Here is a 115343-nt window from a genome sequence, read left to right on the forward strand (position 1 = left end):
TCACGTTTCACTGACTTATAATACAGTTTTATTATATTTCTGATTACATGTGTTGTCAAGTCCCCCATTTCATCATTCCTTCCCTATGATTAAAAACCGGGAGGGAATACCCTCAGCGGGGCAGGGAAGCCCCCTGGAATAATTTCAAGGAGGAAATCATATGAGAATCCAACATAATATCGCGGCATTGAACTCTTACCGCAACCTGACGAACAACAACAGTGCAGTATCCAAGAACCTGGAGAAGCTGTCATCCGGCTACCGCATCAACCGTGCAGGCGACGATGCTGCCGGGCTTGCCATCTCTGAGAAGATGAGGGCGCAGATTACGGGACTTGAGACGGCACAGAAGAATGCACAGGACGGCATCTCCTTAGTACAGACGGCAGAAGGTGCTCTGACGGAAGTCCACTCCATGCTGAACCGTATGGTAGAGCTGGCCGACCAGTCTGCGAACGGTACGTATGACAATGCGACGGACCGCGCGAACCTTCAGAAGGAGATCCAGTCCCTGAAAGACGAGATTGACAGAATCTCAGAAGGAACGAACTTCAACGGCATCAACCTGCTGGACGGAAGTCTTGGCAGCGGTACGACAGGCGCTAAGATTAGCGTTGTGGCTGGAATAGGAGTAGGTAAATTAGTAAATGCGGTAGACTTCTCTGTATCCGGACTCGAAGCTGGGAAAACGGTCACGATCGCAGCGGCCGCAAAAGGTACTGCTTCTTCTATAACAGCAGATGCTTCCGGCAATATCACGATTACACTGGACGGCGACAAGGCCAAGACATATACGCAGGCAGACATTGATAAGCTGATCAGTGATGCTACGCTTCCTGCGTCCGCTTCCGGACTTAAGATTGAAATCAGCGATGACATCAAGCTTCAGGATGATGGTGCCGGAACAATTGCAGCAGCAACTACGATTGCCGATGCAAAACAGGCTACAGCAACCGGCGGCGGTGTTACGGTAACATCCGGAACAGCCGGAGTTGATAAGAGAACACTTACATTTGCCGCAGCCGGAACTATAGGAGCAACTATAAATGCTGCGAATGGCGATGTCGCATTGAATCTGGATGCATCGAAGGCATACAGTGCAAGTGAAATCAATTCAATGCTCGCAAAGGCCGGTGCGAACATGACAGTGTCTTTCGACGGAACTTTAACTGGAACCGCACTTGCCGGAAAAGGTGGCGGAACGGATACCGACGGTATATACGCACTTGGTGCAGACGGAACTGCCGGAGCCGGACTTGCTGCAGGCGGAGGACTTGAGCTGCAGATTGGTGATACAGCGGAATCCTTTAACCAGCTGACAGTTAAAGTTGGCAATATGAGCTCAGCCGCACTCGGAATTGGTGCCATCGACATCTCTACACAGTCAGGGGCAAAAGCTGCCGTAGACTTGATTAAGGACGCAATCAACCAGGTATCCTCTACACGAGGTGACCTCGGTGCCATCCAGAACCGTCTGGAGCACACGATCAACAACTTAAGTGTAACGACAGAGAACATGACGGCTGCAGAAAGCCGTATCCGCGATGTGGACATGGCAAATGAGATGATGGCTTACACGAAGAACAACATCCTCGTACAGGCTTCTCAGGCTATGCTTGCACAGGCAAACCAGATACCTCAGGGAGTTCTTCAGTTATTACAGTAATAAGTCCCCATTAAACACATATAGCCAGCCGGTGAACAAACCGGCTGGCTATATTGGTATGCCTGCAATATGGAGGGATTTCAGTTTTTGCCATGTTTTACTACCGATGTGTCCTAATGCACCTCAACATGGTCAAACGAACCGATGGCTTTGCAGACGGAGCATACATCGGGGCGATTCGGAAATACTGCACCGCAAAATACACAGCGGTAACCGTACTCCGGCGCAGAAGGCACTTCTTCAGCGGGGGCCGCGGGTTCCTGGTCCGCACTGCTTTCTGATTTCTTAGCCTCTATAAATAATTTCATAAACCGTTCTTCATGTGACTTTTCAATGGATGCCACATGTTCAAACATGACGGCAATGTCCTCAAAACCTTCTTCCCTTGCCTTTTTCGCAAACTCAGGGTACATGGAGTTCCATTCGTCATATTCCCCTTTCATGGCAATTTGTAAATTTGTAAGCACATCAACTGGCTTGCCATAAATCAGCTCGAACCAGAACCGGGCATGTGTCATCTCATTTACCGCCATGGCTTCCAGTTCCTCTGCAATATGTTCGTGACCGTCCCTGCGGGCTGCCTGGGCAAAATAAGTGTATTTGTTCCTGGCCAGAGACTCGCCAGACAATGCTGTTTTCAAGTTTTCGTAAGTCTTGGAATCTTTTAAATCCATTTTAAATCTCCTTTACAACATTCTAATAAAAAGATTTACAGCTTTCTCAAGTAATTGACTAGTATGCGGGCGATATTCTGGCAGGGAGCCTGGGTGATGACCCCGCCGATACGATATGCTACCATAGGCATACCGTATACGACACAGGACTCTCTGTCCTGGCCTATCGTATAGGCACCGGCACGGCGCATGTGCAGTAGGCCGTCCGCACCGTCCTGTCCCATGCCGGTCAGTATGATGCCGACGGCGGAACTTCCGGCTGATACGGCTGTTGAATAAAACAGAACATCGACAGACGGCCGGTGTCCGTTTACTTTTTCTGCCGGAAAACATTTTACGATGTACTGGCTGCCCACCCGTTCCACCTTCGTCTGCAGATCTCCGCCCGGAGAGATAAGAGCCAGCCCGGGTCTTAGCGTATCCCCGTTACGGGCCTCCCGGACCTCCATCTTGCAGAGCCGGTCCAGACGTTCTGCGTACATTTTCGTGAAGCCTTCCGGCATATGCTGGGTGATGATTATGCCGGGAATATCGGCAGGAAGTTCTTTTAAAATCTCTAATGTAGCTTCTGTGCCTCCGGTAGAGGCACCTATGGCAATCACCGTATTATTTGCCCGGAGGGAGAACGGCCTCTGGACGACTTCCTGCGCATGGGCGGACGTGTCTGCCGCAGGCATGCTGGCCGCGGGTGCCGGCGAAGGATGCATAGAGGTGGGCAGCCGTACTTTTGCGCGGGATGAGATAAGAATCTTGGAACAGAGGTTCTGCACAAACGACTGCACGGTATAGCTGCGGCTCATATCGGGTTTTTTGACAAAATCGACCGCTCCATTCGACAAGGCGTCAAAAACATTTACATTCAGTGATGACACGAGAATTACGGGAAGCAGGTATTTAGGCAGCAGCTCCTTCAAGAAGTCTATCCCGTTTATGCCGGGCATCTCTACGTCAAGCGTTATCACATCCGGTTTTAGCGTCGGTATTCTACCCAGCGCATCATAGGGGGTCATGGAGTAGCCCACCACTTCGATGCTGTCGTTGGCCTTTGGCAGCTCCTCGGATAGAAAACGGTCAAACACGAGAGAGTCATCGATTACGAGGACGCGTATTTTAGTATTTAGTGTCATTTTATATCCCCTTCTTAAATCTCAATAACCTGCCGCATATTATTTGCGATATGCGGCAGGTATTACATAATGATAATTGGTATTTGACTTTGGCAGGCTTTCGGAATGGCCGATAAAAAGGTAGCCGCCCGGCACGGTGGCGTTATAAAAACGCTGTACCAGGGCTTCTTTCGTTGGCTGGTCGAAGTATATCATAACATTGCGGCAGAAGATAACGTCAAAATTCAATTTAAACCGGATAGGTTCCATCAGGTTAAAACGCTGGAATATTACATTTGACTTGATGCTTTCTGCTACGGTATAGAATCCCGGGCTTTGAGATTTTCTGAAATATTTTCCTTTCCATCCTGCCGGAAGGTTGCGCAAAGATTCCTCTTCGTACTGCGCGGCGGCGGCAGTGTCGAGCACATTTTGTGAAATGTCGGTGGCTAGTACGCGCGTGTCCCACATGCCGGCCTTTGAGCCAAAATAGTCTTTTAAAATCATGGATAAGGTATAGGGCTCCTGGCCTGAAGAGCAGCCGGCGCTCCATATGCTCAGGACCCGGTTCTTTTTCGTCTGTTCAAGCCATGGAAGGACTGTGCCGCGGAAATAATCAAAATGAGCCTCTTCGCGCATAAAATACGTATAATTGGTTGTCAGCTTATTGAGCATGGTATCTATATCATCCGGGCTCTTTCGAGAGAGAATATGGTCTACGTACTCGCTGAAAGAGGTGAATCCCATAGACATGATCACGTTGGATAACCTGCCTGCAATGAGCTGCTGCTTGTGGTCCAGATTGATGCCGTAATTATTCTTCACAAAGCTTACAAGCCGCTGAAAATCACGTTCCGATAAAGTTAACATATGTAATGCACTCCTTCAAATTACGTCAGATACGCAGTACTGCGTCGCAGTCGAGCAGCAGCACTACTGTCCCGTCATCCAGCGATATCATAGCGTTAGTAAGTTCCTGACGGTTTTCAATCGGAATGGGAGATGCTCCGGCTATATCAATATCCTGAACCTGAAGAACGGAATCCACCACGATACCAATGAGCGTAGAATTGATCTCTAATATGATGATGCATGTGGTAGAAGTATATTCCCGGAACGGCTTGTTCATCCGCAGACGGATGTCCATGACCGGGAGGACCTGCCCCCTCAGGTTGATGATTCCTCTTATATAGTCAGGTACCATGGGAAGAGGACGTATCATGTAATTAGTGATAATCTCTATTACATTCTCTGTACTGACGCCGAAGATGAGTCCGTCAGACATAAAAGTGAGGAAACGTTCCGTAGTTTCAGATCCGAGGATATCTTCTGTTGTTTCGTCATGAATCATTGAGTCTGGCATATATTCTAACCTCCTTATTCCAGTTAAAACATTTCCTGTGCAGCGGTATATACGCTGGCAACATCAAGGATGATGCTGATATTGCCGTCGCCGAGGATGGTGCATCCGCTGATGCCGGAATGTTTGATGTTAAAGTTGTTCAGGTATGACGGGAGCGGCTTTACAACTACCTGCTGCTCGCCGAGAAGCTGGTCCACAAACATACAGTATGATTTATCGCTTGCTTCTACCCAGATTAATATGCCGTCTTCAATATCCGAATATCCTTCTGTCATATTGAACAGATTGTGGATACGCACGATAGGGAAGAACTCATCCATACACTTGATCATCTCGTGTCCGGCGGCATCCAGGATGATATCCTTCTGTTCTGCCTTGAAAGACTGGCGGATATTGGCAATCGGTATGGTAAATACGTTCTTTCCGATAGAGATTTCCATTCCGTCTACGATGGCAAGCGTGAGCGGAATCTTGAGCGTCGTGCAGCTCCCCTGTCCCTTTTCGCTTGTTATCGTGACAGTCCCTCCGATGGCTTCCACATTTTTCTTGACGACATCAAGCCCCACGCCACGGCCGGAATATTCCGTTACTTCCTGATTTGTAGAAAAGCCGGGGAGCATGAGGAGGGATAAGATTTCCTTACGGGAGTATTCCTCTTCCGGTTTGACAAGGATGCCGTTCCTTGCGGCCTTTGCCAGAATCGCATCGGTATCCATGCCCTGCCCGTCGTCTTCCACCGTTATGATTACTTCACTGCCCGTATGTCTGGCGGACAGCTTAATCTCACCCTGGGGTGGCTTTCCGGCAGCGATACGGTCCTGTACATCTTCTTCGATTCCATGATCCATGGCATTGCGGACGATGTGCATTATCGGGTCACCGATGCTGTCCACGATAGTCTTGTCAACCTCGGTGTCCTCGCCGACAATAGTCAGCCGGACGTCCTTATTCAGGGTCTTCTTCATATCCCGCACAATGCGGTTCATCTTCTGGAATACACCGGAGACGGACACCATACGCAGAGACATGGCAATGTCCTGCAGGTCATCGGTCAGCTTGCGCAGCTGGCGCGCCGACTTCAGAAAACTGTCGAGCTTGACATTCTGCAGTTCCGGTGAGGCAGTGACCATGGATTCCGTTATTACAATTTCCCCGACGATTGCCATCAGCTGGTCAAGTTTGCTTAAATTGACGCTGATCAGGCTCTGTTTGGCATGGCCGGCGGCAGTTGGCTGCTTGGCAGCGGGAGCTGGGGCGGCTGTGCCTTCATCGGAAGAAACCTTCTGTTCTTTCACGGGAGCTTCCTCTTTCTGGCTGCTGCAAGGACGCTCGATTACTTCATAAGAGCGGATGTTGCTCGTCGTGTTCAGTATCTTGACAGCGGATTCCGCTTCCTTATCTGACTTAAATGCGAGATAGAAGCCTTGTTCTGCTATTATCTCGCTCGTATCAGAATTGGTCTCCACATCCTCGGGAATAAAGGAAAATTCCAGACCGGCGTCCTTCAATGCCGTGATGAGCATAAAGGAGCGCAGATTCTCCATCCCGCAGTCTTCTTCAAAAAAGACGTGCACGATGAACGGAGCGTCCATATCCGGAAGATTCTGCGGGGGTTCAGCTATGCTGCCGGTCTGCGCCGTCTCGGACGGAGCTGCGGCCGCATCGTCGGAATCTTTTGCACGAAGCTCGTTTAAAAAACTATTAATCTCATTGACAAAACTGTCGATATTCATACTGAGCGGCTCGTTGTTTTCTACTTTTTCAACGTCTGCCCTCAGCCGGTCGGTTGACTTGAACATCAGATTGAACAGTTCACTTTTCTGTTCCTCTGTCAGGGAGCTTGTTCCATTTTCACGGATAAAGAAGAACAGGTCCTCGATATGGTGTGCTACCTCCATCAAAGGCTGGAATTCCAACATTGCAGAAGAGCCTTTGATCGTGTGCATGCTGCGGAAAATCTCGTTAACATCATCGGATGTGAATTCGCCTGCCTTTTCCGCGTTGATGAGCAGTTCATCCAGCTGCTCCAAAAGAGAATTGGTCTCAAACAGATAAGTCTCAAGCAGGCTGTCAGTCATATTGTCCATAATCTTTGTGCACCACCTTAATTTTTAATTTATATTTAATAACATTGCAAACCGTGAGGATGTTGTGTTAATGTACTCATATAGTTTATATATCGGCTGAAAATGTCAAAAGATAATTACAGTAGGTGAAAAAATGTCAAATATTTTAAAAGTAACGACTCCAGTGGCGGGATATGAAAATGCAAATTCCGTGAGGACAAATCCGGTCAGAAATACAGATCCGGCCATACAGGGGCAGGTCAATCCCGAGAAGGTCGTAAAGCCGGATGCACGGAGTGACTCGGCGTCCCAGGAGCAAAATGTAGGACTGAAGTTCCAGTATGAATCAAATTATGATAACTTCATACAGCAGATGCGTGAGATGCCCGCTATGGCAGAAGAATTCTCCAAAATATTTTTCGAGAGATTTTCTACATTGGCAGAGGCCGGGCTCAGTGACGGCTATGCACAGCAGATTGCGGAGTTCTTTGCCATGGTGGATGTGGATCCGCAGGAACTGCTTGCTTTCGTGAAAAGCCAGGGCAATGCGACGATCCGGTTTACCGGGGCGTTTTTCTCTCTGCTCAGGCAGGTGATGGAGCAGACGAATTCTGTAGAGCTTAAAAGCATGCTGCTTGACTTCGTAAGGCGATATACGGATATGGCAGAGAGCCCGCATATTATGCAGAGCATCGGACGTCTTATGGAATCACTGGAAGGGAAGATGTTCCAGGACGCGGGAGCACAGCTTAAGGCGATGGCAGGGGAGCTCAGCTACGATGCCGCGGCGGGAAGCGCGGAGATGGAGGAGAACGCCGCGCTTCTGAAGGAGAAGATATTGCCCTATCTCAACCGATACATATCAGGTACACATGACAGGGGGGAGCTGCGGGATATGACGGCCCGCCTGGCGGCCTGGACAGCCAGATGTGAGAACAGTTCTGCAGCCAGGCTAATGGAGGCGTTCGGTGAATTGATGAAATACCAGGGGATGCAGAAGTATTTTCAGGGGCTCGACCCCGCGATGCTGATGCAGGTGCTTGGAAATACTGAATTTGAAAAGGCCGTGCGGCAGCAGAAGTGGATGAAAAAGCTGGCCGGTCTGATAGACGCAGGTGTCGCAGGAGCTGCCGGGAATGAAAACAAAGCGGTCTTCAAGAATCTCATGCAGGCCATACTGCTGAATGAAAGTGTCTATATGCCGGTTCTGCACATGATGATACCCCTTCAGATGAATGGCCAGCTTATGTTTGCAGAGATGTGGATTGATCCTGACGCCGAAGGCGGCGGGAAGGGGGATGCAGATTCCCGGACACGGACCGTGCAGGGGCTGGTGAAGTTTGACATACAGGATGTTGGATTCTTCGACCTTTATTTTATCTATAAGGACGGGAGCATCCGTCTCCAGATGAGCTGTCCGGATGTGCTGGATGGAAATCTTGAGACGATACGCCGTGACATCACAGATATACTTGCGGACAATGACATAAGGGCCGAGGAGCTGTTTGTCGACTCGGGACAGAAATCCATACCGGTTTCAGAGGCGTTCCCCAAAATATTCGAAAGGAAGAATTCAATCAATGTCAGAATTTAATGAATTGCTTAACAAGAAGGCGGTTGCCCTGACGTATGACGAAGACAGGCAGGCGGCTCCGGTAATCGTGGCGTCGGGGATGGGATATCTAGCGGAAAAGATTGTAGAGACAGCAGAAAAGAGCGGAGTGCCGGTATATGAGGACAATTCCCTTGCAACACTTCTGACCCAGCTTGAGCTCGGGACAGAGATACCGGAAGAGCTGTATAAAGCAATTGTCGACATATATATCTATTTTCTGAATTATAAGACCAAGGAAGATGAAAAGACTGCTGAAATAACAGACGGACCGGCGGAGGAGCAGGATCCGGTGCCGGAACCGCCGGAGGAAGGACAACAGTAGTATCAGAATTTTTTACTTTTGGAATCCTGCTGGAACACAAAGCTTCTGACGGCAGCTTCCTCATAGGATGTCATATGAATAAAACGGCATCCGTAACCGAAGGCGTCTGAATCCGGCATGAAGGGCTCGGCTCCAGGTATCTGTCCCGGACTGTGGACGCGCAGCACCTCGGCGGTCAACAGCAGATTCTTCTGGCCGGCCTTGAAAGAGAACTGGAATACCTGGCCGATGGGGAGACTATTGGAGCAGATGATGAAGACACCGCCCGCACTGATATCCCGCACGGTTCCTTCCGTCCTGCAAGAGTCGTCCCCGCCGTCGGAAAAGGACAGAAGGGTGGGAATATTGACCCGGACTTTCAAGTCATTTCTACGTTGGAGGGAAGTGACTACCTCCCCGAAGGTGCAGACGGCGCTGCTGTTCCACACCCCGGGGGACACGGCGTATTCTTTGTAGCAGGAGAGCCGGCAGTAACATGATATGAGGCCTTTCTTGTTATCATAAAAGGTGGCGAGGACTTCGGAACGCAGATAATCCGCGCCCGGCTCATCAAAAGTGAAAAGTGCCGTGCCGTCTGTGATACGTGAGACGTGCGCGTCACAGAGGTAATCCTTATCTACGGTATATATGCTTGCTTTGTGGCAGTCTTTCAGAAACATGGCTACGTCCTCTCTGCTTTGACAATTTCATAAATCTGTATTAGTATAAAAATCATTATACGTACGGTTATAAAAAATAACAAGAAGATTTTTCAAATGGCAGAGGCATATAAAGAAAAGAGGAAAAAAAGATGGCATATTTTAATCCTTACAATTTGAATACGGTACTTTCTACGCTGGGAGTACAAGGCGGCCTGTATTACGGCCAGAGACGAGCAGCGGACAGCAGCGAAAGCACGGGAGTGGAATTTTCGCGGATATTGGCCGCCAGAGCGGGGAAAAGCAGTGCGAATTCTGCATTTTCCGGTATTCCGTCGTCCATGGACGCTATATTTGAAGAGGCGGCGTCTAAGTATGGAGTAGATGCGAACCTGCTGAAAGCCATCGGCAAAGCGGAGTCTGCATTTGACCCCTCGGCGGTATCCCAGGCGGGGGCAGTAGGGGTCATGCAGCTCATGCCGGCGACAGCCAGGTCGCTCGGGGTAACGGATCCGTATAACGCAAGAGAGAATATCATGGGAGGGGCTTCTTACATTGCCGGCCTATTGAAAAAATACGGAGGTGACGTAAAGCTTGCCCTTGCAGCGTACAATGCGGGAAGCGGCAATGTGGACAAATACGGCGGGATACCGCCGTTTAAAGAGACCCAGGCCTATGTCAGGAAGGTTATGGAATATGCAGGAGAAAATATAACGGTTCATGGATCCGCAGCCAGCAAGACGGGACAGGGATATGAGACGGAAGCGTCTACGCCGGCACAGATCAACACGGAATATCTGTCAAATCTAGTGGAGCTGATGCGGATACAGATGGAGATGAAATTCACGTCCGTCCTTTCTGAACCCGAAGTCTAGCAGACAGGTTGCACAAGGGAAGGACAATATGGCAGTGTAGGAAGAAACAGGCACGGGGATGTTATGAGAGATAACATCCCCGTGCCTGTTTCCGGCTCTTCTTAAGCCCATGTAAAGCTTTAATATTTGTCATTCGAGATGGACACCGGCTGTGTATAGCTCGAATAAGAGCTTTCCGCGGCGTAGGACGCCGGCCCTGACGCATTGTCTTTGCCCCGAATCTTGAATGTACTCATGAGATCTTTTAAAAGCCTTGCCTGACCGGACAGCTCTTCGCTGGCGGCAGCACTTTCCTCAGCTGTTGCGGAGTTCGTCTGAACTACGCTTGAAATCTGGTCTATACCCTGAGTTACCTGGGCAACAGAATCTGCCTGTGTTCTGGAGGCCTCAGAGATGGAATTGATCAGACTGACAACATCCTGTGCGTTTGTAACTACCTTGCTCATGGCTTCTGCAGTCGTGTTGGCGATTTGTGTGCCATTTTCTACTGCAGATATGGCATTTTCAATCAAGGCAGTCGTGTTCTGTGCTGCATCCTGGCTTTTCCCGGCAAGGTTACGGACCTCATCCGCGACTACCGCAAAGCCTTTGCCGGCCGATCCTGCGCGTGCGGCTTCAACAGCAGCATTCAGCGCAAGGATATTTGTCTGGAACGCGATATCTTCTATCGTCTTGATAATCTTTCCAATCTGACTGGAAGCTTCCCCGATAGCGGCCATGGCCTCTGTCATCTCGCCCATATGCTGGTTACTTTCGTTGATTTCAGCACCAACATGGCTGGACAGCTCATTGGCATTTTGTGCATTTTCTGCATTAGCCGTAATCTGCGTGGAGATATCGTTGATGGTTGCCGCCAGTTCCTGTACAGAACTTGCCTGTTCGGTAGCTCCCTGGGAGAGTGACTGCGCACCGCTGGATACTTGGTCGGCACCTGCATCTACCTGAACGGAAGCCTCTGTTATCTGTTCCATCGTATCGTTGAGACGGAAACAGATTCCCCGGATCGCCTCCAGAAGTGGGGCAAAATCTCCTATGTACAGATTCGTGCATGAAGAAGACACTGTAAAATCTCCGTTGCTCATACCTCCGAGAAGCTGCTCCTCATCTTTGATAATCTGGTATAGTGCAGATACGATAATCTTGGAGCACTCAACCATCTCATTGACTTCGCTTGTGCCGCTGACATCCGGCACCGGCGTGGTGAGGTCGCCCTGGGACAGCAGTTTTAGGCGTGCCGCACATTGCTGGATAGGAATGGCAATCTGTTTTCTCAGCTTTGCCGCTATTATGACGATTACGACAACGGCTGCAAGGATGATAGCTACCGCGGCTACCATTGCCGCCATTGAGGCAGCAGACAATCTGTCGATTACCTGATTGCCGTTTGTGACTTTTGACTCCATAAGTTCTTTCATATCGTTCATGACTGCATCGTATAGAGGGTCGTTTTCTGCAACTACCTTTTCGGCAAGTATGCTTATCTCATCACCCGTGGCGGAAGACGCTTCATCTGCCAGTGATAGCAGATGCTCTTTGTAAGAGTTAAAGTCTGTCTCGTAGTTTTCCGCGGCCTTTTTACCTTCCTCTGTCCGAAGGGTCGGCATGACCGGATCCATATAGCTTTCCACGGCTGCCAGAGAATCATTTAATAATGACTGCGCCTCGGAAATCTGCTGTTGGCCGCTCTGTGCGAGCATCGTATACAAAGCCTGCTGCGATTCCGCAACTTCTTTCATGGCTTCTCCGACGTCTCCCTGTGCAAACCCATAGTTTTTCATCGCTTCGGTATACTGCGAGTTCATGACTTTGGTTACGACAATCCCAAGGATGCCTGACAAACTGGCGATTATAGTGACGATAGCAAAAGCTGTCACTAGCTTCCCCCTGATTGTTTTCGTATTTTTTTGGAATGATTTTTCCAATTCTGATACACCACCTTTTCCCTTTTCTTTCGTAAATTTTACAACCATATCTTATGAAGATAAATCACTCTTACTATATATCGACATAAAGTTAGTAATTCATAAGTGCCACAGGGGCGCTTTTTATTCATAAAAATTTTATAACTTGAGTAAAATTGTACAGATTATGAGGCTAAAAAGGGGGGTGAAATTTATGGAATATATGGAAATATTTGTAGACTTTTAATTCCACAGAAAAAGTTCTGAAAATGTCGATTTATAATTCAGATACTACTTAATAAAAGCACTTATTCAAAATCATAATATCACCCATGGGATTAAAAGTCTACATTTATTGCCACATATCCCCTTTTAAAGTACAGCTGAAGCGGCTTTGCACAACAGCAGGAGGATAAGACATAGAGGCTTGACAAGCAGTGAAAATACGCTTATGGAAAGGATAAAAGAAGTATGACTATCAGTGATAACGAGATATTATCTTTGATTGTAGATGAGGGTAATGATGTCACATATTTATCTGATATAGAGAATTATAAACTGTATTTTGTGAACCGGAAGGGGCTCGAAATCTTAGGTAATCCTGGCGTGGATGAATGGTATGGAAGGCCTTGCTACGAAGTGCTGCAGAACCGGACGGGCCCGTGCCCGTTTTGTACCAACCATCTGCTTAAGGAAGGCTCTTTCTACGAATGGAGCTTTTACAACGAACACATGAAGAGGAACTTTGTGAAGAGGGGGACGATCGTAAGTTTTAACGGAAGAAAGACCCGGATGGAATTTGCCATAGATGTCACGAAGATATGCGATATGGAGAAGATGCTGAAGCAGGAGCTGGCAGTACAGAAGGTTCTCATCGACTGCGCGCTTGCCCTGAACAGGGAGAGCAAAGAAGGAGAAGAATCCATCTACGCCTTTCTGAACATCATACGGGATTACTACGATGCGGACAGAACGTACATTTATGAAATAAATGAAGAAAAACAGGTGTTCAAAAATACATATGAAGTCACACGCAAGGATATAAAGCCGCAGGCAGCCGGTCAGATGGAACTGCCGCTGTCCACGGTAGAGCGCTGGGTGGAAACGTTTAGAAAGGGCCAGATATATTACATATCATCGCTCGCGGAAGTCGAGGATAAGGAATCAGAAGAATACAGAATGCTGGCCGCGAGAAAAATCGAAAGCCTTCTGGCGGCGCCCCTCGTATTGGAAGGAGAAGTAATCGGATACCTTGGAGTTGATAACGCGAAGGAGAATCCGGACGCAGAGGTACTGCTCAGGCTGGCCCCCGAATTCGTCGTCAATGAAATTAAAAAAAGACAGATCTGGCTGGCGGCTAAGAATTCGGGATACATGGATGAGCTCACGGGACTTGGCAACCGGAAAAAATACCGGCATATGATTGAATGGCTGGAGCAGCAGTATCAAGAAGAATTCGGAATTGTTACGGCAGATATCGACAGCCTCAGGAATATCAATAATGCTTATGGATATGCGTGGGGAGACCATATGCTCAAATACGTTGCCCAGACGATGACAAAGTGTTTTGGCGATTATGTGTACCGTATAGGTGATGACGAATTTGTCGCGTTCTGCCTGGATATCGATAAGGATCATTTTGAAGAGGAAGTGAGAGAGCTGCAGAAATCTGCGAAATGGGACGAGCAGCTGCAGATTGCGATCGGTTCAAGCTGGTATGAGGGAGAGTGTGATATAGACTATCAGATAACGGTAGCCAATGAGAAGATGCACATCAATAAGCTGAAGAACTATAAAAGAGGAGGGGGACAGAAAAGCATCCAGAAGTACAGAGGGGTGCTGGCTGACAATCTACAGAGGGAGATTGAGACAGGCCGGTTTGTCGTTTATCTCCAGCCGCAGATTAATCTGAAGAACAATCAGATAGGCGGTGCGGAAGCTCTTATAAGAAGACTCGATGAGAAAGGGAACATCATTTTCCCCAATTCCTTTGTGAGCAGATACGAAGGAGACGAGATTATCAGGTATATAGACTTCTTCGTCTTAGAGAGCGTGTGCGGCATCCTGAAGAAGTGGAAGGACAGAGGCCGCCAGGACGTGGGGATTGCCGTCAATTTTTCACGTGTCACGATGATGGAAGACGAAGTGGTCGAAAAGATGAGGGCGGTGTGCAAAAGATTCGGGGTGGAGCCAGGGCAGATAACGATTGAGGTTACGGAGAGCATCGGCATGCTGGAACGGGATACGCTGAAACAACTGCTGGATGACATACAGAAGTCAGGCTTCCGCATTTCCCTTGACGACTTCGGTTCCCGCTATTCGGATCTGGCGCTGCTGTCGCTGGCGGATTTCAATGAAATCAAGCTTGACAAAAGCCTGATTGACAGGCTCGAAATCGGAGGAAAACCAAGGGTTATCGCAGAGTACGTACTTCAGATGTGTATGGAATTAAAGCTTACCCATTCTGTAGCTGAGGGGATAGAGACGGTCTCCCAGAAGGCGATATTAAAGAATTTCGGGTGTGAGCTTGGGCAGGGATATCTGTTCGACAAGGCCATTCCGGTGAGTGAATTTGAAACTAAATATCTTGGGTTTTAATTTTTTTTATCGACTGATGTCGAATTTAGTCTATTTATGGAGAGTGAGTGTATGAATGGGATAAGCAGCATGTATGGGAACACGATTGGAATGATGGAAAGGTCTCTGGACTTTCTCTGGACAAAACAGGGAGTTACCTCGAACAATATCGCTAATGTAGATACGCCCGGTTACAAATCCAAATATGTCACCTTTGAAGAGACGTTCCAGAGAAGACTTTCCGCCGCGTCCAGAACAGGGGACGGGCGTCAGATGAAGCAGGCCATAGCCGGGGCGTCGACTGTAATCCACGAAACAACAGGGGAGACGGCAAGGCTTGACGGGAATAACGTCAACGCAGATACAGAGATGGTGGAACTTACAAGGACCGCACTTCAGTACCAGTATGGGCTTAATTCTGTAAACAGCGATATTACAAGGCTTAGGACTGCAATAAAGGGCCAGTAGGAGGGAGATTATGATAGAAAGTGGATTTATTACCCCGATTCAGAGGATGGAAACGATTGGGGAGCTGAAAAAAAATCAAAGTGTGGAACAAGAAGGCGGCAGCCTGTTCTCCGATATTTTCAATAATGCGGTTCATGATGTGAAGGAGACCGAGGCGAACCTGGAACAGCAGCAGTATCTTCTGGCGACAGGGCAGATTGACGACGCCCACACTGTCCCCATTGCAGCATCGGAAGCCCAGATGGCGGTTGACATGCTCGTGCAGCTGAGAAATAAAGCATTAGAATCTTATAATGAATTGATGAGAATCAATCTATAAGAAGTATAGGAAAAGGACATAAAGCAGGAACATGGATAAGATAAAGCTGAAGTTGGACAAAATCAAGGAATTCCTTGGAAAGTACAGCAGGAAGACAAAGATACTGGCCGGAGTTGTTACAGTTGCCATAATAGCAGCGGCCGTCATAATTGCACTTGTTCTGAACCATAAAGATTATACGACACTTTTTACCGGAGTGACGGAGGAAGAAGCTACAAAAATCATAGGAAAGCTGCAGGAGTCGGGTGTTGATTTCCAGTACAAGGAGAACGGAGATATCCTGATCGATAAAGACGTGGCAGATAAGACCCGTGCAGAGCTGGTGTACGAGGGGTACCCGAAAAGCGGATTCACATATGATGTATTTACGGAAAACTCCGGAGGGATGACGACAGATTCTGAAAAAGAGATGTACAAGCTTTATGATCTGCAGGACCGGATAGGTGCGACTATCCGCTTTTTTGATGGGGTGAAGGATGCCAAGGTGACGATTGCCCTGAAAGAGGAGCAGAAATATGTCCTGGAGGATAAGGAAGACGAGGCAGGTACGCCGAGCGCGTCTGTCGTCGTGACGATGGAGAACGGCGACTCCCCTTCGGAAAAGCAGGCGTCGGCAATCCAGCGTCTCGTCGCAAAGAGCGTTCCGGACATGGAGATGGAAAATGTGGCTGTGTTTGACGGAAACGGGATAGAAGTGTCTGTGGACAAAAACGGCAGCGGTGCATCTGGAAGCAATGCCACGGAAGAGATTGCACAGCTGATAGAGACTCAGATATCGAAGAAGGTAGTCAATGTACTCGGCCCCTTTTACGGCGCAGACAATATACGTGTGTCGGCCCGGGGAAAGGTGAATATGGAAAAGGTGATCCGAGAGTCTACCACTTATACGACGCCGGAGAAGATAGACGAAAAGGATAAAACGGGCATTGTCTCAAGCGAATCCACCACAAAGGATTCTGTAAACGGCGGAGGCACCGGTTCAGGAGTCGCGGGCACGGAGTCGAATGCAGACACGCCCCAGTATAATGCAGGAACAGATGGCGGCTCGTCCGGCTCGGCCAGTGAATCAGCCACGAGGGACTACCTAGTCAATCAGGTTAAGGAGCAGGGAGAGCTGGACACAGGCGTTCTCGAAGACTTGACCGTATCAGTGGCAATCAACGGAAAAAATGCGGGCAATATAAGCATGAATGAGCTGAGAGATCTTGTCGGCAATGCCACCGGTATCGCTGCCGCCGACAGGCTGGAGAAGATAACTATAGTAAATGCCCCGTTCTATGAGGACAAAGAGGACGAAGATACGAAAGAAGTATCAAATATCCTGAAAAACATAAAGGATAATCTTCCGGTAATTGCTGTGGCTGCAGCAATTGCTGCGGTAGTAATTACTCTTGCGGTCATTCTCATACGCAGGCGAAGGAAAAGGCGGCTGGAAGAAGAGGAAGAACTGGAGGATCTGCTCATACCAGATGTGACAGAAGAGATAAGGAAGCCTGAGATACTGAACCTGAAAAATGAAAGGAGCAGAGAACTGCGCGAGAACGTTAGAGATTTTGCCGATGAAAATCCGGAAATATCCGCACAGATGATACGAAACTGGCTGAATGGAGGAGAACAGGATGGACGAAAAGCAGACGAATAGTGCGGCGAATCTGTCTCCGGGCCGGAAAGCGGCCGCTGTCATCGCAGCGCTTGGCGCAGAAAAGGCATCGAAGGTATATAAGTATCTGACCGAGGAGGAAGTAGAGAAGCTGACCCTTGAAGTGGCTAAGCTTGGCCATCTGGAGGCAGAACAGACGGAATCTGTACTGGACGATTTCTACAAATCCTGCCTGACCCAGAAAGTAGTGACAGACGGCGGTATGGAATATGCGCGGACGGTGCTTGAGAAGACGTACGGAGAGTCGGTAGCCAATGAACTTCTTAAGAAGATGACAAAGTACCTTAAAAACCGCTCTTTTGACTTTATCAGCAAGATGGACACGAAGAACCTGTTCTCCGTGCTGCAGCATGAGAGGCCCCAGACGATCGCATTGATTTTGTCTTATGTGGATTCCGCGCAGGCAGCAGATCTTATTGCAGAGCTGTCCGAAGAGAAGCGGCTGAAGGTTGTGGAGAGTATCGCGAGGATGGAGAGCGCCTCTCCGGATGCCATCAAGATAGTGGAATCCCAGCTGCTGAAGCAATTTGACAATATTCTTACGACAGACTTTACGACAATCGGCGGCATCGATTATATTGCGGATGTCATGAACCATATGGATCGAAGCAATGAGAAATATATCTTTGACGAGATGGGCAAGGATGATCCGGATCTTGCGGAAGCAATCCGAAAGAAGATGTTCGTATTTGAAGATATTCTGACGATGAATGACCGCTCTATCCAGCGCTTCATACGCGATTGTGACATGAAGGATGTCGTCTATGCCCTGAAAAATGCAAGTTCAGAGATGCTCCAGCTGTTCTTCTCTAACATGTCCACACGTATGGCAGAGACGATACAGTCAGATCTGGAAGTTACGGTCAATGTGCGCCTGCGTGATGTAGAGGAAGCGCAGCAGCGCATTGTCAACATAATCCGGAAGCTGGACGAAGAAGGAGAGCTGGTGATCGGCAAAGGCGGAAAGGATGACATCATTGTATAGGGTACTGAAAAGTCAAGAAGATAACTGCAGCCATGCGTTAAAGTACGATTTGTATAAAGAGCTGTCCCTGGAACAGGATCCGGCTGCGGAGGAAAAAACATCAGAGGATCTGGAGCAGCCCGGACCCGACCGCATACTCGATGAGGCGGCCCGGCAGGCGGAGCGTATTCTGGACGCCGCAAGGAAGGGCGCCGACAGGATTAAAGAAGAAGCCTGGCAGGAGGCATTCCGTCAGGGAGAGGAAGAGGGCTATAAGGAAGGCATCCGAAAAGCGATGGAGGAGAACAGCCGTCACTTCGAAGAGGAGCTGGAGCGGCTGCAGGAAAAGATAAGCAATTATGTAAAAGGGGTAGGAGAGGAAAAGGAAAAGCTTCTGGAAAAGTACATTGATGACCTGAAAAACATCGCGCTTTCTATCGGGGAAAAGATTGTACAGACGAGCCTCAGAACGAGCGAAGATGTAATAGAGCGCATGGTACTGGCGGCCACAGAGAAGCTGAAAAAGGCAGCCTGGGCCAAGATCTATATCGGCAGCGGTAGACAGCCGCTTGATATCCAGGGAGATGCTGAATTTCTGCACAGCCTGTCCAAGCTTGCGGATAGTGTAAAGGTAATCATGATGGATGAAGAAGAAAAAGGGACCTGTATCGTGGAGCTGCCCGATGAAATCATTGATATAAGCGTGGGCACCCAGCTTGAGAACATAAAAGAGATACTAAACAATGCAAGACTATAAACGTAACTGGAGTGTATGAGATGCTGAAAGACTTGCCGGGAATGATTATGAAGGCCGAAACCGTCAACCACATAGGAAAGATAGAGAACATAACCGGCATGTCCATGGAGGCATCGGGGGGAAGTGCCAATATCGGAGATATCGTACTTATCTATAACGAAGAGCAGAAGAAGCAGATTCCGGCAGAAGTAGTAGGATTCAGGGGAGAGAAGATACAGCTGATGGCCTATGAGGATATGCCGGGAATCGGTACGGACAGTTTCGTGAGGAGTACGAAGAAGAGACTAAAAATTCCGGTTGGCCAGTTTCTGAAAGGCCGCATCATTGACGCCCTTGGCAACCCGATAGACGGAAAAGGCGATTTTGAATCTGAGCGTTATTATTATGTGGAAAGTCCCAAGATCAATCCGCTTGCAAGACCGCCCATATCAGAAGAGCTGCACTTTGGCGTCAAGGCAATCGATGGGCTGAATACAATCGGCAAAGGGCAGAGAATCGGCATCTTTGCAGGAAGCGGCGTAGGCAAGAGCACGCTGCTCGGGATGATAGCCAGAAATGTTGAGACGGATATCAATGTCATCGCACTGGTAGGGGAGCGTGGAAGGGAGGTCAGGGAATTTGTAGAAAAGGACCTGGGCCCCGAAGGGATGAAACGCTCCGTTCTCGTCGTAGCGACCTCAGACCAGCCGGCAATGCTTCGCATGAAATGTCCGATTGTGGCGACGACTATCGCCGAATACTTCAAAGACCAGGGGAAGGACGTTCTGCTCATGATGGATTCTCTGACCCGGTTCGCCATGGCCCAGAGGGAAATCGGGCTCGCCACCGGGGAACCTCCGGTGGCGAGAGGATATACGCCGTCCATATATGCGGAGTTCCCAAAGCTGCTTGAGAGAAGCGGCATGTTTGAGAAGGGATCCATCACCGGAGTCTATACGGTACTTGTGGAGGGCGACGACACGAATGAACCAGTGGCGGATACGGTGAGGGGTATCCTGGACGGGCATATCGTGCTCAGCCGGAAGCTCGCGAATGCGAACCATTTTCCCGCAATAGACGTAAGCGCCAGCATCTCCCGTCTGATGGCTGATATCGTGACGGAGGAACACAAAGAACTTGCCTCCCGGCTTCGGGACATATTGAGCATCTACGAGCAGAATGAGGATTTGATTTCCATCGGTGCCTACAAGTCGGGGACGAATGCAAAACTCGATGACGCGATTTCGAGGATTGACGAAGTAAACAGGTTCCTGATGCAGGAAATTGAACGGAAGTATGAAAAAGAAGAAATGCTGGATGCGATGAGAAAAATACTGGCTGGCTAGGGGATGATTCCCGGAGCCGGCTGCGGAGGAATTCAGATGAAAAAATTTGCATTTTCACTGGACAAAGTACTGACATATAAAGAACAGATAGAGCACAATCTCAGGGCAGAATATGCCCAGATAGTGCAGAAGGTGGCGATGGAAGAGGAGCATCTTCAAAGGCTTGAAGAAGAGCATGCGGCCTATCGTATGAGATACGAGGAAGAAAAGCACAAGGGCAGCACGATACGCCGGATGAAAGTATATGAGAGCTATCTGGAAAGCGTGCTCTGGAACATCCAGAAGACAGAGAAGATGATAAAAAGGCTGAAGGCGGAAGAGGAAGCCAAACGGGAGGAAGTCATCGCTGCAAAGACAGAGACTTCCTCTATAGACAGGCTGAAAGACAAGAGAAAAAAAGAATATGACGCGGCTGAGAGAAAAGCAGAAGAAATATTTGTAGAAGAATTTGTGGCAAATACGTCTTCCGCAAGGGTAAAAACAGGATAGTAACTGCAGTGCAGATTTACTATACATACTATGAGAGGAAAGGAGGAGATAACGATGAATACGATCGTAGCTGAGATGCCAAAGACAAATGCAGCAGGCGGCAATACAGGCAAGGCTAAAGGCCCGGATGACGGGAAACAGGTGAAATTTGATGAAGTCTTGAAAGGGCAGAAAGAGCATACGGCTGAGAAGGACAAAAAACAGGATTTTGATACAGATGACAGGACTGCCCCATATGCCGGGGCACAGATGCTGCCGCTGCCGTGTGCAGAGGGCGCGGCCCAGGCCATCGGTGACATGGGATTCATTCTTCCGGTACCGGAAGGAACTGCTGAAAATATGGCAGAGACAATCGTGTCCGAATCTGTGGATACGGCTGTGACAGCCGTTATGACGGACGATGCGGGCAGACAGGCAGAACAGAGTTCTGGCCATGCTGTCATGACCGAATATGCTGGAATTGCCAAAGATGTAAAAGAATCCGACGCAAAGGACAAGATGCCTGTGACATTTACAGAGAATACGCAGGACAGCAGGATACCTGCGCCACTAAAAGCAGAGCAGTCAGCAGCGCAGCAGGTAATCCGGATGATTAAGGAACCTGATGCACCGGCCGCTGATGAGAGAAGGGATAATCCTGAATTAAGCGCTGAAGCGGTGAAAAGTACTGCACTGGGCGGGAGGACAGCAGATTACGCCCCGGCAGCCAGAGAGATTACGACAGCCCCAAAACCGGCACATAACCAAGATATACGCCCGGAGTATATGGATATGCTGAAAAGTGATATCGTAAGGCAGATTGTATCCGGAAAACAACAGTTTGAGATACAGCTTCATCCGGACAATCTGGGTACACTTGTAATCAAAGCATCCTGTGAAGCCGGAAAAGCCGTCATATCAATCGTGTGCAGCGAGGCAAAGACGATGCAGGCCATGTCACAGCAGGCAAGAGAGCTTGCGGGAATTATGGAGGCAAGGACTGGTAATGAGACAGAAGTGATTGTCGAAAGGCCGGCCGAGGACTATCTGCAGCAGCAACAGCAGGAGCAGAACAGCCGGGGACAAGACAGGGAACCGGACAGACAGCAGAGGGAAAACCGTAAAGATGAGTTCCATGAGAACTTTGATTTCCTGCAGCAGCTGAGACTAGGTCTCGCATAGAGAAAGGAGCAGACATGAACACATTAGGAAGTATACTGTCCAATTACGGAAATGCGGCATCCGCAAGGACGAATTCCGCCGACAATTCCACCGGAGCATCTTCGGGCGGGACAAGTGGACTGAGCATCAACGATTTTTATAAGCTGCTTTCCGCTCAGCTCAGGTATCAAGACGCGGATAATCCTATGGATACGAGCGAGATGATGGCACAGATGGTTCAGACGCAGATGATACAGGCGATTACAGATATGTCCGCCATCAATCTGGAGATGTATGCAATCAATACCATATCTTATGCAAGCTCTATGGTAGGCAAGACAGTGACGATGGCAGAAGTGGACAAGGACGGCAGATTTACCGGGGAAAAGACGACAGGTGTAGTTACCGGTGTCCTCATGGGAAATAATCCAAGCCTGTTCATAGACGGCAAAGAATATACACTGTCACAGGTCATGACAGTAGGCGAAGTACCTGACTCGGCGACCGATAGTCCGGAAGACGAAGGAGGAAAGGATGGAAGCACGTAACATTTCATCTGTCCGGGAACTGCGTCTGCAGCATGAAGTATACCGCCAGAAGGAAGACAAACCAGATTTCCGCGCCCTTTATGAAGATGAGATTAAAAAGACGGGACTCCTGTTTTCAAAGCATGCGGCGATGCGCATGAGCGAACGCAAAGTAGAGCTGACGTCTGAACTTGCGGGAAATCTGAAGACGGCTGTGGAAAAGGCCCGGGACAAAGGAGCAAAAGACGTTGCTGTCATAGGGAGCAGCAGCGCGTTTATCGTTAACGTGACAAATAATACAGTAGTTACAACCTTGAATGCACAAGAGATGAGGAACAATATATTCACGAATATCGACAGCGCCGTGTTGCTATAGCCGGACCATGAAGGAGGCTTGGCCTTATGTCCGAATGACAGAGGCGGATATGGCGCAGAAAAAATACGAAAGGAAGTACAAAAGAAATGGTCAAATCAATGTATGCAGCGATTGCAGGTCTGCGGTCGCATCAATCCAAGATGGATGTAATCAGTAATAATATTGCGAACGTAAACACATGGGGGTACAAATCCAGGTCAGCTAATTTCCAGGATGCCATGTACCAGAACCTGACGAGCAGCACGGGAGGAAATACCGCCGCCGGGGGCGCCGGAGGAAAGAACAGCTCGCAGCTTGGATACGGCGTCAACGTTGGTTCCGTAACAACGAATTTTACGACCGGTAGCCGCGGCTATACGGGAGATCCGCTGAACTGTATGCTGAACGGAACCGGATTTTTCATCGTGGGCCCTATGATAGCGGATCCGACAACCGGGCTCCCATCTAATGATTTTGCAACACAAGGGATGTCCCTTTCCCGGGTAGGCATCCTTTCCCCGGACAACAATGGATATCTCATAGACGACGACCAGAACTACGTGTATGGCTTTACACAGAAGGCCGATGGTACATGGGATACTGCAAGTATAAAACCGTTGCAGATTCCAAGCGATGACACGGGAAAGCAGTACGAGATACAGACGTATAAGATTGGGACAGACGGAACAATCACAGGCGTCACCTATGACAAGAAGCAGGTTGTAATCGGCAAGATTGCAGTGGCTGCGGTAGAAAATCCTAACGGTCTGGAACAGACGGCGGGCTACCTGTATATGGCAGGCGAGAATGCGGGACAGATTACCGCGATTGAGGCGGACTATTTCGTGAGCAACTATCTGGAGATGTCCAATGTAGAGCTGGCCAGCGATATGGCGTCTATGATTACGACACAGAGAGGCTACCAGGCTAATTCAAAGATTATTACCGTAACAGATGAGATGCTGGAACAGCTCGTCAATATGAAACGTTAAACAGAGCAAGCCGCGGGGAACAGATTCCCCGCGTGCCTGCGGCAGGGAGGGGACGGACTTGATAGAATTAACAAAATTAAACGGGGAACCTGTATTGATCAATTCGCACCAGATTGAATTCATTGAGCTGATACCTGAGTCCAAGATCATTATGATGAATGGCAAGTATCATATCGTGCGGGAAGATAAAGATGAAATCATAAGAAAGGTCATCATCTTCAATAACCAGTGTATTCATTATCCGCGGAATGAGGAGGATCAGACATGGACATAACCACTTTAATCGGTGTTGTGGGCGGATTTGCATTTATTTTCAATGCAATCATGCAGGGAGGAAAGATCGGAAGCTTTATTGATGTCGCAAGTATCATGATTGTTGTAGGCGGCACTTTCTGTGCTGTCATTGCCAGCTTCCCGTTTAATATGCTCAAAAATGTCGGAAAACATTTTACAAAGCTGCTATCCAATAAAAAATTCAAAGTGGAACCGGTGATTGACATGCTGGTAGAATTCGCGCAGCTTGCCAGGAAGAACGGGCTTCTTGCCCTGGAGGAGAAGGCGAACCAGCTGGATGATCCATTCTTCAAGCAGGGCATCATGCTTGTCGTAGATGCCATGGAGGCGGATAAAGTGAGGGAGATGCTCGAGACAGAGGTCGACAGCATGAGCCAGCGGCACGAAGAGGAGATTGCCATCTATGAAAAAGCAGCCGGTTATGCCCCGGCATTTGGAATGATTGGAACGCTTGTAGGACTTATCAATATGCTCAAGAGCATGGATCTGTCACAGGGGTCATCTTCCACGCTTGGTGAGAGTATGGCTACCGCACTCGTCACAACGTTCTACGGCTGTATCATGGCAAACCTTCTGTTCATGCCTATAGCAAAAAAGCTGCGTATCAGAAACGAAGAGGAGATTCTCTACAAGCAGATTATTATCGAAGGAGTTATCGGCATACAGTCAGGGGAGAATCCAAAAAACCTGAAAGAAAAGCTCGTATCACTGCTCCACCAGCAGAAACAGGCCAAAATCATGGACGGCGGTGAAGGAAAAGAAAAGAAGCCGAAGAAAGAAAAGAAAAAGAAGTAGAAGGGAGTGGAGATACAGTGAAACGCAGGCAGAAAGCCCCGGAGGAAGGATCCGACTGGATGGGGACTTACGGGGATATGGTGACGCTGCTGCTATGCTTCTTTGTATTGCTATACTCTATATCTTCTGTAGACCAGGTAAAGTGGGAGAACCTGGTTAAGAGTATGAATCCGGAGGCGGCGGAAACATCACAGATAGTTACGGATACGCTGGCAAAAGAGGGTACGGAAAACGTGCCGGGAGCCAATACGACAGAAATAGACCAGAAATTTGATGAGATGTATGACAATCTGCTGAAAATGCAGGATGCGTCCGGTGAGGTGGCGGATATTCAGATAGCCAAGGGCGACGGCTACCAGTTCATCACTTTTAAAGACAATGTTTTTTTTGACGGTGACAGCTATGTACTCAGAGACGAAGGGAAGACCGTGCTGGATACTTTTTCCTCTGTCATAGCGCCTGCTTCAGGAGCAATCAAAGAAATCCAGGTACTCGGGCATACATCTCAGGCGGAGCCGAATATACCGAACGAAGTCATGACCGACAGGGTATTGTCGGCGACACGCTCGGCGGTTGTAGTAGCCTATGTACAGGAAAAAAACATCATTGAACCGAAAAAGCTCGTAAGTGCGGGATATGGACAATTTCGTCCCATCGACACTTTTGACACTTTTGAGGGAAGGGCAAAAAACAGAAGAGTAGAAATCCTGATTACGAAGACAGGATCGGTCGAACAGACGCTGGATGAATATTACAGCCAGGTCTATCAAGGCGAGGGGAATTAACATAAAAGGCCGGAGAAATAAACAACAGGAGTGTGGCTATGGCAGATGTATTATCACAAAGTCAGATTGATGCGTTGCTCAATTCTATGATGAACGGCGACGCTGCGGATGAGCCCAAAGAGGAGAAGCCGGAAAAGAACTGGAAAAAATATGATTTTAAGAGCCCGAAGAAGTTTACGAAGGATAAGCTGAAGCTTTTGAAGGGCATTTACGATAATTACGGCAGACTTGCATCCTCCAGGCTGAACGGCGTCTTAAGGACGGCCTGCGAGATGGAAGTGTTGTCCGTGGAAGAACAGAGGTACTTTGAATTCAGCAACATACTGAGTGAAAACGATGTCATGATGATGCTGAATCTAAAGCTGCCGGATGAGTCCAAGAATCCACCGATGATGATTCATATAAGCCAGAAGCTTATGGTAAATATGATAGACCGTATGCTTGGAGGTACAGGGGACGACGATGAGGTGGACGCATCCTATACCTATACAGAGATTGAAAGCGCGCTGTACAGGAAGGTAATGAAATATCTGCTTGATATAACAAGAGACGCCTGGGGCAACTATATAAAAATAAATCTGGGGGACCAGCGTCTGGAAGAAAATCCGGGGCTGTTTCAGGAGATCAGCCTGGATGAGCCGGTGGCAATCGTACTGCTCAATGTCAAGATGCAGAGCATAGACGGACGAATCACCATATGTATCCCCGGCAATCTGCTTATGAACATATTCAATATCATAGATAAGCGCAAGCATATAGAAGGCGCATATGATGAAAGGATAGACAACAGCAGGGAACTCATAATGTCCAGGCTGAACCGGAGCGCGATGGAGATAAAGGCGGAGCTTGGCGAGGCAAAGCTGAGCATGAGAGAAGTGTGCGGACTGAAGGTGGGAGATGTCATAGACCTGAATAAGCCGAAAGAATCAGACATCGTGCTGTATGTGGAAGAGCAGCCGTGGTTCAAAGGCAAGCTGGGAGCACACAACAAGAATGCCGCGGTCAAGATAAATCAGCGTATGCAAGAGGAAGCACCAGTAGATGAATAATCTGCTGTGTCAATATAAAAAAATACTAACGATTATTGAAGAAAGAGGTAATGAATAATGGCAAAAATCATGGTGGTAGACGATGCAGCATTTATGAGGATGATGGTGAAGGACACGCTGTCCAAAGGAGGATATACCGATATATGCGAGGCGTCGGATGGCGCGGAGGCGCTGCAGATGTATAAGGATGAGAAACCGGCTCTCGTACTGATGGATATCACGATGCCGAACATGGACGGACTCGAGGCATTGAAAGCAATCAAAGCTTTTGACCCGGGAGCGACCGTCGTCATGTGCTCCGCGATGGGACAGGAGACGATGGTCATAGAGGCTATCAAATCCGGGGCGAAAGATTTCATCGTCAAGCCGTTTAAGGCGAACAGAATCCTGGATACGGTATCTAAGATTATCGACTAGTTTATAAGAAGGAGGAGACAGATATGTCTTTTTTGAGTTCCTTGAATATCAGCGCTTCAGGATTGACAGCGCAGAGGCTGAGGCTGGACATAGCGTCTGAAAATATAGCCAATATAGAGACGACGAGGACAGAGGACGGAACGCCGTACCGGAGGAAAATGGTCGTGCTCGAGGCAAGGGAAGATAACTTCCAGACTGTACTTAACAGGGCCATGGATGGAAAGAGCAGAACATCACAGGGGGGTGTAGCTGCCGCGGCAATTGCAGATGATGACACAGAATTAAAAGCCGTGTACGACCCTGAACATCCGGATGCGGATGAAAACGGATACGTAAGGATGCCAAATGTGGACATGATTAAAGAGACAACGGATGCGATGTCGGCGACCAGATCTTATGAAGCAAACATTACTGCTTTTAACGCGGTGAAATTAATGGCGCAAAAAGCCATAGAAATTGGGAAATAGGAAGGCTTAACGTTTGCCGGAAAGAGAGTTAAAAATGGACATAAAGAAACTGAGTTCGATGGAGATTGATGCTATAGGCGAAATCCTGAATATCAGCCTGGGTGCATCGGCAACTGCCATTTCGACAATGCTGGATGCAAGAGTAGACATAACGACTCCAATCGTACAGGTCAGGGATAAAGACGAATTTGAGTTTGGGAATCTGGAACCCGCCATAGGGGTTGAAATCATATATATCGAGGGGCTGACAGGCAGCAATATCATGCTGCTCAAAAGAAACGACGTGCGTGTCATCGTCGAGATGCTAATGGGGATGGAAATTCCTGAAGAAGATTTTGAGCTGGACGAGATGAACATAAGTGCTATCTGTGAAGTAATGAATCAGATGATGGGGGCATCCGCCACAGCATTGTCTGAACTGCTTGGCAAGGCTGTGAACATATCAACTCCGGTATCTTTTGAGATAGAGAGCCCGGAACAGTTCAAGGAAAAGTATTTTACGGAAGAAAGCCCGATGGTCGTAATCGGTTTTACACTCCGTATTGCGGATAAGATGGAGAGCGAATTTATGAACCTGATGCCAATCGGGCTGGCAAAAGAGCTCGTGGCAGGATTCTTCTCAGACGGCATACCGGACGCTCCAGAGGAAGAGGCGCCGGCTCCAGTAGAAGAAGCGCTTCCGGAGCCTGAAGTGCCTGCCGGTACAGCCGATACGGCGGCGCCTGTGGGCGAGACATTGCAGAATGCAGCAGCGCCTCCGGGTGAGATTCCGCAGAGCGTAGCAACAGCCACGCCTCCGGGAGAGATTCCGCAGAGCGTAGCGACAGCCACGCCTCCGGTTATGCCTCAGGCAGTGCCATCCGCGGCAGCTGCAGCGGAACAGGCAGCACCGCCCGTTAATACCGTGCAGCCGCCTGATTACGCGGCCGGGGCAGTGGATCCCCAGTTCATGAATTCTATGACTCAGATGATGGAAATGATGAGACAGCAGATGGAAATGCAGCAGCTGCAGCTGCAGCAGATGCAGCAGGCACAGGCGGCAGGGCCGAAGAAGATAAAAGTCAACCCGGTGCCACAGCCTAATCTGGAGCATGGCGCAGATGACACGGAGCTCCAGGATTCCAATCTGGAACTGATCATGGGCGTTCCGCTGGAAGTGTCTGTCGAAATCGGGAGGACGAAAAAGCTGGTCAAGGACGTACTTGAGCTCAACAAAGGGTCTCTCGTCGTGCTCGATAAGCTTGCCGGAGAGCAGGTGGACTTGTTCGTGAACGGACAGTGCATCGCGCAGGGCGATGTAGTCGTGGTAGACGATAACTTCGGTATCAGGATAACAGAGATTCTGGCGGACGAGATTCCGCTGGCACAATAGAGGAGCAGGATATGCTGAAAGGATTTTTCACGGCCGCCGGTACGCTCTTGATCGTCGTGCTGATTCTATACCTTGCCTATGTCTGTTCTAAATACATAGGAAGGGCAGGGCGGATAAAAGGGACTTCAAGATATATACGGATGGCAGATCAGATTACCATCGGTCAGGACAGGACGATTGCAGTTATCCAGACCGGTACGGGGTATCTGCTCCTTGGAATAACTGCCTCGCACATTACCGTGCTGAAAGAACTTGGAGCAGAAGAGCTTCAGGAGATTGAAAACCCTGATGGACAGAAAACAGAGTTTGCCGATTTCAGGTCGGTGATGGATAGAATAGGGAAAAGGAAGAGAAACGAATGAACACAGGGGCATTAGTCAACATCAACGGAAACCAGGTGCCGACACTAGAGATACTCGTCATGATGACAATTGTGATGCTTCTTCCCTCTATTGTAGTGATGATGACCTCATTTGTCAGAATCATCATCATCCTTTCTTTTACGAGGAACGCGATTGGGGTACAGCAGACACCGCCGAATATGGTTCTTGTAGGGATTGCATTATTCCTCACGCTGTTCATCATGGATCCTGTAATAAAAGATATCAATACGGATGCGTATGAACCTTATAAAAGCGGGGAGATCACGCAGGATGAGGCCTTAGACCGGGCAGTCGTTCCCATGAAACAGTTCATGCTCAAACAGACAGAGGTAAGCGCGCTGAACCTGTATGTGGATATGGCGGGGATCGAGGAGAAGACGGAGCCGGAAGATCTTCCGATGAGGGTAGTCATCCCTTCTTTTATGACGAGCGAGCTGAAAAGAGGATTCATGGCAGGGCTGCTGCTGTTCATACCGTTCCTGCTCATAGATATCATCGTGTCAAGCACGCTTATGTCGATGGGAATGATCATGCTTCCGCCTGCTACGATTGCACTGCCGTTCAAACTGCTGCTCTTTGTGACACTGAACGGATGGGAGCTTCTCTTCTCATCTATAGTACAAAGTTTTAACTACTGACGGGAGAATTAGAAGATGACAAGTGGTGAAATTGGCGATTTGATGTATCAGATGTTCATACTGGCTGTAAAGCTCGGAGGTCCCATACTTATCATAAGCATGGTGGTGGGAATTGTCATATCTATTCTCCAGGCAGCGACGCAGATACACGAGCAGACACTTACATTTGTACCCAAACTGATAGTAATAGGAATTATCCTCGTGATAACCGGAAACAGCATGCTCAAGATGCTGCAGGAATTTACGGAGCAGATATTCCGGTTCATCGCTGAAGGTTAGGAGATTATACATATGCTACTTGCAGGTACGCCGGAGTTTCTCGTATTTACACTCGTTCTCATGAGGATGTCCGGGTTTATATACCTCAATCCGGTTCTTGGAAGGAAAAATATACCGGCAGTCTTTAAGGCAGGGCTGGCGCTCATGCTGGCGCTGACCGTGTATCCGCAGGCCGGAGAGGCAGAAGAAGAGGTGACTTCCGCTATTGTGTATGCGGTACTCCTTCTGAAAGAATTTGCTCTTGGATATCTGCTTGGATTCGTCATGCAGCTGTTTGATATGGTCGTCTCTTTTGCAGGGGCCGTCATTGATTTCCAGATGGGGCTGTCCATGGCCACGGTATACGATGCCCAGAACGGTACTCAGATTGCGCTTACGGGTAATATTTTACAGATATATTATCTGCTTTTGTTTTTTGCTGTTGACGGGCATCTGGCTTTGCTCAAGATATTGATGACTTCCCAGGAAGTCGTGCCTTATGCGGCGCTGAGGCTCGGTTCGGGCCCGGTACAGGCAGTGCTGCAGATAGCTATAGAGTGTATCGTGCTCGCCGTTAAACTTGCGTTCCCCATTATTGCGTTTGAATTTCTTGTGGAGGTTGCAACCGGGCTTCTGATGAGAATCATCCCTCAGATCAACCTGTTTGTCATGAGCATCCAGCTGAGGGTCATCATAGGACTGGCAATGATGGTATTTCTCATATCTCCGGCCGGAGATTATCTGGAAGGAATCATCACCCAGATGATGCAGGGGCTGCAGGATATATTGCGAACAGTAAACATATAAAAGGATGTGATGGATATTGGCAGCGGACTCAAAAACAGAAAAAGCCACACCGAAAAAGCGCCGTGATGAACGGAAAGAGGGGAATATCTTCCAGAGCTCGGATGTGGTCAACGTCGTATTTGTATTCGTTTCCTTTTATATACTGAAGTTGATTTTCCCGGAAATCTATGATACCGCAGGAAATTTTATGAAGAAATTCATTGGCCTGGCAGGAAATGTGACGGACCTTTCAGGACAGTCGGCAGGTAAGTACGGAATGGAGTTTCTGGCCGCCGCGGCCAAAACGGTACTGCCGTTCGCGGTAATCTGTATGGCGGTTGGGGTCATCATGCACGGTATACAGACGAGGTTCTTGTTTACATCCAAGAACTTCTATCCCAAATTAAACCGAATCAGTCCGTTACAGGGGATTAAAAAAATCTTCGCGCTGAAAAATGTGATAGAACTCGTAAAGAACTTGCTGAAAGTCATCGTGCTCATCGTCATCATATATTCCCTCCTGAAACAGGACGCGGTTAATGTAATCCGCACGATGGATATGAGCATCAGCGCGTCGGTGGCCTATACGTTTGACATGATCATATCTATGATACTGAGGGTCTCCATGGTATTTGCCGTAATTGCATTTCTCGACTATCTGTTCCAGAGGTGGGATTATGAACGGAAAATCAAGATGTCCAAGCAAGAGGTAAAAGAAGAGTTCAAGCAGACAGAAGGAAATCCTGAAATCAAGGGACGAATCAGGGATATTCAGAAGCAGAGGGCCAGAAGCAGGATGATGCAGGCAGTCCCTGCAGCAGACGTCATTATCAGAAACCCGACCCACTTTGCGGTAGCGCTGTCCTACGATACCGAGAAGAATAGCGCACCGGTCGTGGTGGCAAAAGGGATGGATGAGCTGGCGCTTAGAATTGTGAAGGTAGGGGAAGAAAACAAGGTGGCTGTCATCGAAGACAGGCCGCTGGCGAGAAGCCTTTATGCAGAGACAGAATTAAACCGGGAGATACCGGCTGAGTATTATGGTGCTGTGGCTGAAATCCTGGTATACGTATATAAGCTGAACAAAAAAATGAGGTAAGACATGAAACGAATTTTGAACAATGCAGTAGCCGCCTTTGTGATAGTTATTGTATTACTTATGATTATTCCCATGCCTCCATTTCTACTGGATGTCATGATTATTATAAATATTTCTTTGTCAATGATTATATTGCTTATCAGCATGAACATAAAAGAGCCGCTGGAATTTTCCATCTTTCCATCCCTGCTGCTCATAACGACATTGTTCCGCCTGGGCATCAATGTCTCGTCCACGAAAAATATTCTTACCAACCAGGGGAGCGCGGGTCAGGTCATTAAATCATTTGGTGATTTCGTGCTGCAGGGGAATGTCATCGTCGGATTTATCATCTTCATGATAATCGTACTTGTACAGTTTATCGTCATCACGAAAGGTGCGGAACGTGTGGCGGAAGTCGCGGCCAGATTCACGCTGGACGCCATGCCCGGGAAGCAGATGGCCATTGACGCAGACTTGAGCTCCGGCCTTATTACAGAGCAGGAGGCCAGGACGAGGAGGACGAAGATACAGCGTGAGGCAGATTTCTACGGCGCCATGGACGGTGCGACGAAGATCGTAAAAGGTGATGCGGTCATGTCGCTCATCATCACGTTCATCAATCTGATCGGCGGCTCCGCCATTGGGATGCTGCAGTCAGGCATGGGGTTCTCAGAGGTGCTGTCTGTCTATTCTATAGCAACGGTAGGCGACGGCCTTGTATCTCAGATTCCGGCGCTGCTCATATCTACGTCGACCGGTATGATCGTAACACGCGCCGTCTCGGAGGGCAGCCTGAACCAGGACGTATCAAAACAGTTCCTGGCGCAGCCGAAGGCCATGATGATGACCGGGGGTGTACTTCTCATTCTTATGCTTGTTCCCGGCATGCCGAAGATTCAGATGGCATTTCTTGCCGCCTTGTTTCTTCTGGCAGGATACCAGATATCCCGGAAGATGCAGGAACAGGCCGTGCTGGAAGAAGCGGCAGAGCGGCAGGCTGCGGATACGGAGGCGGCCATTCCGGCTACGGAGGAAGAATATTACAGAGATATCAACAACATCTATAATCTGATTGGCGTAGAACCAATCGAGATGGAGTTTGGATATAGCCTCATACCTCTCGTAGATGAATCGAGCGGAGGAAAGATGATAAACAGAATCGTCATTTTCCGAAGGCAGTATGCCCAGGAGATGGGATTCGTCATCCCGTCCGTAAGGCTGAGAGACAGTTCCAGCCTGAATACGAACCAGTACATTATCAAGATAAAGGGGGAAGAAGTGGCGAGAGGGGAGATACTAGTAGATCATTACCTGGCCCTGGAGCCTGCCTCGCCTGCCGGTGAGATCGATGGGATAGAGACGATCGAACCCGCGTATGGCATTCCGAGCAAATGGATATTGCCAGAAAATAAAGAGATGGCAGAAATATATGGCTATACCGTAATCGACCCTCTCTCCGTAATGCTGACGCACCTGTCCGAAACGATACGCCAGCACGCGTATGAGCTGCTGAGCAGACAGGAGGTAAGCCTGCTGCTGGAGAATGTTAAGAAAACTTCCGCTGAACTCGTTGACGAAGTGGTGCCTGGAATCATCTCTCACGGCAATCTTCAAAAGCTGCTTGTAAACCTGCTGAAAGAAGGCATACCAATCAAAGATATGGAAAGCATTCTGGAAACGATTGCGGATGCATCCGGTGCAGGGCTTGATATTACAGGAGTCACGGAAAATATACGTGCCGCACTTAAGAGGACGATAACGAGAAAGTTCTGTGAAGGAGGGCAGATGCGTGTCATTACGCTGGACGCGGAACTGGAGAAGCTGCTCGTGACGAGCATGACAAAGAGCGATCAGGGAGTCTATCTTGCGGTAAGCCCGGATATTATGCAGAGCATGCTCACACAGATAGGAGAACAGATGAAGAAGTTTCAGGAACTTTCTCAGGATACGGTAATCCTGACGAGCCAGGTTATCCGCCCATACCTTTACCGGATGCTGGAGCAGTTCTATCCATCCGTGTACGTCCTGGCTTTCAACGAAATTGCAGATAATATCCAGATACAGGCAGTTGGAAATATAAGAAAAGAGTAGGGGATGCGTATGGTACAGGAGAAGAAGCTGAAAAAAAATCTGGCAGACCAGACGAATGAAGAACTGCTTGAACTTTACCGGCAGACCGGGAGGCTGGACGTCAAGCAGGAGATTGCGCTCAGATATCTGTATATCGTCAAAAGCATCGCCGTGCAGATGCGCAATGTATATGCCGGGTTCAGCCAGGTGGAGGACATCGTCAATGAAGGCGTCATCATGCTGATGAAAGCGATTGACAAGTATGAGGCGGACAAGAATGCCAAGTTTGAAACGTATGTCTCGAAGCGAATACGCGGAATGATCATAGACATTGCAAGAAAGCAGGACTGGATTCCCCGTACGGTCAGAAAGAGCTACAGAGACATAAAAGAAGCGGCCGTAGCATTCTATTCCGAGAACGGAAGGGAGCCTACGGCGGATGAGCTGTCAGCTCTGCTTGGCATGGATAAAGAGAAGTTCCAGGATATTATGGGCAAAGCAAACCTGTTCTCGGTCCTGTCACTGGATATGGTACTGGAAGAGACGAAAGAGCAGTACAGAAGCATACAGATACCATCGGACAAGAAAGAGGAACAGCCGGAAGCACATCTGATGGATAAGGAGTTCCGGCGGATCCTTGCAGCCGGGATCCGAAGCCTGAAAGACAATGAGCAGCTGGTTATATCGCTGTATTACATAGAGGAGCTGAACATGAAGGAAATTGCAGGCATCATGCATGTAAGTGAACCGCGGATATCTCAGATACACGCGGGTGCAATCAGAAAGCTGAAAGAATATATTACTGAAAAAACAAAGGTAGAAAAGGAGGGGTATCATGTTTCAGGGGTTTTATAATCTTACATCTAGTGTCCTTACACAGACAAGAAGGCTGAACGTCATTAGCAACAATATGTCCAACGTATCGACACCCGGATATAAAAGCGACCAGTTTATACCGAAGACATTTAAAGAGGAGATGATCTACCGCAGCGGCAACAAGGACAAGAGCAATCCGGCCCGGCTCGGAGCGATGAACCGCATCGTCACCGCCGACAGGAACTATACCGATTTCACTTCAGGAGGTTATGCGTCCACGGAAAGTCCGCTGGATTTCGCGCTGGATTCGCCGGGCTTCTTCTGCATCCAGACGGGAAACGGAACCGTATATACGCGGAACGGCTCATTTTCACTGGATGAAGGGGGATATCTGTGCCTGCAGGGAGTCGGCAGGGTACTCGGACAGAACGGTCCCATCTACCTTGGTACGGACAAGATTGTCTCGGACGGCCTTGGCAATCTATACACGGAGAACGGCAATACCTTTCTGGGACGCCTGTCCATCGTAGACTTCCAGAATTATGACGACAACCTGACGAAAGGGACCGGTGACGTATTCACTGCCAATGGGCAGGGTACGGCTGTGAACGGGAATGTGGTTCAGAAGGCGCTGGAGAGTTCCAATGTAGAGCCGGTGGACGAGATGGCCCGTATGATGGCGAGCGAGAGGTCGCTGCAAAGCAGCGCCCAGGTATTGAAGATGTATGACCAGCTCACCGGAAAAGCAGTCACTCAGCTTGGTCCGGTATAACAAGGAGGATAAGGTATGAATACTTCGTTTTATACTGCGTCCCGCGGAGCGAGGACGCAGCAGGACAAGTTAAATGTAATCTCGAATAACTTTGCCAATATCAACACATTTGGCTATAAAGCTAAAAGTTCGGTGTTCCAGGACTTGATGTACTACAACATGAGAGCGGAAGCCGGCGAAGCCACGCACCTGACATCGGGGACGGGAACTGTGCTGGACCATACGAATACCAACTTTGGACAGTCCGGGTTTGGAGAAGGGGTCGGAGGCCACGACTATGCCATCTCGGGCAACGGCTTTTTTATGCTCAGGAATCCTGTGACCAATGAGATAAGCTACACGAGAAACGGACACTTTTCGCTTTCCAGAAGGGCGGACGGCTTCTATCTGGTGACGGATTCAGGCAAGCTCGTACTGGATGGGGGACAGAACCCGATTCGAGCCGACGGAGGCGTGCTGCAGGGACGCCCGGGTGTATACAGCTTTGCAAATACAGACGGAATGCAGAGCCTGGGGGGGAATGAATTTGTCCCCGTCGCCAAAAATGGCGCGCCGCAGCTGAACACGGAGGCTAAGCTGCTGGAAGGGCTTCTGGAGATGTCCAACGTTGACATGGCACAGGAGATGGCAAATACGGTGGAGGCATCAAGGGCATATTCCTATATGCTGAAAATGGTACAATCATCGGATGAAATAGAACAGACGATAAACAGTCTCAGAGGATAAGGGCAGGAAGGCGGAAATTATGGAAATCAAACACTACGACGATATGGGAGACATAGGAATGGACGTTATGAGAGAAGTGGGCAGCATAGGTACCGGGAATGCGGCCACAGCGGTCTCCGGCCTCCTGAACACAGATGTCAGGATTACGCTCCCGGATGTAAAGATACTAGGATTCAATGAAGCCGCAAACTACCTCGGCGAACCGGAGGAGGTGGTAGCCGCAGTGCTCGTGCAGATGTCGGGGGACTTGAAGGGGATTATGCTTTTCCTTCTGAAACTGGATTTTATCAACGCGGTTACAGAGACGATACTTGGATTTAAGATTGAGGATTATTCCCAGATGGATGAGATGGCAATGTCAGCGGTAACCGAGGTGGGCAATATTATCATTTCTTCTTACGTCAGCGCTCTGGCAGGGCTTTCAGGCATGGAGATCAATCTGTCAGTACCGGCGGTGTCCATCAACATGCTTGGAGGAATCTTAAGTGTCCCGATGATTGAATTTGGCTATGAGACAGACAAGATTATGATGATAACGGGCAATTTTATCCTTGGCCAGCACAAGCTTGAGAGCAGCCTGCTTATGCTGCCGGATATCGAGTCGTTGAATAAATTATTGAAGAAGCTGGTGAATGCAGGTGAATAAAGAGATTAAGGTCGGTATTGCCGACATGAAGATAACCCGCCAGGAAGGTACTCTCATTACGTACGCACTTGGTTCCTGTATCGGAATCAGTTTCTACGACCCGGGAATAAAGCTGGCTTCCCTGCTGCACATAATGCTCCCGGAATCCAAGAACCCTACCGAGCCACAGGTATATAAGTTTGCGGATACGGGAATCCGGGAGACGCTGCGACGCATGTCTGTATTCGGCGGTGTGAAAAGCCGTTATATCTGTAAGATAGCGGGCGGGGCGAAAATGTTTGAAGTGCAGGGCAACAGCAGCCTGGCCAATATCGGACAGCGCAATATAGAAAGCGTCCGTAATATACTGAGAAAGGAACAGATCCGTCTCGTAAGGCAGGAAGTAGGGGAGAATTATGCGAGAACCATGCTCGTGGACGCGGCGACAGGTAAAGTGGCTATACGTACTTTTGGCCGGCAGGAGATCGTAATGTGATTATCCGTTATGAGATGAAAGGGTTATGCCGATATAGTATATAAAGGGCGCGATGCCCGGTTTATTTAACAGACAGGACAGGAAAGCGAGGAAAAAAAGTATGGCGAATACGGAAATCTTGTTGGAATCAGGCACAAATGAAATAGAAATCATGGAGTTTACGGTCTATGATGAGCTCTATGGTATCAACGTGGCAAAAGTCAGGGAGATTATGATGACTGACAAAATAAAACCGGTGCCCCATTCCCATGATGCGGTTGAGGGGATATTTAAGCCAAGAGATATTATGCTCACAGTCGTAGACCTTCCATATTATCTCACCGGACAAAAGACGGAACCGCAGCCGAAAGATTTATTTATGGTCACCAACTTCAACCAGATGCATATTGCCTTCCGGGTACATACGGTGGTGGGAATCCAGAGAATTTCCTGGGAAGATATAAAGAAGCCGGATAAAACCTTGAACGGAGGGGAAGAAGGGCTTGCCACAGGAATCGCCCAATGTGGCAGGGAGCTTATCACTATACTGGACTTTGAGAAAATCGTTGCCGATATCGCTCCGGAAACCGGTATCCAGCTCGATGAGGTGGAGAGCTTTGCCGGCAGGAACAGAAGCGAATACTCGATAGTCCTTGCGGAGGACTCTGTACTGCTCTCCCGCATGATAGAGACAGCGCTGACAAAGTCCGGATACTCGCAGATCCACAAGTTCAACAATGGGCAGGAGGCGTGGAACTACCTGTCAAAGGTAAGGAATGAAGAGGTGCTTGACGATAAGGTAAGCCTCATCATTACAGATATAGAGATGCCGCAGATGGACGGGCACAGACTGACGAAGCTTGTAAAGGAAGATGACAGGCTGAAAAAGATACCGCTCATTATATTTTCATCGCTGATCAACCCGGAGATGGAGATTAAGGGCAGAGAACTCGGTGCAGACGAGCAGCTGTCCAAACCTGAGATTGGACATCTGGTTGCCGTCATGGACCACTTGCTTCAGAGAGGAAGAGAATAATGGACAGATGTGTTGTAAGACAGGCGATTAAGGAGACGATGACCGGTAATATCATAGGCTATGAACTGCTGTTCCAGGGGAGCAATGACAGCTTTTACGATGAGCCCGAGACATCCGCGGCTGATATGATATCAAATTTTCTCATGAATAACAGCAACAAGTTTGTATCTGACAAAATGATGTTTATCACATTTACCCCGTCACTGTTGTTCAGGAATACCCCGAAGATGTTCGAGCCGGACAAGGTAGTGATACAGATTGAAGATAACCTTATCATCCATCCGCTGGCAACGCCTTTTATTAAAAAGTATTGCGAGCTGGGTTACCAGTTTGCCATAAATGATTTTCAGTTCTCCCAGAAATATATGGAGATGCTGGAATATGCCAAATATATAAGAATCAACCTTTCCCAAGCGGAGTCGACAGATTCTGAGAGGGGAAAGAAATCTGTAGAAAATATCGTCAGCATGGCGCAGGGAACCGGGAAAAAGTGTATTGCAACCGGGGTGAATACAAAAGAAGTATATGACTATGCGGTTAAGCTGAAGGTAGATTATCTGGAAGGAAATTATGTGGCCAAGACACTGGCCAGCAAGGTAGATAAAGTAAAGTACATGCAGGGCAACTTCTTCCAGCTCATGGTCGCCGTGTCCGAAGACGAACCGGATATGGAAGAGATAGAGCGGATTGTAAGCAGAGACGCAGGTCTTACATATGCGATACTGAAGCTGGTGAACTCGGCTTATTTTGCACTGAGGCGCAGGACCGCTTCTATCCGGCAGGCGCTTGTAACGCTTGGAATCACCCAGCTCAGGCAGTGGGTCTATATGCTGAGTTTTGATTACAAGGGGAAGGACAGCAGTTCGGAAGAGCTGCTCAAGATATCTTTCCTGCGTGCGACCTTTGCATCAGAACTCGTAGGATATATTAAGGAATGTCCGATCAGCAAGACGGATGCATACCTGATAGGTATGTTCTCGACGCTGGAGTACATGGTAAATGCGACGGAAGAAGAGATTCTGGAGGAGATACCGGTCAATCCGGAAGTAAAAAATGCGCTGGTGGCGCAGGAGGGGACTGCCGGGAACATATACAGGCTGCTTCTCGCTTATGAACAGGCAGACTGGAAGCTGAGCAAAAAACTGTCAGAGAGTCTGGGCGTACCGACCTATCTGCTCGCACAGACTTATATCGACTGCGTGGACGAGGTAAATGAGATATGGCAGGGGCTGACGACAGAATATGACAGACCGGGAGAAGAACGCAGATTCATGAACTTTGATGATTCTGACGGCAAGGAGCATCTGGAAGATGTCCTTTATTAAGGGAAAGAAAGCAGACTTGGAGGTAGATGACAGTGGCAGTATCAATCGTATTAACTAATCAGAAAGGCGGCGTGGGGAAGACGACGACTTCCGGCGCAATCGCTGCAGGCCTGTCTAAAAAGGGCAGGAACGTCCTGTCGGTAGATTTGGATCCTCAGGGAAATCTCGGATTCAGCCTTGGAATGAATATCGAGGAGGGACATACGATGTACGAAGTCCTGAAAAAAGAGATACCGATCCAAGAAGCCATCCGTACTTCAGACGAGTATGGGGATGTGCTCACGTCGAACATCCTGCTGAGCGAGGCGGAAATGATTCTGAAAGGGGAGAACAGGCAGCTTGTTCTCAAGCAGGTGCTGAAGGAAGTGGAGGACGACTATGACTATATCATCATCGACACGCCGCCTTCCCTAAATATCCTTACGGTAAGCGGATATGCTGCTGCAGACTATCTCATCATACCTATGGCCGCGGAAATACTGAGTCTGGTCGGTCTCGTGCAGCTGAAGGAGACGATAGAAGCGGTGCAGGACTCCGTCAACCCAGACCTCCACGTACTCGGCATCCTGCTGACGAGATTCAGCCAGAGGACAAACCTGGCAAGAGATGTACAGGACATGGCGAAGACGGTGGCCTTCCAGATAGGGACGGAAATCTTCGATTCCAAAATACGTACCGGCGTGTCGGTGGCAGAGGCGCCGGCTCATGGAAGGAGCATTTTAGATTATTCTCCCCGGTCGAATCCATCAAAGGATTACCGGGAGTTCATTGAAGAATTACTGCACAAAATTAAGAACCAGGCATAGGAGGGCGCAGACACAATGGCTAGGAAGACGAACAAGACGGACCATGTATTGAATTTACTGTCCAGCGGAACTGACAAGGATAGCACGGAAGACAGTAAGACAGCGAAGCCTCAGCCGCCGGTGGAACCGGAAAAGATGGCTTCTGTCTCTGTCGTGCAGCCGTCTTCTGATAAGGAACAGCTGGCGGACGCAATCAGGCTGTCTCTGGAAGACGAGCTGGAGAAAACGCAAAAGACGGAAGAAGATGGAATAGAAGAAATACAGACAGAAATACAAGACGGACATGAAGAAGCCGCGGAAGAGGAAAAAACGGAAGTAAGAGAGAAGAAGAGCGTTCCGGAATATGATACGGAGGAAGATATGGACTTCGCCTATGTGAATGTTATGGAAACGCTTGTCCAGGAACGAGTATTGGAATATATGGAGCAGTTCGGCATCTGCACGTGTCCGCGCTGTATTGCGGATACGTCGGCACTTGCCCTTACGCAGCTCCCTCCGAAATATGTTGTGGTAAGCAAGGCGGCCATCTCTCCGCTTATGAACTTTTATTCTAAAAAATATGCGGGACAGATAACGGTAGAAATAACAAAAGCATGTATCCAGGTGGGAGACGTGCCGCATCACACGAGGAATTAGACAGCGGCCCTTAACTATTCGGGACAGTGTGCCGATAAGTATTATTATACACGTAACAGAGTGAAATATCGTAATATAGAGGAGTGGTGATATGGCATCTATCAGCGGATTAGGAAGTACGAGCCTGAACAGTACATCCAGCTTGCGCGGCTACGGCGGACTGGCCAGCGGACTGGACCGGGACACATTGATTGAAAATATGACGTATGCGACAAGGAGCAAGATTGCCGCGCAGAAGCAGAAAAAGCAGACCTATAAGTGGACGCAGGAAGCAATCCGCAATATTACAGGGAAAGTGTACGAATTCAGCAATACATACATGTCTTATTCGTCATCTTCCAACCTGCTCGGAAGCAAGCTGTTCTCCAGGAACCAGGTTACGGCACTCGGAGCGAACAGTAATTATGTATCTGTATCGGGGAGCAGCGTGTCGGCAGATACGATTTCTATACTTGGAGTGAAAAGCCTTGCACAGGATGCGAAGATGACTTCTTCAAACGCCGTGTCCAACGAAACGATGCAGACCGGAGGGGTGAGTAATAGCCTGGCTGAGATAACGGATGCGGATGTGATATCGGGGGAATCTCTGTTCGTAAAGTACGGGACAAAGATGTATACGGTAACTCTTAACCAGAGTGCGGAGTATGATTACAGTACGCCGGAGAAGACGGCAGAATCCATCAATAAAGTGTTGTCTGGTATCACGATCGGCAATGGAAAGACGCTCGGAGACGTGATGGAAGTAAAAGAAAATGCGGGCAGGATGAGCTTCGTGAGCAAGGATACGTCAGGGAACACGCTTAAGCTTTCCGGATCCACCGGAGATCTGCTGAAGGATCTGGGCTTTTTAGGTGCGGACGAAAGATTTGAATTGCTGCCGGATTCCAGGACCGTCATTACGGCAGACGGGCTGGAAGGGGTGGAAGACGCACAAGTGACCAAGCCGATGTCGCTGGCGGAACAGCTGAGCGGGAAACAGATAAGCTTCTCTTATAATGGAACGGTCAAGTGGATTACACTTGACGAATATGATGCGACAAGCACGATGCAAAACGTCAAGAGCGATTTGCAGTCCAAGCTGAATGAAGCGTTTGGCAAAGGCAGAATCAAGGTAGACTTGACAGCCGATACTGCCGACAGTTCAAAGTCGCACCTTACTTTCAAGACGACGCTTCCGGGAGATCCTCCGAGTGAAGATAAAAGTTCCGTATTGTCCATGACCGCGGCAGACAGAGGCCTGCTTGGCAACCACAGCGTGTTTGGCATCCAGGGCGGGGAATCTAACCGGCTGAACCTTTCCGCAAGCCTGGCGGAATCCGGACTCATCAGAGGCAGCGGTGTGGACCCGAGCAGACCCATGACTATCAAAAATGCCGGGGGAGAAGAGATTGACCTGAAAGATTTGGGACTGGACTGGGACAGTTCCGTCAGTGAAATCATCAACAAGATAAATGAGACAAAAGAACTCGGAATCAAGGTTACTTACCAGTCCAACGCGGACCGGTTCGTTGTGCAGTCCACCGAGCAGGGGGCCAGCGGTGAGATTGATCTGTCAGGAGAACTTGCAGACATCCTGTTCGGCACGGAAGGGATTGACTACACGACAGATGACGGCAAGGATGCGGTTATCCGGGTGAGGTATGCCGGTTCCGGTGAGGAGATGGAGATTACGCGCGGCAGCAACAGTATGACTATCGACGGGCTGAACCTGACAATCAAAGGGACATTCGGCTACGATTCCTCCAACAACTACATAAACGGCACGGAGGCGATTACGTTCGATGCACAGGTAGATGTAGAGAATACTGCCAAGGTCGTAAAAGAGATGGTAGAGGCATACAATGAGGTTGTCAAGCTTATCCACAGCGAGGTGAGCCAGAAGCCGAACCGCAACTATGCTCCGCTGACGGATGAACAGAGGGATGAGCTGAGCGAGAGCGAGATAGAAAAGTGGGAGACAGAGGCCAAGAAAGGCCTGCTGTTCAACGATACAGATGTGAGTGCATTTGCTGACGGGCTCCGTTTTATCATACCGTCAGAGATGAGGTCGCAGTTTGAGAAGATGGGTATCACGGTCTCTACCAACTATGCAGATAATGGTAAGATCGTATTCGACGAAGAGGCGTTTAAGGCAGCTCTGGGCGAGGATCCGGACGCGGTTCGGGAAGCATTTTCAAAGGAAGCGGTGAAGAAAGAGGACGGAACCGTCACGAAGGGCGGCCTCATGACGAATATGAAGACCATAATGGACCGCTATGCTTCGATGACCGGCGCTACTAAGGGGGTACTTGTAGAGCGTGCGGGATCTGTCTATGCGCCGACTACCGTGTTGAAAAACGGACTGCAGAAGCAGATCGACGACATCGACGATTACATCGACCGGCTGAACGACAAGCTGAAAACAGAGCAGGACAGGTTCATCTCCCAGTTCACATCGCTGGAGACGCTCATATCTCAGATGAACTCCCAGAGCAGCTACCTCAGCAACATGTTTGCACAGTAGGAAAGAAAGTGAGTTAGGCATATGAATGAAAATGGTTACCGCCAGTACAAAGAGCAGTCCGTCATGACCATGACAAAAGGAGAGCTGCTGCTTCTGCTCTATGATGAACTGCTGAAGAGGCTGAAAAGGGCTGAGCTGGCACTGGATACGAAAAATTATGTACTGTTTGAACAGTCGGCGGGCCGCTCGGTGGAAATCGTCCAGTATCTGAAAGATACGCTGAACTATGAGTATACGCTGAGCAGAGAACTTTCCAGCCTTTATGACTTCTTTTTGTATGAGCTGAGCAGGCTGAAAGCGGGGAGGAAAAAAGAGATAATCCGGGAACTGCAGCCGCTGATCAAGGATTTGCGGGATACATTTGCGGAGGCGGAGAAGGCGGTATGAGCGGGGAGTATATAGATGGCCTTCTTAAGGAGGTTATAAAGGAGCTGAAAGTTAAATTCAGACATATGGATGAGATATGCCGTCTGACGAGAGAGCTGGCGGACGGCCTGTCCAGAGATGACAAGGTGACGGCCCAGATGGTGCTTGATATGCGGGGGAAAGAGCTGGAGGCGGCAGTGGCGTGTGACCGGAACATCCAGATTTATCTTGCCAGCGTGCAGGAAGAGGATATGCACAGACTTTCCAATCTGCTTGACGGCAGGCTTAAAGAGACGCAGCTTCCAGATTCGGACATGTGGAGAGAAGCGGCTGACATTGTGGAAAAAACAAAGAACATCTGGCAGCAGACAATGGAGATAGACCGGGTGACGAGCAAACGCCTGGCAGGCAGCGATTCCTATTATAAGCAATAAGAAAACCTTTGGAGCAATACAGGCGTGTACTGCTTCAAAGGATTTTTCTATGGTTTGGAAAGCACCCATACCGGTCCGCCGTCTCTTGCGGTTTTCGACAGCTGGCTTATAAGTGTTTCGGCAGCCCAGGTCACAGAAGACCGCTCCGGGCTCGCAGGGTCGGCAATCAGGATACATCCGCTGCTGTCATAACCGTAGGCGACGATAAAATGGCCCGTATCCGAAAAGTCTCCGGGTCCCATGAGCAGCACGAGCAGCTTGTCCGCAGACAGTACCATGCGCAGAGAATCCGGTGTAATGGCCGCAAGCTTTTCTGCTTTCAGCCCGTAGCTTTCAGCGCCCCGGGGAATAAGCCCGTGGACAGAGCCCCTGCCGGGAGAAAAATATCCGTTGGCGTATGACCACTTGGCGGTATCTACCGGTGAGACGCTCTGCCCCGTCAGTGAAGTGACTGCGATAGCGAGTGCAGTCGGGCCACATCCATAAGACGCCATGGGATCCCGCCCCCCGTACAGGTAGCCCGCCCAGGACGGATCGCTCTGGCTGTACATGGCGACAGGCATGCTGCAGCCGCTGTCGGATACAACCACCGGGGATTCTGCGTCAGCAGGTACTGCCGTACCGGCAGGCGCCGAACCGGCTTCGGAAGGAAAGGTTCCGGCCGAAGCCGACAAGGGCATGCTGCATAGAGCTGTGACACAGCAAACGGAAAGAACACGGGAAAAAGTCTTCATACGGACGACCTCCTTCAATGAATGATACATATCTATATATCGGTATATAATGAGGAAAAATAAGAAATGCAGAAGGAAATAAAGTTTAATCATGTGACGAAGATATTCGGCCAGGACACTATCGGCCTGGAAGATGCCTCTTTTGAAATAGAACATGGTGAGTTTGTATTTATCGTAGGCAGAAGCGGCTCGGGAAAGAGTACGCTGCTCAAGCTTCTGAGCGCCCAGCTGTTCCCCACGTCAGGGGAAATATGGGTGGGCGGCTGTGAGACAGGGCGCCTGACAAATAACCAGCTGCCCTATTACCGCAGGCAGTTTGGCATAATGGAGGCGGAGCTTGGCCTGCTGAACGACCGGAATGTATATCAAAATATCAGCCTTGCCATGTATGCCACGGAACAGCCGCGGCATCTCATAAAGAAGAGGGTAGAGCAGACGCTGTCAACCGTAGGCATCGCCCACAGGGCGCATGCCCGTCCGGGAGAACTGTCGGTAGGAGAGGCGGCCCGGGCGCTGCTTGCAAGGGCTATCGTCATGAATCCCAAAATTATGGTTGTCGATGAGCCCACCGCGAACTTAAGCCCGGGCGCCGCCTGGGATATGATGTGCCTGCTGGATGAACTCAACAGGCTCGGCGTGACTATGATTGTTGCAAGCCATTCGAGAGAGCTCGTCTCTATCATGAAGAAAAGGGTGATAACGCTTGTGGCGGGGGCCGTAGCCGGAGATGAAAAGAAAGCGATCTATGATTTGAAGAGGATGGACATATTTGAGGAGAAAAGGATAGTTCATGAGCGAGCAAAGAATAAGAAATTATGAAGTGAAATGCCTGCTTCAGCTGTTGGAAACATTAATCAACGGAGACGAGATTCCAAAGTGGAATAAACAGCCCGAGTGGGGAAGCCTGTACAAGCTATCGGATTATCATGGTGTGGCGAATATGATATACTATGCGGTAATCGGCATGGAGGGAGAAAAGCTGGCTCCGTGGAAGCCTAAATTTGAAGAACGGTTCCACCAGGCAGTGCTGGCAGAGGAGAGATATTCCTCCGCAGTGCCCGAATTGCTGGAACTGATGGAAGAATGGAAGATACACACGGTTGTCCTCCAGGAATACCGGATGCGCTCCTATTATCCCCAACAGGATATGAGAGCGCTCAAATGCGTCAGGCTATTGACAGAAAAAGGGAAAGAGGATAAGGTCAGCGAGGTGATGGCCTACCTGGACTATGAGAAGAAGGAATCCAGGACAGAAGGGGAGGCCTGGTATTACAAAGTTCCGGGCGTTATGGCTGTCATAAGGTCGGAACTTCCCTTTACGAACAAGAAGATGCAGAAATACTTTGCCATACCGGTCAAAAGCTATGAGAAAGAGAAAGACCACAGATATATACATACCTTTATTCCTGAGGAGTATTATATCCATATCATAGGCTGCGCTGCCGAGAATTACGCGCGGGGCAGCCTGGATATACGGGACATGGCTGATTTATGGCTCTATTATCTGAAGGTATACAAAGACCTGGACTGGAAGGTGATCAATAAGGAGCTGGAATATCTAAAGCTCGAGGAGTTCCACATGTATCTGATACAGCTTGCGGCATACTGGTTCGGAGGTATGGTCTTTCCGGAAAATGACGTGGTGTTTGATGCGATGGAGAAATATATTCTGACAAAAGGAGTGCAGGGGAGGAAAATCAGCGCAACTCTGCTCCCGCTCGTAAAAGAGGTGGCGGATTTTTACAAAAAAGATCTCAGAAGAAAACGAAGGGAACAGATTCTGGACTGGGCCTTCCCGCATATGGACTATATGGACACGATGTTTCCGTCCCTTCACAGAATGCGGTGGCTTCTCCCTGTCTGCTGGCTTCTGAGGCTTGGGCGGATGGGGAGGCAGCAGGCTTATCTTGCGGCGGCCAAACGAATCAGGAAAATCTGCCGTGCGTGGACTGCGTTCTGGCGTCCGAAGGCAGAGGCAGTACGCAATGCTATCGACCCAAAGAAAGAATACGTGGAGAGAAAAATCAGGAACTTCCGGCGCAGGAGCTTCGGATTTGCAGAAGATGTCCGTCTGGAACTGAGAAAACAGATGCAAAAGTTAAAGAGAAAACCTTAATATTCATACTTGAATGACGATAATCTAAATATACAGAAGTTTATTCAGATATGGAAGGAGGCAGCGGATATGGGTATTTCAATCGACAGCAACAATCTATCGAATCATTATATAAATAAGCTCGCTCAGACAGCCCAGGAGAGCAGGGCAGTCCAGAATGAGAAAGGGGACAGGAACTTTGACGAGATTCTGATTACCGCCAACAGCAGACAGATTGAGGAAAAGAAAATAACAGAGAATCTGACACAGAAGACGATGCATGAGATACAGATGACAACACCTCCGGAAAAAATAGAAGCATTGAAGAAAGCCGTTTCAGAAGGAAGATATGAAGTGGACGCGGATGCGGCAGCTTCGAGAATCCTCCTGCAGAAGGGAGAATACGCCGATGAATGAGTTCAGCAAGATATTAGAAGAACTAATTACCTTATTCCAGGAACTGACATCGATAGAGAACATCAAGCTGAATGCGGGGAGAACGAACCAGGTATCCGCGGTAGAAGAATGTATGACGAAGGAGCAGTCCCTCGTCATGCGTCTCAAGGGGCTGGACAAGGCACGTGAGAAGAAGCAGGAGGAACTTGGGTTCGGCGGCATGCGTTTTCAGGAGATATTGGACCGTTTCTCAGGGGCGGAGAAGGAAGAGCTCCTCAGGCTGTTCGAGTCTCTGAGCCGGGAGATCCAGATGTTCCAGGAAGTAAGCGAAGATGCGGCCCGGATGATAGAAGTGAATATCCGTCAGCTGGACAAGGAGATTCAGAAGAGGGAAGGCCAGCGATACGAAAACAGTGGAAAAGAGCTGAAACAGGAAAAGCACATGACAGACCGAAGCGTTTAGAATATAAGGGAGGACAGCAGAATGATACGTTCAACATTTGGCGGATTTACAATGGCACAGCAGGCATTAAATGCCAACCAGCGGGCAATTGACGTTGCGGGCCAGAACTTATCAAATATAAATACACCGGGGTATACGAGGCAGCGTCTCGATCTGGCAAGCATCTCGCCGGTGGGGGCCAGCTACAGCAGCTCTGTCTTCGACTGTAAAGTCGGCCAGGGGGTCATGATGAAAGGTATCACACAGATCAGGGATCCGTTTCTGGATATCCAGTACAGGAACCAGATAACGAAGGTGGGTACCGCAGACGCCACAGACGAGATACTCAGCAGAATAGGGGAAATCTTTGACGAGACAGACAGCGCCGCTGTCCGGGAGGCATTCAACGACGTCATTTCGCAGCTTAAGAATCTGGCAACGCCTCAGAATGCAGGAGAGAGCAGCATGGACAGGCTCGTGCGCTCTTCTTTTGAGACACTCATTAACGCCATCCATCAAAAAGCCACTGCATTGGATGATCTAGAGGCAGAGATGATAAAAAAGATGGAGGACTCCATCATCCCGAATATCAATTCCTGCCTGGAGCAGATAAAGAACCTGAACGAAGAGATCAAAAACAGCCAGGTACTTGGGAATCCGGCACTTGAGCTTCAGGATACGCGTAACCAGCTGCTGGACGACCTCGCTACATATCTTCCGATAAAGGTGACGTATAAGACCGATACTTCAAGCGGGGAAAAAGTAGACCTGCTGGAAGTCACGTTCAAAGACAGTGCAGGGGCGACGCACACGCTCATCTCAGATACGAAGGCGGGAAAATTCAGCTTTGACAGCACGGGAGGGATTCCTGTATCGGTGGAGGTGACGGATGCCCTTAACCCGGCGGCGGCGACCGATATTACGAATCTCATCCAGAACGGGGTGCTGAAAGGCAATCTAGACATGCTGAACAAAGCAGAGATATTTGACGGCACGGACATAAAAGGCATCGGATATTACAGAGGCATGTTTGACGCATTTGTGAACAAGATGGCCACTGTGCTGAATGACCTGAACGGGGATCCGCTGTTTGAAAAGAGTGACGGCAGCGGTGCCGGGCAGCCGTTTACAGCGTCCAACATCAAGATATCGGACGGATGGATGAACGGAACCGTAGCGATTAAAAAATCGGACGGAACCGGAGGGACAGACCCGTCTACGGCTTATGCGAATGTGCAGCTTATGATCAACGCGCTTATCAGCGACAAGCAGACCTTTACGATAAAAGACACTGGCGGGGCAGATATCACGATATTCCAGGGCACGGTTCAGAACTGTTTTGACAATATACAGGATGTACAGGCCATTGAGAGAAAGGCTTCTTCTTCCATACTGGATAACCACCTCACGGTGCTGAACCAGATTGCAGACTCGAGAGACGCGGTATCCGGCGTCAACATGGATGAAGAAGTGATGGACCTGATGCGGTACCATCAGTCTTACAATGCCGCGTCCAGACTTATGACAACGTTGGATGAGATGCTGGACAAGCTGATCAATGATACGGGTGTGGTAGGAAGATAGCAGGAGGTAGCAAGATGCGTATAACGACAAATATGATTAGAAGAAACTATCAGAATAATCTGAATTCTACTTTGAGCGGACTTGAAAAGGCACGCAGGCAGGCAGAGACCGGCAGGCGGTTCAGCAAATCATATGAAGACCCTTCTGCGGCGGCCAGAGCGACAATACTGGAAAACAGGTATGCCAGAAACAGCGACTACAGGAATGCGGTGGAGGATACGATGAAGTGGCAGGATACCCAGGAGGATGTCCTCATGCAGCTGAGCAATGTCGCAAAAGAAGTGAATAAGAACTACGGCGTGGAAGCTGTCTCAGGCACAAATGCGAGCGTGCGGGATACATATGCGGCCACATTCCGTGAGATGCAGAAATCTATGGTCTATGCCCTGAACACAAAATTCGGCAACGTATTCGCGATGGCAGGCTCCGACGGACAGAACGCGCCGTTCGAGCTAAAGGACGACGGGACGGTTACGTACCGGGGGCTTGATGTTAATGATCCGGCCAATGCCGCTGAGCTTGAAAAGCTTACAAAAGAGCACTCATATATAGACCTTGGATTCGGACTCACCTTTTCGGGAGGAGAAATCGTGTCATCCAGCGCATTTGACGCTGCCTTTCCGGGAATAAAGGCAGTAGGGTTCGGACAGGAGGATGACGGGACAAGCAAAAACATGATTGTGCTCATGGGGCAGATGGCAGACGTGCTGGATGCAGATGAATTTGACAAGGAGGCTTATGAGAAGCTCTGGACGCAGTTTGACAAGGGTGCGGGAGATATACAGAACTGCCTGACCGAGATAGGTACGAAGACAAAGCTTCTTACCTCTACGCAGCAGCGTCTGGATAATGAGAAGCTCAATATAACGACGCAATTTGACAGCACGGTAAATATTAATGAAGCAGAAGCGCTGATGAACTTTTCTTATGCCCAATACGTGTACAATGTTGCATTGAAAATTGGAACGAGCCTGTTGTCAAACTCTCTGCTTGATTTTATGAAGTAACATGTATATTGATTTTATGGTGAGGTGATGGATGATGAATCAATTACTTAAAATTACGACGATACCAATCGAGTATGAACTGAAGATTAATAACGCGAAGCTGGAGCGCAGAAACGGCACGGCAGAGATGGAAATCAGCCGCAATGAAGGCGGCATGAGCATCAGGAGCAGGCCGATCCGGCTGCATCTGGATACATATGAGGCGAGGAACTCCGTCGTACCTACCACGAAGACCTCGATAAGCGAGTCCGCACAAAAGGGGAAACAGGCGGCCTACCAGGCTACCGCCCAGTTCGCGAAGGAGGGGCAGCTATTGCTGAAGACCAAAATAGGTGAGGGCGGCGAAGCGCTGCGGTCCATGTTCGAACAGAGGACCGCATTGCCGACCGGACAGTTCCAGATGGGATTTGTCCCGACAACGGGGCCGGACATCAACTGGGAGGCGCCTTCACTTTCTATCAGGTACGAGATGGACAAGCTGAACTTCGATATGAAGATTGACAAAGGTGACGTCAAATTCATACCGGGAACCATTGAGCTTTCCATATCCCAGTACCCGGATGTGGAAATCGAGTATATGGGAGAACCGATATACGTTCCGCCGAGCGCGGCAGCACATTTTACAGGAGAAGTAGTAGATGTCAGGGCATAGGCGGATAAGGACAGGGGGAGTAATGGTATGATGGAAGAGAGAGGGAGCAGCTTTCCTTTTGAGAAAGAAGAACTGATCAGCTTTGAGGAAGGGCTGTTCGGATTTGAGAACTATAAACATTTCCTGCCGCTTCCTATTACGGAAGACAGTGACGCTGTACTGAATCTGCTCAGCGTAGAGGATGAGAGCCTGTCCTTTATCATCATGAATCCGTTTCTGCTCATGAACGATTATGCGCCCCGTCTGCCGGATGATATCTATCATAAGCTGGAGGCAGAGGATGAGGCGGATCTGTCTTTTTATGTCATATGCGTAGTCGGTGACAGCCCGGAAGACAGTACGGTCAACTTCAAGTGCCCGATTGTCGTCAATACGGTCAGCAGAAAGGCCGTACAGGTCATACTGGAGTCGGATACATACTGCTTCCGCCACACGTTAAAAGACATAGGAAAAGAGGAGGTCTGAATATGCTTGTCTTACAGCGCAAAAAAGGAGAGTCGCTCCTATTAGGAGAGGATATTCAGATTTCTGTCGTCGATATCGGTACGGATACGGTCAGGCTTGCGATTGAAGCGCCGAAAGATGTCAAGATACTCAGAAAAGAACTTGCGGAGGCTGCCATCGTCAACCAGGAAGCGGTAGCAGGACGGGACCAGATACAAAAGATAAAAAGTATTCTCAGCTCAGACCGGCATAACGGCTGATTTGGCGGGAAATATTAAACTGCCTTGGAAACGGCTGTTTCTAAGGCTTTTTATTATTACCGCACAAAGATGTTTGAGAGTGCAGGAGGTGTCATTATGAAAAGCTTTCATTCGGTTATTTATATGTTTCTATCCAGTCCGGGTATCTTATTTTTAGCTTCCATATTATTTACGTTTGCAAGCTTTCACTGGGTCAGGAAGTTACTTTCAAAGTTCCGCGTATCTGTCTGGACCGTACTGCTGGCAGGGAGCTTCAACGGAATTATCGCGGTGCTTGCAGAGACGGCGGCAGACAGGCCGGTACCGTATGTAATGATGGCCCTTGTGCCTATTGTTACCGTCTTGGAGCTCAGGCTTGTATCAAATGACAGCATATGGGCCTATCTGTTCATACTCTCGGCATTCCTCCTGAACTTTGGCGTGGTACACGATCTGGCCGTGGCCGCTATGGGATTGTGGTCCTACAGGGAAGTATGCTCTCCTTTCTCGGCGGAATATCGCATAGGGATATTTACGCTGGCTCTGCTTTCGGCATCTGTCATACTTTTCCTGCTTGCCAGGTTCATGCCCGCCAAAGAGCTGTCGGTCCTTATGCATTCGAGAGAAAAGAGCATGATTCTCTTCTCCTATATGGCTCTTGGCAGCGTAGCGCTGATTATTGCTTCAGCAGTCACGGTGCCTGTGCTGTTCAGTGACAGCATACCTGATAACATCAGCATTCCGGTGTATCAAGATCTGATATTAAAAGACCCTCTGATACTTGCGTGCAGCTATGTGATAGCACTGCTGCAATGCAGTGCGGAGCGGGCCGCTCAGAAGAACAGCGATCTTACGGAGGCGCTGCAGCAGGAGAAGGAGTTCCGCTCCGCCATACAGAGGCAGGCGATTGTGAGCTATACCGTCAATATACGAAAAAATTGTATTGTGGAAGGGCTTTCTTACTTTTCAAAATATATAGAATCCGGAGGACTCAATAACTACTCCCGCCTTCTGCGGGAAGAAATCTGCGCGAATGTGCATCCGGATGACCGTATGAAAGTGCTGGAAGAAAGTATACTTCACTCCCCAGAACGGCAGGTGGCCGGAAAAAACAGCAGCCATGCGTTCCGCTTCCGAATCTCTTCACAATATCTGAACAGATCTGTAAACTGGACGCTGCCGGATCCGTGCGGGTGTAAAGAAGATACGGAATGGATCTGGGTGGAAGCCAGAATCATTACCGTCAATGAAGACGCTACAGGAGACAATATCGCATATATTGACCTGATGGATGTGAATGAATGCGTGGAGCAGGAGAATGAACTCTTGAACGCGGCCCAGATAGACAGCATCACGGGGCTGTATAATCGTTCTGCGCTGGAAAAGCAAATTGAACTCCAACTGTGCGAACGGATTGTGGCGGGAGCTATGTTCATCATCGACATGGATAATTTTAAGATGGTCAATGACTCCTTCGGACACCGTGCGGGGGACCGCCTGCTGAAGGAGATGGCAACAGTAATCCGCGCCCACTTCCGCCAAAAAGACATCATAGGAAGGATTGGAGGAGACGAATTCTGCGTGTATGCAGCGAATCTCCGTTCCATAAAAAGCATTAAGGAAAAAGCAAAAAGATTAAATGCCGCTGCCACACGTACACATGTCACAGAGCAGGGGCGAGAGTTCCAGACAACAGTAAGCATTGGAATTGCGCTCTGTCCTGATTTCGGCGATGCTTATGACTCGCTGTATGAGCATGCCGATATCGCCTTGTATCAGGCAAAAAGCTCCGGCAAGAACACGTACTGCATCTACTCAGGGGAGCCCAGGGTGGAGTACAGCGGAAACCGTCCCGGGACCGGGAATGGGAGTAACGGATAATACATATGTTTTGGCGGCAGCCGGGCAATACAGCCCGGCTGCCGTTTGGTATGACGGGTAAAATACTACCAATTTTTATTCGTACGATACAAAAAATTTCATGTAAAAAAAAGTAAAAATTGTATAATTTTAATCTTGAAAAATCATAACCAATTGAAAGTAATTTAAAATTTGAAAATGTGTATAAAAATTGAGAAATGCAAAAAGCAGAATAGCTAAAAAATAACTAAAAAATACCTATATACATGCACATACATTTAATAGGAAGAGCTGTTGACAAAATATCTCATTGGCAGTAATGTGTATACAACTTTCGGATGCTTTCGTTTTAAAGTCATCCGGGAGTTATTACGTTTCAGAAAAAGACATGAAGGAAGGGGATAATACGGAAGAGCTGACAAAGAATCTGTTGGAAGAGTTAAACTGCCAGACCGTTTTTACGATTCCGGTATTTGGGGGTATCGCCGTGGATGAATCCATCGTCGTAACCTGGATCATCATGGCGGTGCTTACCATCCTGTCGGTTGTATTTGTGAGAAACCTAAGCGTGGAACATCCCGGCAGGCTGCAGCTTGCACTGGAATCTTCCATCGGATGGGCACAGGATTTCTTTGAGGGGATCATCGGCAAGGAGAACAAGAGGTATGTTCCCTATCTGATTACGGTAGCCCTCTACCTGGCGGTATCGAATGTGATAGGGCTGCTTGGCTTCAAACCTCCCACAAAAGACTTGAATGTGACGGCGGCGCTGGCAGTCATGAGCATGATTCTGATTGAATATTCCGGCATCAGAAAGAACGGAGGTAAGCACTGGGTGAGGCACTTCGCCAGCCCGGTTCCTGTAGTCGCGCCTATCATGGTGCTGGAAGTCTTTATCAGGCCGCTGTCGCTCTGCATGCGGCTGTTTGGCAATATGCTCGGGGGCTTTGTTGTAATGGAACTGATCAAGCTTGTAGTTCCGCTGCTTGTACCGATTCCGCTTAGTTTTTATTTTGATATATTTGACGGGTTGTTACAGGCGTACGTGTTTGTTTTCCTCACTGCTTTATTTATGAATGAGGAAATGGAATAGTAAAAAGTAGAAAAGGAGATAGAGAAGAATTATGATGGGTACAATTATAGCTATTGGTGCAGGAGTTGCAGTATTGACGGGCCTTGGTGCAGGAATCGGTATCGGGATTGCTACGGGAAAGGCGACAGACGCTATCGCCAGACAGCCGGAGGCAGAAAGCAAGATAAGCAAGACGTTGATTCTCGGATGTGCGCTCGCAGAGGCAACTGCTATCTATGGATTTATTATCGCTTTGCTGATTGTTTTCTTCTTAAAATAAGAGGAGGTACGGGAAAGTGCTGAGATTAGATTTTAATCTAGTATTAGAGATGATAAACCTGCTCGTTCTCTTTCTTCTGCTCAGGAAGTTTTTAATCCGGCCAATTACGAGTATCATGGAGAAAAGAGAAGCCATGATTGCGGACGGAATTAAACATGCACAGACGGAGCAGGAAAAAGCGCTGGAACTTAAGAAGCGGTATGAGGAGTCTCTAGGCGGTGCCAGGGAAGAATCCAGAAAACTGATTGAGCAGGCAAAGCTGGACGCAAAGCATGAGTATGACCGCATCGTAAGTGACGCCGATGCCAAGTCGGGCAGAATGCTGCAGACAGCCAGGGATGCTATCCGGGCAGAGAGAGAGCAGGCGATGCGCCGCATGAAATCGGAAGTGGCAGGACTTGCTATGGATGCGGCTAAAAAGATTGCAGCGGGGCAAAATGGCCGTGTTGACAGCCAGGCGGCCTATGATTTATTTCTGGAGGAGGCGGGTGACAGCCATGAAGACAGCTGATAGTAGCCGGGACTGCCGTTCCATGACGGCGGTCAGGTATGCAGCCGTGCTGGCGGAACTTGATGTACCGGAGGAAATTCTGACCCGTACGGCTGAAATCCTTGAACAGTCTCCCAATCTTGCAGAGGTGCTCGAAAGCCCGGTCGTACAGAAAGAGGCAAAGCATCGTGTCATTGACCGGATATTTCCGGCAGCCGTGAGAAACTTCCTGAAGGTTGCTGCGGATTATGGGAAGGCTGGATATGTAGTCGAAAGTATAGACATATACAAAGAACGGGTGGCGAGGAAGGCAGGAATCGTGACCGCGAGGCTTGTCTATGCCGAACCACCTGCCGGGGAACGTCTTGCAAAGATGGAACAGTTCATATGCAGGAAATACAAAGCGTCCGGCGTGCACTGGAAGATGAAAGAGGATAAGTCGCTTATCGGTGGATTCCTCTTGTACGTGGACGGCAGAGAGTATGACTATTCTGTACGGAGCCGCTTTGAAAGGCTGGAACAAAAATTAACCTGGAGGTGAAGAGATTGGGTGCAATCAGCGCGGATGAAATTATCTCGATCTTAAGAGAAGAGATAGAGAATTATGATACAGTGAGCAGAGACAAGGAAACCGGGACGGTGGTCTCTGTCGGTGACGGAATTGCCTCTGTTTATGGCATAGACCATGCCATGTATGGCGAGATTGTCACGCTGGAGACAGGTCTGAAAGGCATGGTGCAGGATATACGGCAGAATGAGATAAGCTGCATCCTCTTTGGAGACGACTCTGATATAAAAGAAGGGACTAAGGTGGCTCGTACCGGGAAGAGGGCCGGAATCCCGGTTGGTGACAGTTACATAGGAAGAATCGTGGACGCACTCGGAGCGCCGATTGACGGGATGGGTGAGATTAAGTCGGACGGCTACCGCCCCGTGGAACAGGAGGCACCCGGAATCGTGGAACGCAAGTCTGTGAGCGTACCGCTTCAGACAGGCATCCTGTCCATAGACTCCATGTTTCCTATCGGACGGGGACAGAGGGAGCTGATCATCGGTGACAGGCAGACAGGCAAGACATCAATAGCGGTGGACACCATACTGAACCAGAAAGGGAAGGATGTCATCTGTATCTACGTGGCAATCGGACAGAAAGCATCCACGGTAGCACAGCTTGTCAATACGCTCCGCTCTTATGGTGCTCTGGAGTATACGACCGTATTCTGCTCCACAGCCAGTGAGTGCGCCCCGCTTCAGTATATCGTGCCGTATTCCGCAACAGCTCTTGCGGAATACTTCATGTATCAGGGAAGAGATGTACTCATCGTATATGATGACCTGTCGAAGCATGCAGTTGCCTACCGGACAATCTCCCTTCTTCTCGGACGCTCGCCTGGCCGGGAAGCATACCCGGGAGATGTCTTCTATCTGCACTCGCGTCTTCTTGAGCGAAGCAGCCGCCTGAGCGAAAAGGCGGGAGGGGGTTCCATCACCGCGCTACCGATTATTGAGACGCAGGCCGGGGATGTATCCGCATATATTCCTACAAACGTAATATCCATTACAGACGGCCAGATATTCCTGGAGAGCGACCTGTTCAACGCGGGCATGCGTCCCGCGGTCAACGTCGGACTCTCCGTATCACGTGTAGGGGGAGCTGCCCAGACGAAGGCGATGAAAAAAGCTTCCGGCAGCGTGCGTATAGATCTGGCCCAGGCTCGTGAGATGGAGTCCTTTACACAGTTCAGCTCAGACCTGGACGAGGCCACGAAACTGCAGCTGAAATATGGAGCCTGTCTCACCGAGCTTCTGAAACAGCCACTCTGCCGCCCGCTCAGCCTGCATGAGCAGGTCATCACGCTCTGTGCGGCGACCAATAAAGTGCTTCTTGATGTGGACACGAAAGACATGAAGGAATTTCAGGCAGGAATGCTGGATTATATCGGGAAGACGTATCCTGAAATCGGAAAAGAGATAGAAGAGAAGCAGACGCTGGACGGTACGCTGACAGACAAAATCTTAAAAGCGGCTGCCGAATATAAAGAAAACAGATAAGCAGGTGTAACGATGGCAAACGCAAGAGAACTGAAAGAACGGATGGCAAGCATCCAGGAGACAAGGAAGATTACAAACGCGATGTATCTGATTTCTTCCTCTAAGATGAAGCAGGCCAAAAAGAGGCTGAACGATACAGAGCCATTTTTCTATGCGATGCAGGCTGAGATTGCCAGGATACTGAGACATGTCCCTGACATGCACAGCCACTTCTTCGACGGACGGCAGAAGAAGTCTTTGGATGAGCGGAAGACGGGATGTATCGTCATTACCGCTGATAAGGGGCTGGCCGGCGCATATAATCACAACATAATCAGGCTTGCGGAGGAAATGCTCATAGAACCGGGGGAACACAGGCTGTTCGTACTGGGAGAGCTGGGACGGCAGTACTTTTCCAAAAAAGACGGCCTGGAGGTCGATACGGACTTCCGGTATACGGTGCAGCATCCGACAATGCACAGGGCGCGTCTCATAACGGCAAAGATGACGGAATTGTTTGAGGCCGGAGAGCTGGATGATATCTACATCATCTATACGAGGATGCAGAATGCCATGCAGGCAGAAGCGGAGAAGATAAAGCTGCTTCCGCTCAAGCGGATGGACTTTACGCCGGAGAATATACCTTATCTGTCGGGGGTATACCGGGAAGCGGTTACGCTGTATCCTTCTGCCCACAGCGTGATGGACAGCATCGTTCCGAATTATATAAATGGCATCATCTATGGATGTCTCGTCGAGTCGTACTGCAGCGAACACAATTCACGTATGCAGGCGATGCAGAATGCTACCGACAGTGCGTCCGGGATGCTCGGTGAATTAAAGATAACTTATAACCGTGTGCGGCAGGCCGATATTACCCAGGAGCTTACAGAAGTAATCGGCGGGGCCAATGCACAGAAAAGGAAGTGAAATCAGAGATGATGGCAAAAGGGAGAATTATACAGGTCATGGGGCCTGTCGTCGATGTGGAATTTGACAGCAGGGAGGACCTTCCGTACATAAAAGACGCGCTGGAAGTTGACAACAACGGCAGCCGTTCCGTCATGGAGGTGGCACAGCACGCGGGCAACAATATTGCCCGCTGCATCATGCTTGCGTCAAGTGACGGATTGTATAAAGGCATGGAGGTGACGGCCACGGGCGAAGGCATCAGAGTACCGGTAGGAAAGCAGACGCTCGGACGCCTGTTCAATGTGCTTGGTGAGGCCATTGACGATGGGAAGGCGATGGAAAGCGGCGGCAGACGGTGGGAAATACACAGGAAAGCCCCCAGCTTCGAGGAGCAGAGTCCGGCGGTGGAGGTCCTGGAGACGGGAATCAAGGTTATCGATCTGCTGACACCGTATGCCAAAGGAGGCAAGATCGGCCTGTTCGGCGGAGCCGGTGTGGGAAAGACCGTACTGATACAGGAGCTGATACATAATATTGCAACAGAACACGGTGGGTATTCCATATTTACCGGCGTGGGCGAGCGTTCCAGGGAAGGAAACGATCTGTGGACAGAGATGAAAGAGTCGGGGGTTCTGGACAAGACCGCGCTCGTGTTCGGCCAGATGAATGAGCCGCCAGGAGCACGTATGCGTGTGGCGGAGACCGGCCTTACGATGGCGGAATACTTTCGGGACGAGGAGCATCAGAATGTGCTGCTCTTTATAGACAACATATTCCGTTTCGTGCAGGCAGGATCTGAGGTGTCCGCTCTTCTTGGCCGCATGCCTTCCGCAGTCGGATACCAGCCCACGCTGGCACAGGAGATGGGAGCGCTTCAGGAGAGGATAGCGTCCACGAAGAACGGCTCCGTCACATCCGTGCAGGCGGTATATGTACCCGCGGATGATTTGACAGACCCGGCCCCTGCGACGACATTTTCTCATCTGGATGCGACGACGGTTCTGTCAAGGAAGATAGTAGAACAGGGAATCTACCCGGCGGTGGATCCGCTGGAGTCCACATCCCGCATACTGGAGGCAGATGTCGTTGGCGAGGAGCACTATCAGACGGCCAGAAAAGTGCAGGAGATACTGCAGAAATATAAAGAGCTGCAGGATATCATTGCCATACTTGGCATGGAGGAGCTGTCGGAAGAAGACAAGATGACGGTAAACCGAGCCAGAAAGATTCAGAAATTTCTGTCACAGCCGTTCTCTGTCGCAGAGACATTTACCGGCGTCAAGGGAAGATATGTGCCGCTTGTGGAGACCGTGCGCGGATTTAAAGCGATCATCGACGGAGAGATGGACGCATATCCAGAGAACGCATTTTTTAATGTAGGAACGTTGGAAGAGGTAAAGGAAAAAGCGAAAAAGGAAGTGTAAGTGAGACATGAATACATTTTTCTTAAAAATTATATGCAGCGATAAAGTATTTTTTGAAGGCCGCTGCCAGAACGTTATCCTTCCGACGCCGGAAGGGCAGATGGGGGTACTGGCCCATCATGAAAATATGGTGGTGGCGGTAGAGATTGGCGAACTCCGGCTTCAGACGAAGGAAGGAGAATGGATGGAGGCAGTCGTATCAAAGGGTTTCGCTGAAATAATCAACAATCGCGTCACAATCCTAGTCAACGCCGCAGAGCGTCCGGAAGATATCGATGTGCTGCGCGCCAGGGAAGCGAAGGAGCGTGCCAAGGAACGCCTGAGGCAGAAGCAGAGCATACAGGAATATCATCTTTCGCAGGCTTCCCTCGCGAGGGCCATGACACGTCTGCGGGCGTCGAAGCACGGGAAAAAATATATCTGATTATATTAGGAAGAGCTCTTCGAAGAGCTCTTCAAACGAAGCGTCAAAGAGATTATTCTTTTTCCATACGATTGATATTTCATGTGTGATGCCTGGGGATGGCAATTCTATTTCTTTCAGAATACCGTCCTCCAGCTCTTTTTTTACCGCTGTCTTGTACAGGAACGTTATGCCGCGGTCCGCGGTTACAAGTTCTTTTATCGTATTCATATTCCCGATCGTGATGATATTGGCAAAGTCTTTCAGTGTGATATCCGCGTCTTCCAGTGCCTGTTCCATAATCATTCGTGTGCCGGAGCCCGGCTCCCGTATGATGAGGCTTTCCGCCGTCAGGTCGCGCAGCGTCTCAGGATGATGTGCAAAAGTATGGCTTTGGCAGCAGACGGGGATAAACTGTTCCTCGCGGTAGACCTGATGTCTGTAAGAAGTGTGCGGATAGTTGCCTTCCAGCAGCGCGAAGTCAATCTCGCCGTTGTCGAGGCTGCTTAACAGCTTCTTCGTGTTGGCTACTGTGACGGTGACATCGGAATCGGGATGAGACTTCAGATAGTGGATCAGTGGTTCTGATATCATATATTCGCCGACTGTCAGCGTCGCGCCGAAGCGGAGCGTGTTTCTTTTATTTTTAAGTATTGCGATCTGTTCCTTCAGATATATTTCATTATTCCGAAGTGAGGTGAAAGACTTCTGAAGCAGAAGTCCTGCGTCTGTGAGACAGATCTTTTTTCCCTCGAAGTGAAAAAGCTTCGTGGAATAATAGTCCTCCAGATATTGGATGTGCTGTGACACGGCGGGCTGTGATATGTGAAGTGATCTGGCGGCTTTTGTAAAACTCATCTCCCGGCAGACGGCCAGGAAGGTCTCGGTTCTGTTGTCCAGCATATGGTACTCCTTTTAAGTGACAAGGTTATTATATTTATTAACAGTGCAATAAGTATAATATGATGATAACATATGCTTATGAAAAAATAAATAATTATAATTTTACATTATGGAGATTCGATGGTATTATTTTCATGTTGCGTAAGAAGAAGATACTGGAGGAAATGAGATGGAATTTATAAAGAAGAACTGGCAGGGCATGCTTCTGTGTATCGCCATAGCAGTACCGTCAAGGCTGCTAGGGAAGCAGTTTCCGATTATCGGTGGACCGGTCATCGCGATACTGGCGGGAATGGTTATTACACTATTTATAAAAGAAAAAGGGAAACTGGAGAGCGGAATCAAGTTCACTTCCAAAAAGATTCTGCAATATGCAGTTGTCTTGCTGGGATTTGGTCTTAACTTAAGAGTAATCCTGGAAACAGGAAGGCAGTCGCTGCCAATCATCATCGCTACGATATCAACGTCGCTCCTCATTGCATATGCACTGCACAGAGCGATGCATATACCGGGCAAGATATCTACACTTGTCGGAGTAGGGTCCTCCATATGCGGCGGCTCCGCCATTGCGGCGACGGCACCTGTCATTGACGCAGACGATGAAGAAGTGGCTCAGGCAATCTCTGTCATATTCTTCTTCAATGTCCTGGCGGCAGTGCTGTTTCCTATGCTTGGAACGGTACTTGGATTCTCCACGCATTCCGGGGAGGGATTTGGCATCTTTGCCGGTACCGCGGTCAATGACACTTCGTCTGTAACCGCCGCCGCTTCTACCTGGGACAGCATGTTTGGCCTCGGCAGCGCTACTTTGGACAAGGCGGTGACAGTAAAGCTTACAAGGACGCTGGCGATTATCCCGATTACGTTAGTGCTTGCATTCATCAGAACGAGAAAGGCAGAGAAAGAGGCTGCAGGACAGGTGTCGCTGAAGCAGGTATTCCCATTTTTCATCCTGTACTTTATCGGAGCGTCAATTATCACGACTGTGGCTCTAAGTGCGGGAATCTCTGGGGAGGTATTCACGCCGCTGAAAGAGCTGTCCAAGTTTTTCATCATTATGGCGATGGCTGCCATCGGCCTGAATACGAATATCGTCAAGCTGGTCAGGACCGGGGGTAAGCCCATACTCATGGGAATGGCCTGCTGGGCCGGCATCACCGCCGTAAGCCTGCTGATGCAGCATTTTCTTGGTCTGTGGTAATGACCTGCATACCGTGAGGCTGCATTCATGCCGTAAAAAAGCAGCCAGCTAAAAAAATTCCGCCCACATATCTAAAAAGAGACGTCTGTTACATGACGTCTCTTTTTCTTATACTCTAATCACAACAAACAATTCTAAAGAAAACGGAGGGAAATGTTATGAAGAAATTGTTGAGTGTACTGCTTGCAGTGGCAATGATGGCAGCGCTCCTCGTAGGCTGTGCCGACAAGGAGGAGGCCAAGGACAGTGGCGATGGTAGCAGCAAGGATCTCACGATTGCTTTCAGCTTTGAAGACCTGGAAACAGAATTCTGGGTGGCAGCCCATGAGATTATCACGGACACGCTGAAAGACGAAGGCTACAAAGTAATCGAACTGAACTGCCAGGGGGATGCGAACAAGCAGCTGGAACAGGTCAATGACGCGCTGACACAGGATATCGACGGAATCATCATGATACCGGTGGACGGAGACACGGCTGTGACAGTCACCACAGCGGCAAACGAGTCTGAAGTTCCAATCGTCATCTTCAACCGTCCGCCGACATCTGACGAAGGCAGCAATATCACAGTAGTGTGTGACAATGCCACGACAGCAGAGGCTACGGTGGATTACATGGTAGAACAGGCAAAGGCAAAGTTCGACGAGACCGGCAAGAAGCTGACACCTTGTATTCTCGTAGGTGATCTTGGGGACCCGAATGCGATAGAACGTAAAAACGGATTCTACGCAGCAATCGAGAAAGAGAAAGACATCTTTAATGAAGTAGTCGAAGTGCCTACAGAATGGGATGCCGCTACGGCGCTTGCAAACCTTCAGAGCGCGGTACAGGCTAATCCGGAGATAGACTTTATCTTCTCATCTTCTGATTTCCTCTTCCCTACGATCCAGTCTGTCGTAGAGCCTCTGGGAAAATGGCAGAAAGCAGGGGATGCTGACCATATTATCCTTGGAGGGCTTGACGGCGACTCCACAGCAGGAAAGCTTATTGACGAAGGGTATGTAGATGCTACAGGAGTCCAGGACTTGTTCTACGAGGCTGATGCAGCGATGAACGGAATCATAAAGGCCATCGAAGACGGAGAGGCAGCACCGGACGAGGTGGTAGAAGACCCCGGATTCGCACTCACCCAGGGTAATCTGGAAGAAAAGAGAATGGATATGTGGGGAAATGCAGTAAGCGCTGAAAAGTAATAGGCACGCAGGCATAAGGGCCGCCGCCCGGCAGTGAGCTGCCGGCGTGCGGCCCAAAAGAATACAAGGAGGTTATGATATGGGTGTTTTTACGAAGAAAACACAGGCGAAGGGCGGAAAGAAAACTGCAAAGCAGATTGTTATGAATATGTTCATGTCTGAATATTTCATATTTTATCTTACGATCTTATGCTTTGTCTGTGTCATCCCATTTGTGCCAAGGATTATTACAAGAAGCAATCTTCTCAACGTAATGTCTAACTTATGGCCGCTGCTCGTCGTTGCTGTCGGACAGACATTTGTACTGCTGCTGGGCGGCATTGATCTGTCGCAGGTATCTGTCATAGGAGTTACAAGCGTGATTGGTACTGTACTCATGAGCAGTTCATTCCAGGAGGATATCTTTTCCTCTACGCCTCTGTGGGGCTGGCTTATCGGACCGGAAGGAGGCCCGCTTTCAGATTCCGGCATGGCAATACCGCTCTGTATTCTTGTAATGCTTATAGCCGGAACGCTGATAGGCATGTTCAACGGATTTTTTGTCGCGCGGTTCAAGATGCCGCCCTTCATGGTAACACTCGTCACACAGATGTTTCTGCTTAACTTTGCCATCTTCCTTACGCAGTCCAGAAATGTCATGGGGCTGCCGGAAGGATTCAAGAAACTGGGCAAAGGGGCACTCGGGGGAATCATACCATACGCGGCGATACTTACTCTGACCGTGACTGTCATCGCGTATTTTATATTGAAGAAACTCGTACTTGGGAAGTGGATATACTCGACCGGAGCTAATGAGACGGCCAGCATCGTATCCGGCGTGCCGACAAAGAAGGTCACGATATTCTGCTATGCATTCAGCGGATTCTGCGCCGCCGCAGGTTCTGCCATCTACTCCGCCCGGCTGAATATGGGGCGCCCTACTTTGGGAGAAGACCTGACGATGGACATCGTAGGAGCGGCGGTACTGGGCGGTACGAGCCTGCTCGGCGGTAAGGGCAAGGTCACCTGGACCGTGTTTGGCGTACTGTTCTATACGATACTGTTCAATGTGCTGAACCTGTTCAACTTATCGTACTACACGATTAACATAGTGAAAGGATTCGTGATTCTGGCAGCGGCATTCCTGGATGTGGTGAGGACAAGGCTGGCTGTAAAGATGTCAATCGAGAATGAGGCAGGTGTTTAATATGAGTGAATACGTATTACAGTTAGAGCATATTGCAAAGAGTTTCTTTGGAATTGCAGCTTTAAAAGATGTCAGCTTCGCGCTGGAAAAGGGAGAGCTCCTGAGTCTTATAGGAGAGAACGGGGCCGGTAAATCAACGCTTATGAATATTATCGGAGGCGTGCTTAAGGCTGATAAGGGGAATCTCTATCTGAACGGCAGCGCATATCATCCGCAAAAACCGGCAGATGCCACAAAGGCCGGCATCGCATTTATACATCAGGAATTGAACTTGTTCACGAATCTGAGCATCATTGACAATATGTACATAGATTCTTACCCGCGTATTCCGGGAACGCCGATCATCAGGAAGGCAGCCGTCGCGGAAAGGGTAAAGGAAGTGCTTGCGTCAGTGGATCTGAATGTTCCGCCTGAGACGGTTGTCGAAAAGCTGTCGCCCGGTGAGCGCCAGCTCGTAGAGATTGCTAAAGCATTGTCTTCCGACCCGCAGATATTTATATTTGACGAACCGACGACCTCCCTCACTGCAAGAGAGACAGAAAAGCTGTTTGCCATCATAGAACGGCTGAAGCAGGAGGGAAAGTCCATCATATACATATCCCATATACTTGCCGATGTACAGCGTCTGTCGGATCATATCATCGTGCTGAGGGACGGGACCATCACTGACAACGACAGGAAAGAAAAATATACGATCAACCGTATGATCAGCTCCATGATTGGGAGAGAGATCGACCAGCTCTATCCGACTAAGACAAACCGCCCTTCTGCAGAGCCGGTTCTGGAGCTTAAGGACATATCCCAGAAGGGGATTACATACAAGGTCAACATGAAGGTACACAAAGGAGAAGTGGTCGGCATGTTCGGGCTCATGGGCTCAGGAAGAAGCGAACTTGCCAGAATCGTATACGGGCTGGATCCCCACGAAGAAGGTAAGATACTCATACACGGCAGGGAAATCAAGAAGATTACTCCAAAACTAGCCATTAAGAACAAAGTGGCTTTCGTTACGGAAAACCGGAGGGAAGAGGGGCTGTTTATGGAATTTACGATACGGGATAACCTTTCTCTCGTATCTGTACCTGAAAAGGCCCGTACGAAGCTAAAAATTGTAGATGACTCCACGGTAAAAAAGAGTACGCAGGATATGGTAGACACGCTGAAGATAAAATGTCCGCCAATTGGAAACAATCCGGCAAAAAGCATGAGCGGCGGCAACCAGCAGAAGGTAGTCATCGGCAAATGGCTGCTCAGCAATCCTGATCTGCTTATCGTAGATGAACCGACAAGAGGCATCGATGTCGGCGCCAAGTATGAGGTATATTCTATCATCAATAATCTGGCTTCCGAAGGGAAAGGCATCTGGGTCATATCATCTGAACTGGAAGAGCTGATGGGGATATGTGACCGCATCATAATCATGGGTAACGGAGAGGTGCGCGGCGAGCTTGCGCGAGAAGAATTTGACAAAGAAGCTATCATGAAAGCCGCGTTTAACCAGAACGGGAAGGGGGACAAATAATATGAAGTCTAAGGAGGGTGCCAGCAGGCTGCTGTTTAAAAATATACCGCTGCTGCTGTTCATAATCATTTTTGTCCTGTTTGGCTTGTTTTCACCGAAGTTCCTGAGCATGGCTTCTTTCAGCAATATCATACTGAATTCCTCTTATGTGGGGATTATCGGTATCGGTATCATGTTCGTCCTGCTGACAGCGGGAATCGACCTGTCGGTCGGTTCGGTCATGTACCTGTCAGCCGCCTCCACCGGGCTTTTGATTGCCAGATTCCATGTCCCGACGGCGGCCGGGGTAGTGGCAGGAATCGGAGTGGCGCTGCTCATCGGGCTTTTCAATGCATTCTGTATCATAAAGCTGAAGATTCTTCCATTTGTAACGACGCTCGGTACGATGACTGCGGGGAGGGCAATCGGAACGTGGATGACACGTTCGGAATCTGTCAACCTCCCGAAGTCAATCACTTCGCTCGGCTCCCAGAAGATTGCAAATGTACCGATGGCAATTCTCCTGTTCCTGGCAATCGCCGCGGCAGCGGCGCTGTTTCTGGCCAGGACAAGGCTCGGGCGTCAGATATACGCGGTCGGCAATAATCCGGAAGATGCCCGGAAAGCAGGAATCAGCAACGATAAGATATTATTTACGGTATATATGCTGAGTGCGCTGCTGGCCGGAATCGGAGGTATCATCTCAGTAGCCCAGATAGGCATTGTCAATGCCTCCTTTGGCAAAGGGGAAGAATTCAACGCCATCGCCGCGGCAGTCCTGGGCGGAACGAGCCTTGCAGGCGGAAGCGGCAAAGTATCCGGAACCATATTGGGGGCGGTCATGATCCAGATGATTCAGTCAGGACTTGTCTATATGCAGGTGGATATGTATATACAGCCTCTCATATCAGCGGGAATCATCTTCCTTGCCGTGTTCCTTGACAGTGTGAGAGGCCGGTATATGGCAAAAGCAGAGGCCAGAAATATCAGAAATGAAAACCTGGCAAGTGAATAGAGTTACATACGCAGAAGATAGAGGCCTGAATCATAACGGCCTCTATTTCATATCCGGGAAATAGGTGTACAGGTTTTCCCGGTTTACCGAAATCAGTCCGGTGTATACGGTATCCGGTATAGCAGAAGTAACCCCGTCGGCCAGATTGTTGATCTTGATAGAAGAGTGGTTGATGTCGTAAAGGATAGCGGCGGCGTAGTATGTGAACACGGCCCGCTTCTGTCCTATGATGACGTCCACGTCGCCGCTTTCTACAAGTGCCAGGTTGTCTGGCTCGATGTCCATGGCAGTAACTTTGATGTCATGATCTGCAGATGATTCGCTGAGACCGTTCGTAATACCTATCGCACTGTTGGAATTAAAGCCGGAGATACCGGCTATGTCGGGATGGGTCTCTACAATGAGCTTCGTAATCCGTTCCGACTCGTCATAGCTGGCCATGTCATCATATTCCCCGACGATGGTGATATCAGGATAGTTGTCTGTGACGGAATGATAGCCTTCAAACGCGGCTTCTGTCGTGTCGGCTCCGCCGATGCCCATAATCGCGACTTTCCCCTTGCCGCCTATGAGCTTGACCATAGCCTCGGCCTGGGTGACGCCGATTTCATACCAGTCTGAACCTGCAAAGGCAATCCGTTTTGATGTGGAAACATCGGAATCTACCGTCACTACCGGAATTCCCTGCCGTATTGCCTTGTCGATTACGGAAGCCAGGCTTTGTTCCATGCCGAGCACGACGATACCGGCGGGCTTGCGGGAGATGGCTTCCTCCATTGCCTGGATCTGCCCGGGAATATCGTATTCTTCCGGGCCGAGGATTGTTGTGGTGACGTGCCTGTCGATGCCAAACTGGCGGAATGCCGGAATGTCATTTTCCTGAAACATGCTGTGTCCTGTCATAGTGGCAACCCAGATATATTCTTCATCGCCGGCGGCCGTTTCGGTATCCGGCGGACGGTCTCCCGACAGCCGGTTTACGGAAATGGACGCCAGCAGTACAAGGCAGATGCAGACCGCCAGTACGAGCGGCAGCAGCAGCTTGTTCTTCTTGAGCCTGTTCGATAGGATATCCTTTTTCATAGGTACCTCCTAATTTTGAGAAAGTGAGATTGCCCTTTGAATAAATTCTTCGGGGGTGGACAGGTTATAAAATAATTCTTGTGGTAAAGCGTGCAGCTCTTTACTTCCTGTATAAGGAGATAAGTAAAAATGTTCGGAAGGAACGTAACAGTCCTGGCTTTTGATTTTGCTCCAGGAGGCGGTCAGCTTTTCATTTACGGAGTAGTTCTGTATGTTCGTCATGGTGCGGGTGTCCTCGATATATTGGAATACCGTTTCATACCGGGTGTAATAATCCAGAAACGTACGACTGATATCAATGTTGGAGCTCTCTTTGCAGATACCGATAACAGAGTCGGCAGGGCTTCCGACCACCATCTGCGTGCTGCCGTTCCACGACGGATAGAATCCGCATACATCAATGTTGATCTGCTGCAGTACAGAATCATCGACCATGGATATATAAGTCTCCGGTGCCACTGTCATCGCATAAGTAGAGTCCAGAAATGCCTGGAAAGCCTGTTCGCCTGTCATGTGCAGGCTCGTCTCAGTCAGATATCCGTTCTTACGTATATCGCGGCACAGCCTGAGGGAATCCAGATATTCAGGATTGTCCAGATTACGAAAGCCTGAAGATACTGTGACCGGCGAGCCTGCCGTCACGAAAGCATCCGCGGTCAGCAGTGTCAGAAGGTCATTGGCGGAAGCGCTGTCGGCAAGGCCGGCAGAAAGTGGAGCGATGCCGTTTTCCTTAAAGACGCGGCAGGCATCCATGAAGTTTTGGAGGGTGTCCGGGGGCGCCAGACCATACTTGTCAAAGAGTGAGGCGTTGTACCATACGCCGAGATAATTGCTCTGGTAAGGGATGCCGAAATATTTGTCCGACCGGGATATCCTCTTCAGGTAGTCGAGTGCATTTGAATTGATACGGGTAAAGGCATCCATATCTGTTATCGGAAGAAGTATATTGTTATAGATGTATTTCGGATATGCTTCGGCAGGGATTTCAATGATATCTACGGAGTCGTCCTGGTCCAGCTTTTCGTCCAGATATGACAGGTAGCCATAGACAGAATACCGCTCGATATTGATCTTGTAATCCGGATACTTATCGTGGAATCCGTCAAGCGTAGACAGCGGAATGTCCTTATAGGTAATAATATTGATGGAGCGGGTTTCCTTTGACGTACCTGGCGGACTGTTTAAATAAGAATAAAAGAAGAGGAAGGAAATGACAGCACCGGCAGCTAATATTATGAATAAGATTTTTTTAAATAACCTTTTGTGCATAATAGCCAAAACCTCCTGCGGTAAAACATGGAAACTATAGAAAAAATAATGTAATAATAATATAATAAAAACAACATTTTTACAAGGAGACAAATTTTAGTTTTTCAAACAAAATATGCAGGGCTGATATATGAAAATAGTAAAGTATAAAGACTTAAAAATGAAAAACAAGCTGTTTATCGGCTTCCTTCTCGTAATAGCAGTGCTCGTATCGCTGCTCGGCTATTTCAGCATGACCTTCAGCGAGCAGTCTATCAGGATCCAGATGCTGGATTCCATACAGGAGACGATGACGCAGATGGGGGAAAATATCGAGGGAGAGATTCAGAAGGTTCTGGACGTATCGGCCCAGGTATGTCTGAATCAGGATCTCGGTACCATTCTGCAGGAGGAAAAGCCAAAGACGATAGAAGAGTACTATCGTAAAGACAGAACGATGCGTCAGATTCTGAATGATTCTTACGCCACATATTTTTCGGTCGAGGATGTCTTCGTCTGCTCTTATAACGGCAGCGTATACGGCTCGGACAAAAATAAGCTGAGTCTGACGGCGGATTATGATTTTACGAGGACGGGCTGGTTCGAGGATATGAAACAGAGCGGGGCGAAGATAAGCATTCTGTCGCAGTACGACAGTAGCTCTTACATAAGTACAGGAGAGCCTCAGAAGTTATTTTCTATCGTAAAGAAAATTTATAATTATAAATCAGGCAAGGAGATTGGCTGCCTTATCATCCATATGAACAGCGATATCCTTGGAAATGTGCTGCAGAGCGTCAACAGCAATGAATACCAGCAATGTCTGATTATCGACAATAATAAGAAGATCATCTATCATCCTGATTCTGACTACATAGGTACACAGTACCGGGAAGCAAGAGTGAGTGAACTGCTCACCGTGCAAAACGGCTATATGGAGTCGCTGTCGGAGAAAGGGTATCTCGTATTCAGCACATCACCGGTCACCGGATGGAGCGTTGTCTGTGTGGTGGATAATAAATATATTATGGACAGTATCAACCGCCTTCGTCTGTTCCTCATTCTGACGGCCCTGTTCTGCGTTATATTATCCGTATACTTTGCAAGTTATATAAGCAAGACGATAAGCGACCCTGTGGCAAGACTTCAGAGGAAGATGCACCAGGTCGGCGAAGGAGACTTTGACATACGGGCGGCGACAGGGGCATCGGATGAGATTGGACAGCTCACCATGTCCTTCGACAAGATGGTGGAGCGCACGAAACAGCTGATTGAGAATGTATACCAGTCGGAAATCTACCAGAAGGAAGCGGAGCTGAATGCGCTGCAGGCTCAGATCAATCCGCATTTCCTGTACAATACCCTGCAGACGATTGATATGATGGCGGAGGAGGAAGAGGCAGATGAAATCAGCGACGCCTGCCAGGCGCTGTCTAAAATCTTCCGTTATTCTATCAACCGGGGCCAGGAATTCGTCCATGTGCAGGATGAGCTTGTGCATATTGAAAATTATATGCTGATTCAGAAGCTGCGGTTTGGAAATAAGCTGGATGTCAGATATGATATCCAGGAGGACTGCAGGGAGCTGTATATCGTTAAACTGCTGATTCAGCCGATGGTAGAGAATGCTGTTGTACATGGGATGGAAAACGTGCTCGACCAATGTCTTGTGACAATCCGCGTGTACAGGGACAGGGACTGCCTGTACGCGGAAGTGGAGGACAACGGAACCGGCATCGGTACAGAACAGCTGGACAAGCTGAATGAAAAGCTGGCCCATAGCGGGGAACAGAAGATGGTCCACGAAGTAGATTATGTAAAGAGCCATACAAGCATAGGGCTGGAAAACACGAATGCAAGAATCAAGCTGTATTTTGGACAGGAATACGGAATTACGATTACTAGTGAAGAAGGTACAGGGACTAAAGTGCGGATCAGGCTCCCTGTCCGGACATAGAGGAGGTATTATATATGTACGTGGCAATGGTCGTAGATGATGAAGAGATTATACGCAGAGGGATATGCAGGAAGCTGGAACGTTTTTTCCCGGAGCTTAAGCTGGCTCCTCCTCAGGAGAATGCACTGGAAGCGCTGCACTATATACAGGGCAGCCAGGTGGACATCGTGTATGTGGATATCAGAATGCCGCTCGTTGACGGACTGGAATTTATCAGCAGGGCAAGGCAGTACAATCCATATCTCCAGTTCGTCGTAATCAGCGGATATACGAATTTTGAATATGCCAAATCAGCCCTGCAGCTGAAAGTGAAGGATTACCTGCTGAAGCCGATAGACAACGGCGAGTTTAAAGAGGTGACCACACGCCTCATACAGGAGCTGGACCAGAAAGAAAGGCAGATCAGAGATATAAGCATCGTCAAAGGACAGGCGGAAGAGGGAAAATTCTTTAAAAAGTGCCGCTATCTGACAGAACTTGTCCGTGTCGACTCATCTATGGATACGGTAGAACTTATGAAAGATCTGGAGGAAATGGATATCCGGTTTGCAAACCCACACTACAGGGTGGTGGCCGTGCTGATACAGGACATACGGTCTGTCCCGGAATTTGAGGATGTGTCGGGGCTTTCCATCCTGCAGTTTGCCGTGTGCAACATTATCGATGAAGTGTTCCTGCACTGCGGCTGTACTTCCTTTGTACATGAGAAGGGGGAAAACCAGTTTGTTATCATCCTGAATACAGAGACTTCTCTTGCAGTACATTTCCTGCGTGAAAAAGCAGTCCATCTCGTGAATGTGCTAAAGAACATATATGGGATGGACGCGTCCGCAGGGATTGGAAAGGAAGTGCTGCGTACGGAAGACTTGTGCGTCAGCTATGCGGGAGCGCTGGAATCCAGCCTCCAGTGCTCCATGCTCGGATTTTCCAAAGTAGACATCTGTGAAGGGACGAAGGAGAAGAAATTAAATCTGCGCCTGCTGAATGAATTTGATAAAAATATACTGGAAGGTTACATTAAATCACAAAATGAAACCGGAATATGCCAGTTCGTAGATGAGATGCTGCGCAAGGCAAAAGATGACGGACTCAGCTACACGAATGTGAAGGTGATGTGCCTGGATATCTACATGCTGGCTGCAAAGCTCCTTATGGAGAAGGGAAAGGATACAGAGACTGCGGTCAGGATGCTGGAGAAGCTGGAACGGCAAGCCGTGGAAAATACGGGATTAGAAGAGTTCAGAAAGTATCTGGAACAGACATTGCAGGACATAAGCCGGCAGTTCGACGACCGGAAGAAAAGCAGTGGAAAGACACTTATAACCGATATTCTTATCTATGTGGAAGAGCATTACAGCAAGGATGTAAGCCTTGGCACGATTGCCGGGAAATTTTTTATCAATCCAAGCTATCTGAGCCAGCTGTTTAAAAAAGAGATGAATATGAAGTTCATTGATTATATTACAGACGTAAGAATAAAAAAAGCCCTTGTCCTGCTGGAGACGACAAGCCTGACCGTAAACGAAGTGGCCGAGGCGGTAGGATATAAGGATACAAGGTATTTCCGGGAGATCTTCGTCAAGCATATGGGACAGACCCCGTCACAGTATCGGAGCGGGAAATTAGCTGATTAAGTCAGAGGTGTGCGAGCGTACATCCACAACTGCAAAGAGCCGGAATCAGGCACGGAGATGTTATGTGAGATAACATCCCCGTGCCTGATTCCGGCTCTTCTTGCAGCAACTGCTGCATACCTTTCCCGCCGGCGTCCACTATACAACAAAAATTCTCTTAATGTTCTAAAAATTCCCCCGCTCAAAAAAGAAACCGGCTGTGATAAATTACTGGACATAGAGAGAAACTTTCATTTTTACATGAAAAAAATGAAAACGGAGGGACAGCATTGGATAGAAAAGATATTATTTCTGAAGTGGAACGGACAATCCGGGAGGAAGGGGAGGCGGTCCAGGCACTGTCCGGGCAGCTGGATATGGAAAAGATGGCAGAGCTTGTCTCCCTTATTGGCAGCAGGAAAGGGAAAGTAGTGATGTCAGGCTGCGGTACGTCTGCCATGGCAGCCAGAAAAGCAGTACATTCGTTGAACTGCATCGAGTGTTCCGCGGTATTTCTGACGCCATCGGATGCTGTACACGGCGGTCTCGGGGTTCTGGATAAAGATGACATACTTATCCTTATAAGCAAGGGAGGCAATACGGAGGAGCTCGTACAGCTCATACCGGCCTGCAGGAGCAAAGGGGCCGTGCTGGTCGGGGTGACGGAGGATGAAACGTCTGCAATTGGGCAGGCGGCGGACCTCTGCCTGAAAGTAAAGGTCGTGCGTGAGCCGTGCCGGTTCAATATGCTGGCGACTGCCAGCACGCTGGCGGTCATATCTCTGTTTGACGCGGTCTGCATCGCCTTGATGCAGTATACAGAATATACAAAGGAGCAGTTTGCGGTCATCCATCCGAAAGGGGCGGTGGGGGAACGGCTCACCGGAAAGGAGGCTTCGCATGAAAGATATGATGAAGGCGGCAGTATTCAAGGGAATTGAGCATATTGAGATTGAAAGCAGAGCGATTCCGCAGTGCCCGGAAGGTGGGATTCTTGTCAGAGTCGTATCCTGCGGTATCTGCGGCGGCGACATACGTAACTACCACAGCGGACTCAGAAATGGAATGACCGGACAGATCATGGGCCATGAGATAGCAGGGGAAGTCGTGGAAACGGCAGATGGCGTGGACAGATATGCGGCGGGCGACCGGGTCGCGCTGGCACCGGATGTCAGCTGCGGAGAATGCTACTACTGCCGGAGAGGCATGGTGAATCTGTGCGACAGCCACCGCATGCTCGGGACGCATTTTCCCGGAGGGTTTGCCCAGTATATCGCCATACCGAAGATCGTACTGGAAAGAGGATTTGTGGAGCACATACCTGGGGACATGAGCTATGATTATGCAGCCTTTGCAGAGCCGGTATCAGGAGTCGTGGCTTGCCAGAAATATAATCACATATCATATGGGGACACGGTAGTCGTAATCGGGGACGGGCCTGTCGGATGTCTCCATATGGAAGTAGCAGAGGCCAGGGGTGCTTTCCAGACGGTTATGCTCGCCAGAGGCCGTATAGAACAGGCCAGGAAGTTTGGATTTGAGCATCTGATCTGTAATAAGAACGAGGAAGAGGCGACAAAGGAAGTGAAGGCGATTATCGGTCCGGGCGCAGATGTGGTAATCTGTGCGGTGCCGAACGCATCGGCGCAGCAGCAGGCATTGGCGCTTGTGAAGAAGCGGGGGCGGGTCATCATATATGGAGGGCTTCCAAAGGACAGACCGATGACTACCCTGGACTCTAATAAGATTCATTATAACGAGATCATGGTACTTGGAGCATTTTCCTATTCAGCGGTAGGGCTGGAAGACGCGCTCAAAACGATACATGCAGGGAAAGTCAGTACAGATAAATATCTAAGCGCGAAGGTACCCCTTGATAAGATCGTGGAAGGAATGCATATGGTGGAAAGAGGTGAAGCGCTGAAAGTGCTCGTAGATCCATGGGCCTCATAAAAGCAGCAGATGGAGGGGCCGGGAAGCAAGTAAAGCAGAAGGAAAGGAAGGACTAGAAAGATGTATGAGATTGACACAAAGCTGAGTGAGCTGGAAAGAGCCGGTACGCCGGTGAGGACAGCCCTCATCGGAGCCGGGCAGATGGGCAAGGACATCGTGGCGCAGATGGAGGGGATGAAGGGAATCGAATGTGACATTGTTGTCGATGTAAGAACGGACATCGCTTTGGATGCCTATCGGCAGTCAGGCTGCACATGTGAGGTGGTGGAAGCGCACACTGCCGCAGAGGCGGAAGCTGCTATTGCATCGGGTAAGAAGGTCGTGACGACGGATTATAAGACAGCCGTCCGTACCGGGCAGATTACGAATGTGATTGACGCCACGGGCTCTCCGGAGATGGGTGCACGGGTTACGATGGAGTGTATCTTCCATAAAAAACATATCGTGATGATGAATGTAGAGTGTGACATAACGATTGGGCCGATACTTCGCAGGCTGTGTGAACAGGCCGGCATCGTATACTCTCTGACCGCGGGAGATGAGCCGGGTTCCATCATTGAGGTGTACCGGTTTGCCAAAGCGCTCGGATTTGACGTGGTAGCTGCAGGAAAGGGGAAGAACAACCCGCTGGACATCTATGCCAATCCTGGTATGCCCGAATGGAAGGAAAAAGCAAAAAAGAGGGAGATGAACCCGAGGATGCTCATAGAATTTGTGGACGGCTCGAAGACGATGATTGAGATGTGCGCAGTTTCTAATGCTACAGGGCTTAGACCTGACATAAGAGGCATGCACGGACCAAAATGCGACGTAAAAGACCTGGCTAAGGTGTTTTCGCTGAAAGAGCAGGGGGGAATCCTGGAACATACAGGTGTAGTGGACTACGGAATCGGGGACATCAACCCGGGAGTATTCGTCATCGTGACGACAGAGAACAAAAGAATCAAAGACGGCCTCGTGCAGAGAGACATGGGGGAAGGGCCGAACTACCTCCTGTATCGTCCGTACCATCTCTGCTCCATCGAGACGCCGATTACGGCAGTACAGGCAGCCGTATATGGGGAATCGACCGCACATCCTATGGACCACCTTACGAGCGAATGCATCACGGTAGCCAAAAAGGATATGAAGGCAGGGGAAGTACTGGATGCAATCGGCGAATACTGCTACCGGGCCTCTGTCGAACTGGCAGACACCGCCCGAAAGGGGAATATGCTTCCCGTCGGACTTGCGAAGGGAGCCGTGCTCAGAACGGATGTAAAGAAAGACGAAGTCATCACATATGATATGGTGGAACTTGACGACAGCTCTGTACTGCTGCAGCTGCGCAGGATGCAGGATGAAGTGCTTGGCTGCTGATGCAGACGGAGAAGAAAGGAGAACATGACTATGGACAATAAGGTGATAATCGGCTACGCCCCGACAAGAAGGAGGATATTCAGTGCCAAGGATGCGGTAAAGTATAAGAAGCTCATAGCAGACAAGCTTAGAGAATGGGAGATAGAGTTCATTGACATCGAGGATATAAACGAAGAAGGACTGCTCAGGTGTGCTGAAGATGTGGAACCGGTCATAGACAAGTTCCGGAAGGCCAGAGTAGACGCCTTGTTCCTCCCTCACTGCAATTTCGGCTCGGAACACAGCTGTGGCAAGGTGGCGGCAGCCCTGAATGTCCCGGTCCTTTTATGGGGACCAAGGGACGAGGCACCGGAGCCGGACGGCAGCAGGCTGAGGGATACCCAGTGCGGGCTGTTCGCTACGGGAAAAGTACTGAGAAGAATGCAGGTTCCATTTACTTACGTTCCGAACTGCCGTGTAGACAGCCCGCAGTTTGAGAGGGGGTTCCGTAACTTTACGGCTGCGGCTAATGTAGTCAAGGAGTTCCGCAAGGGAAGGATCCTTCAGATAGATACGCGTCCGGCAGACTTCTGGACGATGATGGTGAATGAAGGCGAATTGCTGGAGAAGTTCGGCATACAGGTATTTCCTATCACTATGGTGGAGTTTGCGGATAAAGTGCTGGAGCTGGAAGCGTCCGGCGATGAGGATGTGGAAGAGACCGTCCGCTATATCCATGATCATATGGAGGTGTGCATTCCGGAGGATTCGGTACGCCGTGTAGCAGCACTTAAGACAGCGATGAAATATTTTGCCCGGATCAATGGATGCAACGCGGTTGCCATCCAGTGCTGGGATGCTCTGCAGCAGGCGCTTCACGTAATGCCGTGCTGTGCAAACGCGCTCCTGACTGACGAAGGCATACCGGTAGTCTGCGAGACAGATATCCATGGAGCAATCACCGCAATTATGGTACAGGCAGCCGGAATGGGAAGGACGCCAAGCTTTTTTGCAGACTGGTCGGTGCGGCATCCGGAGAATGATAATGGAGAGCTGCTGCAGCACTGTGGCCCATGGCCCATATCGCTGGCGAGAGAGAAGGCCAGGCTTTCCAGGCCATTTGCATTTCCGGAGCACTGTCCGGGAGCGGTCGTATCAGAACTGAAGCCCGGGGAGATATCTATCTTAAGGTTTGACGGTGATAACGGTGACTATGGAATGCTCATGGGAAGGGCCAAGACGATAGAAGGGCCGGAGACAATCGGTACCTATGCCTGGGTAGAGATACCAGACTGGCCGAAGGTAGAGACTATGATAGTGAAAGGTCCTTATGTCCATCATGCAGTCGGAATCCACGGTGACATACTACCGGTCATATATGAGGCATTAAACTATATTCCGGGTGTGCGGGCAGATTTCTACAATGAGGAACAAGAAAGAGAGACCACATATGCTGCTTGGAATTGATGTGGGCACGACAGGTGCCAAAGCAATGGTATTTACAGAAGAAGGTGAGGCGAGGGGATATGCGTTCCGGGAATATGGGATCCTGTATACGAAGGAAGGCTATGCCTGCCAGGATGCGGAGTACGTCTGGCGCGTAACGAAAGAGGTCATACGTGAAGCGGCCAGAGAGGAGGGGCAGCATATCAGAAGCATATCCATCTCCGTACAGGGGGACGCGGTCATACCTGTCGACTGCAACAGAACAGCAATAGACTATGCCCAGCTCGGCATGGATTACCGGGGCACCGGTGAGGTCCAGCTGTGCGAAAGCAGGCTAGGAGCCGAAGCAGTATTTGCCAGGACGGGCATGCGGCCCCACCCCATGAATACATTTATAAAAATATTGTGGATAAAAAGACATGACAGCCGGCTATATGAAAAGACATACAAATTCGTAACGTATGCTGATTTCATCTTGGGCAAGCTCGGCAGCAGCAGTATTGTCATCGATTATACGATGGCCGCAAGGACGCAGGCATTTGATCTGCGTGAGGAAAGATGGTCTGAGGAAATACTGGGGGCATTTGGAATCGACGAGGAGAAACTTGGCACGCCGGTGCCATCGGGTACGGTGGCAGGTACGATAGACAGGGAGCTGGCAGAGGAACTTGGTATCAACAGCGGTGCCGTGCTGGCAGCAGGCGGGCATGACCAGACATGTGCTGCGGCAGGCGCCGGGATTACCGGAGAAGGGATGGCACTTGATTCTCACGGAACCGCGGAAGTCCTGACAGCCGTATGCGGGCGGCCCATACTGGGGAAGGTTATGTTCGACGGCTTTTATCCTTGCTATAACCATGTACTGCCGGGACGATACGCGACCTTTGGACTGAACCATACGGGGGGAGCGCTGCTGAAGTGGTTTGTAGAAGAATACTGCAAAGAGGACAAAAGGCTGGCGAAGGAGCAGGGAGCACAAGTATATGACTATATCATAGGAAGGCTTCCCCAGCCTCCGTCTCATGTGATGGTGCTTCCCTATCTGAACGGGAGCGGGACGCCCCACTGTGATTGGGAGATGCGGGGAGGCATACTGGGCCTTACGATGGCGACCGGTCGTTATGATATCGCCAAGGCCGTAATGGAATCGCTTTGCTTTGAGATGCGCCTTAATATGGAGCGGATGGAACAGGCCGGCATACCGATACGGGATATCAGATGTGCCGGAGGAGGGGCACGTTCGGCGGCCGGACTTCAGCTGAAGGCTGATATCATGGGGGTTCCCGTGACGACGCTGAAGGTGAGGGAGGCTGCATGCTTTGGGGCGGCAATCCTGGCCGGAAGGGCGATAGGACTCTACGAAAGCATGGAAGAGATACAATGCCTTGTCCGGACGGATATCACGTATGAGCCGGAAAAAGTGAGACGGAACATGTACGAGGAAAGGTACCGGGTCTACCGTGGGCTTTATGACGTGATGAAGCCGGTGATGTCCCGGGTAGGCAGAGTAGATGCAGAAAATATCCCATAAAGTACAGGTAGAGCTCAATGCGGTATACCATGCACTCAAAAGTGCGGAGAAGAAAGCTGCGGATTATGTGCTTTTACATCCGCAGCAGGCTGCCTGCCATTCGATTACCGAGTCGGCAAAGCGGGCGGGCTGCAGCGAAGCGACATTAGTCAGGCTGGCTCAGAAGCTTGGATACGGGGGCTATGCGCAGATGAAGCAGGCGCTGCTGCCGGCTGAGGCGGTGACAGAGCTGGATATGCCGCTGCCATACGGCGACATCGGGGAAAGCCGGGATGCAAGCACAGTAATCCGCAGCGTATTCGGTGTGGCCGCCCAGGCGCTGGAAGATACGATGCAGCTGCTGGACAACGAAGCGTATGAAAAGTGCCTTGCATATATCATCCACGCAGGGAAAGTCTTGATTGCAGGTGCAGGGGATGCCTATACGGTAGCGTACAGCGCGTATCTTAAGTTTTCGCGGGTTGGCATTGCCGCCGCCTGTCCGGCGGACTTTGATGTCCAGCTTATGGAGGCGTCGGGAATGGGGCCGGACGACGTGCTGCTGCTCATCTCTCATTCAGGTGAGACGAGGACGCTTTGCCGGGTCGCAGAGGCAGCAGGAAAAAAAGGAACCCACATTATCACTGTGACGAATTATCCGCTGTCAACGCTTGCAAGACTGTCAGGCTGTGTCATACGGACAGCCGCATTTACGAAGAATCCGTGCAATGAGACCGTTGCAAAGAGGATTCCTGAGCTCTGCATCATAGAGGCACTGTATATCAGCATACTGCAGGGGCCGGACGAGCAGTATGCAAAGACGCTTAAGTGCTCCAATGAGCAGCTGAAGAAAAACAAGTTCTAAAAAAAGTCTGACGAATATCTAAAAAATACCGGGCTAAGATATAAAATCAGAAATGTTAAAATGAGAGCGTAAAGAGTTATAGATTCTTACGCTCTCGTTTGCGTACAAATAAGACAGAAAAGAGGTAGCGGAATGTGTAAGACGGAGATGCAGCAGAAAGAAGAAATCGTGGAGGCGGGAAAATCCCTTTATGACAAAGGGCTGCTCGTGGGGACAGACGGAAATATCAGCATCCGCCTGTCTGAACAGGAAGTGCTCATAACAGCGTCCGGCTTCTGCAAGGGCAGGCTTACGGCAGAACAGATTACGAAAGTGGACATGGAAGGCCATGTTCTGGAAGGGCTGAAGCCCGCCAGGGATATCCGTATGCATCTGGCGGTCTACAGGGAGTGCAGGGAGGCAAAAGCAGTCGTACATGCCCATCCTCCCGTCACTACCGGTTATGCCATGTCAGAAGTGTCGTTTGAAAAGACGGCGCTGCCGGAAGTGCTGTTCGCCCTGAAGGGTATCGCGGTTACAGAATATACGACGCCTACAACGGTAGAAGTGCCGCTGGAAGTAAGCCGAGTCATGGCAGAGGACCCGGAATGCCGGACGATACTCCTGGCAAACCACGGTGCCCTGACAATAGGCAGCGATGTCGGCGAAGCCTTCTATATGATGGAGACGCTTGAGATGTTTCTGAAAGCAAATCTGGTCTCAAAGCTTCTGGGCAATACCCGTTATCTGGACGAAGTACAGATGGAAAAAGTAAACCGCTTGATAAAAGGAGAAGATCCGGACAGTGTTATTGGAGGTACGAAATGAACAATTATTTTATGGGACTTGACTATGGAACCGGAGGATGCAAGGTATGTATCATCGATGAGAGAGCAGAAGTGCTCGCCTATGCGTACCGGAAGTATGACATTATCACGAACCAGGACAATTATTCAGAACATGACGTGCATGACTACTGGCCCGCCACGTGTGCAATGATAAAAGAGTGCATGGACAAGGCAGGCGTGAAACCGGAAGATATCAGAGGCATCGGCACGTCATCCGCCCTGCCGTCGCTCGTGATGGTAGATGAAGAGGGCAATCCGGTGCACAATGCATACAATCTGATGGACCGGAGGGCGGACAGGCAGGAAAATTGGCTGAAAGAATATATAGGTACGGACGAAATATTCCGGCTGACCGGCAACCGGATTGAAGACCATCCGATACTTGTGAACCTCCTCTGGGAAAAGGAGAACAGGCCGGAAGATTACAGGCGCATCTATAAAGCGCTGACCATCGACGGATATATCCGCATGAAGCTGACCGGGCAGATGACTGCACACCACAGCGCGGGTATCTTCTACGGGGTAGCCTATGACCTTGACCAGAACAAGTTTGACGAAGAGATGCTTGGACGGATAGGAATTGCCGCCTCTGTCCTGCCTGATTTCTACCGCTGTGAGGACATTATTGGAGAGGTGACGGAAGAGGCGGCAAAAGAGGCGGGGCTCGTACCTGGCATTGAAGTGGCAGGAGGGCAGGTTGACTGTAACGCCGGATGGATTGGGGCAGGAGCTACCGAGGTAGGGGATATCCAGATGAATCTGGGAACGTGTGGCAATATGGGAATCGTGAGGAATACGAAAGAGAAGTTCCGTGATATGTTCAACTTACAGTATACGACGGACTGTACCAATACTTATATTACAGTTACGACGACACAGACCGGAGGCCAGTGCCTGAGATATATGAAGGAGAACTTTGCGCAGCTTGAGACGGCGATGGAAGAACTGATTCCGGATTTTGACAGCTATGACTACCTCAACATGGAAGCAGACAGGATACCACCGGGGAGCGAAGGGCTTGTCGTACTGCCTTACCTGATGGGGGAGCGTACGCCGATATGGGATAATGACGCAAGAGGAGTCGTGTTCGGCCTGTCATTGTACCATACGAAAGCACATCTCGTGAGGGCGATGATGGAGGGGGTCGCTTATGCCTTGTACGATTCCTTTATCATATTGAAGGAAAGCGGAATCAAGATCAACTATCCCCTCGTCATGAATGAAGGCGGGGCGAAGAGCAGGCTCTGGAGAAGGATTATAACAGATGTGCTGAACGTGCCGACGGTATTCGTGAAGAACAGGGTCGGGGCTCCTTACGGAGACGCCCTTCTGGCGGCAGTGGCAACTGGTTATATGAAAGACTTCAGCATAGCGAAGGAGAAGGCACAATACGTGGAACCGATGGAGCCGATTGAGGACAACCATGAGATATATATGAAGTATTACCATATATACAAAAATCTTTACCGACATGTAAAAGAAGACTACAAAGATTTAAAAGAATTAAGAAAGCAGGTGTAGAGGATGAAGAAAGCGGACGTAGGATTTGGAGTGATTGTATCGACAAGAGGATTTTTCAATCCAAAGCTGGCTTATGAAGGGAGGATGCAGCTTCTGGCTAAGCTGGGCGGCATGGGATACGAGACGATATGCCTTGACGAGTCCGAGACGAGATACGGTCTCGTAGAGACGATGGACGATGCCCAGAAGTGTGCAGAGCTGTTTAAGAAAAATGCAGAGAAGATTCAGGGAATCATCGTATGCCTTCCAAACTTCGGAGATGAGGTAGGAGTCGTAAGCGCCATTGACAAGGCAGGGCTGCATGTACCTGTTCTTGTACAGGCATGTGACGATGAAAGAGATAAGATGGACCTGGCAGGACGCAGGGACGCCTTCTGCGGAAAGATATCCGTCTGCAACAACTTGAACCAGTACGGCATCAAATTTACAAATACAACGTATCATACATGTGCCATAGACAGTGAAGTATTTACGGAAGATATCAGCAACTTCGCAAAAGTATGCAGGATTACCGCAGGTCTCAAGGGGCTTCGCGTTGCACAGATGGGAACGAGGCCGGCGGCCTTCCAGACCGTCAGGTATTCGGAAAAGCTGCTCCAGACGCTAGGGATACAAGTCATTCCGGTAGACATGTCGGAGATTATTTTTGCGGCAGAAAGATTAGAGATGACGGAAGATGTGGCCGCCGCGGTGGACAAGATCAAGTCATACGGGCGGATGGAAGAGGGCGTACAGGAAGAGAGCATAGTGAAGCAGGCTAAGCTGTATGTAACCGTAAGAGACTGGATGAGAGAAAACGACTGCAGGACCGGTACGATTCAATGCTGGGACTCCATACAGATCAATTACGGATGTGCGGCCTGTCTGACGATGAGCATGCTTGGAGAAGAGGGTATGCCTATGGCATGTGAAGTGGATGTCATGGGAGCAGTGACGATGTATGCCATGTATCTTGCGAGCGGGTCGCCTTCCGGATATCTGGACTGGAACAACAGCTACGGAGAAGACAGAGACATGTGTATAGGAATCCACTGTTCTAATTTTCCGAAGTCATTTATCAACGGCGATTTTGAAATCGGCAGCCTCGATATCCTTGGCAACAGCCTGGGCAGAGAAAACTGTTTTGGGGCTTGCAAGACTGTGATTGCCCCGGGAGAGATGACCTATGGAAAGATATCCACGGATGATGAAAAAGGAAGGGTAAAGATGTATGTCGGAGAGGGAAGTTTTGTGGACGATGAGATAGATACGCTGGGAGGTGTGGCAATCTGCAGAGTCCCTGGTCTTCAGCCTCTCATGGATTACATCTGCGGCAATGGCTTCGAGCACCATGTGGCTATGAACCGGGGACGTTCCGCGCATGTGCTTGCAGAAGCGCTCGGCAAATATATGGGCGTGGACGTCTATTGCCATGACGGAAAGGGTGCAGTAAGATGACAGATTTTGACAGCAAGCTGGAGAGGATAAGAGCGCTTCTTGAAAGACGTCAGGCAGAAGCCGTCGTAATTGCAAGGAGAGACAACTTTGCCTGGCTCACCGGAGGCGGCGAAAGCGGCGTCATATTGAATCAGGAGAACGGATTCGTCTATCTCATAGTCACGCGGAAGGAGAGAGCTGCCGTGGCCCTGCGTGCCGATGCAGACAAAGCAGAGGAGGAGCTCCTCAAAGGGCTCGGCTTTACCTTCCATATGCTTGACTGGAAATCCGCAGGAATAGAGGCGCATATAAGAAGCCTGCTGGAAGGGAAAAGGGCCCTGTCCGACATCCCTCTTACGGGCTGCACGTGTGATGCCGCGGCCATATATGAACTGGAATATCCGATGACGGAGACGGAGACAGGACGTTACAGAGAGCTTGGAAGGCTGACAGACATGATCATGGCCCGTACTGCAAAGCGTATGCGGCAGGGGATGACCGAGAATGAGATAAAGGCAGAAGTGCTCCACGCCTGTGCGGATTATGGCGCAGAGGTGGACGTACTGCTCGTTGGGAGCGACGAGCGGATTGAAAAGTACAGGCACTGTACGCCCACGGATAAAAAGGCCACACGTACGGTGCTGCTTTCACCGGTATTGCGGAAGTATGGGCTGCATTCCAATATCGCCCGTATGGTCTGCTTCGGCAGCGTGCCCGGGGAGGTCAGGAAGAGATATGACGCCGTATGCCAGATTCAGGCTGAAATCATTGCCGCAAGCCGGGAAAATGTAGCTTTCAGGAATATCTTCCGGCTGCAGGAGAAATGGTACCATAGACTTGGCTTCGGACAGGAATGGTTGGAACACGGTCACGGTGCGCCGGTCGGCTATATGCTATCGGATGCCTCTGTCCTGTACGATGAACACAGGTGCATGACATCCGGCCAGGCATATGAGTGGTATGTGACGGTAAGCGGCGCGAAGTCTGCCGAGCTTGTGATGAATACGGGCGGCAGACAGGAGATTCTGTCCATGACGGGAGAATGGCCGGAGAAAGCATACCGGACAGAAGGCGGGGCCGTCATAAAGCTGCCGGACATATGGGTGCGATAAATGCGCGTAGAAAAGCCGGGACGTGGTGTGAGACCGCCCCGGCTTATTTCTATTCTATCATACTTCGTGCATGCTGCAGGCTATAATGTGGTGAACAGATCCATAGACTGCCCCGTCATGACTGCAGGTGCATCACAGAGCAGATATACGATAGCCTTTGCCACATCTTCGGAACGTCCCATCTTAGCATCATCCTGCCCGACGGAGTGATTGTAAACCCTCTGCCCCGGCGTGTCAACGATTCCCGGGGATACGGCGTTAGCTCTAATGCCGTATTCTTGTGTCTGGATAGCGGTCGTCTTAGTCATAGTGATGATTCCGCCCTTGGCGACGGCATATGCTCCCATCTGGGAAGCGATGCGTCCCATACGGGAAGATACGCTTACGATATCTCCGCTGCGCTGTTTTATCATGACGGGAACGACTTTATTGATGCAGAGGAATGGTATGCGCAGATTCGTTTTTATAATCTGGTCCCACTGTTCTTCCGACCATTCCCATATTTTGATTGCCTGATGTTCTATATTATTGTAGATTTCCTTTGGATATCCGCCCGCGTTATTGACCAGGATATCTATTCTGCCGAACTGGTCTACGACAGTGTCAACCATAGACTGTACCTGTTCTCCGTCCGTCAGGTCTCTGGAGAGCGCGACGGCCTTTCCGCCTTTTTCTTCTATCAGCCGCACCGTCTCATCCAGATCGGACTGGGTTCTGGCTACAGCGGCTACGGTTGCGCCCTCTGCGGCTATGGCAAGAGCGGCGTCTCTGCCGATTCCTTTTCCGGCTCCGGTTACGATTGCAATCTTTCCTTCTAATCTCATAATAGTTACCTCCAAATATGATTTATATGGTCCGTAAGTTACGTTTGAAAAAGTCGATGGTCGTCGGATGAACATAACTGCTGCCGATTTCCCGGAGAAGGACAACATTCAGGCGGCCGTTCAGGTTCTTCTTATCCAGTTCGATTACCTCCGTGAGTTCCCGGAGGGGTATCCCGCACTCATAGGGAAGACGGTACTGTTTCAGAAGCTCAAGGAGCCTTCCGGCATTGCCGGGAGCGGTCAGTCCCTGCTCTTCCGATAGCTTCGTTATCTGGTACATGCCTATGGCGACTGCTTCCCCATGACTTTCACGTCCATAATTGTAGTATTGCTCAATGGTATGTGCCAGCGTGTGGCCAAAGTTCAAGAGCATACGTTCACCGGTATCGAACTGATCATGCTCCACGACGTTCCGCTTGATATCTACACAGCTGCTGATGATGGCAGGCAGCTCTTCTTTGAGATCTGCAAAAGAGCTGTGTGTCTCCAAGGTATGAAACAGGTCTGCATCCCGGATGCAGCCATATTTGATAACCTCTCCCATGCCATCGTTGATAAATCGTTCATTCAGGGTATCCAGCACGAGCGGATCTATCAGCACGAGGGAAGGCTGGTAAAAGGCACCTGCAAGATTCTTGCCCTGCGGCAGATCAACAGCGACCTTTCCTCCCACAGAAGAGTCTACCTGTGCAAGCAGAGAGGTGGGAAGCTGTATGAGATTTACGCCTCTCAGGTATGTAGCGGCGGCGAATCCCGCAAGATCGCCTATGACCCCGCCTCCAAGGGCGATTATCAGATCGCTCCGGGTAAGCCTGGCATTCAGCAGGGCTGAATATACGGCAGGAAGCGTCTTGAACGCTTTGGTAGATTCACCGTGGGGCAGCACAAGCTCGTGACACTCAAAGCTGCCGGACAAGGATTTTTTTAAACGCGCTCCAAAGAGGGGATATACGTTATCATCTGAGATGATCATAACCCTTCTGCCGGAAAACACTTCCCCAATATAACCGGAAGCTCTGTCCAGTATATTATTTTCTATATATATTGGATAACTTTTATCACCAAGATTTACATTTAACTTCATACATAACTCCGTAATCTTATAACGTTATATTTATATGTTCTTTCCGATAACTTTGGCAATCTGGGTCACTTCTCTGAGAAGCTCGTCATACTTCTGCGGTTTCAGCGACTGGGCACCATCGCAGAGTGCGGACTCTGGGTCGTTGTGCACTTCCACCATCAGTCCGTCTGCTCCTGCTGCGATAGCTGCTTTCGCCATCGGCTCCACAAGCCACCACTTCCCGCCCGCATGGCTTGGGTCTACGACTACTGGAAGATGAGTGAGCTTGCGCAGCACAGGGATGCTCTGCAGATCAAGCGTGTTACGTGTATATGTCTCAAAAGTCCGGATGCCCCGTTCGCACAGGATGACATTTTCATTGCCGGACGCCATGATATACTCTGCGGACATGATCCATTCTTCATAAGTAGCGTTCAGACCGCGTTTCAACAGGATTGGACGGTCGAGCTGTCCAAGCTGCTTGAGCAGATCGAAGTTCTGCATATTGCGGGCGCCTATCTGGATCAAGTCGACTTTATCGTTAAAGATATCAAGGTGTTCCGGAGACATAAGTTCTGTCACGATCGGAAGCCCTGTAGCCTCTTTTGCCTCACATAGAATCCGGAGCCCGTCAAGTCCCATGCCCTGGAAGGAGTAAGGGCTCGTTCTCGGTTTGAACGCGCCGCCCCTTAAGAGGTTCGCTCCAGACTCCTTCGCTTTTGAGGCTATCTCCAGAACCTGTTCTTCAGACTCTACGGAACAGGGACCTGCAATCAGGGCAAGGTGTCCCTGACCGACCTTCACTCCCGACACATCCACGACGGAGTCCTCAGGGTGGAAAGCCCGGTTGGCCAGTTTATATGGTTCCTGGACGTGCATTACTTTATCCACGGAAGAATCTACTTCAAATAACTTGGCATCTATCTTCGTTGTGTCGCCGATACACCCGATAATGGTCATTTCCTGTCCGACTACGATATGGGTGTCAAGACCTCTGCGCTTTACAAGATGTTCCACGCGTGATACATCTTCTTGTTTTGTGTTTGGTTTTAATACGATAATCATAATATTTCCTCCGGCTTCTATAAATAATGCTTCTGCATCCGTATGTATATATACTGTGATATATTCGCACTGTAAAATTTTAGTTGTTTAAAGTGTGAAATCATGATTAATACTATCGCATTCGTATAAAGATGTCAATATCTTTTTCAAATATTTTAAAAATAGCATGTGAAGTGTGATACAATTGGCTTAAAGAGGAGACTGGAGGGATAATATGGACAGGGAGAAAGAGAGAAGGCTAGAAGCGTTTGAAACGATGTACGAGGCAGTGAGGACAGAATATGACAGGATTCTAAAGAGGATGGAGATTCTCAAAGGAGACGGAAGAAATAAATCGGCAGAGTATAAGGAACTACTCGGCAGGAAGATGACGTATGGACGAATCCTTGACTTGTACAAAATATATGACTTATAGAAAGAGGCTGTGTGACAGATGATCAGGACATATCTTGCAGATATTACGCCGCTGCTGGAACCAGAAGCATATGAACATTGCTGTGGACTTGTGCCTGAGTGGCGAAGGAATAAGGCGGAACGGATAAAGCATAAGAAGAATAAGGCGCAGAGCATCGGAGCCTGGCTCTTGCTTGAGACAGCCAGAAGGGAGACTGGCGCTGATGCGTCACATGTCTACAATCTGTCTCATTCTGGGCGATACGTTTTGTGTGTGCTCAGCGATACGTCCGGTGCTGTCCGGGCCGGATGTGACATAGAGATGGTGAAAGAGGCAAGAATGGGTGTGGCACGCCGTTTTTTCTTAAAAAGTGAATATGAGAAGCTTCTGGAAGCTGAGGACAGGCCGGAGCTGTTCTATCGTTTCTGGGTGCTCAAAGAGAGCTTCATGAAAGCGACGAGGCTGGGAATGAAGCTCGGCATGGACCAGTTCGAGGTTGGGTTCGACAAAGACGACAGGCCGGTGCTTCTAAGCCAGCCGAATGCATATCAGGAGAAGTTCTGGTATAAGGAATATAATATAGAAGGAATTGACGCAAAGATTGCAGTCTGTACGACAGAGGAAGAGATTGCAGAGGTAGTGGAGATTGTTGATTTGACGCGCAGGCTGCCAGAGAGAGGGGATGTAGATGAAACAGCTGAAGACGAGGTGGACGGATAAGGTTGACAGAGACAACGTGCTTGCAGCGTACCCAAGACCATCGCTTAGAAGAAAGAGCTATGTGAATCTGAATGGAGTGTGGAATTATGCATTTACCGATGACAGAAAAAGACCGGAGGCATTCCAGGGACAGATACTGGTACCCTTTTCGCCGGAATCTGTGCTGTCCGGTGTCGGACGGCAGCTGCAGCCGGGAGAATATCTGTGGTATAGCAGAGCGCTGCCTGCCGGGGTGAAGAGGGAAACCGGCAAAAGGTGGATACTGCATATCGGTGCGGCGGACCAGTGTGCGGCAGTCTCAGTGAACGGCCTGCCTGCAGGCAGGAATGTGGGCGGCTATCTTCCGTTCTCGGCAGATGTGACGGATATGCTTCGTGACACGGATAATGAGCTGACCGTGCGGATACAAGATTATAGTGACCGTGCCTATCTGGCAAGGGGGAAACAGAAGCTGGACCGGGGCGGCATGTTTTATACGGCACAGAGCGGTATCTGGCAGACCGTGTGGATTGAGCAGGTGCCTGAGCATTACATAAGCAGTCTGAAGATTACGCCGTGGTATGACAAAGCGGAAGCAGAGGTGCTCGTCAGAACCCGGCGGGAGAGCGGGGTATCTGTCACCGTCAGCTCTGATGAGGGGCAGGGCTTTACAGTGGAAGGCTGGACGAACCGTCCCATCCGCATACCAATCAAGGATGTACACAGCTGGAGCCCGGAGGACCCGTATCTGTACAAGATTCATATATGTATGGGGGAGGATGAGGTTGACAGCTACTTTGCCATGCGTAAAATATCGGCGGAAAAGGACAGGAATGGTATTGTGCGCCTGTTCTTAAACAACCGCCCTTATTTCCAGAAAGGGGTGCTGGATCAGGGCTACTGGCCGGACGGATTGTATACGGCGCCGACGGATGAGGCCATGATATTTGATATCATGGAGATGAAGCGCCTTGGATTCAATATGCTGAGAAAGCATGTCAAGATAGAGCCTGAAAGATGGTATTACCACTGTGACAGGCTTGGCATGCTCGTATGGCAGGACATGGTGTGCGGAGGAGAGCCGTACCGGCACTCTTATGTCACCTATGCGGCCACGGTCATGGAACTGCTCCATATAAGGCCAAAAGACCGGTATTACCGACTGCTTGGAAGACGGGATGAAAAGAGCAGATCGAGGTTCATACAGGAAATGAAGGAGACGATCCACGCACTTTATAACCACCCTTCCGTAGTTGTCTGGGTTATCTTTAATGAAGGATGGGGGCAGTTCGATGCCAACGCGGTGACAGCAATTGCGCGACGGGAAGATCCGACACGGCTTCTGGATCAGGCGAGCGGATGGTTTGACCAGGGCGGCGGGGACTTCAGAAGCGTACATAACTACTTCTTCCCATTGAAAGTACGGCCCGGGAAAAGGGTGTATGCGCTTACGGAATTTGGAGGTTACTGCTGGAAGGCAGAGGGACACAGCATGTATCCCGGCCTGTACGGATACCGGATCTACGGCAGCAGGGAAGAGCTGGGAAAAGGATATGCCGCGCTTATGACGCGGGGAGTAGAGCCCCTTGTGGAAAAGGGGCTGTCAGCGTCCATATATACACAGCTGTCGGATGTAGAGGAGGAGGTGAACGGAATCTATACGTATGACAGAGAAGTGCTGAAGATAGATGAGAATATAATAAGAAAATGTAATGACAGGCTCGTCTTAAACGGATGAGAAAAGGGGACATCATACAGTTGACGTGTTTTCACCAATTTGTTAGAATGAAAAAGGGAAAAGCATAGGTTTATGAAGAAACATATGAGTTTACATACAAACGATAAGACCTATTAGGAGAGTATATTTTTACAAATTAAATAAGGAGGACAAGTCATGCTGGATCTAACATTTGGGGAGCAAGTCAAAATAATCTTAAGTCGTAAGGGAATGACGATCAAGGAACTCGCAGAAACTATTGAGGAACGCACGGGCAAGAAGATGTCACGCCAGAATCTGACGCAGAGGCTGGGACGAGATAATTTTCAGGAACAGGATATGCGTATGATAGCAGATATATTAGAGTGCCCGTTTACGCTTAGCATCCTTGAAGATAAAGACAGTCTGGAAAAGACCTCTAACTATAAAAATGAAGAAAAGAAAACGACTTCTCAACAGAAGCCGGAAGCCAGGGGGGACGAAGAGAAGGAAGACAAGCCTGCGGCAACTGAGCGGGATATTACAATCGGGGAACTTGTAGAGATACATGAGGAACTGGATGCCTTGATTGAAGAAGAGACGGGAGAGCTGCCGCCACTGGATACTCCGGTGGAGGAGCTGCTGGAAGAGGTGGCCGCCCTGGAGGCAGAAGGCAGTGAAAGAAGCGGTGGGGATAGGCCGGACAGGATACATGAGCAGGAGGATAAGAAATCTCACGGCTGGATATCATATCTGCAGAGGCGCAGGAAGAAGCCGGAGCAGTATGCCGCAGGAGAACGGGAATCTGAAGGTGGGGAGGATGCCCACGATGTGAGTGAAATATTCCCAGAGCAGGAGGACGCGTACGAGGAGGACGTGCCTGAGGCAGAGACGGAGCAGATGGAAGAGATGGATGCATCTTACGTTGACTACGATGGCGAGGAGGCCATGGATGAGATGTATGTAGAGCCCGAGGTGGAATATGACGACGAAGACCGGGTAAATGGCGACGTGAACCCGTACACGGGGCGGGAGTATGAGACGAACAGCGTACGGATGCACCCGAACAGGATTGGCTATGTGCAGGTGTATGACCGGGAAGACCACGCGTGGACAGATATGACGGAATGGGCGTTCCTCGGCTATCAGGAGCGCAAGAAAGCGCTGCTCGGCAAGGACTATGAGCCGCCAATCTATCTTGACTGACGTAAGGAAACGGAAAGGGAAGTGTGGAAGACAGTGAACTGGGAACAGCTGTTATCAACAAAAAGAAGCCGCGGAGCTTCGAATAAATATACGAAGTCTACAGACTTGAGAAGTGAATTTGAGAAGGACTATCACCGGATTATCGGCAGTGCCTCTTTCCGCCGGCTGCAGGACAAGACGCAGGTATTTCCGCTGGATAAGAGTGACTTTATCCGTACGCGGCTCACGCATTCTCTGGAGGTGTCGTCGCTTGCGAAGTCGCTCGGACAGAATATCGGAGAAAATATACTCGTAAATAAGAAAGATTCAGGCTTCACGGCCGGTATGAAGGAGGATATATGCAATATCCTCCAGTGCGCGGGGCTCATTCATGATATAGGGAATCCGCCTTTCGGCCATTTTGGCGAGACTGCGATACGGGAATGGTTTGAGCGCAGACTCCCTGTGCTTGCGTACAACGGCCAGCCGATAGAAGAGGTGCTGACGCCGCAGATGCGGCAGGATTTTTATAATTTCGAGGGGAACGCACAGGCGCTCCGCCTCGTGACGAAGCTACATTTTCTCGTCGATGAGCAGGGAATGAACCTGACGTATGCACTGCTTAATACGATTGTGAAATACCCGGTTTCCTCTGTCGGCATCCATAAAAGCTCGGGCAACATCAAGGATAAGAAGATGGGGTATTATTTTGCGGACGAGGATATGTATGAAGAGATTGCGGCGCAGACGGGGACGAACGGCCTGAGGCATCCGCTCACATTTATTCTTGAAGCGGCGGATGATATCGCGTACAAGACCGCGGATATTGAAGATGCGTTTGTCAAGGGCTTTATCACGTATCATGAGCTTCTTGAGGAACTTAAGGAGCTGGAGGAGCGCTGTACGGACGCGGCACAGCCTGCATTTAAGCCGGCCGGCAAGCTGGAGGGATTATACCGCAGAGGGAAGGAAAAGCATGTGAAGGATCCGGAGGAATACGCAATCAAGAACTGGATCGTTCGCGTGCAGGGAGTCCTCATCAGCTGCGCAACGTGCGGGTTCACTTCTAATTATGAAGCGATTATGGATGGCAGCTATACACATGATTTGTTCCACGAGACTTTTGCAGAAAAGCTGATGGATCTGCTCGGTGATATGGCGTTCAGGAACGTATTCACTTCAGAGGCCATCTATAGGATGGAGGTGGCCGAAGCCGCCATGATTGATTTCCTGATGGAAAAGTTCGTAACGGCGGTAATCCACTATGACGTTCCCGGGCGGGACCTGAATTCTATAGATATGCGTATGGTATCGTTCATCTCGAGCAATTATAAGAATGCGTACCATTATCACGCGGAAGGAAAGTCTGATGTCGAGAGGCTGTATCTGCGCCTTCTGCTCGTAACAGACTATATATGCGGAATGACGGACAGTTATGCAAAGAGACTTTATCAGGAACTGAAAGCGATTATTTAACATGTTTTACTTCCATTCGGAATAGATTGTGATAAATGAACTACGAATGGAAGTGAAATGTTGAAACGTTTTATACGCTATCTGTATGAATACGAGAGTGGAAGAAGAATGCGGAACGTTGGTTTCGTGAAAGTGGACCAAAGCGACGACGAATGCATCGTACATATACACGGAAAAGGTCTTCGGCTTGAAGGAGAAAAAGAGCTGACCATATATCTCTTCTATGAGAAAGAGAAAGAATGTATCGGATTGCCGCAGGGAACGGTGGAAAATGTGAATCCTGCGGTGAACTATCAGCTGCGGTATACGAAGGAGGATGTCGGCGAGCCATGTAATTATGACCTGATAGAGGGTATCATCATGGAGAACAGCTCGCACCGAAAATACGCCGCGGTGTGGGATGACATGCCTGTGAATGTAAATGAGATGCGCCTGTGGACTCCCGCAGACCTGTCGCAGGGGACGGAGCCGGAAGAAATGACGGAAATACCGGAAGAGCCGGATGTGCCGGATATTGAGAACGATAGGTCAGCACCGGTGCAGGAGGAAGAAGAGCCGGCCGGCGGGATGCCTGAGGAGGCAGAACGCAGGGAAGCAGCCGGTACCTTTCCCGGAGAGGAAGCAGCCGTCTCAGAGATGGAGGCCGCTGAAGAGGAGGAGGACGCAGAATACGGCAGCATTGAAGATCCGGAGGCTGCGGCAGAATCCACCGGAACGTTACAGATGGAGGCACTGGAAGAAACGGAAGTGAGAGAGACAGAATGCTGGACCAGTACAGACTGCAGCCCGTGCAGGGCGGCAGAACCCGTCAGGCCGGAACCGGACTGTCAGAAACAGAGCAAAAAATGTACAAAGATACAGCGGCAGGATATCGTGAATCTGCCACGCTGCGAATGGAGACTCTCCAATAACAGCTTCCTGCTCCACGGATACTACAATTACCATCACCTCGTCATCATAGAGGAAGACGGGAACATATGGCTCGGAGTTCCGGGCATCTACCATCCGAAAGAAGCGAAAGCCGCCGAGGCTTTCGGTTTTCCGCAGTTTATAAAAGCAGAAAAGCTGAATGTAGACCTAAGTGAAGATGAGAGAAATGACGGGGAAGAATTTGGCTACTGGTGCCGTCATATAAGACGATAAAAGTTAAGTTGGGGACGTAGTAAACTTCAAAAGGGTTACGTCCCCAATTGACATACGACCTGTACCTAAATGAGGAAAGGGGTGTACCCAAATGGACAGTATAGACGAAAAGTTTATGAGGGAGGCCATCAGACAGGCGGGAAAGGCGTATGCCCTGAACGAGACGCCTATCGGCTGTGTAATCGTATATGAAGGAAAGATTATCGGCCGCGGCTATAACCGGAGGAATACAGATAAGAATACGCTGGCCCATGCGGAGATTACGGCAATCCGCAAAGCGAGCAGGAAGATGGGAGACTGGCGGCTGGAGGGATGTACGCTGTATGTGACACTGGAGCCGTGCCCCATGTGTGCAGGAGCGATTGTCCAGTCCAGGATGGACAGGGTTGTAGTCGGCTGTATGAATCCGAAGGCAGGGTGTGCGGGTTCCGTTCTGAATGTATTGCAGACAGAAGGGTTCAACCATCAGACAGAGCTTACGACCGGTGTGTGCCAGGAGGAGTGCAGCGGCATGATGAAGACGTTTTTTAAGGAACTCAGACAAGCTAAGAAGAAAAAAGTGAATTAATTACGTAAGCTGACATGGCAGCACACAGAGGACCGGAAAGGCATATATGCCCTTCCGGTCCTCCTTGATGTTCTTATTTTACCGCGTGTACTTTTATTCTCTGGAAGGTCTCAAAGCAGGTACCGTCGGGCTGCTTTGCCTTACGAATCATTGCTTGGATTATATCATGCCTGAACCGGTCTTTCTTTTCAGCGGGTATGCACTGAAGAAAAGGAACGATGCAGGGCTGGTCTATCCATCTGATCATTTCATCTGTATCAGTGAAATACCTGTCGGCATTTTCTTCTTCTACATATACGCTGGAAAAGCCACCGTCTCTGATGAGCTTTTCATATTCCGCTCTTTCCGGCATGAACCATGGCCAGTCAAAGTCCTGGAAATATTCTTTAAAAATGTCGTCTTTCATGAGAGCACGTACGGTATGTATGAAATTTTCTGTCGTTCCATCGCCGGCAAAGTTCCACTGTATGATTCCACCTGGTTTTAAAGCTTTGTAGACATTACGGATAAGCCGGATGTGGTTTTTCACCCAGTGCAGTGCTGCATTTGAATATATGACGTCGAATTCATTCGTATAATCCATCTCATTGATGTCCATTTGAATAAAATCTAAATTGTCCCTTTTATTCTGCATTGCGGTCTGAATCATACCTTCGGAAGCATCCAGTCCTACAATGCGGCCATCCGGAACGAGCAAAGCAAGCTGATCCGTCAGGACACCGTCCCCGCAGCCCAGGTCAAGTATTGCTTCATTGCCATTAAGCTCCAGTTCTGCCATGAGCCTGCGTCCCCATTCCTTTTGATGCCTTGAGGCTTGCCTGTACTTCTTACCATTGAATTCAAACGTTCCCATATAGAAACCTCCTGCTGATTTATAGCGATTAAAATACAGTATAACATAGAACGCTGCCAATATTGTTAAATATGCTTATTTAGTGTGAAAGATGTATAAGAAGCTATACATTGAGATGTTTTTTTTTCGTGCGTTACGCTTCGAACGAAATCCATAAACGTTACCTTGACAGTTAACTCAGCCCAGGCACCCTTACGGCACCCGGAAGATTCTGCTTAGTGCTGCTTCGTTCCCGACCTGACACGATTCACAGATTTCCGTCGCGTAAGACCCAAGCCTCAACGCCACTTGTCAAGGGCAGCTTTACAAATCTTTGCCCTCTGCGTAACATCACCCCTGCTATAGCGGATTGCAGGTACAAGGTACCGCTAACACCCCGGCTGCACGAGCTTATATTATAGCGTGTTTTGGGAGAAATGTCAATCAGGAACGAAAGAAGCGGGCTGTTTTTATGAAATTATCGGCTTACGTGGTGCAAATATGGTATAATTATATTGAGGTGAGGAGTATGTTACAGATAAAAGCAGCATTTACTAAAGTTACTGCCTCTGTTATGATAGCTGTATCTTTAGCGGCCTGCTGTGTAGTGCAGCTGTGCGCCAAGCAGCCCGGGGAAATCCGCTATCTGGCTGTCGGTGACAGCATACCGAATGGATATTCCTGTGACGACACGGAGATCTCTCCGTACCCCGAGGTTGTACGCGCCCAATACGCCCGGGATAAAGGAGTACCCGTAGAATTGGTCAATATTGCCCAAAACGGTATAAGCACGGTACGTTTCAACGCATCAAAGCTCGGGGAAGAAGAGGTTCTGGAACATATCCGCAAAGCAGATGTCATCACAGTCACGATTGGGGCAAACGACCTGATTGACGCATTTAAGATGGCATGCCAGGATGTACTCGGAAGGGAAGAGAGATTCTGGAATATCAGCGATGCGATGGAAATGCTGAACGCGGAGATGAAAGCCCATCCAACAACGGTACTGAAGGCAATCGGGGCAATAGCTGGATGGGACTACGATGCATTTGAAGAGAGCTATTGCACGATGATGGACGGGATTACCGGGGAGGCAGAGGAATCCGCGCTGATTGTCGTCACCGATATCTATAACCCGACAACCGGTCTGGGAATGCCCGGGACGCTTGGTATGGTGGTGGACAGTATCATTGACAAGATGAACAGCATCATAGCGGCCCATGCGGATGAATATGGCTACCATACCGTGGACTTGGACGAAGCGGGAATCAGCAGCCATGTACAAAAGGACGGACTGCACCCGACACAGGAAGGACAGCAGATTATCGCAGATGTGGTACTTCAGGAGCTTGCGGTCATGGAACAAGAAGAGGAAGGGACTCCAAGATCAGGCTCTGCATGTGAAAGCGGGGACCAAAGCGGCCGTATGTGGAACTATATGGCTGTGGCCGGCATTGGCGTGACGGGAACCATCCTTATTATATTGGGAGTCTGGAAAGGGAAGAAGCGGGAGAAAGAAGATGAAGATACTACTGGCTGCAATTAATGCAAAATATATACATTCCAATCTGGCTGTGCACAGCCTGGCGGCGTATGCACAGTCTTCCTACATGCCACGGGAGGGGGGCATTCCGCTTGAGACAGATATCGCGGAATATACGGTGAACCAGCAGCCGGATCAGATACTCATGGACATGTATAGAAGAAAACCAGATGTCATCTGCTTTTCCTGCTATATCTGGAATATAGCATATGTGGAAGATATGGCCAGAGAGCTGAAGAAAATATGCCCTGACACACACATATGGCTCGGAGGGCCGGAAGTGTCTTATGACGCGAGGGACGTTCTCGGACGTCTGCCCGAAGTCTGCGGCATTATGCGCGGGGAAGGTGAAGAGACATTTGCGGAGCTGAGCAGCATATACTGCAGGAAGGGACTTCTGGGCGCGGCTGAGGAATTCGGTGCGGTGAATGGGATTACGTACAGAGGGCCAGACGGCGGCATCGTTGAAAATCCATGGCGGGAAGTGCTGGATTTGAGCAGCGTGCCGTTCGTATACGGGGACATGGAAGGCTTTCGGAATAAGATCATATATTATGAATCGAGCAGAGGATGTCCATTTTCGTGCAGCTACTGCCTGTCATCTGTGGACAAAAAGCTGAGATTCAGGGACACGGCTCTTGTGAAGCAGGAGCTGCAGCTATTTATAGATGCCGGCGTACCACAAGTAAAATTTGTAGACAGGACGTTCAACTGTAACCACATGCATGCTATGGACATATGGACGTATATTACGAAGCATGACAATGGAACCACGAACTTTCATTTTGAGGTGGCGGCAGACTTGCTGACAGAGGATGAATTAAAACTGTTTGAGAAGATGCGGCCCGGGCTTATCCAGCTGGAGATAGGAATCCAGTCTACGAACCCACGTACGATAGCAGAAATCAGACGGACGATGGACTTTGAACGAGTAAAGCATATCGTCAGGAGAATCCACGGTTACGGCAATATCCATCAGCATCTGGATCTGATTGCCGGGCTTCCGCATGAGGACGTGGAAAGCTTTAAGAGGTCATTTGATGATGTATACGCCCTTCATCCGGAGCAGCTTCAGCTCGGGTTCCTCAAAGTCCTGAAAGGTTCTTGGATGGAACGGCAGAAGGAAGCCTACGGCCTTGTGTATAAAAGTACGCCTTGTTACGAAGTGCTGTATACGGACTGGGTATCATATGATGATATCATGCGCCTTAAGGGCATCGAAGAGATGGTAGAGGTATACTATAACAGCGGACAGTACACGAGGACGATGGAAAGTCTGGAAGAAGAGTTTGCTTCCCCGTTCGAAATGTATGACAGGATACGGGAATATTACGTGGAACATAACCAGATGGACGTACAGCACAAGCGTAGCGCCCGCTATGGGATTTTATTAGATTTTGTCTCAGAATGGTGTGGAGGCAAGACGGATTATTATCGCGATCTGCTGACCTTTGACTATTATCTGAGGGAGAATGCCAAGACAAGACCGGAATTTGCCTGCCGCTATGTGCTTACGAAGGAAGAGGTAAGGCAGTTTTACGAAAAAGAGGCAGGACAGAGACATTTTCTAAAAGGATATGAGACATTTGACAGAAGCCAGATGCGTAAGATGACACATCTGGAAAGATTTACATGCCTCCAAAAGACGGTATTGTTCGACTATATGCAAAGAAATCCATTGAACGGCGAGGCAAGAACATGTATGATAGACTTGTAATGGAAAGACTGATGCAGAACATACGAGGAAAGACAGATGAAGAAAAGGACAAAGGAGATATTGGAGATACTGGATGCACAGTATGGGACGGACTTTGTGTGCTACCTCAATCATGAAGCCCCGTGGCAGCTTCTTATCGCCACGATGCTGAGCGCACAGTGTACAGATGCCCGTGTCAACATAGTGACGGAGGAGCTGTTCAAGAAGTATACTTCCGTCGACGCGTTTGCAGATGCTGATCTCAAAGAGCTGGAGCAGGATATAAAGCCGACAGGGTTCTACCATAACAAGGCTAAGAATATTATTGCATGTATGAAGGACATCCGGGATAAGTTCGGTGGAGAAGTGCCGCGTGATATCGAAGATCTCGTCTCTCTTGCGGGGGTCGGCAGAAAGACGGCTAATGTCATCCGGGGAAATATATACCATGAGCCGAGCGTGGTCGTGGACACTCATGTAAAACGGATATCGAACAGGCTTGGACTGACGAAGAACAAGGATCCGGAAAAGATTGAGCAGGACCTTATGAAGGAGCTGCCCAAAAACCACTGGATACTCTATAATATACAGATCATCACGTTCGGCAGGTCGATTTGTACTGCGAGAAGCCCGAAATGCCAGGACTGTTTCTTGCAAAAATACTGTAAAGAGTATAAAATATAACAGATCAACTGAAGTAAAAAAGAAGGTAGGAAGATATGAATTTTAATGACAGAAGGGTAAAAAGAATCATAGCCATCGTGATTATGGTAATCGTCCTTGCGATGATTGCAACAATGACGATTCCGTATCTGGTGGCGTAGAAGGGGAAAAGTCAGGGGGAGGCTTATGGCTCAGAATAGGCGGAAAAAAATAAGCAGGAGGACGACACAGAAAAGGCGGAGAAGGATGAGGATTCTTTTTGGCCTTGCTGTCTTATGCGCTATTGTCCTGACAGGTGCATCCTACTTAGTGCTGTACAGGTATGTTTCTAAGGTGCCGGAACATAAGATATGTGACAATATCTATATAGGTAATGTAAACGTCTCAGGCCTGACTAAAAAAGAGGCCAGGGAGCTGATGAAGGAGCACCTTCAGAAAGACAAGGCGCTGAAGATTACGATGAAAGTAGGAGATAAATCCGCGGATGCGACGCTGGAGGAGATGGGCCTCTCATATAAGGATATCGGGAAAGTTGTGGATAAGGCGGCCGGATACGGTAAGAAGGGCCGGCTGTTCACCCGGTACCGCCAGATAAAAGGTCTGAAAAAAGAGAAGCTCGTCCTTGGCGAAGGGCTTGTACTGGACGCTGAGAAGACAAAGGCGGTCATCGACGAGAGGGTAGAGGGCCTGGCGGACCATGCGGTGGATGCCAGCATAGCAAAGAGCGGGGATAGTTTTGAGATAACAAAGGAAAAGAAAGGCGAGACCGTAGATGAAAAAGCATCCTTGGAAATGATGGTCGACTATCTGAATGACAGATGGGACCATAAAGGGTTCAAGGTCAAGATGGCCGTCAAGACAGAGGAGCCGTCCATCAAGGCGAAAGACCTTGAAAGCATTAAGGACGAACTTGGATCATTTTCCACAGATGCCGGGGGCGGAGAGCGCTGGAAGAATCTGAAGGCCGGGGTGGATAGAATCAATGGAACCATTCTTATGCCGGGGGAGGAACTGTCGGTTCATGATGCGACTGCCCCTTACGATGCCGAGCATGGATATGTGGAGGCAGGCTCCTATGAGAACGGGCAGGTGGTGGATTCATTTGGCGGTGGCATCTGCCAGGTATCTACGACGCTTTATAATGCAGTGCTGTATTCGGAACTGGAGGTGCTGGAGCGGTACCCCCATTCCATGCTGGTAGCTTATGTGGATCCTTCGAGGGACGCCGCAATTGCAGGGGATTATCTTGACCTTAAGTTCAAGAACAGCTACGAGACGCCCGTCTATATCGCGGCGGAAATCGACAGCGCAAACCAGATGCGGTTCACGATCTATGGAAAAGACGACAGGGCCGAAGGGCGGACTGTAGAGTATGAAAGTGAGACGCTGACGACGGAAGACTACGGCGTCACTTATAAGGAAAATAAAGAAGCAGAACTAGGGAGCGTCCAATATGCGGGCAGCCCTCATACCGGCAAGACAGCCAGGCTCTGGAAGGTGGTGTACCAGGACGGAGCGGAGGTGAGCCGTGACATCATCAATAACAGCACATATGAAAAGTCGGATCAGATTATTGAGGTCGGAACTTTGACAGATAATGCAGAGGCGGCGGAGCTCGTCCGCAAAGCTATCAGCTCGCAGGACAAGGCGACGATTGATGCTGCTGTGGCGGAAGCGAAAGGTTTGAGCGCCGGCGCAAGCGAAGGCGAATAGGGCGGGACAGTGACAGTGGAAGAGAATGGACAGATGACGATGAGTACAGAGAGACAGATGGTGCGTGCGGTCAGCGCCTCATCCTGCATATGCGGACAGTCGAAAGAGACCGGAGCATATGCACTGGCGGAAGCATGGAATGAACTGGAAGCGGAGGGAGCCGTAAGCCTGGAAGCGCAGGTACGTATCCTGATTCCCGAAGCCCATGGCAGATCCCGGCTTCCCGCCATTCAAAAGCAGATTGAAAAAGTCTGCAGGGAGCAGGGCGTTAAGCTCCTTGCCGTGCATCAATATAAGACGCCGGCGGTTTCCATGCCGCTGGTAGCCGCCACATGTACCGGCGTCATGGAGTGCACGGCACAGCCAGCTGACTTCTCAGGGCCGGCAAAGGAAATCGTGCTGGCGGGATGGGCCGGCCTTGCGGGCATGCTGAGAATTGCAGAAGAGCGGGACGCTGAGCTGAAAGAGCGGTTCGCCCCAGCATTCTTAAAGCAGATAGAAGCCTGTAGAGGCTGTATATTCTCCGGAAAGGCAATTCGCATTGCCAGAGAATCGGGCATACGCATCATGCGGCAAATCACAGAAGGCGGTATATTTGCCGCACTTTGGCATCTGGCGAAAGAAACAGGGACAGGTATGGATATAGACATGAAGAAGATATCTGTCCGTCAGGAGACGATAGAAGTATGTGAAAATTACAGGCTGAATCCATATCAGCTGACCTCCACGGGAAGCTTCCTCATGCTTGCTGACGACGGTGGGGAGCTGGCAGAAGAACTCCGGCACAATGGAATAAAAGCAGCGGTAATCGGCCGCCTGACAGGCAACAATGACAAAGTGATACACAAGGGAGAAGAAATCAGGTACCTTGACAGGCCTGCACCAGATGAATTAAATAAAATATTAGGACATACTAAGAGCGGTTATTGAAAAATGACCACTCTTTTTTCATTTAGGTACAGGTCAAAGTCTAATTTGGGACGTAACCATTTTCAATTTACCTACGTCCCTGTTCACAATTAGATATATATAAAATGTTATAAAATTCCAATATTTTGGTAAAATTGTAATACAAAAGTAACAAAAGTGTATGTTGACTGACCGGAGGTTTTTCTCTAAAATAGAAGGAAGTAGTTAAAAAATGGCTTATGAGGAGGAAAGGATATGCTGAATATTGTGCTGCATGAGCCAGAGATTCCGGCCAATACCGGTAATATCGGCAGGACGTGCGTGGCTACGAATACGCGGCTCCATCTGATCGAGCCGCTGGGCTTCAGGCTGAATGAAAAGAATCTGAAGCGTGCCGGCATGGATTACTGGGATGATCTGGACGTGACCACATATATTGACTTCGATGAATTTCTGGACAGGAATAAAGGGGCTAAGATCTATATGGCGACGACGAAAGCGCCGAACGTATACACGGACGTCCATTATGAACCGGACTGTTATATTATGTTCGGAAAGGAAAGTGCAGGAATACCGGAGGAGATATTGGTAAAACATAAAGAGGACAGTATACGCATTCCTATGGTGGGCGATATCAGGTCGTTGAATCTGGGCAATTCCGTGGCAGTCATATTATATGAAGCGCTCCGTCAGAACGGTTTTTCAGGTATGAATCTGGAAGGACATCTCCATCGTCTTGCATGGCAGAAGGATGGGAGCCTGTAAAATTTCTGAATATTGGCGGCGCTGTATAAATTATTATGTAAAATGGTCGATATTACATAATAATGCCTTTCTTTTATTATGAAGTAATGGAAAGCAGGGAAAGGGATATGGCACATATTTTTCAATTTACCCCAGTGGGCGGCTGCCTTATGGATGGTAAAATTGATAGAATATTTGTTGAATTGTGTAGATGAAAGACGTGGGGGAGCCTTAGTAGACAATATACTTGTGGACTTTTCTATGGAATCATATTATAATTTTAACTACAGGGAGTTTCAACTAAGAGAGGTGGTGAACCGATGGTAGAAGAAACCATTAAGGCCATCAAGGAGACGGAGAAAGAGGCAGAAGAGATTGTAAAGAATGCTGACACAGAATGTACTTCCATCCTTGAAAAGGCCTCTGCGGCTGCCGGGAGGATAAAAGAAGAGGCAGAAGCAGAAGCAAAAGCGAAGGCAAAAGCGTCACTTCAGGCTGCGAAAGAAGCTGGAGAAAAAGATGTAGAGAAAGCTCTGGCAGACGTAGAGACGGAGATTGTATCCTTGAAAGAAGCTGCAAAGCAGAAGGAAGGAGATGCGATATCTGCTGTTATAGCAGAACTCGTTTAAAGCATTATGAAAACTAAGAGTAAAGGAGGGATGCGGCTATGGCAGTATTGCAGATGCAAAGGATAAGTATCTGCGCGCTTAAAAAGGACCGTAAAGCCATCCTGGAGAAGGTCCAGTCCATGGGGGCTATTGAAATCAACCATGTGGTGGAAGATGACGAGGCTTTTGGCAGAATGGATACCATGAATGCCAGACAAAGCTTTGACAAGAAAGCCCAGCTCGCCGATCAGGCGCTTGCTGTACTCGGAACCTACGCTCCGGAAAAGAGCTCCATGCTTTCCAGCCTTGAAGGCAAGAGGCTTGTAGAACAGGAAATGTTCAGTAAAGCGGCAGCCAACAAGGAAAAGATTATTGCGACAGCCAACAGGCTGGTAGGCTGTAATAAGGAAATTGCAGAGAGCAAAGCAAATATCCTGAAGCTGGAGAACCAGATAGAGTCGCTGACACCATGGCTGGCGCTGGATGTACCGATGAACCATCCGGGTACGGACAATGTGGCCATGCTAGTAGGGATGATGCCGGGAGAACTTACGCTGGAGGGCATATATGCGGAGATTGCTAAGCAGAATCCGGAACTGGATGCTGTGGATGTGCATATTATCGCCAGCGACAGAGATGCCGTCTATCTTACCGTATTCTGCCTGAAGGCGGAGGAAGACGCGGTGGAAGAAGCTCTCAGGTCTGCCGGATTTGCCCGGCCATCGCAGGTGACGGACAAGATACCGGCACAGCTAAAAGCGGAACTTGAGGCAGAGATATTAAAATTGAATAAGAAGATTGAGAAGAAGGAAACAGAGATTGCAGGCTGCGCGGACCGCAGGGAAGAACTTAAGCTGATTTCGGACTACTTTCGGATTAGGTCAGAGAAGTACGAAGTGCTCGGCACGCTTCCGCAGTCACAGAGGACATTCATCATGAGCGGCTACACGACAGCTGAGGCGGTGCCGGCGGTGCTGAAAGCCGTGGGCGATAAGTATGACTGCGTAATCGACGTGGAGGACTTGAAGGAAGACGAAGAGCCGCCGACCGTTCTTAAGAACAACAGCTTTTCTTCCAGTGTGGAAGGAGTCGTGGCTTCCTACGGACTCCCGCATAAAGGAGAATTTGATCCGACGACGATCATGTCGTTCTTCTATGTATTTTTCTTCGGTCTGATGCTGTCAGACGCTGCATACGGGGCTATCATGGCGATTGTGTGCTTCGTACTGCTCAGGAAATATCCACGCATGAGCGAGGGTATGCATAAATCGATTAAAATGTTTATGTTCTGCGGAATTTCTACGTTATTCTGGGGCGTGCTCTTTGGAGGATATTTTGGAGACGTGATACCGGTATTTTCTGAGAAGTTCTTCGGAACCGCGGTAAACATCAAGGAACTCTGGTTTGTTCCGCTGAACGACCCGATGCGGCTGCTGATTTATTCTATGCTGTTCGGCGTGATTCATCTGTTCATCGGACTTGGCATCAAAGGATATATGTGTCTCAAAGATGGCAAAGTGCTGGATTTCTTCTGCGACGTGGTACTCTGGTATGCATTTTTGACAGGGCTGATTCTCATGCTGCTTCCAAGCGACATATTCGCGTCCATAGCACAGGCAGAGATTCAATTCCCGCCGGCCGTCAATACGCTGGCCAAAGCGCTCGCCATTATCGGGGCCGTCGGCCTGCTGCTGATGTCGGGACGTTCCAGCAAGAACCCGGCACTTAGAATTGCACTGGGAGCTTACGATTTGTATAATATTACAGGCTGGCTGAGCGACGTACTGTCCTATTCCCGTCTTCTGGCCCTTGGACTTGCGACAGGAGTTATCGCTTCCGTAGTAAACCAGATGGCATCCATGATAGGAAGCGGAGTGATAGGAGTTATCGCATTTGTCATCGTATTTATAGTCGGCCACACACTTAATATGGCCATCAACCTTCTGGGTGCATATGTCCATACAAACCGTTTACAGTTTGTTGAATTTTTCAGCAAATTTTATGAGGGTGGCGGAAAGCCTTTCGAGCCATTCCATTCAGATACAAAATATGTAGATATTAAGGAGGAAACTTTATAATGAGTATTTGGAGTGATTTAGGTATTGTTTACGCGTTACTTGGTGCAGCAGTGGCTGTATTCCTTGCAGGTGCAGGTTCAGCAATCGGTGTTGGTATCGCCGGACAGGCAGCCTCCGGGGTTGTTACAGAAGATCCGAGCAAATTTGCAAAAGTTCTTATCATGCAGCTGTTACCCGGTACACAGGGAATCTACGGTCTGCTCGTTGGTTTTATCACATTGTCCAAAATCGGTCTGTTAGGCGGAGGCGCAGCAGATATCTCAGTAACTACCGGGCTTCTTATTCTTGCCGCCTGCATGCCAATCGGTATCGTAGGATTGATTTCAGGAAAATACCAGGGCAAGACATCCGCGGCAGCTATCGGCATTATCGCTAAGAAGCCAGACCAGTTCGGTAAAGCTATGCTTTTCCCTGCTATGGTTGAGACCTATGCAATTCTTGCACTTTTGATCTCTATCTTATCTGTTACTGCAATCAGTATATAAGTAGGCATGAAACAAAGATTAAGAAAAGGAGAGCGTGCGAGATGACTGGATTAGATAAAATGAAAAGTCAGATTCTGGATGAAGCGAAAGCAGCAGCTGACAGCAAGCTGTCCGAAGCGAGAAGCCAGGCAGAAGAGATTCTGGATAAGGCGAAAGCAGAGGCGGCCAAGACAACCAGCAGCATCTCCCAAAAATCCGAGGCGGAAATTGCAAATTATAAAGAGAGAATCGTCTCTTCCATCGATTTGCAGAGAAGGACGAAGATTCTTGCAGCAAAGCAGGAGATTATTGCAGAAGTACTGGATAAGGCCTACGGAACTTTGAAGACAATGGAAAGCGGCGCGTACTTTGACATGCTGCTGAAACTGCTCGGCAAATATGCTCTGCCGCAGGAGGGGGAGATATATTTTTCATCCGCAGACCTTGAACGTCTTCCTGACGGATATGAGGCGAAAATCAGCGGTGCGGCCGCTGAAAAGGGAGGCAGTCTGACCTTATCAAAGACAGGCAGGAATATCGAAAACGGATTTATTCTTGCATATGGCGGTATCGAAGAGAACTGCACAATAAAAGCGATGTTTGACGCCAAAAAAGATGAACTGTCAGACAAGGTCCATAAGCTGTTATTTTTATAAAAAGCGTAACCATAAGCGACAAGGAGGAGTAACATGAGTGAACAATATACCTACGCGGTTGCGCGCATACGTGCTTTGGAAGTTTCTCTATTCTCCAATTCCGCTGTTGACCAGCTGATTGCCTGTGCGGATTACAGCCAGTGTATTCAGTTCCTTCAGGAAAGAGGGTGGGGAGACAGCGATACCCCGGCAGATGCAGAAGCTATACTGACCCGGGAAGAGGAGAAGATATGGGAAGTGGTCAGAGAATTGTCCGTTGATATGGATAAATTTGACGTGCTTTCCTATCCGAAACTGTTCCACAATCTGAAAGCTGCGATTAAAGAGGTGTGTACGGAGGAAGAGAACAGGCACATTTTCTATGAAGATGTATCCATCCCAGGGAAGGTGATGCTGGATGTTGTCCGTGAAAAGGACTTCGGAAAGCTTCCGCACAACATGCAGGCAGCGGCGGAGGAGGCATATGAGACCCTTCTTCACACGAGGGATGGTCAGCTCTGTGACGTAATTATAGACAGGGCGGCACTTGAGGCAGTCTATGAAGCGGGTCGGCAGGCGGAAGACGACATTATCCGGGACTATGCCGAATCCACGGTAGGAGTTGCAGATATCAAGATTGCTGTCCGTTCACAGAAAACCGCGAAGTCTTTGGAATTTATGAAAAGGGCGATGGCTGAATGTGCGAGTATCAATGTAGACCAGCTTGCAAAAGCTGCACTCAGCGGCATGGATGCTATCCGGGAATATTTGTCCGGAACCGCATATGCGGAAGGCGCGGAAGCGCTGGCGGATTCTCCGTCGGCATTTGAGCGCTGGTGTGATAACCGTATTATTCAGACGATAAGTCCGCAGAAATATAATGCATTTACAATAGGACCGGTAATCGCCTATGTAATTGCAAGGCAGAATGAAATAAAGACGGTACGAATCATTCTTTCCGGCAAACTCAATGACTTACAGGATGATTCAATCCGAGAAAGGGTAAGGGAGATGTATGTATAAGATTGCAGTATTGGGCGATTATGACAGTATCTACGGTTTCGCTACACTGGGTCTCGATACATTTCCAGTAAGTACCCGCGAGGAAGCCGGAGAAAAGCTGCATCAGCTTACCCTTGGGGACTATGGCATCATCTATGTCACCGAGGCGATGGCAGCAGAATTAAAACATGAAATAGAGAAATATCAGGAGCAGGCCGTACCGGCCATCATCCAGATTCCCGGCATATCCGGCAATACCGGTGCAGGGGTCGAAGGCGTCAAGAAGTCTGTGGAACAGGCGGTAGGCTCTGATATAATCTTTGGGAACGAATAAAGAAGGAAAGGTGGGTGATTCGTCCAAATGAGTACAGGTACGATTAAAAAAGTAGCGGGACCGCTCGTTATCGCAGAAGGAATGCGGGACGCTAACATGTTCGACGTTGTACGTGTTAGCAATCAGCGGCTCATTGGAGAAATTATCGAGATGCACGGGGACGAGGCATCAATTCAGGTATATGAGGAGACATCGGGCTTAGGGCCGGGAGAGCCGGTAGAATCTATGGAAGTGCCTATGTCTGTAGAACTCGGGCCTGGTCTTATCGCAAGCATTTACGATGGTATCCAGCGTCCGCTTGACGATATTATGAAGGTTTCAGGAAACAGCCTGCAAAGAGGTGTCGAGGTTGCTTCCCTGAAAAGAGATAAAAAATGGGAATTTGTTCCCGTCGCGAAAGCCGGAGATGAAGTTGTGGCAGGTGATGTGCTCGGTACCGTTCAGGAGACAATCGTCGTCCAGCAGAAGATTATGGTGCCTTACGGTATCAAAGGCACTGTAAAGGAGATCAAATCCGGTGAATTTACGGTAGAAGAAACGGTAGCAGTCATCACGACGGAAGACGGCGATAAAGAGCTTACGATGCTGCAGAGATGGCCCGTGCGTAAGGGACGTCCGTATGTAAAGAAACTTCCGCCGGAGAAGCCGCTCGTAACAGGACAGCGTGTCGTAGACACATTCTTCCCGATTGCAAAAGGCGGTGTTGCCGCGGTTCCGGGACCTTTCGGAAGCGGTAAGACAGTCATTCAGCATCAGCTGGCGAAATGGGCCGAGGCCGATATCGTGGTATATATCGGGTGTGGCGAGCGTGGAAACGAGATGACAGACGTTCTGAATGAATTTCCTGAGCTGAAAGATCCTAAGACGGGACAGTCATTGATGCAGAGGACCGTCCTCATCGCCAATACGTCAGATATGCCGGTTGCTGCACGTGAGGCATCTATCTACACCGGTATCACGATAGCAGAATATTTCCGTGACATGGGATATTCCGTGGCGCTGATGGCAGACTCCACATCCCGCTGGGCAGAGGCCCTCCGTGAGATGTCAGGACGTCTGGAGGAGATGCCTGGTGAAGAAGGCTATCCTGCTTACCTTGGAAGCCGCCTGGCACAGTTCTATGAAAGAGCGGGACATGTAATCTCCCTTGGACAGGATGAAAGAGAAGGGGCGCTCTCCGTAATCGGAGCCGTATCCCCTCCGGGCGGAGATATCTCTGAGCCGGTATCCCAGGCGACGCTGCGTATCGTCAAGGTGTTCTGGGGGCTGGATTCCGCATTGGCTTACAAGCGTCATTTCCCTGCAATCAACTGGCTGACCAGTTATTCTCTGTATGTCGACAACATGGCGGACTGGTTTAATAACGAAGTGGCAGACGACTGGATGGAAGGCCGCCAGAAGATGATGAGCCTTCTGCAGGAAGAGGCAGAGCTTGACGAAATCGTAAAAATGGTAGGTATGGATGCACTGTCACCGACGGACCGTCTCAAGATGGAGGCCGCAAGGTCTATCCGTGAGGACTTCCTGCATCAGAACTCCTTCCATGAGATTGATACGTATACATCTCTTCGAAAGCAGTACCTGATGATGAAGCTCGTTCTCGCGTTCTATGAGGAAGCTTCTGAGGCACTGAGCCAGGGCGCTTCTATGCAGATACTGATCAACATGGAAGTAAGAGAGAGAATCGGACGTTATAAATATACTCTGGATGCAGACATCGAGACAGAGTATGAGAAGATATTAAATGAACTGCACACCGAAATCGCAGGTGCGTTTGGGAAGGAGGACTTCTAATCATGCCAAAAGAATACAGAACCATACAGGAAGTTGCCGGCCCTCTTATGCTGGTGCGCGGTGTCGAAAACGTAGCCTATGACGAACTGGGTGAGATTGAACTTGCAAGCGGTGAGAGACGCCGGTGCAAGGTGCTGGAGATTAACGGAAGCGATGCGCTCGTACAGCTCTTTGAAAGTGCGACGGGTATCAACTTGAGCAACAGTAAAGTGCGTTTCCTCGGACGAAGCATGGAACTTGGAGTGTCCGGGGACATGCTCGGACGTGTATTTGACGGTCTGGGACGCCCGATTGACGATGGCCCTGAAATCCTTCCTGAAGAGCGGAGGGATATTAACGGCCTGCCTATGAACCCGGCAGCCAGAAGCTATCCTGAGGAGTTCATACAGACGGGGGTTTCTGCCATTGACGGCCTTAATACGCTTGTCCGCGGACAAAAGCTGCCTATCTTCTCGGCGTCAGGCCTGCCGCACGCCAACCTGGCGGCACAGATTGCGAGACAGGCAAAAGTGCGCGGGACAGATGAAAATTTTGCCGTTGTATTTGCCGCGATGGGTATCACATTCGAGGAATCCAACTTCTTCGTTGAGTCCTTTAAAGAGACAGGTGCTATCGACAGGACGGTACTGTTCGTTAACCTGGCAAATGACCCCGCTATCGAACGTATATCTACGCCTCGTATGGCACTGACGGCAGCGGAATATCTGGCATTTGAAAAGGATATGCATGTACTTGTCATCCTGACAGACATTACAAACTACGCGGACGCGCTCCGGGAAGTATCTGCGGCGCGTAAGGAAGTACCAGGACGCCGTGGCTACCCCGGCTACATGTATACCGACCTTGCATCCCTCTATGAGAGAGCAGGGCGCCAGAACGGCAAAAAGGGAAGTATTACGATGATTCCTATCCTGACGATGCCGGAAGATGATAAGACACATCCGATTCCTGACCTGACAGGATATATTACAGAAGGTCAGATTATACTGAGCCGTGACTTATACCGAAAAGGCGTTCAGCCGCCAATCGACGTGCTGCCTTCGCTGTCACGTCTGAAAGATAAAGGTATCGGCGACGGAAAGACAAGAGCGGACCATTCCAACACGCTGAACCAGCTGTTCGCAGCGTACGCACGTGGTAAAGACGCAAAAGAGCTTATGACGATCCTCGGAGAGGCAGCCCTCACCGAGATTGACCTCCTCTACGCTAAATTCGCCGATGCATTCGAGAAGGAATACGTATCACAGGGATACAATACCGACCGGTCCATCGAGGAAACCCTCGAAATCGGCTGGAGACTCCTGTCCATGCTGCCAAGAGCCGAACTAAAACGTATCGACGACAAATTCTTAGATTTATACTATGGAAAGCAGTAAGCCGTGCGCAGCTTGAAGGATCAGCCATGCAAGCTTGCTTGCGTATGGCTGGCTCCAGCAAGCTGCATAGGGCGTCAGCCCGCAGCGAGAAGGAGCGAAGCGGAATCGAGCTGGCACGGCGGAAACGGCCAGCCGATATGGCTCCAGCAAGCTGCATAGGGCGTCAGCCCGCAGCGACGCCGGCATGTATTAACAGAAAAGGGAGGTGGATGGATAGATGGCATCTACGCAGGTGACTCCTACCCGTATGGAGTTGACCAAGACAAAGAAAAAATTAGTCACAGCCGCCAAGGGGCATAAGCTCCTGAAAGACAAACGTGACGAACTGATGCGGCAGTTCCTGGACCTTGTCCGTGAGAACATGGAACTGCGCCTGAAAGTAGAGGCCGGAATCCGCTCTGCAAATAAGAATTTTGTCATAGCCAAGGCCGGAATGGACGAAGCTACGCTGAATACAGCGCTGATGGCACCCAAGCAGGAAGTGAACCTGGAAGTTGATAAGAAGAACGTCATGAGCGTCAACATCCCGGTCTTTGAGACGAAGACCAGGACTGCGGATGCAAACGATATATATTCTTACGGCTTTGCATTTACTTCCAGCGACTTGGACGGTGCCGTGAAATCTCTGGCAGATATCCTGCCGGATATGCTGAAACTTGCGGAGACGGAAAAAGCATGCCAGCTCATGGCGGTGGAAATCGAGAAGACGAGACGCCGCGTCAATGCGCTGGAACATGTCATAATTCCGGAAGCACAGAAAAACATCAAATATATAACGATGAAGCTGGATGAGAACGAAAGAAGCTCCCAGATTCGTCTGATGAAAGTCAAAGATATGATGCTTGAAGAAGCGCATCATTACAGTGAAAGAGCCTGATTTTGCAGCCGCAGGCAGCGTACCCGCAAGGTGTACGCTGCCTGCGGCTTTTCTTATCATAGACGGTTCCGGCTATAGACGACTGCGGTCCGGGACAAAGCACGATATAGGAGAAAGCCGGATACTCTGCCGGATTGAGGAACATCGGGAAAAACGGCGCATATGATAAGATAGATACTTAGCTTAGGAGTGTGTGTACATGGACAATCGACTGCCTTACTACATGGCCTATCCGATGCCTTTACTCTATGATGACGACAAGGTTGCCAGAAGGGACCTGGATTATATGAAGAGCCTGTATCCCGCGACAGCGAAACGGCTGATTCCTTATATTGAAGATGAATGTGACAGGCTGGAATACGAAGGAAGCATGATGTATGATGAATATCCGGATCAGCTGCAGCTGCGGCTGATGTGCCGGCGGATATTCGACAGGGCCGAGGAAGATGAGGAAGATCCGGGCAGCTGGCTGAACGACTTGATTCAGGTCATGGCCTATCAGGAATTATGCCGCAGACGCTGTGAGCACAGGAACATGAGACGGAAATACTACTAATGAAAGAAAGGAGCCAGACCTTGGGAAGAAAGGCCTGACTCCTTCCTCCGTTTCGTGAGGGTGGACGGATGAGCCGGTATATGTTAAAATATTCATTGAACATATTGAGGAAGGTACGACAGACATGGAAAATATTATATTTATCGGTATGCCTGCGGTAGGAAAGAGCACAGTTGGAGTTGTCGTTGCAAAGCGGCTTGGATATCAGTTTATTGATACGGACCTTTTGATACAGGAAGAAGAAGGGAATCTCCTCAGGGAAATTATAGAAAAAAAGGGAATCGATGGGTTTTTGGAAATAGAAGACCGCGTGAATGCGAAAGTAAATGTACACAATACGGTCATATCACCGGGTGGCAGCGTAGTATACTGCGAAAATGCGATGAAACATTATAAAGAAATCGGTACAGTCGTATATTTGATGGCATCTTATGAGACAATAAACAAGAGGCTGAAAAGTGCGAAAAACAGAGGCGTCGTACTTCGGGACGGACAGACGCTTAAAGACCTGTATGATGAAAGAGTCCCCTTGTTCGAGCGATATGCGGATCTGACCGTGTGTGAGGACGGACTTAAGCTGGAAGATACGATAGACAAGGTGATCGAGGCATTACAAAGTGCATAAAAAGTTACGGTTGCATTAAGAAAAATGTAATATAAGTTACATAATTGTAAAAAATATTTTACAATTTTCGATTCTATGGTATAATAGCAAAGAATGTGAATAAAGAAAAATAGCTATCAAAGTTTTGAGAGTGAATATAAATTGATATTGAGGTGCAGTATGGAACAGTATATTATAAAAGGCGGCCATCCGCTTGTTGGAGAAGTAGAGATAGGCGGAGCGAAGAATGCGGCTCTGGCAATTCTCGCAGCGGCAATCATGACAGATGACACAGTTCTTATTGACAATATACCGGACGTCAATGATGTCAATGTATTATTGGATGCGATTACCGGAATCGGTGCAAAAGTACACCGCGTAGACCGGCACACGGTCAAGATCAACGGAAGCGGAATCAGGAATTTTGACGTAGAATACGACTATATCAAGAAGATTCGGGCATCTTACTATCTGCTCGGCGCACTGCTCGGCAAGTATAAAAGAGCAGAAGTTGCACTGCCAGGTGGGTGCAACATCGGAAGCAGACCGATAGACCAGCACCTGAAGGGATTCCGTGCACTCGGTGCCGACGTGGACATCGAGCACGGCAAAGTTGTTGCCGAAGCAGAGAATCTGGCAGGCCGGCACGTTTATTTCGACGTCGTGACAGTAGGGGCAACAATCAACGTGATGATGGCAGCCACGATGGCTGATGGCATCACTATCATGGAGAATGTGGCAAAGGAACCCCATGTGGTAGACGTAGCCAACTTCCTGAACAGCATGGGGGCCAACATCAGAGGCGCGGGCACCGATGTGATTAAGATACGCGGCGTCCACAGGCTGCACGGAACAGAATATTCTGTCATTCCGGACCAGATCGAGGCCGGCACGTTCATGTTTGCGGCTGCGGCCACAAAAGGAGACGTAACCGTGCTGAATGTCATTCCGAAGCATCTGGAAGCTACGATTGCTAAGCTGACAGAGATTGGCTGTGAAGTAGAGGAATTTGATGACGCGGTGCGTGTCGTATCCAAAGGAGACTTGACAAGCACACATGTAAAGACGCTTCCATATCCGGGATTCCCGACAGACATGCAGCCACAGATCGGCGTGACGCTCGCTTTGTGCAGGG

Annotated in this window: 116 protein-coding genes and 1 other RNA gene (1 of these 117 running past the window's edge); 101 read left to right on the forward strand and 16 right to left on the reverse strand. The window is 49.3% G+C overall.

What is annotated here, in order from left to right; translation table 11 throughout:
• Window positions 1-160: 160 nt before the first annotated feature.
• Window positions 161-1666 carry a flagellin N-terminal helical domain-containing protein gene (locus tag HMPREF0980_RS07395; RefSeq protein ID WP_049728515.1) on the forward strand — a complete coding sequence of 502 codons (1506 nt, stop codon included), beginning with the start codon at window positions 161-163 and terminating at the stop codon, window positions 1664-1666.
• Window positions 1667-1779: 113 nt separating this feature from the next.
• On the opposite strand, the gene HMPREF0980_RS07400 is transcribed toward HMPREF0980_RS07395, so the two are convergent.
• From HMPREF0980_RS07400 to HMPREF0980_RS07420, 5 genes are read right to left on the reverse strand one after another with little or no spacing between them, the layout of a single operon-like run.
• Window positions 1780-2340 (reverse strand): rubrerythrin family protein, encoded by a 561-nt coding sequence (locus HMPREF0980_RS07400; protein ID WP_049728516.1) that lies wholly within the window; start codon window positions 2338-2340, stop codon window positions 1780-1782.
• A 35-nt stretch (window positions 2341-2375) separates the two neighbouring features.
• Complete coding sequence (locus HMPREF0980_RS07405) at window positions 2376-3467, reverse strand: protein-glutamate methylesterase/protein-glutamine glutaminase (RefSeq protein WP_049728517.1); 1092 nt, start codon at window positions 3465-3467, stop codon at window positions 2376-2378.
• A gap of 39 nt (window positions 3468-3506) precedes the next feature.
• Window positions 3507-4316 (reverse strand): CheR family methyltransferase, encoded by an 810-nt coding sequence (locus HMPREF0980_RS07410; RefSeq protein ID WP_049728518.1) that lies wholly within the window; start codon window positions 4314-4316, stop codon window positions 3507-3509.
• 25 nt (window positions 4317-4341) lie between these two features.
• Complete coding sequence (locus HMPREF0980_RS07415; RefSeq protein WP_242847360.1) at window positions 4342-4809, reverse strand: chemotaxis protein CheW; 468 nt, start codon at window positions 4807-4809, stop codon at window positions 4342-4344.
• Between the two features lie 23 nt (window positions 4810-4832).
• Window positions 4833-6896: a chemotaxis protein CheA gene (locus HMPREF0980_RS07420; protein WP_049728519.1), complete on the reverse strand. Its 2064-nt coding sequence runs from the start codon at window positions 6894-6896 to the stop codon at window positions 4833-4835.
• A gap of 133 nt (window positions 6897-7029) precedes the next feature.
• Here HMPREF0980_RS07420 and HMPREF0980_RS07425 point away from each other — a divergent pair, with 133 nt between their 5' ends.
• Window positions 7030-8469 carry a hypothetical protein gene (locus HMPREF0980_RS07425; RefSeq protein ID WP_049728520.1) on the forward strand — a complete coding sequence of 480 codons (1440 nt, stop codon included), beginning with the start codon at window positions 7030-7032 and terminating at the stop codon, window positions 8467-8469.
• Complete coding sequence (locus tag HMPREF0980_RS07430; RefSeq protein ID WP_049728521.1) at window positions 8456-8812, forward strand: EscU/YscU/HrcU family type III secretion system export apparatus switch protein; 357 nt, start codon at window positions 8456-8458, stop codon at window positions 8810-8812. Before HMPREF0980_RS07425 ends, HMPREF0980_RS07430 begins: the two co-directional genes overlap by 14 nt.
• Window positions 8813-8814: 2 nt before the next feature.
• On the opposite strand, the gene HMPREF0980_RS07435 is transcribed toward HMPREF0980_RS07430, so the two are convergent.
• Window positions 8815-9471, reverse strand: coding sequence for a PilZ domain-containing protein (locus tag HMPREF0980_RS07435; protein WP_049728522.1), 657 nt, complete (start codon window positions 9469-9471; stop codon window positions 8815-8817).
• Window positions 9472-9602: 131 nt separating this feature from the next.
• On the opposite strand from HMPREF0980_RS07435, the gene HMPREF0980_RS19660 reads away from it, so the two are divergent.
• Complete coding sequence (locus tag HMPREF0980_RS19660) at window positions 9603-10325, forward strand: lytic transglycosylase domain-containing protein (protein ID WP_049728523.1); 723 nt, start codon at window positions 9603-9605, stop codon at window positions 10323-10325.
• Window positions 10326-10444: 119 nt separating this feature from the next.
• On the opposite strand, the gene HMPREF0980_RS07445 is transcribed toward HMPREF0980_RS19660, so the two are convergent.
• On the reverse strand, window positions 10445-12295 hold the full coding sequence (locus tag HMPREF0980_RS07445) for a methyl-accepting chemotaxis protein (protein WP_049728524.1): 1851 nt from the start codon (window positions 12293-12295) through the stop codon (window positions 10445-10447).
• A 402-nt stretch (window positions 12296-12697) separates the two neighbouring features.
• Between HMPREF0980_RS07445 and HMPREF0980_RS07450 the strand changes: the two genes are divergently transcribed.
• From HMPREF0980_RS07450 to HMPREF0980_RS07630, 37 genes are all read left to right on the forward strand, one after another.
• A complete protein-coding gene (locus HMPREF0980_RS07450) occupies window positions 12698-14824 on the forward strand; it encodes a GGDEF domain-containing protein (protein ID WP_049728525.1) in 2127 nt (708 codons plus the stop codon).
• A gap of 51 nt (window positions 14825-14875) precedes the next feature.
• Window positions 14876-15271, forward strand: a complete 396-nt coding sequence (flgB, locus tag HMPREF0980_RS07455) for a flagellar basal body rod protein FlgB (protein WP_242847362.1) — start codon at window positions 14876-14878, stop codon at window positions 15269-15271.
• A gap of 10 nt (window positions 15272-15281) precedes the next feature.
• Complete coding sequence (fliE, locus tag HMPREF0980_RS07460; RefSeq protein ID WP_049728526.1) at window positions 15282-15590, forward strand: flagellar hook-basal body complex protein FliE; 309 nt, start codon at window positions 15282-15284, stop codon at window positions 15588-15590.
• Between the two features lie 31 nt (window positions 15591-15621).
• Window positions 15622-17232 (forward strand): flagellar basal-body MS-ring/collar protein FliF, encoded by a 1611-nt coding sequence (fliF, locus tag HMPREF0980_RS07465; RefSeq protein ID WP_084002698.1) that lies wholly within the window; start codon window positions 15622-15624, stop codon window positions 17230-17232.
• Window positions 17195-18235 (forward strand): flagellar motor switch protein FliG, encoded by a 1041-nt coding sequence (fliG, locus tag HMPREF0980_RS07470; RefSeq protein ID WP_049728527.1) that lies wholly within the window; start codon window positions 17195-17197, stop codon window positions 18233-18235. The genes fliF and fliG overlap by 38 nt, the downstream gene beginning before the upstream one ends.
• Window positions 18219-18971 (forward strand): hypothetical protein, encoded by a 753-nt coding sequence (locus tag HMPREF0980_RS07475; protein WP_049728528.1) that lies wholly within the window; start codon window positions 18219-18221, stop codon window positions 18969-18971. The genes fliG and HMPREF0980_RS07475 overlap by 17 nt, the downstream gene beginning before the upstream one ends.
• A gap of 20 nt (window positions 18972-18991) precedes the next feature.
• Window positions 18992-20296 (forward strand): flagellar protein export ATPase FliI, encoded by a 1305-nt coding sequence (gene fliI, locus HMPREF0980_RS07480; protein WP_049728529.1) that lies wholly within the window; start codon window positions 18992-18994, stop codon window positions 20294-20296.
• A 36-nt stretch (window positions 20297-20332) separates the two neighbouring features.
• The gene (gene fliJ / locus HMPREF0980_RS07485) at window positions 20333-20785 is read left to right on the forward strand and encodes a flagellar export protein FliJ (protein ID WP_049728530.1); all 453 of its coding nucleotides are present in this window, start codon (window positions 20333-20335) and stop codon (window positions 20783-20785) included.
• A gap of 54 nt (window positions 20786-20839) precedes the next feature.
• Window positions 20840-21946 carry a flagellar hook-length control protein FliK gene (locus tag HMPREF0980_RS07490; protein WP_049728531.1) on the forward strand — a complete coding sequence of 369 codons (1107 nt, stop codon included), beginning with the start codon at window positions 20840-20842 and terminating at the stop codon, window positions 21944-21946.
• A 14-nt stretch (window positions 21947-21960) separates the two neighbouring features.
• On the forward strand, window positions 21961-22473 hold the full coding sequence (locus tag HMPREF0980_RS07495) for a flagellar hook capping FlgD N-terminal domain-containing protein (protein WP_049728532.1): 513 nt from the start codon (window positions 21961-21963) through the stop codon (window positions 22471-22473).
• Complete coding sequence (locus HMPREF0980_RS07500) at window positions 22460-22828, forward strand: TIGR02530 family flagellar biosynthesis protein (protein ID WP_049728533.1); 369 nt, start codon at window positions 22460-22462, stop codon at window positions 22826-22828. Before HMPREF0980_RS07495 ends, HMPREF0980_RS07500 begins: the two co-directional genes overlap by 14 nt.
• Window positions 22829-22914: 86 nt before the next feature.
• On the forward strand, window positions 22915-23799 hold the full coding sequence (locus tag HMPREF0980_RS07505; RefSeq protein WP_049728534.1) for a flagellar hook-basal body protein: 885 nt from the start codon (window positions 22915-22917) through the stop codon (window positions 23797-23799).
• Window positions 23800-23857: 58 nt separating this feature from the next.
• A complete protein-coding gene (locus HMPREF0980_RS07510) occupies window positions 23858-24073 on the forward strand; it encodes a flagellar FlbD family protein (protein WP_049728535.1) in 216 nt (71 codons plus the stop codon).
• Window positions 24064-24888, forward strand: a complete 825-nt coding sequence (locus HMPREF0980_RS07515) for a motility protein A (RefSeq protein ID WP_049728536.1) — start codon at window positions 24064-24066, stop codon at window positions 24886-24888. Before HMPREF0980_RS07510 ends, HMPREF0980_RS07515 begins: the two co-directional genes overlap by 10 nt.
• 17 nt (window positions 24889-24905) lie before the next feature.
• On the forward strand, window positions 24906-25673 hold the full coding sequence (locus HMPREF0980_RS07520; protein ID WP_049728537.1) for an OmpA/MotB family protein: 768 nt from the start codon (window positions 24906-24908) through the stop codon (window positions 25671-25673).
• Window positions 25674-25711: 38 nt separating this feature from the next.
• Entirely contained in the window at window positions 25712-26722 is a 1011-nt protein-coding gene (locus HMPREF0980_RS07525; protein WP_049728538.1) for a flagellar motor switch protein FliM, read from the forward strand.
• Between the two features lie 57 nt (window positions 26723-26779).
• Window positions 26780-27139, forward strand: a complete 360-nt coding sequence (locus tag HMPREF0980_RS07530; RefSeq protein WP_006443408.1) for a response regulator — start codon at window positions 26780-26782, stop codon at window positions 27137-27139.
• A 23-nt stretch (window positions 27140-27162) separates the two neighbouring features.
• Window positions 27163-27606 (forward strand): flagellar basal body rod protein FlgC, encoded by a 444-nt coding sequence (gene flgC / locus HMPREF0980_RS07535; RefSeq protein ID WP_049728539.1) that lies wholly within the window; start codon window positions 27163-27165, stop codon window positions 27604-27606.
• Window positions 27607-27640: 34 nt separating this feature from the next.
• A complete protein-coding gene (gene fliN, locus HMPREF0980_RS07540) occupies window positions 27641-28978 on the forward strand; it encodes a flagellar motor switch protein FliN (RefSeq protein ID WP_049728540.1) in 1338 nt (445 codons plus the stop codon).
• A gap of 11 nt (window positions 28979-28989) precedes the next feature.
• Complete coding sequence (locus tag HMPREF0980_RS07545) at window positions 28990-29340, forward strand: flagellar biosynthetic protein FliO (protein WP_049728541.1); 351 nt, start codon at window positions 28990-28992, stop codon at window positions 29338-29340.
• Window positions 29337-29999 carry a flagellar type III secretion system pore protein FliP gene (gene fliP, locus HMPREF0980_RS07550; protein ID WP_049728542.1) on the forward strand — a complete coding sequence of 221 codons (663 nt, stop codon included), beginning with the start codon at window positions 29337-29339 and terminating at the stop codon, window positions 29997-29999. Before HMPREF0980_RS07545 ends, fliP begins: the two co-directional genes overlap by 4 nt.
• 15 nt (window positions 30000-30014) lie before the next feature.
• Window positions 30015-30278 carry a flagellar biosynthesis protein FliQ gene (gene fliQ, locus HMPREF0980_RS07555; protein ID WP_049728543.1) on the forward strand — a complete coding sequence of 88 codons (264 nt, stop codon included), beginning with the start codon at window positions 30015-30017 and terminating at the stop codon, window positions 30276-30278.
• A gap of 12 nt (window positions 30279-30290) precedes the next feature.
• On the forward strand, window positions 30291-31064 hold the full coding sequence (gene fliR / locus HMPREF0980_RS07560) for a flagellar biosynthetic protein FliR (RefSeq protein WP_049728544.1): 774 nt from the start codon (window positions 30291-30293) through the stop codon (window positions 31062-31064).
• 16 nt (window positions 31065-31080) lie between these two features.
• Window positions 31081-32142: a flagellar biosynthesis protein FlhB gene (gene flhB, locus HMPREF0980_RS07565; RefSeq protein WP_049728545.1), complete on the forward strand. Its 1062-nt coding sequence runs from the start codon at window positions 31081-31083 to the stop codon at window positions 32140-32142.
• Between the two features lie 3 nt (window positions 32143-32145).
• A complete protein-coding gene (gene flhA, locus HMPREF0980_RS07570) occupies window positions 32146-34215 on the forward strand; it encodes a flagellar biosynthesis protein FlhA (RefSeq protein WP_049728546.1) in 2070 nt (689 codons plus the stop codon).
• A gap of 9 nt (window positions 34216-34224) precedes the next feature.
• Window positions 34225-35049 (forward strand): sigma-70 family RNA polymerase sigma factor, encoded by an 825-nt coding sequence (locus HMPREF0980_RS07575; protein WP_049728547.1) that lies wholly within the window; start codon window positions 34225-34227, stop codon window positions 35047-35049.
• Window positions 35030-35782, forward strand: a complete 753-nt coding sequence (locus tag HMPREF0980_RS07580) for a flagellar hook-basal body protein (RefSeq protein ID WP_049728548.1) — start codon at window positions 35030-35032, stop codon at window positions 35780-35782. Before HMPREF0980_RS07575 ends, HMPREF0980_RS07580 begins: the two co-directional genes overlap by 20 nt.
• 15 nt (window positions 35783-35797) lie before the next feature.
• On the forward strand, window positions 35798-36508 hold the full coding sequence (locus HMPREF0980_RS07585; RefSeq protein ID WP_049728549.1) for a flagellar hook-basal body protein: 711 nt from the start codon (window positions 35798-35800) through the stop codon (window positions 36506-36508).
• A gap of 19 nt (window positions 36509-36527) precedes the next feature.
• The gene (locus tag HMPREF0980_RS07590) at window positions 36528-37154 is read left to right on the forward strand and encodes a chemotaxis protein CheC (RefSeq protein WP_049728550.1); all 627 of its coding nucleotides are present in this window, start codon (window positions 36528-36530) and stop codon (window positions 37152-37154) included.
• Window positions 37141-37629 (forward strand): chemotaxis protein CheD, encoded by a 489-nt coding sequence (locus HMPREF0980_RS07595; protein WP_198146209.1) that lies wholly within the window; start codon window positions 37141-37143, stop codon window positions 37627-37629. The genes HMPREF0980_RS07590 and HMPREF0980_RS07595 overlap by 14 nt, the downstream gene beginning before the upstream one ends.
• 100 nt (window positions 37630-37729) lie before the next feature.
• Window positions 37730-38644: a chemotaxis protein gene (locus HMPREF0980_RS07600; RefSeq protein ID WP_049728551.1), complete on the forward strand. Its 915-nt coding sequence runs from the start codon at window positions 37730-37732 to the stop codon at window positions 38642-38644.
• Window positions 38644-39969, forward strand: coding sequence for an EAL and HDOD domain-containing protein (locus tag HMPREF0980_RS07605; RefSeq protein WP_049728552.1), 1326 nt, complete (start codon window positions 38644-38646; stop codon window positions 39967-39969). The genes HMPREF0980_RS07600 and HMPREF0980_RS07605 overlap by 1 nt, the downstream gene beginning before the upstream one ends.
• A gap of 32 nt (window positions 39970-40001) precedes the next feature.
• Complete coding sequence (locus tag HMPREF0980_RS07610; protein WP_049729162.1) at window positions 40002-40775, forward strand: ParA family protein; 774 nt, start codon at window positions 40002-40004, stop codon at window positions 40773-40775.
• A gap of 15 nt (window positions 40776-40790) precedes the next feature.
• Window positions 40791-41411 carry a late competence development ComFB family protein gene (locus HMPREF0980_RS07615; protein WP_049728553.1) on the forward strand — a complete coding sequence of 207 codons (621 nt, stop codon included), beginning with the start codon at window positions 40791-40793 and terminating at the stop codon, window positions 41409-41411.
• A gap of 91 nt (window positions 41412-41502) precedes the next feature.
• A complete protein-coding gene (gene fliD, locus HMPREF0980_RS07620) occupies window positions 41503-43914 on the forward strand; it encodes a flagellar filament capping protein FliD (RefSeq protein ID WP_049728554.1) in 2412 nt (803 codons plus the stop codon).
• A 21-nt stretch (window positions 43915-43935) separates the two neighbouring features.
• Window positions 43936-44301, forward strand: coding sequence for a flagellar export chaperone FliS (locus HMPREF0980_RS07625; RefSeq protein WP_049728555.1), 366 nt, complete (start codon window positions 43936-43938; stop codon window positions 44299-44301).
• Entirely contained in the window at window positions 44298-44714 is a 417-nt protein-coding gene (locus HMPREF0980_RS07630) for a hypothetical protein (RefSeq protein ID WP_049728556.1), read from the forward strand. The genes HMPREF0980_RS07625 and HMPREF0980_RS07630 overlap by 4 nt, the downstream gene beginning before the upstream one ends.
• Window positions 44715-44761: 47 nt before the next feature.
• On the opposite strand, the gene HMPREF0980_RS07635 is transcribed toward HMPREF0980_RS07630, so the two are convergent.
• Complete coding sequence (locus HMPREF0980_RS07635) at window positions 44762-45448, reverse strand: C39 family peptidase (protein ID WP_049728557.1); 687 nt, start codon at window positions 45446-45448, stop codon at window positions 44762-44764.
• A 66-nt stretch (window positions 45449-45514) separates the two neighbouring features.
• Here HMPREF0980_RS07635 and HMPREF0980_RS07640 point away from each other — a divergent pair, with 66 nt between their 5' ends.
• The 18 genes from HMPREF0980_RS07640 to atpC all read left to right on the forward strand — a co-directional run bounded on the left by HMPREF0980_RS07640 (window position 45515) and on the right by atpC (window position 60800).
• Window positions 45515-46267 carry a cell division ATP-binding protein FtsE gene (locus HMPREF0980_RS07640; RefSeq protein WP_049728558.1) on the forward strand — a complete coding sequence of 251 codons (753 nt, stop codon included), beginning with the start codon at window positions 45515-45517 and terminating at the stop codon, window positions 46265-46267.
• Entirely contained in the window at window positions 46239-47564 is a 1326-nt protein-coding gene (locus HMPREF0980_RS07645; RefSeq protein WP_049728559.1) for a nucleotidyltransferase family protein, read from the forward strand. Before HMPREF0980_RS07640 ends, HMPREF0980_RS07645 begins: the two co-directional genes overlap by 29 nt.
• A gap of 69 nt (window positions 47565-47633) precedes the next feature.
• Entirely contained in the window at window positions 47634-47960 is a 327-nt protein-coding gene (locus HMPREF0980_RS07650) for a flagellar biosynthesis anti-sigma factor FlgM (protein ID WP_049728560.1), read from the forward strand.
• Window positions 47953-48402, forward strand: a complete 450-nt coding sequence (flgN, locus tag HMPREF0980_RS07655) for a flagellar export chaperone FlgN (protein WP_049728561.1) — start codon at window positions 47953-47955, stop codon at window positions 48400-48402. Before HMPREF0980_RS07650 ends, flgN begins: the two co-directional genes overlap by 8 nt.
• A 21-nt stretch (window positions 48403-48423) precedes the next feature.
• Complete coding sequence (gene flgK, locus HMPREF0980_RS07660; RefSeq protein WP_049728562.1) at window positions 48424-49965, forward strand: flagellar hook-associated protein FlgK; 1542 nt, start codon at window positions 48424-48426, stop codon at window positions 49963-49965.
• A 14-nt stretch (window positions 49966-49979) separates the two neighbouring features.
• Window positions 49980-50972 carry a flagellin N-terminal helical domain-containing protein gene (locus HMPREF0980_RS07665; protein ID WP_049728563.1) on the forward strand — a complete coding sequence of 331 codons (993 nt, stop codon included), beginning with the start codon at window positions 49980-49982 and terminating at the stop codon, window positions 50970-50972.
• Window positions 50973-51003: 31 nt separating this feature from the next.
• Window positions 51004-51624, forward strand: coding sequence for a DUF6470 family protein (locus HMPREF0980_RS07670; protein ID WP_330375873.1), 621 nt, complete (start codon window positions 51004-51006; stop codon window positions 51622-51624).
• Window positions 51625-51651: 27 nt separating this feature from the next.
• Complete coding sequence (locus HMPREF0980_RS07675; RefSeq protein ID WP_049728565.1) at window positions 51652-52089, forward strand: flagellar assembly protein FliW; 438 nt, start codon at window positions 51652-51654, stop codon at window positions 52087-52089.
• 2 nt (window positions 52090-52091) lie between these two features.
• Window positions 52092-52328, forward strand: a complete 237-nt coding sequence (locus HMPREF0980_RS07680; protein ID WP_049728566.1) for a carbon storage regulator — start codon at window positions 52092-52094, stop codon at window positions 52326-52328.
• Window positions 52329-52424: 96 nt separating this feature from the next.
• On the forward strand, window positions 52425-54188 hold the full coding sequence (locus tag HMPREF0980_RS07685; RefSeq protein WP_049728567.1) for a GGDEF domain-containing protein: 1764 nt from the start codon (window positions 52425-52427) through the stop codon (window positions 54186-54188).
• A 409-nt stretch (window positions 54189-54597) separates the two neighbouring features.
• Window positions 54598-55260, forward strand: a complete 663-nt coding sequence (locus tag HMPREF0980_RS07690; protein ID WP_049729163.1) for a F0F1 ATP synthase subunit A — start codon at window positions 54598-54600, stop codon at window positions 55258-55260.
• A gap of 34 nt (window positions 55261-55294) precedes the next feature.
• On the forward strand, window positions 55295-55519 hold the full coding sequence (gene atpE, locus HMPREF0980_RS07695) for an ATP synthase F0 subunit C (protein ID WP_049729164.1): 225 nt from the start codon (window positions 55295-55297) through the stop codon (window positions 55517-55519).
• Window positions 55520-55535: 16 nt separating this feature from the next.
• Window positions 55536-56030: a F0F1 ATP synthase subunit B gene (gene atpF / locus HMPREF0980_RS07700; RefSeq protein ID WP_049728568.1), complete on the forward strand. Its 495-nt coding sequence runs from the start codon at window positions 55536-55538 to the stop codon at window positions 56028-56030.
• Complete coding sequence (gene atpH / locus HMPREF0980_RS07705) at window positions 56017-56550, forward strand: ATP synthase F1 subunit delta (RefSeq protein ID WP_049728569.1); 534 nt, start codon at window positions 56017-56019, stop codon at window positions 56548-56550. Before atpF ends, atpH begins: the two co-directional genes overlap by 14 nt.
• A 14-nt stretch (window positions 56551-56564) precedes the next feature.
• Window positions 56565-58061: a F0F1 ATP synthase subunit alpha gene (gene atpA / locus HMPREF0980_RS07710; RefSeq protein ID WP_442855434.1), complete on the forward strand. Its 1497-nt coding sequence runs from the start codon at window positions 56565-56567 to the stop codon at window positions 58059-58061.
• Between the two features lie 12 nt (window positions 58062-58073).
• Window positions 58074-58970 (forward strand): ATP synthase F1 subunit gamma, encoded by an 897-nt coding sequence (gene atpG / locus HMPREF0980_RS07715; RefSeq protein ID WP_049728571.1) that lies wholly within the window; start codon window positions 58074-58076, stop codon window positions 58968-58970.
• 11 nt (window positions 58971-58981) lie between these two features.
• The gene (atpD, locus tag HMPREF0980_RS07720) at window positions 58982-60376 is read left to right on the forward strand and encodes a F0F1 ATP synthase subunit beta (RefSeq protein WP_049729165.1); all 1395 of its coding nucleotides are present in this window, start codon (window positions 58982-58984) and stop codon (window positions 60374-60376) included.
• Window positions 60377-60383: 7 nt separating this feature from the next.
• The gene (gene atpC, locus HMPREF0980_RS07725; protein WP_049728572.1) at window positions 60384-60800 is read left to right on the forward strand and encodes an ATP synthase F1 subunit epsilon; all 417 of its coding nucleotides are present in this window, start codon (window positions 60384-60386) and stop codon (window positions 60798-60800) included.
• On the opposite strand, the gene HMPREF0980_RS07730 is transcribed toward atpC, so the two are convergent.
• Complete coding sequence (locus HMPREF0980_RS07730; protein ID WP_049728573.1) at window positions 60801-61682, reverse strand: LysR family transcriptional regulator; 882 nt, start codon at window positions 61680-61682, stop codon at window positions 60801-60803.
• A gap of 169 nt (window positions 61683-61851) precedes the next feature.
• Here HMPREF0980_RS07730 and HMPREF0980_RS07735 point away from each other — a divergent pair, with 169 nt between their 5' ends.
• The 5 genes from HMPREF0980_RS07735 to HMPREF0980_RS07755 all read left to right on the forward strand — a co-directional run bounded on the left by HMPREF0980_RS07735 (window position 61852) and on the right by HMPREF0980_RS07755 (window position 67778).
• A complete protein-coding gene (locus HMPREF0980_RS07735; protein ID WP_049728574.1) occupies window positions 61852-62883 on the forward strand; it encodes a YeiH family protein in 1032 nt (343 codons plus the stop codon).
• A gap of 158 nt (window positions 62884-63041) precedes the next feature.
• Entirely contained in the window at window positions 63042-64076 is a 1035-nt protein-coding gene (locus HMPREF0980_RS07740; protein ID WP_198146211.1) for a sugar ABC transporter substrate-binding protein, read from the forward strand.
• Window positions 64077-64155: 79 nt separating this feature from the next.
• Window positions 64156-65262, forward strand: a complete 1107-nt coding sequence (locus tag HMPREF0980_RS07745) for an ABC transporter permease (RefSeq protein ID WP_049728575.1) — start codon at window positions 64156-64158, stop codon at window positions 65260-65262.
• 1 nt (window position 65263) lies between these two features.
• A complete protein-coding gene (locus tag HMPREF0980_RS07750; RefSeq protein WP_242847364.1) occupies window positions 65264-66784 on the forward strand; it encodes a sugar ABC transporter ATP-binding protein in 1521 nt (506 codons plus the stop codon).
• A gap of 1 nt (window position 66785) precedes the next feature.
• Window positions 66786-67778 (forward strand): ABC transporter permease, encoded by a 993-nt coding sequence (locus tag HMPREF0980_RS07755; protein WP_049728577.1) that lies wholly within the window; start codon window positions 66786-66788, stop codon window positions 67776-67778.
• Window positions 67779-67820: 42 nt separating this feature from the next.
• On the opposite strand, the gene HMPREF0980_RS07760 is transcribed toward HMPREF0980_RS07755, so the two are convergent.
• The gene (locus HMPREF0980_RS07760; protein WP_049728578.1) at window positions 67821-68861 is read right to left on the reverse strand and encodes a substrate-binding domain-containing protein; all 1041 of its coding nucleotides are present in this window, start codon (window positions 68859-68861) and stop codon (window positions 67821-67823) included.
• Between the two features lie 9 nt (window positions 68862-68870).
• Entirely contained in the window at window positions 68871-70130 is a 1260-nt protein-coding gene (locus HMPREF0980_RS07765; protein WP_049728579.1) for an ABC transporter substrate-binding protein, read from the reverse strand.
• A 130-nt stretch (window positions 70131-70260) separates the two neighbouring features.
• Here HMPREF0980_RS07765 and HMPREF0980_RS07770 point away from each other — a divergent pair, with 130 nt between their 5' ends.
• From HMPREF0980_RS07770 to HMPREF0980_RS07825, 12 genes are all read left to right on the forward strand, one after another.
• Window positions 70261-72066 (forward strand): sensor histidine kinase, encoded by a 1806-nt coding sequence (locus HMPREF0980_RS07770; protein ID WP_049728580.1) that lies wholly within the window; start codon window positions 70261-70263, stop codon window positions 72064-72066.
• 14 nt (window positions 72067-72080) lie between these two features.
• Window positions 72081-73700 (forward strand): response regulator transcription factor, encoded by a 1620-nt coding sequence (locus HMPREF0980_RS07775; protein ID WP_049728581.1) that lies wholly within the window; start codon window positions 72081-72083, stop codon window positions 73698-73700.
• A gap of 269 nt (window positions 73701-73969) precedes the next feature.
• Window positions 73970-74620, forward strand: a complete 651-nt coding sequence (locus HMPREF0980_RS07780; RefSeq protein WP_049728582.1) for a KpsF/GutQ family sugar-phosphate isomerase — start codon at window positions 73970-73972, stop codon at window positions 74618-74620.
• Window positions 74580-75632 carry an alcohol dehydrogenase catalytic domain-containing protein gene (locus tag HMPREF0980_RS07785; protein ID WP_049728583.1) on the forward strand — a complete coding sequence of 351 codons (1053 nt, stop codon included), beginning with the start codon at window positions 74580-74582 and terminating at the stop codon, window positions 75630-75632. The genes HMPREF0980_RS07780 and HMPREF0980_RS07785 overlap by 41 nt, the downstream gene beginning before the upstream one ends.
• 60 nt (window positions 75633-75692) lie before the next feature.
• Window positions 75693-76991 carry an NAD(P)H-dependent oxidoreductase gene (locus HMPREF0980_RS07790; protein WP_049728584.1) on the forward strand — a complete coding sequence of 433 codons (1299 nt, stop codon included), beginning with the start codon at window positions 75693-75695 and terminating at the stop codon, window positions 76989-76991.
• A 24-nt stretch (window positions 76992-77015) separates the two neighbouring features.
• Entirely contained in the window at window positions 77016-78437 is a 1422-nt protein-coding gene (locus HMPREF0980_RS07795) for an L-fucose/L-arabinose isomerase family protein (RefSeq protein WP_442855431.1), read from the forward strand.
• On the forward strand, window positions 78394-79947 hold the full coding sequence (locus HMPREF0980_RS07800; protein ID WP_084002704.1) for an FGGY-family carbohydrate kinase: 1554 nt from the start codon (window positions 78394-78396) through the stop codon (window positions 79945-79947). Before HMPREF0980_RS07795 ends, HMPREF0980_RS07800 begins: the two co-directional genes overlap by 44 nt.
• On the forward strand, window positions 79928-80791 hold the full coding sequence (locus HMPREF0980_RS07805; RefSeq protein WP_049728587.1) for a MurR/RpiR family transcriptional regulator: 864 nt from the start codon (window positions 79928-79930) through the stop codon (window positions 80789-80791). The genes HMPREF0980_RS07800 and HMPREF0980_RS07805 overlap by 20 nt, the downstream gene beginning before the upstream one ends.
• A gap of 132 nt (window positions 80792-80923) precedes the next feature.
• A complete protein-coding gene (locus tag HMPREF0980_RS07810) occupies window positions 80924-81598 on the forward strand; it encodes a class II aldolase/adducin family protein (RefSeq protein WP_049728588.1) in 675 nt (224 codons plus the stop codon).
• Window positions 81595-83139: an FGGY-family carbohydrate kinase gene (locus tag HMPREF0980_RS07815; protein ID WP_049728589.1), complete on the forward strand. Its 1545-nt coding sequence runs from the start codon at window positions 81595-81597 to the stop codon at window positions 83137-83139. Before HMPREF0980_RS07810 ends, HMPREF0980_RS07815 begins: the two co-directional genes overlap by 4 nt.
• Window positions 83140-83142: 3 nt before the next feature.
• Complete coding sequence (locus HMPREF0980_RS07820; RefSeq protein WP_049728590.1) at window positions 83143-84576, forward strand: L-fucose/L-arabinose isomerase family protein; 1434 nt, start codon at window positions 83143-83145, stop codon at window positions 84574-84576.
• Complete coding sequence (locus HMPREF0980_RS07825; RefSeq protein WP_049728591.1) at window positions 84573-85667, forward strand: M24 family metallopeptidase; 1095 nt, start codon at window positions 84573-84575, stop codon at window positions 85665-85667. Before HMPREF0980_RS07820 ends, HMPREF0980_RS07825 begins: the two co-directional genes overlap by 4 nt.
• A gap of 80 nt (window positions 85668-85747) precedes the next feature.
• Here HMPREF0980_RS07825 and HMPREF0980_RS07830 read toward each other — a convergent pair whose 3' ends face one another.
• From HMPREF0980_RS07830 to aroF, 3 genes are read right to left on the reverse strand one after another with little or no spacing between them, the layout of a single operon-like run.
• The gene (locus HMPREF0980_RS07830; RefSeq protein ID WP_049728592.1) at window positions 85748-86491 is read right to left on the reverse strand and encodes an SDR family NAD(P)-dependent oxidoreductase; all 744 of its coding nucleotides are present in this window, start codon (window positions 86489-86491) and stop codon (window positions 85748-85750) included.
• A gap of 22 nt (window positions 86492-86513) precedes the next feature.
• The gene (gene aroB / locus HMPREF0980_RS07835; RefSeq protein ID WP_049728593.1) at window positions 86514-87575 is read right to left on the reverse strand and encodes a 3-dehydroquinate synthase; all 1062 of its coding nucleotides are present in this window, start codon (window positions 87573-87575) and stop codon (window positions 86514-86516) included.
• 30 nt (window positions 87576-87605) lie between these two features.
• A complete protein-coding gene (aroF, locus tag HMPREF0980_RS07840; RefSeq protein WP_049728594.1) occupies window positions 87606-88619 on the reverse strand; it encodes a 3-deoxy-7-phosphoheptulonate synthase in 1014 nt (337 codons plus the stop codon).
• Between the two features lie 214 nt (window positions 88620-88833).
• On the opposite strand from aroF, the gene HMPREF0980_RS07845 reads away from it, so the two are divergent.
• The 7 genes from HMPREF0980_RS07845 to tadA all read left to right on the forward strand — a co-directional run bounded on the left by HMPREF0980_RS07845 (window position 88834) and on the right by tadA (window position 95780).
• Window positions 88834-89034 (forward strand): hypothetical protein, encoded by a 201-nt coding sequence (locus tag HMPREF0980_RS07845; RefSeq protein WP_049728595.1) that lies wholly within the window; start codon window positions 88834-88836, stop codon window positions 89032-89034.
• An 18-nt stretch (window positions 89035-89052) separates the two neighbouring features.
• Entirely contained in the window at window positions 89053-89733 is a 681-nt protein-coding gene (locus tag HMPREF0980_RS07850; protein ID WP_084002705.1) for a 4'-phosphopantetheinyl transferase family protein, read from the forward strand.
• The gene (locus tag HMPREF0980_RS07855) at window positions 89702-91450 is read left to right on the forward strand and encodes a glycoside hydrolase family 2 protein (protein WP_049728596.1); all 1749 of its coding nucleotides are present in this window, start codon (window positions 89702-89704) and stop codon (window positions 91448-91450) included. The genes HMPREF0980_RS07850 and HMPREF0980_RS07855 overlap by 32 nt, the downstream gene beginning before the upstream one ends.
• A 156-nt stretch (window positions 91451-91606) precedes the next feature.
• Window positions 91607-92614, forward strand: coding sequence for a hypothetical protein (locus HMPREF0980_RS07860; RefSeq protein ID WP_049728597.1), 1008 nt, complete (start codon window positions 91607-91609; stop codon window positions 92612-92614).
• Between the two features lie 33 nt (window positions 92615-92647).
• Complete coding sequence (locus HMPREF0980_RS07865) at window positions 92648-94069, forward strand: deoxyguanosinetriphosphate triphosphohydrolase (RefSeq protein ID WP_049729167.1); 1422 nt, start codon at window positions 92648-92650, stop codon at window positions 94067-94069.
• A 60-nt stretch (window positions 94070-94129) separates the two neighbouring features.
• A complete protein-coding gene (locus tag HMPREF0980_RS07870; protein WP_084002744.1) occupies window positions 94130-95212 on the forward strand; it encodes a DUF6128 domain-containing protein in 1083 nt (360 codons plus the stop codon).
• Window positions 95213-95303: 91 nt separating this feature from the next.
• On the forward strand, window positions 95304-95780 hold the full coding sequence (gene tadA, locus HMPREF0980_RS07875; protein WP_049728599.1) for a tRNA adenosine(34) deaminase TadA: 477 nt from the start codon (window positions 95304-95306) through the stop codon (window positions 95778-95780).
• A gap of 73 nt (window positions 95781-95853) precedes the next feature.
• Here the strand turns inward: tadA and HMPREF0980_RS07880 are convergent, their stop codons facing one another.
• Together HMPREF0980_RS07880 and ffs are read right to left on the reverse strand one after the other, a co-directional pair.
• A complete protein-coding gene (locus tag HMPREF0980_RS07880; RefSeq protein WP_049728600.1) occupies window positions 95854-96633 on the reverse strand; it encodes a class I SAM-dependent methyltransferase in 780 nt (259 codons plus the stop codon).
• A gap of 126 nt (window positions 96634-96759) precedes the next feature.
• An RNA gene (gene ffs / locus HMPREF0980_RS18600) (signal recognition particle sRNA large type) lies at window positions 96760-97021 on the reverse strand.
• Between the two features lie 120 nt (window positions 97022-97141).
• On the opposite strand from ffs, the gene HMPREF0980_RS07885 reads away from it, so the two are divergent.
• The 18 genes from HMPREF0980_RS07885 to HMPREF0980_RS07975 form a co-directional block, all read left to right on the forward strand.
• Window positions 97142-98158, forward strand: a complete 1017-nt coding sequence (locus HMPREF0980_RS07885) for an SGNH/GDSL hydrolase family protein (RefSeq protein WP_049728601.1) — start codon at window positions 97142-97144, stop codon at window positions 98156-98158.
• On the forward strand, window positions 98133-99872 hold the full coding sequence (locus HMPREF0980_RS07890; RefSeq protein ID WP_049728602.1) for a B12-binding domain-containing radical SAM protein: 1740 nt from the start codon (window positions 98133-98135) through the stop codon (window positions 99870-99872). The genes HMPREF0980_RS07885 and HMPREF0980_RS07890 overlap by 26 nt, the downstream gene beginning before the upstream one ends.
• 36 nt (window positions 99873-99908) lie before the next feature.
• Complete coding sequence (nth, locus tag HMPREF0980_RS07895) at window positions 99909-100535, forward strand: endonuclease III (protein ID WP_049728603.1); 627 nt, start codon at window positions 99909-99911, stop codon at window positions 100533-100535.
• A 165-nt stretch (window positions 100536-100700) separates the two neighbouring features.
• Complete coding sequence (locus HMPREF0980_RS07900) at window positions 100701-102227, forward strand: VanW family protein (protein ID WP_049728604.1); 1527 nt, start codon at window positions 100701-100703, stop codon at window positions 102225-102227.
• Between the two features lie 33 nt (window positions 102228-102260).
• Window positions 102261-103157: an AIR synthase-related protein gene (locus tag HMPREF0980_RS07905; RefSeq protein WP_049728605.1), complete on the forward strand. Its 897-nt coding sequence runs from the start codon at window positions 102261-102263 to the stop codon at window positions 103155-103157.
• A 234-nt stretch (window positions 103158-103391) separates the two neighbouring features.
• Entirely contained in the window at window positions 103392-103901 is a 510-nt protein-coding gene (locus HMPREF0980_RS07910; RefSeq protein ID WP_049728606.1) for a tRNA (cytidine(34)-2'-O)-methyltransferase, read from the forward strand.
• Window positions 103902-104200: 299 nt separating this feature from the next.
• On the forward strand, window positions 104201-104509 hold the full coding sequence (locus HMPREF0980_RS07915) for a hypothetical protein (protein ID WP_049728607.1): 309 nt from the start codon (window positions 104201-104203) through the stop codon (window positions 104507-104509).
• Window positions 104510-104547: 38 nt separating this feature from the next.
• Window positions 104548-106566, forward strand: a complete 2019-nt coding sequence (locus tag HMPREF0980_RS07920) for a V-type ATP synthase subunit I (protein WP_049728608.1) — start codon at window positions 104548-104550, stop codon at window positions 106564-106566.
• Entirely contained in the window at window positions 106566-107051 is a 486-nt protein-coding gene (locus HMPREF0980_RS07925) for a V-type ATP synthase subunit K (RefSeq protein ID WP_049728609.1), read from the forward strand. Before HMPREF0980_RS07920 ends, HMPREF0980_RS07925 begins: the two co-directional genes overlap by 1 nt.
• Window positions 107052-107092: 41 nt before the next feature.
• Window positions 107093-107686 carry a V-type ATP synthase subunit E gene (locus HMPREF0980_RS07930; RefSeq protein ID WP_049728610.1) on the forward strand — a complete coding sequence of 198 codons (594 nt, stop codon included), beginning with the start codon at window positions 107093-107095 and terminating at the stop codon, window positions 107684-107686.
• A gap of 33 nt (window positions 107687-107719) precedes the next feature.
• On the forward strand, window positions 107720-108688 hold the full coding sequence (locus HMPREF0980_RS07935) for a V0D/AC39 family V-type ATPase subunit (protein WP_049728611.1): 969 nt from the start codon (window positions 107720-107722) through the stop codon (window positions 108686-108688).
• On the forward strand, window positions 108681-109001 hold the full coding sequence (locus HMPREF0980_RS07940) for a V-type ATP synthase subunit F (protein WP_049728612.1): 321 nt from the start codon (window positions 108681-108683) through the stop codon (window positions 108999-109001). The genes HMPREF0980_RS07935 and HMPREF0980_RS07940 overlap by 8 nt, the downstream gene beginning before the upstream one ends.
• 27 nt (window positions 109002-109028) lie before the next feature.
• On the forward strand, window positions 109029-110795 hold the full coding sequence (locus tag HMPREF0980_RS07945; protein ID WP_049728613.1) for a V-type ATP synthase subunit A: 1767 nt from the start codon (window positions 109029-109031) through the stop codon (window positions 110793-110795).
• A 2-nt stretch (window positions 110796-110797) separates the two neighbouring features.
• Window positions 110798-112171, forward strand: a complete 1374-nt coding sequence (locus tag HMPREF0980_RS07950) for a V-type ATP synthase subunit B (protein ID WP_049728614.1) — start codon at window positions 110798-110800, stop codon at window positions 112169-112171.
• Between the two features lie 217 nt (window positions 112172-112388).
• The gene (locus HMPREF0980_RS07955) at window positions 112389-113048 is read left to right on the forward strand and encodes a V-type ATP synthase subunit D (RefSeq protein ID WP_049728615.1); all 660 of its coding nucleotides are present in this window, start codon (window positions 112389-112391) and stop codon (window positions 113046-113048) included.
• A gap of 199 nt (window positions 113049-113247) precedes the next feature.
• Window positions 113248-113604 (forward strand): hypothetical protein, encoded by a 357-nt coding sequence (locus tag HMPREF0980_RS07965; RefSeq protein ID WP_049728617.1) that lies wholly within the window; start codon window positions 113248-113250, stop codon window positions 113602-113604.
• Between the two features lie 124 nt (window positions 113605-113728).
• On the forward strand, window positions 113729-114229 hold the full coding sequence (locus HMPREF0980_RS07970; RefSeq protein ID WP_049728618.1) for a shikimate kinase: 501 nt from the start codon (window positions 113729-113731) through the stop codon (window positions 114227-114229).
• A gap of 159 nt (window positions 114230-114388) precedes the next feature.
• Window positions 114389-115343 carry the 5' portion of a UDP-N-acetylglucosamine 1-carboxyvinyltransferase gene (locus HMPREF0980_RS07975; RefSeq protein ID WP_049728619.1) on the forward strand. Its footprint extends 338 nt past the window's final position, so 955 of the gene's 1293 nt are visible here — the first part of the coding sequence; its start codon is at window positions 114389-114391; its stop codon lies beyond the right edge, outside the window.

Source organism: Dorea sp. D27, from assembly GCF_001185345.1.
Classification (GTDB): Bacteria; Bacillota; Clostridia; order Lachnospirales; family Lachnospiraceae; genus Extibacter.

What these genes read in the sequence shown, in the direction of transcription:
- HMPREF0980_RS07765 (WP_049728579.1), bottom strand. Translation starts at nt 70,130, where the DNA reads ATGCACAAAAGGTTATTTAAAAAAATCTTATTCATAATATTAGCTGCC.
- HMPREF0980_RS07450 (WP_049728525.1), top strand. Translation starts at nt 12,698, where the DNA reads ATGACTATCAGTGATAACGAGATATTATCTTTGATTGTAGATGAGGGT.
- HMPREF0980_RS07815 (WP_049728589.1), top strand. Translation starts at nt 81,595, where the DNA reads ATGAACAATTATTTTATGGGACTTGACTATGGAACCGGAGGATGCAAG.
- HMPREF0980_RS07530 (WP_006443408.1), top strand. Translation starts at nt 26,780, where the DNA reads ATGGCAAAAATCATGGTGGTAGACGATGCAGCATTTATGAGGATGATG.
- atpC (WP_049728572.1), top strand. Translation starts at nt 60,384, where the DNA reads ATGAATACATTTTTCTTAAAAATTATATGCAGCGATAAAGTATTTTTT.
- HMPREF0980_RS07945 (WP_049728613.1), top strand. Translation starts at nt 109,029, where the DNA reads ATGAGTACAGGTACGATTAAAAAAGTAGCGGGACCGCTCGTTATCGCA.
- atpG (WP_049728571.1), top strand. Translation starts at nt 58,074, where the DNA reads ATGGCAAACGCAAGAGAACTGAAAGAACGGATGGCAAGCATCCAGGAG.
- HMPREF0980_RS07845 (WP_049728595.1), top strand. Translation starts at nt 88,834, where the DNA reads ATGGACAGGGAGAAAGAGAGAAGGCTAGAAGCGTTTGAAACGATGTAC.
- HMPREF0980_RS07665 (WP_049728563.1), top strand. Translation starts at nt 49,980, where the DNA reads ATGCGTATAACGACAAATATGATTAGAAGAAACTATCAGAATAATCTG.
- HMPREF0980_RS07405 (WP_049728517.1), bottom strand. Translation starts at nt 3,467, where the DNA reads ATGACACTAAATACTAAAATACGCGTCCTCGTAATCGATGACTCTCTC.
- HMPREF0980_RS07640 (WP_049728558.1), top strand. Translation starts at nt 45,515, where the DNA reads ATGCAGAAGGAAATAAAGTTTAATCATGTGACGAAGATATTCGGCCAG.
- HMPREF0980_RS07805 (WP_049728587.1), top strand. Translation starts at nt 79,928, where the DNA reads ATGCAGAAAATATCCCATAAAGTACAGGTAGAGCTCAATGCGGTATAC.
- HMPREF0980_RS07395 (WP_049728515.1), top strand. Translation starts at nt 161, where the DNA reads ATGAGAATCCAACATAATATCGCGGCATTGAACTCTTACCGCAACCTG.
- fliD (WP_049728554.1), top strand. Translation starts at nt 41,503, where the DNA reads ATGGCATCTATCAGCGGATTAGGAAGTACGAGCCTGAACAGTACATCC.
- HMPREF0980_RS07965 (WP_049728617.1), top strand. Translation starts at nt 113,248, where the DNA reads ATGGACAATCGACTGCCTTACTACATGGCCTATCCGATGCCTTTACTC.
- HMPREF0980_RS07755 (WP_049728577.1), top strand. Translation starts at nt 66,786, where the DNA reads ATGAAGTCTAAGGAGGGTGCCAGCAGGCTGCTGTTTAAAAATATACCG.
- HMPREF0980_RS07735 (WP_049728574.1), top strand. Translation starts at nt 61,852, where the DNA reads ATGGAATTTATAAAGAAGAACTGGCAGGGCATGCTTCTGTGTATCGCC.
- HMPREF0980_RS07525 (WP_049728538.1), top strand. Translation starts at nt 25,712, where the DNA reads ATGGCAGATGTATTATCACAAAGTCAGATTGATGCGTTGCTCAATTCT.
- fliE (WP_049728526.1), top strand. Translation starts at nt 15,282, where the DNA reads ATGATAGAAAGTGGATTTATTACCCCGATTCAGAGGATGGAAACGATT.
- HMPREF0980_RS07410 (WP_049728518.1), bottom strand. Translation starts at nt 4,316, where the DNA reads ATGTTAACTTTATCGGAACGTGATTTTCAGCGGCTTGTAAGCTTTGTG.
- fliQ (WP_049728543.1), top strand. Translation starts at nt 30,015, where the DNA reads ATGACAAGTGGTGAAATTGGCGATTTGATGTATCAGATGTTCATACTG.
- HMPREF0980_RS07490 (WP_049728531.1), top strand. Translation starts at nt 20,840, where the DNA reads ATGAATACGATCGTAGCTGAGATGCCAAAGACAAATGCAGCAGGCGGC.
- HMPREF0980_RS07645 (WP_049728559.1), top strand. Translation starts at nt 46,239, where the DNA reads ATGAGCGAGCAAAGAATAAGAAATTATGAAGTGAAATGCCTGCTTCAG.
- HMPREF0980_RS07775 (WP_049728581.1), top strand. Translation starts at nt 72,081, where the DNA reads ATGTACGTGGCAATGGTCGTAGATGATGAAGAGATTATACGCAGAGGG.
- HMPREF0980_RS07500 (WP_049728533.1), top strand. Translation starts at nt 22,460, where the DNA reads ATGGAAGCACGTAACATTTCATCTGTCCGGGAACTGCGTCTGCAGCAT.
- flgB (WP_242847362.1), top strand. Translation starts at nt 14,876, where the DNA reads ATGAATGGGATAAGCAGCATGTATGGGAACACGATTGGAATGATGGAA.
- nth (WP_049728603.1), top strand. Translation starts at nt 99,909, where the DNA reads ATGAAGAAAAGGACAAAGGAGATATTGGAGATACTGGATGCACAGTAT.
- HMPREF0980_RS07505 (WP_049728534.1), top strand. Translation starts at nt 22,915, where the DNA reads ATGGTCAAATCAATGTATGCAGCGATTGCAGGTCTGCGGTCGCATCAA.
- HMPREF0980_RS07880 (WP_049728600.1), bottom strand. Translation starts at nt 96,633, where the DNA reads ATGGGAACGTTTGAATTCAATGGTAAGAAGTACAGGCAAGCCTCAAGG.
- HMPREF0980_RS07955 (WP_049728615.1), top strand. Translation starts at nt 112,389, where the DNA reads ATGGCATCTACGCAGGTGACTCCTACCCGTATGGAGTTGACCAAGACA.
- HMPREF0980_RS07920 (WP_049728608.1), top strand. Translation starts at nt 104,548, where the DNA reads ATGGCAGTATTGCAGATGCAAAGGATAAGTATCTGCGCGCTTAAAAAG.
- HMPREF0980_RS07950 (WP_049728614.1), top strand. Translation starts at nt 110,798, where the DNA reads ATGCCAAAAGAATACAGAACCATACAGGAAGTTGCCGGCCCTCTTATG.
- HMPREF0980_RS07850 (WP_084002705.1), top strand. Translation starts at nt 89,053, where the DNA reads ATGATCAGGACATATCTTGCAGATATTACGCCGCTGCTGGAACCAGAA.
- HMPREF0980_RS07760 (WP_049728578.1), bottom strand. Translation starts at nt 68,861, where the DNA reads ATGAAAAAGGATATCCTATCGAACAGGCTCAAGAAGAACAAGCTGCTG.
- fliN (WP_049728540.1), top strand. Translation starts at nt 27,641, where the DNA reads ATGGACATAAAGAAACTGAGTTCGATGGAGATTGATGCTATAGGCGAA.
- HMPREF0980_RS07670 (WP_330375873.1), top strand. Translation starts at nt 51,004, where the DNA reads ATGATGAATCAATTACTTAAAATTACGACGATACCAATCGAGTATGAA.
- tadA (WP_049728599.1), top strand. Translation starts at nt 95,304, where the DNA reads ATGGACAGTATAGACGAAAAGTTTATGAGGGAGGCCATCAGACAGGCG.
- HMPREF0980_RS07940 (WP_049728612.1), top strand. Translation starts at nt 108,681, where the DNA reads ATGTATAAGATTGCAGTATTGGGCGATTATGACAGTATCTACGGTTTC.
- HMPREF0980_RS07495 (WP_049728532.1), top strand. Translation starts at nt 21,961, where the DNA reads ATGAACACATTAGGAAGTATACTGTCCAATTACGGAAATGCGGCATCC.
- fliG (WP_049728527.1), top strand. Translation starts at nt 17,195, where the DNA reads ATGGAGGAGAACAGGATGGACGAAAAGCAGACGAATAGTGCGGCGAAT.
- HMPREF0980_RS07595 (WP_198146209.1), top strand. Translation starts at nt 37,141, where the DNA reads ATGCAGGTGAATAAAGAGATTAAGGTCGGTATTGCCGACATGAAGATA.
- HMPREF0980_RS07685 (WP_049728567.1), top strand. Translation starts at nt 52,425, where the DNA reads ATGAAAAGCTTTCATTCGGTTATTTATATGTTTCTATCCAGTCCGGGT.
- fliF (WP_084002698.1), top strand. Translation starts at nt 15,622, where the DNA reads ATGGATAAGATAAAGCTGAAGTTGGACAAAATCAAGGAATTCCTTGGA.
- HMPREF0980_RS07435 (WP_049728522.1), bottom strand. Translation starts at nt 9,471, where the DNA reads ATGTTTCTGAAAGACTGCCACAAAGCAAGCATATATACCGTAGATAAG.
- atpH (WP_049728569.1), top strand. Translation starts at nt 56,017, where the DNA reads ATGAAGACAGCTGATAGTAGCCGGGACTGCCGTTCCATGACGGCGGTC.
- aroB (WP_049728593.1), bottom strand. Translation starts at nt 87,575, where the DNA reads ATGAAGTTAAATGTAAATCTTGGTGATAAAAGTTATCCAATATATATA.
- HMPREF0980_RS07635 (WP_049728557.1), bottom strand. Translation starts at nt 45,448, where the DNA reads ATGAAGACTTTTTCCCGTGTTCTTTCCGTTTGCTGTGTCACAGCTCTA.
- HMPREF0980_RS07575 (WP_049728547.1), top strand. Translation starts at nt 34,225, where the DNA reads ATGGTACAGGAGAAGAAGCTGAAAAAAAATCTGGCAGACCAGACGAAT.
- HMPREF0980_RS07885 (WP_049728601.1), top strand. Translation starts at nt 97,142, where the DNA reads ATGTTACAGATAAAAGCAGCATTTACTAAAGTTACTGCCTCTGTTATG.
- HMPREF0980_RS07830 (WP_049728592.1), bottom strand. Translation starts at nt 86,491, where the DNA reads ATGAGATTAGAAGGAAAGATTGCAATCGTAACCGGAGCCGGAAAAGGA.
- aroF (WP_049728594.1), bottom strand. Translation starts at nt 88,619, where the DNA reads ATGATTATCGTATTAAAACCAAACACAAAACAAGAAGATGTATCACGC.
- fliP (WP_049728542.1), top strand. Translation starts at nt 29,337, where the DNA reads ATGAACACAGGGGCATTAGTCAACATCAACGGAAACCAGGTGCCGACA.
- HMPREF0980_RS07795 (WP_442855431.1), top strand. Translation starts at nt 77,016, where the DNA reads ATGACTATGGACAATAAGGTGATAATCGGCTACGCCCCGACAAGAAGG.
- fliR (WP_049728544.1), top strand. Translation starts at nt 30,291, where the DNA reads ATGCTACTTGCAGGTACGCCGGAGTTTCTCGTATTTACACTCGTTCTC.
- HMPREF0980_RS07515 (WP_049728536.1), top strand. Translation starts at nt 24,064, where the DNA reads ATGGACATAACCACTTTAATCGGTGTTGTGGGCGGATTTGCATTTATT.
- HMPREF0980_RS07820 (WP_049728590.1), top strand. Translation starts at nt 83,143, where the DNA reads ATGAAGAAAGCGGACGTAGGATTTGGAGTGATTGTATCGACAAGAGGA.
- HMPREF0980_RS07400 (WP_049728516.1), bottom strand. Translation starts at nt 2,340, where the DNA reads ATGGATTTAAAAGATTCCAAGACTTACGAAAACTTGAAAACAGCATTG.
- HMPREF0980_RS07935 (WP_049728611.1), top strand. Translation starts at nt 107,720, where the DNA reads ATGAGTGAACAATATACCTACGCGGTTGCGCGCATACGTGCTTTGGAA.
- HMPREF0980_RS07810 (WP_049728588.1), top strand. Translation starts at nt 80,924, where the DNA reads ATGTGTAAGACGGAGATGCAGCAGAAAGAAGAAATCGTGGAGGCGGGA.
- HMPREF0980_RS07915 (WP_049728607.1), top strand. Translation starts at nt 104,201, where the DNA reads ATGGTAGAAGAAACCATTAAGGCCATCAAGGAGACGGAGAAAGAGGCA.
- HMPREF0980_RS07675 (WP_049728565.1), top strand. Translation starts at nt 51,652, where the DNA reads ATGATGGAAGAGAGAGGGAGCAGCTTTCCTTTTGAGAAAGAAGAACTG.
- HMPREF0980_RS07600 (WP_049728551.1), top strand. Translation starts at nt 37,730, where the DNA reads ATGGCGAATACGGAAATCTTGTTGGAATCAGGCACAAATGAAATAGAA.
- HMPREF0980_RS07605 (WP_049728552.1), top strand. Translation starts at nt 38,644, where the DNA reads ATGGACAGATGTGTTGTAAGACAGGCGATTAAGGAGACGATGACCGGT.
- HMPREF0980_RS07730 (WP_049728573.1), bottom strand. Translation starts at nt 61,682, where the DNA reads ATGCTGGACAACAGAACCGAGACCTTCCTGGCCGTCTGCCGGGAGATG.
- HMPREF0980_RS07630 (WP_049728556.1), top strand. Translation starts at nt 44,298, where the DNA reads ATGAGCGGGGAGTATATAGATGGCCTTCTTAAGGAGGTTATAAAGGAG.
- HMPREF0980_RS07445 (WP_049728524.1), bottom strand. Translation starts at nt 12,295, where the DNA reads ATGGTTGTAAAATTTACGAAAGAAAAGGGAAAAGGTGGTGTATCAGAA.
- HMPREF0980_RS07475 (WP_049728528.1), top strand. Translation starts at nt 18,219, where the DNA reads ATGACATCATTGTATAGGGTACTGAAAAGTCAAGAAGATAACTGCAGC.
- flhA (WP_049728546.1), top strand. Translation starts at nt 32,146, where the DNA reads ATGAAACGAATTTTGAACAATGCAGTAGCCGCCTTTGTGATAGTTATT.
- HMPREF0980_RS07625 (WP_049728555.1), top strand. Translation starts at nt 43,936, where the DNA reads ATGAATGAAAATGGTTACCGCCAGTACAAAGAGCAGTCCGTCATGACC.
- HMPREF0980_RS07905 (WP_049728605.1), top strand. Translation starts at nt 102,261, where the DNA reads ATGACGATGAGTACAGAGAGACAGATGGTGCGTGCGGTCAGCGCCTCA.
- HMPREF0980_RS07750 (WP_242847364.1), top strand. Translation starts at nt 65,264, where the DNA reads ATGAGTGAATACGTATTACAGTTAGAGCATATTGCAAAGAGTTTCTTT.
- HMPREF0980_RS07545 (WP_049728541.1), top strand. Translation starts at nt 28,990, where the DNA reads ATGCTGAAAGGATTTTTCACGGCCGCCGGTACGCTCTTGATCGTCGTG.
- HMPREF0980_RS07825 (WP_049728591.1), top strand. Translation starts at nt 84,573, where the DNA reads ATGACAGATTTTGACAGCAAGCTGGAGAGGATAAGAGCGCTTCTTGAA.
- HMPREF0980_RS07930 (WP_049728610.1), top strand. Translation starts at nt 107,093, where the DNA reads ATGACTGGATTAGATAAAATGAAAAGTCAGATTCTGGATGAAGCGAAA.
- HMPREF0980_RS07890 (WP_049728602.1), top strand. Translation starts at nt 98,133, where the DNA reads ATGAAGATACTACTGGCTGCAATTAATGCAAAATATATACATTCCAAT.
- HMPREF0980_RS07430 (WP_049728521.1), top strand. Translation starts at nt 8,456, where the DNA reads ATGTCAGAATTTAATGAATTGCTTAACAAGAAGGCGGTTGCCCTGACG.
- HMPREF0980_RS07800 (WP_084002704.1), top strand. Translation starts at nt 78,394, where the DNA reads ATGAGGAACAAGAAAGAGAGACCACATATGCTGCTTGGAATTGATGTG.
- HMPREF0980_RS07900 (WP_049728604.1), top strand. Translation starts at nt 100,701, where the DNA reads ATGGCTCAGAATAGGCGGAAAAAAATAAGCAGGAGGACGACACAGAAA.
- HMPREF0980_RS07420 (WP_049728519.1), bottom strand. Translation starts at nt 6,896, where the DNA reads ATGGACAATATGACTGACAGCCTGCTTGAGACTTATCTGTTTGAGACC.
- HMPREF0980_RS07740 (WP_198146211.1), top strand. Translation starts at nt 63,042, where the DNA reads ATGAAGAAATTGTTGAGTGTACTGCTTGCAGTGGCAATGATGGCAGCG.
- HMPREF0980_RS07585 (WP_049728549.1), top strand. Translation starts at nt 35,798, where the DNA reads ATGAATACTTCGTTTTATACTGCGTCCCGCGGAGCGAGGACGCAGCAG.
- HMPREF0980_RS07785 (WP_049728583.1), top strand. Translation starts at nt 74,580, where the DNA reads ATGAAAGATATGATGAAGGCGGCAGTATTCAAGGGAATTGAGCATATT.
- HMPREF0980_RS07910 (WP_049728606.1), top strand. Translation starts at nt 103,392, where the DNA reads ATGCTGAATATTGTGCTGCATGAGCCAGAGATTCCGGCCAATACCGGT.
- HMPREF0980_RS07860 (WP_049728597.1), top strand. Translation starts at nt 91,607, where the DNA reads ATGCTGGATCTAACATTTGGGGAGCAAGTCAAAATAATCTTAAGTCGT.
- HMPREF0980_RS07680 (WP_049728566.1), top strand. Translation starts at nt 52,092, where the DNA reads ATGCTTGTCTTACAGCGCAAAAAAGGAGAGTCGCTCCTATTAGGAGAG.
- HMPREF0980_RS07615 (WP_049728553.1), top strand. Translation starts at nt 40,791, where the DNA reads ATGGCTAGGAAGACGAACAAGACGGACCATGTATTGAATTTACTGTCC.
- flgN (WP_049728561.1), top strand. Translation starts at nt 47,953, where the DNA reads ATGAATGAGTTCAGCAAGATATTAGAAGAACTAATTACCTTATTCCAG.
- HMPREF0980_RS07855 (WP_049728596.1), top strand. Translation starts at nt 89,702, where the DNA reads ATGAAACAGCTGAAGACGAGGTGGACGGATAAGGTTGACAGAGACAAC.
- HMPREF0980_RS07650 (WP_049728560.1), top strand. Translation starts at nt 47,634, where the DNA reads ATGGGTATTTCAATCGACAGCAACAATCTATCGAATCATTATATAAAT.
- HMPREF0980_RS07590 (WP_049728550.1), top strand. Translation starts at nt 36,528, where the DNA reads ATGGAAATCAAACACTACGACGATATGGGAGACATAGGAATGGACGTT.
- fliI (WP_049728529.1), top strand. Translation starts at nt 18,992, where the DNA reads ATGCTGAAAGACTTGCCGGGAATGATTATGAAGGCCGAAACCGTCAAC.
- atpD (WP_049729165.1), top strand. Translation starts at nt 58,982, where the DNA reads ATGGCAAAAGGGAGAATTATACAGGTCATGGGGCCTGTCGTCGATGTG.
- HMPREF0980_RS07790 (WP_049728584.1), top strand. Translation starts at nt 75,693, where the DNA reads ATGTATGAGATTGACACAAAGCTGAGTGAGCTGGAAAGAGCCGGTACG.
- HMPREF0980_RS07425 (WP_049728520.1), top strand. Translation starts at nt 7,030, where the DNA reads ATGTCAAATATTTTAAAAGTAACGACTCCAGTGGCGGGATATGAAAAT.
- HMPREF0980_RS07925 (WP_049728609.1), top strand. Translation starts at nt 106,566, where the DNA reads ATGAGTATTTGGAGTGATTTAGGTATTGTTTACGCGTTACTTGGTGCA.
- HMPREF0980_RS07415 (WP_242847360.1), bottom strand. Translation starts at nt 4,809, where the DNA reads ATGCCAGACTCAATGATTCATGACGAAACAACAGAAGATATCCTCGGA.
- HMPREF0980_RS19660 (WP_049728523.1), top strand. Translation starts at nt 9,603, where the DNA reads ATGGCATATTTTAATCCTTACAATTTGAATACGGTACTTTCTACGCTG.
- HMPREF0980_RS07745 (WP_049728575.1), top strand. Translation starts at nt 64,156, where the DNA reads ATGGGTGTTTTTACGAAGAAAACACAGGCGAAGGGCGGAAAGAAAACT.
- fliJ (WP_049728530.1), top strand. Translation starts at nt 20,333, where the DNA reads ATGAAAAAATTTGCATTTTCACTGGACAAAGTACTGACATATAAAGAA.
- HMPREF0980_RS07970 (WP_049728618.1), top strand. Translation starts at nt 113,729, where the DNA reads ATGGAAAATATTATATTTATCGGTATGCCTGCGGTAGGAAAGAGCACA.
- flgK (WP_049728562.1), top strand. Translation starts at nt 48,424, where the DNA reads ATGATACGTTCAACATTTGGCGGATTTACAATGGCACAGCAGGCATTA.
- atpE (WP_049729164.1), top strand. Translation starts at nt 55,295, where the DNA reads ATGGGTACAATTATAGCTATTGGTGCAGGAGTTGCAGTATTGACGGGC.
- HMPREF0980_RS07580 (WP_049728548.1), top strand. Translation starts at nt 35,030, where the DNA reads ATGTTTCAGGGGTTTTATAATCTTACATCTAGTGTCCTTACACAGACA.
- HMPREF0980_RS07770 (WP_049728580.1), top strand. Translation starts at nt 70,261, where the DNA reads ATGAAAATAGTAAAGTATAAAGACTTAAAAATGAAAAACAAGCTGTTT.
- flgC (WP_049728539.1), top strand. Translation starts at nt 27,163, where the DNA reads ATGTCTTTTTTGAGTTCCTTGAATATCAGCGCTTCAGGATTGACAGCG.